The 113,697-nt window shown below is 60.7% G+C and carries 107 protein-coding genes and 1 tRNA gene (1 of these 108 only partly in view); 66 read left to right on the plus strand and 42 right to left on the minus strand.

Going from position 1 to position 113,697, the window contains the following annotated elements; translation table 11 throughout:
* Window positions 1–18 precede the first annotated feature (18 nt).
* A complete protein-coding gene (locus CXQ93_RS01255; protein WP_146073127.1) occupies window positions 19–264 on the minus strand; it encodes a hypothetical protein in 246 nt (81 codons plus the stop codon).
* Between the two features lie 161 nt (window positions 265–425).
* Here CXQ93_RS01255 and CXQ93_RS01260 point away from each other — a divergent pair, with 161 nt between their 5' ends.
* The 3 genes from CXQ93_RS01260 (at window position 426) to CXQ93_RS01270 (ending at window position 2,423) form a co-directional block, all read left to right on the plus strand.
* Window positions 426–1,142: a hypothetical protein gene (locus CXQ93_RS01260; protein WP_104108676.1), complete on the plus strand. Its 717-nt coding sequence runs from the start codon at window positions 426–428 to the stop codon at window positions 1,140–1,142.
* 296 nt (window positions 1,143–1,438) lie between these two features.
* Entirely contained in the window at window positions 1,439–2,038 is a 600-nt protein-coding gene (locus CXQ93_RS01265) for an NYN domain-containing protein (protein ID WP_104108677.1), read from the plus strand.
* Window positions 2,039–2,063: 25 nt separating this feature from the next.
* Complete coding sequence (locus CXQ93_RS01270; RefSeq protein ID WP_104108678.1) at window positions 2,064–2,423, plus strand: hypothetical protein; 360 nt, start codon at window positions 2,064–2,066, stop codon at window positions 2,421–2,423.
* A gap of 177 nt (window positions 2,424–2,600) precedes the next feature.
* Here CXQ93_RS01270 and CXQ93_RS01275 read toward each other — a convergent pair whose 3' ends face one another.
* Both CXQ93_RS01275 and CXQ93_RS01280 read right to left on the minus strand, forming a co-directional pair.
* Window positions 2,601–2,990, minus strand: a complete 390-nt coding sequence (locus CXQ93_RS01275) for a hypothetical protein (protein ID WP_104108679.1) — start codon at window positions 2,988–2,990, stop codon at window positions 2,601–2,603.
* Between the two features lie 101 nt (window positions 2,991–3,091).
* Window positions 3,092–3,457 (minus strand): hypothetical protein, encoded by a 366-nt coding sequence (locus CXQ93_RS01280; RefSeq protein ID WP_104108680.1) that lies wholly within the window; start codon window positions 3,455–3,457, stop codon window positions 3,092–3,094.
* A 273-nt stretch (window positions 3,458–3,730) separates the two neighbouring features.
* Between CXQ93_RS01280 and CXQ93_RS01285 the strand changes: the two genes are divergently transcribed.
* Both CXQ93_RS01285 and CXQ93_RS01290 read left to right on the plus strand, forming a co-directional pair.
* Entirely contained in the window at window positions 3,731–5,242 is a 1,512-nt protein-coding gene (locus tag CXQ93_RS01285; RefSeq protein ID WP_104108681.1) for an acetyl-CoA hydrolase/transferase family protein, read from the plus strand.
* 244 nt (window positions 5,243–5,486) lie between these two features.
* Window positions 5,487–7,076 (plus strand): hypothetical protein, encoded by a 1,590-nt coding sequence (locus tag CXQ93_RS01290; protein ID WP_104108682.1) that lies wholly within the window; start codon window positions 5,487–5,489, stop codon window positions 7,074–7,076.
* An 82-nt stretch (window positions 7,077–7,158) separates the two neighbouring features.
* Here the strand turns inward: CXQ93_RS01290 and CXQ93_RS01295 are convergent, their stop codons facing one another.
* Window positions 7,159–8,085, minus strand: a complete 927-nt coding sequence (locus tag CXQ93_RS01295) for an NAD(P)/FAD-dependent oxidoreductase (RefSeq protein WP_104108683.1) — start codon at window positions 8,083–8,085, stop codon at window positions 7,159–7,161.
* A 96-nt stretch (window positions 8,086–8,181) separates the two neighbouring features.
* Here CXQ93_RS01295 and CXQ93_RS01300 point away from each other — a divergent pair, with 96 nt between their 5' ends.
* From CXQ93_RS01300 to CXQ93_RS01325, 6 genes are all read left to right on the plus strand, one after another.
* Window positions 8,182–8,766: a helix-turn-helix domain-containing protein gene (locus tag CXQ93_RS01300; RefSeq protein ID WP_104109152.1), complete on the plus strand. Its 585-nt coding sequence runs from the start codon at window positions 8,182–8,184 to the stop codon at window positions 8,764–8,766.
* A gap of 45 nt (window positions 8,767–8,811) precedes the next feature.
* Entirely contained in the window at window positions 8,812–9,519 is a 708-nt protein-coding gene (locus CXQ93_RS01305; protein ID WP_104109153.1) for an alpha/beta fold hydrolase, read from the plus strand.
* Window positions 9,516–9,959, plus strand: coding sequence for a DUF1810 domain-containing protein (locus tag CXQ93_RS01310; protein WP_104108684.1), 444 nt, complete (start codon window positions 9,516–9,518; stop codon window positions 9,957–9,959). The genes CXQ93_RS01305 and CXQ93_RS01310 overlap by 4 nt, the downstream gene beginning before the upstream one ends.
* 30 nt (window positions 9,960–9,989) lie before the next feature.
* The gene (locus tag CXQ93_RS01315; RefSeq protein WP_104108685.1) at window positions 9,990–10,460 is read left to right on the plus strand and encodes a hypothetical protein; all 471 of its coding nucleotides are present in this window, start codon (window positions 9,990–9,992) and stop codon (window positions 10,458–10,460) included.
* 237 nt (window positions 10,461–10,697) lie between these two features.
* Entirely contained in the window at window positions 10,698–12,374 is a 1,677-nt protein-coding gene (locus tag CXQ93_RS01320; protein WP_258068513.1) for an acyl-CoA dehydrogenase family protein, read from the plus strand.
* Between the two features lie 53 nt (window positions 12,375–12,427).
* On the plus strand, window positions 12,428–13,330 hold the full coding sequence (locus CXQ93_RS01325; RefSeq protein WP_181036004.1) for an alpha/beta fold hydrolase: 903 nt from the start codon (window positions 12,428–12,430) through the stop codon (window positions 13,328–13,330).
* Window positions 13,331–13,400: 70 nt separating this feature from the next.
* Here the strand turns inward: CXQ93_RS01325 and CXQ93_RS01330 are convergent, their stop codons facing one another.
* The 3 genes from CXQ93_RS01330 to CXQ93_RS20345 all read right to left on the minus strand — a co-directional run bounded on the left by CXQ93_RS01330 (window position 13,401) and on the right by CXQ93_RS20345 (window position 15,534).
* Complete coding sequence (locus CXQ93_RS01330; protein WP_104108687.1) at window positions 13,401–14,231, minus strand: cytochrome c biogenesis CcdA family protein; 831 nt, start codon at window positions 14,229–14,231, stop codon at window positions 13,401–13,403.
* 2 nt (window positions 14,232–14,233) lie between these two features.
* On the minus strand, window positions 14,234–14,956 hold the full coding sequence (locus tag CXQ93_RS01335; RefSeq protein ID WP_104108688.1) for a thioredoxin domain-containing protein: 723 nt from the start codon (window positions 14,954–14,956) through the stop codon (window positions 14,234–14,236).
* Between the two features lie 155 nt (window positions 14,957–15,111).
* Window positions 15,112–15,534, minus strand: coding sequence for a hypothetical protein (locus CXQ93_RS20345; protein WP_146073128.1), 423 nt, complete (start codon window positions 15,532–15,534; stop codon window positions 15,112–15,114).
* A gap of 555 nt (window positions 15,535–16,089) precedes the next feature.
* Here CXQ93_RS20345 and CXQ93_RS01340 point away from each other — a divergent pair.
* From CXQ93_RS01340 to purN, 3 genes are all read left to right on the plus strand, one after another.
* Complete coding sequence (locus CXQ93_RS01340; protein WP_038467205.1) at window positions 16,090–16,293, plus strand: cold-shock protein; 204 nt, start codon at window positions 16,090–16,092, stop codon at window positions 16,291–16,293.
* Between the two features lie 230 nt (window positions 16,294–16,523).
* On the plus strand, window positions 16,524–17,882 hold the full coding sequence (locus tag CXQ93_RS01345; RefSeq protein WP_104108689.1) for a DUF6350 family protein: 1,359 nt from the start codon (window positions 16,524–16,526) through the stop codon (window positions 17,880–17,882).
* A gap of 34 nt (window positions 17,883–17,916) precedes the next feature.
* On the plus strand, window positions 17,917–18,480 hold the full coding sequence (gene purN / locus CXQ93_RS01350; RefSeq protein WP_104108690.1) for a phosphoribosylglycinamide formyltransferase: 564 nt from the start codon (window positions 17,917–17,919) through the stop codon (window positions 18,478–18,480).
* Between the two features lie 27 nt (window positions 18,481–18,507).
* On the opposite strand, the gene CXQ93_RS01355 is transcribed toward purN, so the two are convergent.
* The 8 genes from CXQ93_RS01355 to CXQ93_RS01390 form a co-directional block, all read right to left on the minus strand.
* Window positions 18,508–19,131 carry a DedA family protein gene (locus CXQ93_RS01355; protein ID WP_181036005.1) on the minus strand — a complete coding sequence of 208 codons (624 nt, stop codon included), beginning with the start codon at window positions 19,129–19,131 and terminating at the stop codon, window positions 18,508–18,510.
* 108 nt (window positions 19,132–19,239) lie between these two features.
* Complete coding sequence (locus tag CXQ93_RS01360) at window positions 19,240–19,542, minus strand: hypothetical protein (RefSeq protein ID WP_104108692.1); 303 nt, start codon at window positions 19,540–19,542, stop codon at window positions 19,240–19,242.
* 99 nt (window positions 19,543–19,641) lie between these two features.
* A complete protein-coding gene (locus CXQ93_RS01365; protein ID WP_146073129.1) occupies window positions 19,642–20,340 on the minus strand; it encodes a hypothetical protein in 699 nt (232 codons plus the stop codon).
* Window positions 20,330–21,871, minus strand: a complete 1,542-nt coding sequence (locus CXQ93_RS01370) for a WXG100 family type VII secretion target (protein ID WP_104108694.1) — start codon at window positions 21,869–21,871, stop codon at window positions 20,330–20,332. Before CXQ93_RS01370 ends, CXQ93_RS01365 begins: the two co-directional genes overlap by 11 nt.
* 120 nt (window positions 21,872–21,991) lie before the next feature.
* Window positions 21,992–23,344 carry an MFS transporter gene (locus CXQ93_RS01375; RefSeq protein ID WP_104108695.1) on the minus strand — a complete coding sequence of 451 codons (1,353 nt, stop codon included), beginning with the start codon at window positions 23,342–23,344 and terminating at the stop codon, window positions 21,992–21,994.
* Window positions 23,345–23,372: 28 nt separating this feature from the next.
* A complete protein-coding gene (locus CXQ93_RS01380) occupies window positions 23,373–24,512 on the minus strand; it encodes a serine hydrolase (protein ID WP_104108696.1) in 1,140 nt (379 codons plus the stop codon).
* Between the two features lie 20 nt (window positions 24,513–24,532).
* Entirely contained in the window at window positions 24,533–25,480 is a 948-nt protein-coding gene (gene murQ / locus CXQ93_RS01385) for an N-acetylmuramic acid 6-phosphate etherase (protein ID WP_104108697.1), read from the minus strand.
* A gap of 47 nt (window positions 25,481–25,527) precedes the next feature.
* Window positions 25,528–27,135, minus strand: coding sequence for a glycoside hydrolase family 3 protein (locus tag CXQ93_RS01390; RefSeq protein WP_104108698.1), 1,608 nt, complete (start codon window positions 27,133–27,135; stop codon window positions 25,528–25,530).
* A 76-nt stretch (window positions 27,136–27,211) separates the two neighbouring features.
* Here CXQ93_RS01390 and purH point away from each other — a divergent pair, with 76 nt between their 5' ends.
* From purH to CXQ93_RS01400, 3 genes are all read left to right on the plus strand, one after another.
* Window positions 27,212–28,879, plus strand: coding sequence for a bifunctional phosphoribosylaminoimidazolecarboxamide formyltransferase/IMP cyclohydrolase (purH, locus tag CXQ93_RS01395; protein WP_104108699.1), 1,668 nt, complete (start codon window positions 27,212–27,214; stop codon window positions 28,877–28,879).
* A gap of 302 nt (window positions 28,880–29,181) precedes the next feature.
* Window positions 29,182–29,355, plus strand: coding sequence for a hypothetical protein (locus CXQ93_RS20570; RefSeq protein ID WP_181036006.1), 174 nt, complete (start codon window positions 29,182–29,184; stop codon window positions 29,353–29,355).
* 20 nt (window positions 29,356–29,375) lie between these two features.
* On the plus strand, window positions 29,376–29,675 hold the full coding sequence (locus CXQ93_RS01400; RefSeq protein ID WP_146073130.1) for a hypothetical protein: 300 nt from the start codon (window positions 29,376–29,378) through the stop codon (window positions 29,673–29,675).
* Window positions 29,676–29,839: 164 nt separating this feature from the next.
* Here the strand turns inward: CXQ93_RS01400 and CXQ93_RS01405 are convergent, their stop codons facing one another.
* On the minus strand, window positions 29,840–30,340 hold the full coding sequence (locus CXQ93_RS01405) for a ferritin (protein WP_104108701.1): 501 nt from the start codon (window positions 30,338–30,340) through the stop codon (window positions 29,840–29,842).
* Between the two features lie 183 nt (window positions 30,341–30,523).
* On the opposite strand from CXQ93_RS01405, the gene CXQ93_RS01410 reads away from it, so the two are divergent.
* The 6 genes from CXQ93_RS01410 to CXQ93_RS01435 all read left to right on the plus strand — a co-directional run bounded on the left by CXQ93_RS01410 (window position 30,524) and on the right by CXQ93_RS01435 (window position 38,292).
* Window positions 30,524–32,746 carry an NADP-dependent isocitrate dehydrogenase gene (locus CXQ93_RS01410; RefSeq protein ID WP_104108702.1) on the plus strand — a complete coding sequence of 741 codons (2,223 nt, stop codon included), beginning with the start codon at window positions 30,524–30,526 and terminating at the stop codon, window positions 32,744–32,746.
* Between the two features lie 326 nt (window positions 32,747–33,072).
* Window positions 33,073–34,311 (plus strand): branched-chain amino acid ABC transporter substrate-binding protein, encoded by a 1,239-nt coding sequence (locus CXQ93_RS01415; protein ID WP_104108703.1) that lies wholly within the window; start codon window positions 33,073–33,075, stop codon window positions 34,309–34,311.
* A gap of 136 nt (window positions 34,312–34,447) precedes the next feature.
* Window positions 34,448–35,455 carry a branched-chain amino acid ABC transporter permease gene (locus tag CXQ93_RS01420; protein ID WP_104108704.1) on the plus strand — a complete coding sequence of 336 codons (1,008 nt, stop codon included), beginning with the start codon at window positions 34,448–34,450 and terminating at the stop codon, window positions 35,453–35,455.
* Window positions 35,452–36,657: a branched-chain amino acid ABC transporter permease gene (locus CXQ93_RS01425; protein ID WP_104108705.1), complete on the plus strand. Its 1,206-nt coding sequence runs from the start codon at window positions 35,452–35,454 to the stop codon at window positions 36,655–36,657. Before CXQ93_RS01420 ends, CXQ93_RS01425 begins: the two co-directional genes overlap by 4 nt.
* 77 nt (window positions 36,658–36,734) lie before the next feature.
* On the plus strand, window positions 36,735–37,592 hold the full coding sequence (locus tag CXQ93_RS01430) for an ABC transporter ATP-binding protein (RefSeq protein ID WP_258068569.1): 858 nt from the start codon (window positions 36,735–36,737) through the stop codon (window positions 37,590–37,592).
* On the plus strand, window positions 37,585–38,292 hold the full coding sequence (locus CXQ93_RS01435; RefSeq protein ID WP_373418317.1) for an ABC transporter ATP-binding protein: 708 nt from the start codon (window positions 37,585–37,587) through the stop codon (window positions 38,290–38,292). Before CXQ93_RS01430 ends, CXQ93_RS01435 begins: the two co-directional genes overlap by 8 nt.
* 140 nt (window positions 38,293–38,432) lie before the next feature.
* On the opposite strand, the gene CXQ93_RS01440 is transcribed toward CXQ93_RS01435, so the two are convergent.
* Window positions 38,433–39,530, minus strand: a complete 1,098-nt coding sequence (locus tag CXQ93_RS01440; RefSeq protein ID WP_104108708.1) for a Gfo/Idh/MocA family protein — start codon at window positions 39,528–39,530, stop codon at window positions 38,433–38,435.
* 158 nt (window positions 39,531–39,688) lie between these two features.
* Here CXQ93_RS01440 and CXQ93_RS01445 point away from each other — a divergent pair, with 158 nt between their 5' ends.
* A complete protein-coding gene (locus tag CXQ93_RS01445) occupies window positions 39,689–40,333 on the plus strand; it encodes a DNA alkylation repair protein (protein WP_104109155.1) in 645 nt (214 codons plus the stop codon).
* A gap of 132 nt (window positions 40,334–40,465) precedes the next feature.
* On the opposite strand, the gene CXQ93_RS01450 is transcribed toward CXQ93_RS01445, so the two are convergent.
* The 6 genes from CXQ93_RS01450 to CXQ93_RS01475 all read right to left on the minus strand — a co-directional run bounded on the left by CXQ93_RS01450 (window position 40,466) and on the right by CXQ93_RS01475 (window position 47,529).
* Window positions 40,466–41,563 carry a sugar-binding protein gene (locus tag CXQ93_RS01450; protein WP_104108709.1) on the minus strand — a complete coding sequence of 366 codons (1,098 nt, stop codon included), beginning with the start codon at window positions 41,561–41,563 and terminating at the stop codon, window positions 40,466–40,468.
* Between the two features lie 52 nt (window positions 41,564–41,615).
* Window positions 41,616–42,884: a multiple monosaccharide ABC transporter permease gene (mmsB, locus tag CXQ93_RS01455; RefSeq protein ID WP_104108710.1), complete on the minus strand. Its 1,269-nt coding sequence runs from the start codon at window positions 42,882–42,884 to the stop codon at window positions 41,616–41,618.
* A 26-nt stretch (window positions 42,885–42,910) separates the two neighbouring features.
* On the minus strand, window positions 42,911–44,455 hold the full coding sequence (gene mmsA, locus CXQ93_RS01460) for a multiple monosaccharide ABC transporter ATP-binding protein (protein ID WP_104109156.1): 1,545 nt from the start codon (window positions 44,453–44,455) through the stop codon (window positions 42,911–42,913).
* A 183-nt stretch (window positions 44,456–44,638) separates the two neighbouring features.
* Window positions 44,639–45,847: an ROK family transcriptional regulator gene (locus tag CXQ93_RS01465; RefSeq protein WP_104108711.1), complete on the minus strand. Its 1,209-nt coding sequence runs from the start codon at window positions 45,845–45,847 to the stop codon at window positions 44,639–44,641.
* A 108-nt stretch (window positions 45,848–45,955) separates the two neighbouring features.
* Window positions 45,956–46,474: a gamma carbonic anhydrase family protein gene (locus CXQ93_RS01470; RefSeq protein WP_104108712.1), complete on the minus strand. Its 519-nt coding sequence runs from the start codon at window positions 46,472–46,474 to the stop codon at window positions 45,956–45,958.
* 50 nt (window positions 46,475–46,524) lie between these two features.
* Window positions 46,525–47,529, minus strand: coding sequence for an aldo/keto reductase (locus CXQ93_RS01475; protein WP_104108713.1), 1,005 nt, complete (start codon window positions 47,527–47,529; stop codon window positions 46,525–46,527).
* Between the two features lie 350 nt (window positions 47,530–47,879).
* Here CXQ93_RS01475 and CXQ93_RS01480 point away from each other — a divergent pair, with 350 nt between their 5' ends.
* A complete protein-coding gene (locus CXQ93_RS01480) occupies window positions 47,880–49,385 on the plus strand; it encodes an amino acid permease (protein WP_104109157.1) in 1,506 nt (501 codons plus the stop codon).
* A gap of 121 nt (window positions 49,386–49,506) precedes the next feature.
* On the opposite strand, the gene CXQ93_RS01485 is transcribed toward CXQ93_RS01480, so the two are convergent.
* Complete coding sequence (locus CXQ93_RS01485) at window positions 49,507–51,045, minus strand: hypothetical protein (protein ID WP_104108714.1); 1,539 nt, start codon at window positions 51,043–51,045, stop codon at window positions 49,507–49,509.
* Window positions 51,046–51,491: 446 nt separating this feature from the next.
* Window positions 51,492–52,373, minus strand: a complete 882-nt coding sequence (purU, locus tag CXQ93_RS01490) for a formyltetrahydrofolate deformylase (RefSeq protein ID WP_104109158.1) — start codon at window positions 52,371–52,373, stop codon at window positions 51,492–51,494.
* Between the two features lie 236 nt (window positions 52,374–52,609).
* On the opposite strand from purU, the gene glyA reads away from it, so the two are divergent.
* Window positions 52,610–53,896, plus strand: coding sequence for a serine hydroxymethyltransferase (gene glyA, locus CXQ93_RS01495; protein WP_062291620.1), 1,287 nt, complete (start codon window positions 52,610–52,612; stop codon window positions 53,894–53,896).
* 5 nt (window positions 53,897–53,901) lie between these two features.
* Window positions 53,902–54,774 carry a bifunctional methylenetetrahydrofolate dehydrogenase/methenyltetrahydrofolate cyclohydrolase gene (locus CXQ93_RS01500; RefSeq protein ID WP_104109159.1) on the plus strand — a complete coding sequence of 291 codons (873 nt, stop codon included), beginning with the start codon at window positions 53,902–53,904 and terminating at the stop codon, window positions 54,772–54,774.
* 229 nt (window positions 54,775–55,003) lie between these two features.
* Here CXQ93_RS01500 and CXQ93_RS01505 read toward each other — a convergent pair whose 3' ends face one another.
* The 4 genes from CXQ93_RS01505 to CXQ93_RS01520 form a co-directional block, all read right to left on the minus strand.
* Complete coding sequence (locus tag CXQ93_RS01505; RefSeq protein ID WP_104108715.1) at window positions 55,004–55,315, minus strand: protealysin inhibitor emfourin; 312 nt, start codon at window positions 55,313–55,315, stop codon at window positions 55,004–55,006.
* Complete coding sequence (locus CXQ93_RS01510) at window positions 55,312–56,403, minus strand: M4 family metallopeptidase (protein ID WP_104108716.1); 1,092 nt, start codon at window positions 56,401–56,403, stop codon at window positions 55,312–55,314. The genes CXQ93_RS01505 and CXQ93_RS01510 overlap by 4 nt, the downstream gene beginning before the upstream one ends.
* 270 nt (window positions 56,404–56,673) lie before the next feature.
* Window positions 56,674–57,351, minus strand: a complete 678-nt coding sequence (locus CXQ93_RS01515; protein ID WP_104108717.1) for a response regulator transcription factor — start codon at window positions 57,349–57,351, stop codon at window positions 56,674–56,676.
* Window positions 57,348–58,790 (minus strand): sensor histidine kinase, encoded by a 1,443-nt coding sequence (locus tag CXQ93_RS01520; RefSeq protein ID WP_104108718.1) that lies wholly within the window; start codon window positions 58,788–58,790, stop codon window positions 57,348–57,350. Before CXQ93_RS01520 ends, CXQ93_RS01515 begins: the two co-directional genes overlap by 4 nt.
* A 126-nt stretch (window positions 58,791–58,916) precedes the next feature.
* On the opposite strand from CXQ93_RS01520, the gene CXQ93_RS01525 reads away from it, so the two are divergent.
* The 6 genes from CXQ93_RS01525 (at window position 58,917) to CXQ93_RS01550 (ending at window position 64,166) form a co-directional block, all read left to right on the plus strand.
* On the plus strand, window positions 58,917–59,699 hold the full coding sequence (locus CXQ93_RS01525) for a GAP family protein (RefSeq protein ID WP_181036007.1): 783 nt from the start codon (window positions 58,917–58,919) through the stop codon (window positions 59,697–59,699).
* A gap of 223 nt (window positions 59,700–59,922) precedes the next feature.
* Complete coding sequence (locus CXQ93_RS01530) at window positions 59,923–60,591, plus strand: hypothetical protein (protein WP_146073131.1); 669 nt, start codon at window positions 59,923–59,925, stop codon at window positions 60,589–60,591.
* A 69-nt stretch (window positions 60,592–60,660) separates the two neighbouring features.
* The gene (locus CXQ93_RS01535; RefSeq protein ID WP_181036040.1) at window positions 60,661–61,491 is read left to right on the plus strand and encodes an exodeoxyribonuclease III; all 831 of its coding nucleotides are present in this window, start codon (window positions 60,661–60,663) and stop codon (window positions 61,489–61,491) included.
* Window positions 61,492–61,508: 17 nt separating this feature from the next.
* A complete protein-coding gene (trpS, locus tag CXQ93_RS01540) occupies window positions 61,509–62,534 on the plus strand; it encodes a tryptophan--tRNA ligase (RefSeq protein WP_104108722.1) in 1,026 nt (341 codons plus the stop codon).
* A 5-nt stretch (window positions 62,535–62,539) separates the two neighbouring features.
* The gene (locus CXQ93_RS01545) at window positions 62,540–63,097 is read left to right on the plus strand and encodes a 2'-5' RNA ligase family protein (RefSeq protein WP_181036008.1); all 558 of its coding nucleotides are present in this window, start codon (window positions 62,540–62,542) and stop codon (window positions 63,095–63,097) included.
* A complete protein-coding gene (locus CXQ93_RS01550) occupies window positions 63,075–64,166 on the plus strand; it encodes a YihY/virulence factor BrkB family protein (RefSeq protein WP_104108724.1) in 1,092 nt (363 codons plus the stop codon). Before CXQ93_RS01545 ends, CXQ93_RS01550 begins: the two co-directional genes overlap by 23 nt.
* Before the next feature lie 70 nt (window positions 64,167–64,236).
* On the opposite strand, the gene CXQ93_RS01555 is transcribed toward CXQ93_RS01550, so the two are convergent.
* From CXQ93_RS01555 to sdhC, 5 genes are all read right to left on the minus strand, one after another.
* Window positions 64,237–65,271: a hypothetical protein gene (locus CXQ93_RS01555; RefSeq protein WP_258068515.1), complete on the minus strand. Its 1,035-nt coding sequence runs from the start codon at window positions 65,269–65,271 to the stop codon at window positions 64,237–64,239.
* 240 nt (window positions 65,272–65,511) lie between these two features.
* Window positions 65,512–66,303 (minus strand): succinate dehydrogenase iron-sulfur subunit, encoded by a 792-nt coding sequence (locus CXQ93_RS01560; RefSeq protein ID WP_104108725.1) that lies wholly within the window; start codon window positions 66,301–66,303, stop codon window positions 65,512–65,514.
* Entirely contained in the window at window positions 66,303–68,102 is a 1,800-nt protein-coding gene (sdhA, locus tag CXQ93_RS01565) for a succinate dehydrogenase flavoprotein subunit (RefSeq protein ID WP_104108726.1), read from the minus strand. The genes CXQ93_RS01560 and sdhA overlap by 1 nt, the downstream gene beginning before the upstream one ends.
* A gap of 90 nt (window positions 68,103–68,192) precedes the next feature.
* Window positions 68,193–68,660 carry a succinate dehydrogenase hydrophobic membrane anchor subunit gene (locus CXQ93_RS01570; RefSeq protein ID WP_104108727.1) on the minus strand — a complete coding sequence of 156 codons (468 nt, stop codon included), beginning with the start codon at window positions 68,658–68,660 and terminating at the stop codon, window positions 68,193–68,195.
* Window positions 68,661–69,053: a succinate dehydrogenase, cytochrome b556 subunit gene (gene sdhC, locus CXQ93_RS01575; RefSeq protein ID WP_074711603.1), complete on the minus strand. Its 393-nt coding sequence runs from the start codon at window positions 69,051–69,053 to the stop codon at window positions 68,661–68,663.
* A gap of 367 nt (window positions 69,054–69,420) precedes the next feature.
* On the opposite strand from sdhC, the gene CXQ93_RS01580 reads away from it, so the two are divergent.
* The 12 genes from CXQ93_RS01580 to CXQ93_RS01640 all read left to right on the plus strand — a co-directional run bounded on the left by CXQ93_RS01580 (window position 69,421) and on the right by CXQ93_RS01640 (window position 83,476).
* Window positions 69,421–70,563, plus strand: a complete 1,143-nt coding sequence (locus tag CXQ93_RS01580) for a mannose-1-phosphate guanylyltransferase (protein WP_256939750.1) — start codon at window positions 69,421–69,423, stop codon at window positions 70,561–70,563.
* A 199-nt stretch (window positions 70,564–70,762) separates the two neighbouring features.
* Window positions 70,763–71,971 (plus strand): amidohydrolase, encoded by a 1,209-nt coding sequence (locus CXQ93_RS01585; RefSeq protein WP_104108728.1) that lies wholly within the window; start codon window positions 70,763–70,765, stop codon window positions 71,969–71,971.
* A 326-nt stretch (window positions 71,972–72,297) separates the two neighbouring features.
* Window positions 72,298–73,410: a BMP family protein gene (locus tag CXQ93_RS01590; protein WP_104108729.1), complete on the plus strand. Its 1,113-nt coding sequence runs from the start codon at window positions 72,298–72,300 to the stop codon at window positions 73,408–73,410.
* A 92-nt stretch (window positions 73,411–73,502) separates the two neighbouring features.
* Entirely contained in the window at window positions 73,503–75,068 is a 1,566-nt protein-coding gene (locus CXQ93_RS01595; protein WP_104108730.1) for an ABC transporter ATP-binding protein, read from the plus strand.
* Window positions 75,065–76,411, plus strand: coding sequence for an ABC transporter permease (locus CXQ93_RS01605; protein ID WP_308470596.1), 1,347 nt, complete (start codon window positions 75,065–75,067; stop codon window positions 76,409–76,411). The genes CXQ93_RS01595 and CXQ93_RS01605 overlap by 4 nt, the downstream gene beginning before the upstream one ends.
* Window positions 76,408–77,703 carry an ABC transporter permease gene (locus CXQ93_RS01610; protein ID WP_104108732.1) on the plus strand — a complete coding sequence of 432 codons (1,296 nt, stop codon included), beginning with the start codon at window positions 76,408–76,410 and terminating at the stop codon, window positions 77,701–77,703. The genes CXQ93_RS01605 and CXQ93_RS01610 overlap by 4 nt, the downstream gene beginning before the upstream one ends.
* 3 nt (window positions 77,704–77,706) lie before the next feature.
* Window positions 77,707–78,117, plus strand: a complete 411-nt coding sequence (locus CXQ93_RS01615; RefSeq protein WP_104108733.1) for a cytidine deaminase — start codon at window positions 77,707–77,709, stop codon at window positions 78,115–78,117.
* Entirely contained in the window at window positions 78,114–79,424 is a 1,311-nt protein-coding gene (locus CXQ93_RS01620; protein ID WP_104108734.1) for a thymidine phosphorylase, read from the plus strand. The genes CXQ93_RS01615 and CXQ93_RS01620 overlap by 4 nt, the downstream gene beginning before the upstream one ends.
* A 294-nt stretch (window positions 79,425–79,718) precedes the next feature.
* The gene (locus CXQ93_RS01625) at window positions 79,719–80,663 is read left to right on the plus strand and encodes a DedA family protein (protein WP_258068517.1); all 945 of its coding nucleotides are present in this window, start codon (window positions 79,719–79,721) and stop codon (window positions 80,661–80,663) included.
* 48 nt (window positions 80,664–80,711) lie between these two features.
* Window positions 80,712–81,974, plus strand: coding sequence for an adenosine deaminase (locus tag CXQ93_RS01630; RefSeq protein WP_258068518.1), 1,263 nt, complete (start codon window positions 80,712–80,714; stop codon window positions 81,972–81,974).
* A complete protein-coding gene (locus CXQ93_RS01635; RefSeq protein WP_308470597.1) occupies window positions 81,964–82,698 on the plus strand; it encodes a MazG nucleotide pyrophosphohydrolase domain-containing protein in 735 nt (244 codons plus the stop codon). Before CXQ93_RS01630 ends, CXQ93_RS01635 begins: the two co-directional genes overlap by 11 nt.
* A 286-nt stretch (window positions 82,699–82,984) precedes the next feature.
* Complete coding sequence (locus CXQ93_RS01640; protein ID WP_104108737.1) at window positions 82,985–83,476, plus strand: FBP domain-containing protein; 492 nt, start codon at window positions 82,985–82,987, stop codon at window positions 83,474–83,476.
* 184 nt (window positions 83,477–83,660) lie between these two features.
* Here the strand turns inward: CXQ93_RS01640 and CXQ93_RS20985 are convergent, their stop codons facing one another.
* Complete coding sequence (locus CXQ93_RS20985) at window positions 83,661–84,056, minus strand: PadR family transcriptional regulator (protein ID WP_258068519.1); 396 nt, start codon at window positions 84,054–84,056, stop codon at window positions 83,661–83,663.
* On the opposite strand from CXQ93_RS20985, the gene CXQ93_RS20990 reads away from it, so the two are divergent.
* From CXQ93_RS20990 to CXQ93_RS01695, 11 genes are all read left to right on the plus strand, one after another.
* Window positions 84,045–84,470: a hypothetical protein gene (locus CXQ93_RS20990; protein ID WP_258068520.1), complete on the plus strand. Its 426-nt coding sequence runs from the start codon at window positions 84,045–84,047 to the stop codon at window positions 84,468–84,470. The two genes, CXQ93_RS20985 and CXQ93_RS20990, sit on opposite strands and share 12 nt — an antisense overlap.
* Window positions 84,471–85,016: 546 nt before the next feature.
* The gene (gene eno / locus CXQ93_RS01650) at window positions 85,017–86,297 is read left to right on the plus strand and encodes a phosphopyruvate hydratase (RefSeq protein WP_104108739.1); all 1,281 of its coding nucleotides are present in this window, start codon (window positions 85,017–85,019) and stop codon (window positions 86,295–86,297) included.
* 238 nt (window positions 86,298–86,535) lie between these two features.
* Window positions 86,536–87,261 (plus strand): septum formation initiator family protein, encoded by a 726-nt coding sequence (locus CXQ93_RS01655; protein ID WP_104108740.1) that lies wholly within the window; start codon window positions 86,536–86,538, stop codon window positions 87,259–87,261.
* Between the two features lie 144 nt (window positions 87,262–87,405).
* Window positions 87,406–88,029 carry a DUF501 domain-containing protein gene (locus CXQ93_RS01660; RefSeq protein WP_104108741.1) on the plus strand — a complete coding sequence of 208 codons (624 nt, stop codon included), beginning with the start codon at window positions 87,406–87,408 and terminating at the stop codon, window positions 88,027–88,029.
* A 74-nt stretch (window positions 88,030–88,103) separates the two neighbouring features.
* Window positions 88,104–89,057 (plus strand): Ppx/GppA phosphatase family protein, encoded by a 954-nt coding sequence (locus CXQ93_RS01665; RefSeq protein ID WP_104108742.1) that lies wholly within the window; start codon window positions 88,104–88,106, stop codon window positions 89,055–89,057.
* 27 nt (window positions 89,058–89,084) lie between these two features.
* Window positions 89,085–90,692, plus strand: a complete 1,608-nt coding sequence (locus CXQ93_RS01670) for a S8 family serine peptidase (protein ID WP_258068521.1) — start codon at window positions 89,085–89,087, stop codon at window positions 90,690–90,692.
* A 94-nt stretch (window positions 90,693–90,786) separates the two neighbouring features.
* The gene (locus tag CXQ93_RS01675) at window positions 90,787–92,247 is read left to right on the plus strand and encodes an NAD(P)/FAD-dependent oxidoreductase (RefSeq protein ID WP_104108743.1); all 1,461 of its coding nucleotides are present in this window, start codon (window positions 90,787–90,789) and stop codon (window positions 92,245–92,247) included.
* Between the two features lie 183 nt (window positions 92,248–92,430).
* Window positions 92,431–92,931: a GNAT family N-acetyltransferase gene (locus tag CXQ93_RS01680; RefSeq protein WP_104108744.1), complete on the plus strand. Its 501-nt coding sequence runs from the start codon at window positions 92,431–92,433 to the stop codon at window positions 92,929–92,931.
* Between the two features lie 70 nt (window positions 92,932–93,001).
* Window positions 93,002–93,074: transfer RNA gene (locus CXQ93_RS01685), tRNA-Leu, on the plus strand.
* Window positions 93,075–93,349: 275 nt separating this feature from the next.
* Window positions 93,350–94,195, plus strand: a complete 846-nt coding sequence (locus CXQ93_RS01690; RefSeq protein ID WP_104108745.1) for a Bax inhibitor-1/YccA family protein — start codon at window positions 93,350–93,352, stop codon at window positions 94,193–94,195.
* Window positions 94,196–94,303: 108 nt separating this feature from the next.
* Window positions 94,304–95,491: a TerC family protein gene (locus CXQ93_RS01695; RefSeq protein WP_104108746.1), complete on the plus strand. Its 1,188-nt coding sequence runs from the start codon at window positions 94,304–94,306 to the stop codon at window positions 95,489–95,491.
* A gap of 70 nt (window positions 95,492–95,561) precedes the next feature.
* Here the strand turns inward: CXQ93_RS01695 and galK are convergent, their stop codons facing one another.
* The 3 genes from galK to CXQ93_RS01710 are packed head-to-tail and all read right to left on the minus strand — an operon-like array spanning window position 95,562 to window position 98,667.
* The gene (gene galK / locus CXQ93_RS01700) at window positions 95,562–96,722 is read right to left on the minus strand and encodes a galactokinase (protein WP_104108747.1); all 1,161 of its coding nucleotides are present in this window, start codon (window positions 96,720–96,722) and stop codon (window positions 95,562–95,564) included.
* Complete coding sequence (gene galT, locus CXQ93_RS01705) at window positions 96,719–97,843, minus strand: galactose-1-phosphate uridylyltransferase (protein ID WP_104108748.1); 1,125 nt, start codon at window positions 97,841–97,843, stop codon at window positions 96,719–96,721. Before galT ends, galK begins: the two co-directional genes overlap by 4 nt.
* Window positions 97,840–98,667, minus strand: a complete 828-nt coding sequence (locus CXQ93_RS01710) for a DeoR/GlpR family DNA-binding transcription regulator (RefSeq protein WP_104108749.1) — start codon at window positions 98,665–98,667, stop codon at window positions 97,840–97,842. The genes galT and CXQ93_RS01710 overlap by 4 nt, the downstream gene beginning before the upstream one ends.
* A gap of 149 nt (window positions 98,668–98,816) precedes the next feature.
* Here CXQ93_RS01710 and CXQ93_RS01715 point away from each other — a divergent pair, with 149 nt between their 5' ends.
* The 4 genes from CXQ93_RS01715 to CXQ93_RS01730 all read left to right on the plus strand — a co-directional run bounded on the left by CXQ93_RS01715 (window position 98,817) and on the right by CXQ93_RS01730 (window position 104,127).
* A complete protein-coding gene (locus tag CXQ93_RS01715; RefSeq protein WP_104108750.1) occupies window positions 98,817–99,761 on the plus strand; it encodes an aldose 1-epimerase family protein in 945 nt (314 codons plus the stop codon).
* A 246-nt stretch (window positions 99,762–100,007) separates the two neighbouring features.
* A complete protein-coding gene (locus CXQ93_RS01720) occupies window positions 100,008–101,237 on the plus strand; it encodes an AI-2E family transporter (protein WP_104108751.1) in 1,230 nt (409 codons plus the stop codon).
* Window positions 101,238–101,340: 103 nt separating this feature from the next.
* Window positions 101,341–102,579, plus strand: a complete 1,239-nt coding sequence (gene ilvA, locus CXQ93_RS01725; RefSeq protein WP_104108752.1) for a threonine ammonia-lyase — start codon at window positions 101,341–101,343, stop codon at window positions 102,577–102,579.
* A gap of 219 nt (window positions 102,580–102,798) precedes the next feature.
* Window positions 102,799–104,127 carry an LPXTG cell wall anchor domain-containing protein gene (locus tag CXQ93_RS01730; RefSeq protein ID WP_104108753.1) on the plus strand — a complete coding sequence of 443 codons (1,329 nt, stop codon included), beginning with the start codon at window positions 102,799–102,801 and terminating at the stop codon, window positions 104,125–104,127.
* A gap of 80 nt (window positions 104,128–104,207) precedes the next feature.
* Here the strand turns inward: CXQ93_RS01730 and greA are convergent, their stop codons facing one another.
* Window positions 104,208–104,699, minus strand: coding sequence for a transcription elongation factor GreA (gene greA, locus CXQ93_RS01735; protein WP_104108754.1), 492 nt, complete (start codon window positions 104,697–104,699; stop codon window positions 104,208–104,210).
* 196 nt (window positions 104,700–104,895) lie between these two features.
* Window positions 104,896–105,261 carry a DUF4307 domain-containing protein gene (locus CXQ93_RS01740; RefSeq protein ID WP_258068522.1) on the minus strand — a complete coding sequence of 122 codons (366 nt, stop codon included), beginning with the start codon at window positions 105,259–105,261 and terminating at the stop codon, window positions 104,896–104,898.
* 217 nt (window positions 105,262–105,478) lie between these two features.
* Here CXQ93_RS01740 and mca point away from each other — a divergent pair, with 217 nt between their 5' ends.
* The 3 genes from mca to CXQ93_RS01755 are packed head-to-tail and all read left to right on the plus strand — an operon-like array spanning window position 105,479 to window position 109,195.
* Window positions 105,479–106,387, plus strand: coding sequence for a mycothiol conjugate amidase Mca (gene mca / locus CXQ93_RS01745; RefSeq protein WP_104108755.1), 909 nt, complete (start codon window positions 105,479–105,481; stop codon window positions 106,385–106,387).
* A 57-nt stretch (window positions 106,388–106,444) separates the two neighbouring features.
* Window positions 106,445–106,930, plus strand: coding sequence for a hypothetical protein (locus tag CXQ93_RS21235; RefSeq protein WP_104108756.1), 486 nt, complete (start codon window positions 106,445–106,447; stop codon window positions 106,928–106,930).
* Window positions 106,931–106,939: 9 nt separating this feature from the next.
* Window positions 106,940–109,195, plus strand: a complete 2,256-nt coding sequence (locus CXQ93_RS01755; RefSeq protein ID WP_104108757.1) for a thioredoxin domain-containing protein — start codon at window positions 106,940–106,942, stop codon at window positions 109,193–109,195.
* Window positions 109,196–109,199: 4 nt separating this feature from the next.
* Here the strand turns inward: CXQ93_RS01755 and CXQ93_RS01760 are convergent, their stop codons facing one another.
* Window positions 109,200–109,847, minus strand: coding sequence for a hemolysin III family protein (locus tag CXQ93_RS01760; protein WP_104108758.1), 648 nt, complete (start codon window positions 109,845–109,847; stop codon window positions 109,200–109,202).
* Window positions 109,848–110,025: 178 nt separating this feature from the next.
* On the opposite strand from CXQ93_RS01760, the gene CXQ93_RS01765 reads away from it, so the two are divergent.
* The 3 genes from CXQ93_RS01765 (at window position 110,026) to CXQ93_RS01775 (ending at window position 113,008) form a co-directional block, all read left to right on the plus strand.
* On the plus strand, window positions 110,026–110,787 hold the full coding sequence (locus tag CXQ93_RS01765; RefSeq protein ID WP_104108759.1) for an isoprenyl transferase: 762 nt from the start codon (window positions 110,026–110,028) through the stop codon (window positions 110,785–110,787).
* An 11-nt stretch (window positions 110,788–110,798) separates the two neighbouring features.
* The gene (locus tag CXQ93_RS01770) at window positions 110,799–111,473 is read left to right on the plus strand and encodes a YoaK family protein (RefSeq protein ID WP_104108760.1); all 675 of its coding nucleotides are present in this window, start codon (window positions 110,799–110,801) and stop codon (window positions 111,471–111,473) included.
* Between the two features lie 203 nt (window positions 111,474–111,676).
* Window positions 111,677–113,008: a PhoH family protein gene (locus CXQ93_RS01775; RefSeq protein ID WP_104109164.1), complete on the plus strand. Its 1,332-nt coding sequence runs from the start codon at window positions 111,677–111,679 to the stop codon at window positions 113,006–113,008.
* A gap of 96 nt (window positions 113,009–113,104) precedes the next feature.
* Here the strand turns inward: CXQ93_RS01775 and CXQ93_RS01780 are convergent, their stop codons facing one another.
* Window positions 113,105–113,697 carry the 3' portion of a hypothetical protein gene (locus CXQ93_RS01780; RefSeq protein WP_104108761.1) on the minus strand. 265 nt of this gene lie beyond the right edge of the window, so only the last 593 of its 858 coding nucleotides appear in the window; the start codon falls outside the window, past its right edge; its stop codon occupies window positions 113,105–113,107.

The following is a 113,697-nucleotide window of genomic DNA, read 5'->3' on the forward strand; positions in this document are numbered from 1 at the left end:
AATCGAAAGCGTGAGTTTTTAGAACATTCCAGTACCCAGAGTGAAGGAAGCAATCGCGGCCGGAATGACGACGAGTGCTCCGAGCAGCCACAAGCCGCCCCTCTTCCTGTAGAGGGAAAAACCCAAAATGACGGGGGCGTGCACCGCTGAGGCTGTTCCAAATATGGCTGGTAAGGAGTCAGAGAAATTGGTGGTGCCGCTGGCTTCGGGGCCCACTTGTGCAGCAATGATGGCAAAGGCGCCAATGACTAAAGCCGCAGGCATGAGGAGCACCCAACGGACCACAGTTAGGACAATGGCCCAGCCGCAGGATCTGCACCCCGATGCCAGACTGGCTGGGCCAAATGTGATGCGGCGTTGGAGGAAAGACGCCTTTAAGTGATGCGGCGTTGGGGTTTGGCTGAATAGCCGAGGTTGCTGAGTCAGTGGAATGCAAAGTACAAAACCATGCAGACCGTGGGGATGCCGGTGACGAGAGCGGCCCGCCACATGGCCTTTTCCTTGAAGCGGACGGCCTGACCCTCATCATCTCGTTGCGTAAGCGTTCGAAAGCACGCGGTATGTCGATTGCCGCGACTGTGATCTCGGTTGTTTCCCTGATCGGTGTACTTGCCTCGCAGGCCATGTACTCATCCATTATCGAGGGCATCGGCAAGTCGATTGAGGAAGGCTCTGACGGTGTTGTTGATGTGGCCCCAAAGGACCAGAAGAAGGCCGACGCCGAAGCTCTCTCCTTGGGTGTGTCCGGCAATGTGGGTTCCGAATATGAGGTGACGGTCAAGAGCGTCAACCTCAATGCAGCTGATGCTATCGTTGCAGCCAATGAGTACAACGGGCCAGCCAAGGACCAATACGTCCTGATTGATGTTGCGGTCAAGTACGTCGGTGCCGAAGAGGGCAATCCATGGATCGACCTAGGTGTGAAGCTGGTTGGCATTGACGCCCGTCAGTATTCGTCCACCACCTGCACCGCCATGTTGGAGAAATCAGGGACCTCCGTTCCGACCTTGGAAAATGGTGGAACCGGGGAATACCAAGTGTGCATGGATGTGCCAGCCTCAGCCCTTGAAGGCGCCAAGATCTTTGTTGATCCCACATTCTCATTCAAGGACAACCAGCGGGTGTACTGGAACTCGAAGTAACAGCAAAGCTCCATTGCAGGGGCTTGCGGGCTGGTTCCTAGAGTCGGCCCGCAAGTTTTCCACCTCAGGCATTGACGCCACACCTGAACGCCTGCAACACTTGTACTAGAGCAATCCCCGCACCCGTTGGTGTGGGGAATTTTGCGTATCTGAGCCGATTTTAATTAGCCCAGATCAGAGTCCGTACTAATAAGTTCATAACCAATTGCGCCAGGTAAATAACGTCCTGAAATAGCGCAACTCTAATCGCCGTCACGGAAACGTGGCGGCTTCAACTGTTAACAGGGGCAATTATTATGTTGAAAATAGCAGTCTTCCTTGATTATTCAAACGTTCATTTGCTGGGTCATGACCTCTACTCACCAAACCTGAATAGATGGACCACTCACATTGATCCACGGCTTATAGCTGACCGAATAGTGGAGCTAACGGCAATCGGGTCAGAACTGGAGCGTGTGCATCTGTTTCGCGGCAGTCCGGACTTTCAGCGGGATCCTGAAGCCGCCAAGCTCTTCCGCGAGGAACAGCTGCGCTGGGGCACGGACCCAAAGGTTGCGGCTCGCTACGAGCCAATGCTCTATGGATGTGGCAGGGACGTGCCGAAGGAGTCCGGTGTGGATATGCGGCTTGGTCTGGACCTAGTTGACGCCGCCCGGTCCCACGCTTTCGACAAGATAGTGCTTTTCTCCGGGGACAGTGATCTGGTGCCAGCTGTTGAAGAGGTCATGAAGACCACCACGCCACTTGAGCTTGCTGCCTGGTCCGATGGCAACGAAATGCCAGGAAACGTTCTGACGGAAATCTGCCGCAGGAAAAGATTCCGCTTGTGGACGCACCGGCTAAACGATGAGGACTTCTGGTCCTGCCAGGACCGTCCGCTCCGAACCGCGGCTTAGAAGCAATCGAAAGGGACTGACTAACATGAAGAAGCAACGAACAGCATGCCCAGGGCACGTCAGCACACTGCTAGGGCAAGTGGCCATTGCGACAGGCAAGGTATCCATCCGTGGAGAACACGAACACCGGGACATCGTTCACATCCTGATGGAGCAAGCAGGGGCAAGGGTGACGACCAAGATGTCTGGACAGATTTCACTGCTGATCCACGGCGACCTGAGTGGGCAGGTGGTTGTGGACCTAGCTCGGGAATACAGTCAAAAGATCCTAGACGTTCTCGACGAAGACAAAACAGGCCACCATGTCTGTGTTGTCTCGTCCCTTGGCCTCTCCGAGTTGCTGGAGGGGAGGGCGGCTCCATGCCTGCACGACCACATTGTCTGACCCTGAGTACGCGGGGTCTGGTTCCTTGACATCTGATACCGCGGGGAAGCAGACCGCCCCGACGAGCCAAATGCTCACTGGGGCGTCTCATGGTGGGGCGGTGGGACGGGATCTCATTGTGGGGCGGGGCATGCTTAAGTTTCGAGCACGCGTGGCTGAAGCAAGCCTGTCAGATCGCTAGGCTGGTAGTTTAATGTAGATCATGACGGCCACCACCAGTGCGGGTGCCGCTGTGCAGATGGCTGCTATCCACAAGCCCAGTTTGCGGAAGATGAATGCCAAGGCCATCAGGGCAGGGCTGGCGACCATACACAAGATTCCTGCAACACAGAGGAATACAAAGAAACCAGCGCCTTCGTGACCGCCGCCCAAACCGGGGCCGCTGGCGGAGTTGAACATGGCGAGAAAAACCAGCACGATCATTGGCACCGCAAAAAGACCATACCCAACGACTGCCGTGAGCACGGCCCATAAGGTATTTCGGCGCTTGACCCGAGCCACCGCGGATGCCCGTGCGCCAGAATTGAGCTGGTGCTGGTCATGAGGTTCATACATCGCTTGGGACATAGGAAATCCGCTTTCGTTATTATTATTCCAACAAATGGATTATATCTGTTTCGGGCCCAAGCCTAGGGGATTTCACGCAGTGCGGTGCATACGAAGCATTCTCAGCCCAGGTTACTAAGCCAGCGGAACACAAAGTACAAAACCACGCAGACCGTGGGGATGCCGGTAATGAAGGCTGCCCGCCACATGGCCTTTTCCTTGAATCTCACGGCCTGACCCAGCAGGTGCGGCGCTGCAATCATGCAGAACAGCAGCACTGCGCCGGCAAAAATCAGCGCGATCCGGGCAGGAGCTGCCAAGCTCTGGGACGGCTCCATGACAGCAGCAAAAATGAGCACAGACATCAGAATGATCGGCACCACCACAACGGCCCAGCCCACGAGCGCAACCACGGTTCCGGCAAGCTGGGAGCGTTCCTGTTGCACACGGTCGCCATGGGCTGGAGTAAGGCTGGGGTTCTCAGTCATGTTCTAGTTCTACCAGCATTGTTCAACGGTTCTGCAGTTCGTGGCACAGCTACAGGAGGAGGCTCGATCGGGTTCGCCATTTCTGTGCCGCCGGCGGACGGTGACGTCTGCATGCGGTGACGTGCGCGGGCGAGGGCGGTAGGCGCCGTCGTACTTAAAGCTTTGCAAAATCTATGGACTACATACCTGGCTACGTGTATGCTCCGTCACCGTCTAGAGTGGTCTGGATGACTTTGGACGGATGTTCCGAAGAAATATGTGAAAGAGGACCCTGTGCACGATCGTATCCGCCACGCCGGATTGTTGGAGAAGCGTATGTCGCCCGAGGCGGCAGCAGCGCTGATCAAGCCCGGAATGACAGTCGCCATGAGCGGCTTCACCGGCGCCGGTTACCCGAAAGCGGTGCCGCAAGCACTGGCCGCACAGATGGAAACGGCAACTGCCGCGGGCACTGATTTCAAGATCAAGATCCTCACCGGTGCTTCCACCGCCCCCGAGCTCGACGGCGTGCTCGCCAAGGCTGGCGGCATGGAACTGCGTCTGCCGTACATGTCCGATCCGGCGCTGCGCAAGCGGATCAACGACGGCGAGATTGAATACATGGATATTCACCTAAGCCACGTTGCCCAGCACACCTGGTTCGGTTTCTACGGCGACATTAACATTGCCATTATTGAAGTGGTCGGCATCCGCGAAGATGGCAGCCTGATTCCTTCCTCCTCCGTTGGCAACAACAAGACCTGGCTGGACATGGCCGACGCCGTGATCATCGAGGTCAACTCGCAGCAGTCCGCCGGCCTCGAAGGCATGCACGATATCTACTACGGCACTGCGCTGCCGCCGTTCCGCAAGCCCATCATGTTGACGGCGCCGGAAGACCGGATCGGTCAGCCGTACCTGGACGTTGATATCGACAAGATCATTGCCGTGGTTGAAACTGACGCGCCGGACCGGCTTTCTGCCTTTGCTGAGCCTGACGCCACCTCGAACCAGATTGCTGATCACCTGCTCGATTTCCTCGACGGGGAAATCAAGACTGGCCGCATGACGGATAAGCTGCTGCCGCTCCAATCTGGCGTGGGAAACATTGCCAACGCCGTGTTGGCCGGGCTTGCTCGCGGCGGATACCGCGGACTCAAGGCCTACACCGAGGTGATTCAGGACGGCATGCTGGCCCTGATCAAGGACGGCACCATCGAGTTCGCCTCCGCCACCTCCTTCTCCCTGTCCGAGGCCGGTATCGCCGAATTCAACCGGCACGTGGACTTCTACCGCTCACGCATTGTGCTGCGCACCCAGGAGATTTCCAACCACCCCGAACTCATCCGCCGTCTGGGTTGCGTGGCGTTGAACGGGATGATTGAAGCCGATATTTACGGCAATGTGAACTCCACGAACGTGGTGGGATCGCACGTTATGAACGGCATTGGCGGTTCCGGCGACTTTGCCCGCAACGGTTTCCTCTCCGTCTTCATGTCCCCGTCGGTTGCCAAGGAAGGGCGCATCTCCGGAATCGTGCCGTTCGCCAGCCACGTTGACCACACCGAACACGACACTATGCTGCTGATCACCGAACAGGGCTACGCTGACCTGCGCGGACTGTCCCCGAAGCAGCGCGCCCGGGTCATCACCGAGAAGCTGGCGCACCCCGACTACAAGCCAATGCTGGAAGATTACTTCACCCGTGCGCTGCGCGATTCCTACGGTAAGCACACCCCACACTTGATGGGCGAGGCGCTGTCGTGGCACCAGCGCTACATCGAAACCGGAGATATGCGGCTGTAACTCCATTTTTGGGGCTCGGTTATTCATCGACCCGTGAGAAAAGGCGGCTTAGGGGAGTTCTAAGCAACCTTTTCTCACGGATCGATGTCAGTTCCGCGAGGATGCCCGGGTCCGGCGCCGCACTTGGTCCTTGAGGGTTCTCAGCAACTCCGGGGTAGCTAAAGACGCGCCGCGGTGTGGCGTACCTCGACATGGTCGCCACCCCTGTGGAGAATGAAAGTTCAGCTAACTGGAGGGGGCGGTCATGGCATATCCCATGTCACGGGCAGTGCCGGGAGCGCAGACGGTGCCGTTGCCAACGTCTCCAGTGGTGTGGCTTGGCTTCGTGAAAAAAACGCTGCGCGCCTGTGTTTTGGTAGCACTGCTTAGTGCCTTGGCGGTGGCAATGCTGGGCTTCTTTTCACCAATGGAGATTGGCCGCGTGTTCGTGGACGTTGCCCACTTTGTCCCAGCGCTGCTGTTTGTCATTGGTGTGGTGGGGGCGTTGGGTCTGGGCAACGAGATTGGCAAAAACTTCAAACACGTGCTGGGATACGGGGAAGTAAAACGAGTATCCGAGCACTCTGGCCACACGGTAGTTCCACGGCGCGGCCAGCGACTGACGTACGCCTCGGTGCTGATGGGGCTGCTTCTTGGGTGCGTTGCCGCGGCAGTTATCCGCGCTGTGATGGATGAATGGGTGGGCTTCCTACTACTGGCGGGGCTGGCCGTTGTCCTGACGGTTCCCGTTATCAAGGTAACTCGGCTGGCCAGGATCATGTGGCTGAAGGCCAGGGAAGACCACCGCATTCACTGGGACATTGTCTCCGGAGGCGAGCATTCCGTGGGCACGGTTGTGGCCGTGACCAACGAACAATTTGTTGTAGACAACCGGGCCATGTTTCACGTTGATCTGGAATACCGGACGGGCGGTAGATTGGAGACTACGCGGGTCCGGTTCTTCGACTATCCGGTGTGGGCTCCCAGTATGGGCAATGAATTCGACGTCTGGAGTGACCCGGAACGGCCCTTTGTTCAGGAACGCATTCTCATTGAGCGCCGGTACATGGGGCAGGAATTCGTTGACCTAGCTGACGAGCCAGTTGCGGGGGAGCACATCAGCGGTGACGAGGCGGCGGCACAGGCCGCATCCGATCCATACACTGCCGGTGTTGATACGGACGGGTCAGCGTCCGGTTCAGGTGCGAGTTCCAGTTCTGGGTCCAGGGCAGAGGACTCGGTGCCGGGCATGTTTCAAAGCCCGCAATGGATGGTGGACGAGGCGGATCCCAGTGGGCCGACCACGCCCAAGGTCGCCCGCCGCACGCGCATATTGATCGGGATACCACCCACCCTCATTGCCGTCTTTGCGCTGCTCGGAACGCTGCTGGTTCCGGTCATGGTGGACGATGTTCCATGGTGGACTCTGGCCGCACTCTGGCTCTATACGGCCCTGACGCTCATTAATGCCGCGGTCTATTGGCAGTTCATTCGGCGGAGCCGTTGGTTTATTCGTTCCGGCGTATCGTTCGGGGCAACGGAGGCGGCGGTCTTTGCGGGTTTCTTCGCTGCCGGATTCACCATGCTCACAACACACAACTTGGTGATGGCGCCGCTACAACGCGAAATCCCTTGGACGGCGGCGCATGTGCTGACCTGGGCCGCCGTCATCGGGGCGTTGCTGGTATTTGAATGGGCGTTCACCAGCAACGCCTGGGCTCTGAAACACCTCAACGCCGAGTTCCCCGCTCCTCCTGAAGCCATTCAAGAAGCACTGACAGGCCACGACCCCGAGGGCATCGACAAGCTGGAAGCCACATACGGCTACCGTGCCGGCGTATTCCTCTACACCTAACCCCTCCCGGACGCTGCACCACCTTTTGGGGGTATTTGGCCGACGCGGCACCAGCGATTGGGGTTTTTCGGTGGAGGCTTACTCACTGGGGCAGTGCTGCCATGGCCACCTCCAGTTCACCGGCCATCAGGTCCATGTTGATGGAGACCGCGGCCATCGCCCCGGCCTGCGCCGAGGCCAGCACGGTGGCGCTCAGGTTCGTGACATTGCCGGCAGCCCACACTCCCGCAACCGGGGTCTGGCCCATCTCATCGGACTCAATGGACTCGCCGAAGGGGGTGGACACCGGTACCAGCCCAAGCCCGGCCAGGAACTCCGCCCGGACCAGGACCCTGGATTGGACCGTCAGGGCCTGGACCGAATGCCTGCTGCCGTCTTCGAGTTCAAGGTGAGTGACGGCGTCGTCCTTGCTGTGAACGGCGGTCACGGCACCGGTGACCACGGGAATTCCGCGGGCGGCCAGCTGCTGAAGTTCGAGCTCGGTTGGCTGAGGTGCGCTGTTGATGAACAGGGTGATGTTGGGGGACCATTGGCGGAACAGCAGCGCCTGGTGGACGGCGAAGCTGCCGCTGCCGATCACCCCAATGTTCTGGTCGCGGATCTCCCAGCCGTGGCAGAACGGGCAATGCGCCACATCCTTGCCCCAGTGCTCGGCAAGTCCTGGGATGTCCGGGAGTTCATCGACGACGCCGGTGGTGACCAGGAGCCGTTTGCCGCTGCGGGTGCTGCCATCGCTGAGCGTGATGCGGAATTCACCGTCGAGCTTTTCTGCCCGCAGGACCCGGCCCTCAACAATGTTCACGTCGTAGGGTTCCAGATCGGCCCGGCCCAACCGGGTCAGCTCGAGGGGAGCAACGCCGTCGCGCGTGATGAAGCCATGGGCGCCAGCGGCGGGTGCGTTGCGCGGCTGGCCGGCATCGATCACGGTGACCGAGCGGCGGGTGCGCCCAAGAACGAGAGCCGCATTGAGTCCGGCCGCGCCGCCGCCAATGATGATTACGTCTTGCATGATGTCCACCTTTTGCTGGGAGTATTTGGTCTTTCAAGCGTGCGCCGCGGACTGCCTCACTGGCAATATTTGTTGCTGGAATGGCAAACTGGGTTCATGAGTAACGAGACCGAAGATGTTTTGTCCGGTGTTGGTCCGCGCTTGAAGGCGTTGCGTCTGCGCAGGGCCCTGACTCTGGCGGATTTGGCGCAGACCACGGGCATTTCCGTTAGTACGCTCTCGCGTTTGGAATCCGGACAGCGCCGGCCAAACCTTGAGTTGCTGCTGCCGCTGGCCCGCGCGCATGCTGTTCCGCTAGATGAGCTGGTGGGTGCTCCGGCAACGGGCGATCCCAGAATTCATCTGCGTCCGATCAAGCGGCATGGGCAGACTTACGTTCCACTTGGCAGCGGCAGCGGCGGGCTGCAGGCCTTCAAAGTCGTGTTGCCGGGCGGTCCGGCGCTGCCCCACCCCGATCCGCAGGTGCATGAAGGGTACGAATGGACGTATGTGCTGCGAGGACAGCTGCGCCTGGTGCTGGGAGAGCGGGACTTCATCCTCGCACAAGGTGAAGCTGCGGAGTTCGACACCCGCACGCCGCATTGGTTTGGCCGCGCAACCACGGAGAGTGTTGAATTCCTGACGCTTTTTGGTCCGCAGGGTGAACGTGTGCACGTCAGAGCGGCTCCGGCCAAACACTGATCCCGTGGCCCCTGATACATTGGGGCCCTATTGGAGGGAGCATTCTTGACGACGATTGTTTTGGTACATGGTCTGTGGTCCGACGGTTCCAGCTGGGCCAGGGTCATCACAGAGCTGCGCGCTATGGGACACGAGCCGGTCGCCGCTCAGCTCGCCTTGGAATCCATGGACGACGACGTTGCCTCCGTTCGCCGCACCCTCGCCACGGTTTCGGGGCCGCTGCTGTTAGTGGGCTGGTCCTATGGGGGAGCGGTGATTGGTGAGGCTGCCCGAGGGGTCGCGGCCGTGAATGCGCTCGCCTACGTGGCGGCCTTTGCGCCAGCCGAGGGGGAATCAGTCAGCGGGCTCTCGCGCAAGTACCCGGGGAGCGAGATCCCCAAGCACGTGGTGGTGGCCGGCGACTACACCTACATCAACCGGGCATCGTTTGGTGAGCTACTTGCGGCCGACGCGCCCGCGGAGTCGGTCGCCATTGCCGCCGCCACACAGAAGATGGTGCGGATCGGCCTGGATCGGGTGAAGGTGAATCCGCCGGCTTGGTTGGACCTGCCATCCCACTACCTGCTCACCACCGACGATCGCTGCGTGCCCCCGGAGTTGCAGCGCGAGATGGCTGCGCGAATGGGGGCTGTGGTGACGGAGACCGACTCCAGCCACGCACCGCTCCTGTCCCGCCCGCGCGAAGTGGCCGATTTTCTTGACGGGGCCTGCCGAAACATGATGACAACCAATCCACAGGAGTCCACTGAATGAGCCACCAGCTTGATCGTTTTGTTGAAGCTCAAGATCCGATCTATGACGACGTCACCATGGAGCTGGCCACAGAGCTGAAGATGAGCCACTGGATGTGGTTTGTATTTCCTCAAGTGTGTGGACTTGGATCCAGCCCTTGGGCAATGTTGTATGCCATCGATTCGCTGGATGAGGCCGTCGCCTATGCAGCGCATCCTGTACTTGGTGCCCGACTTCGGGAATGTGCTTCTCTGGTTTTGGGCACTCGCGATCACAGCGCGGAAGAGATTTTTGGTGCGGTGGATGCCAGGAAGCTTCAGTCCTCAATGACCCTCTTTCAGGCAGCCGCACCTGAAGAGCCCCTGTTCACAGAAGTGCTGGACAAATTTTACTCAGGCGTTCCTGACCCGAAAACGGAAAGCACCCTGGCCAACTGGCGCTCGCAGGCCCAGCATTCCTGAACCGGACCGGCCGGCGGTTACTGTGGTGCCATGACGATTTACGGTTCGAACATTCCGTTTGGCATTCCGGCGCGAACTTTTGTCATTGACGGTTCCGTGGCGCATCCGGTGCTGCCGTTTATCCAGGTGTTGGAGAAGGAGAAGTTCCGGGTCAGCTCGGAGCCCGGACAGAACCCGATCAGACTCCGATACGGATCCTTCTGGAAGGACCTTGTTGCTGACACCGAATTCTTTCCGACCTTCCTGTTGCCAGCGAAGCTGCAGCGCTGGGAATTGACCATAGACGTGCTGGTCGCCGTCGAACTGGACGAGCATGGCAACCACGCAGTAACCATCACTGGCAACGGACTCCCGCGGCGTGGAAACGACTTCCTCTTCGACGTTGTGGCCAAGGGTGCTGACGCTTTTGCCCAATCCGGCAATCTACTCCACTGGACCGAGTACTTCCAAGGGGATCCGAAGGCGATGAAAAAGAAAAAGAACGGCACGGCGCCGAAGTAGTGGCGCCGAGCTCCGGAAGGACGATATTGCCCGTGTTCCCCGGAACGAAGAGGAGCCCACCGGTCCGGAGGCTAATCGAAGGCACAAGTGCCATAGCGGAAAAGTCGTCGTACGATCCAGTAGCGATGGTTCCTGTCAGGCTAACGACGTGCCCATTCTTGATACCTTGATCAACGAAAATTCAGTTGATTGGGACCACTGCACACCTGTCCTTGACCCACGGCGTAGCCTGAAGACATGACCGCCACCGATGCCGGCATGACCGGCGGACCTCTCACCTCCGGCCCAGCCGCAAGCCATGACACGCGCCGAGTGCTCAATCAGCCGCCGCCCCGTGTGGACATCAACGAGTTCACTTTGAACATCCCGCTCCAGGAATACCTGAGCTCGGTGGGAGAAGCGGAAGGTGTCGGAACGCTGGAAGCGAGCGGCTCCGTCGTTGGTTCAGGGCAGTTTCAGGACGACGCCCGGCTAGCCCATAAGAACCCGCCCATCCTGCACACGCACAACAAATATGGGCAGCGCATCGACGAGGTGGAATATCACCCCGCGTACCACCGGATCATCGGGGCGGCTGTCGCGGCGGGGGCGCACACCTCCGCATGGGAGGTTCCAGGAAAGGGCGCCAATGCACTCCGCGCGGCGCAGTTCATGCTGTTTGCGCAGGTGGAGCCCGGCCATGCCTGCCCGATTTCCATGAGTCACGCCGCAGTCGACACTCTCCAGCTGGCGCCGGATTTGGCGGGGGAGTGGCTGCCGAGGTTGTACTCCCCGCAGTACTCGCCGGAGCTCGCACTCGGCAAGCCTGGTGCGCTGTTCGGGATGGCGATGACGGAGAAGCAGGGCGGATCGGACGTCCGGGCCAACACCACCCGGGCCGTCGAGGCGGGTGGCCACCACCTGTTGACCGGCCACAAATGGTTCTGCTCCGCACCCATGTCCGACGCCTTTCTGGTTCTGGCTCAGGAGGATGCCGGGCTGGGCTGCTTCCTGGTCCCGCGCGTCCTGCCCGACGGCACGCGCAACACCTTCCTGCTGCAGCGGCTCAAGGACAAGGTGGGGAACCGGTCCAACGCCTCGTCCGAGGTGGAGTTCGCGGACACCGCGGGTTGGCGGATCGGCGATCCCGGCCGCGGTGTGCGCGCCATCATGGGCATGGTGGGGCGGACCCGTCTGGACTGCATTCTCGGCACGGCCGCCGGCATGCGACAGTCCGTGGCGGAGGCCGTGTGGCACGCCCGGCACCGGAGGGCGTTCGGCGCCCGGCTGATCGACCAGCCTGCCATGACGAACGTCCTCGCGGACTTGGCCCTGGAATCCGAGGCCGCCACCATTGTCAGCATGCGCCTGTCCCGCGCTTTTGATGACGACGCCGGACCCTCCGAGCGCTCATTCCGCCGCCTGGCCACTGCTGTCGCCAAGTACTGGGTGTGCAAGCGAGGACCTAACCATGCCTATGAGGCCATGGAATGTCTGGGTGGCAACGGGTATACAGAGGACTTTCCGCTCGCCATGAGATACAGGGAGCAGCCGGTCATGGCGATCTGGGAGGGCACGGGCAACGTGATTGCGCTCGACGTGTTGCGGGCCATGGGCACGGATCCGGAATCTGTGGACGCGTTCTTTGCCGAGCTGCGGATTGCCTCCGGTTCGGCGCTGGTCTTTGACGACTTTGTGGCGGCGCTACGCGAAGAGGTGGCAGTGGTTGCCAAGGCACCCCATGACTTTGCCGGCCAGGCGCGGAATTTAGTGGAGCGCATGGCGCTAGCACTGCAGGCTGCCCTGCTGATCCGCTTCGCACCGGCAGCCGTGTCCGAGGCGTTTGTCGTCTCCCGGCTGGGCCCTGGCCGCTCGTTCAACTATGGCGGGCTCCCGTCGTCGTCCGATGTGGCGGGGATAGTGGCCCGGGCATAGAGGCTGGGTGTAATACACAGACAAGCCCACGTCCCGGATCTAGTATGTTACTCATGAGTAACAATGTGAATCATGTGGTTCTGTCAACGGATCTGTCCATTGCCTCGCGCGGCGGCGGTCTGATTTGCGGCACGCTGCGGGAGCCTTCGAACGGGGATGCGCGTGCCGTGGTTGTCATCCATCCGGCCACAGCGGTCCCGGAACGGCTGTATTCAGGATTCGCGGAATTCCTGGCAGAGCTGGGTTACGCCGTGGTGAGCTACGATTACCGCGGCACAGGCAGGTCCGGATCCCCCAAGGACAATGCTGCTTTGCGCATGCGCGATTGGATGGACCAGGATGTTCCGGACGTTGCCGAATGGGCCGCTGCGCGCTTCCCTCATGTGCAACGCTTTGCTGTTGGCCACAGTGTGGGCGCCCACGCGCTGGCCCTGGGATCCGGGGCGGCGGGGCTCAGCGGTGTTGTGGGGATTGCCTCGCATGCCGGCGTCACTGCGACGGTTCGAGGGCTGGCCGAGAGGGCCAAGGTATGGCTGATTCTCAGTGCTGCCGGGCCACTTGCCAGCAAAGTGCTCGGCTATATGCCCGGCAGCAAGTTAGGCCTCGGCGAGGATTTCCCTGCGGCGGCCATGCTCGAATGGAGCCGCTGGTCCAAGCTGCCCGGCTACTTCTTTGATGATCCCACCATGCACGCTGCCGAGCGGGCGGCAGCGGTCACCGTCCCGCTCCTGTCCCTCGGCTTCAGCGATGATCCCTGGGCCACACCGGCGCAAATTGAGGCGATCACCAATCACCTGACCTCCGCGGAGGTGGAGCGGCGCACGTATTCGCCCGCCGACTTCGGCGTCCCGGCCATTGGTCACATGGGATTCTTCCGCCGCGGCCTGCGTGAGGGGCTATGGCCCGAGGTGGCGCAGTGGCTCGAGGTGCGGACTGCGACGAGTCGGACGGAGTAGCCCGCTCGCCACAGTGTCAGGGCCTATCGGTCAGAGCTTGGAGGAGCGAGGACGGTCGGGACGTGATCGACTACCGCGGGGCGTCCATTCCCTCCGCCCGCCGTGAGCGCCACACATATAGTCCGGCCGCAGCCATCAGCACCGCCAAGGCAGTCACTCCGAACCACACATTGGAGATGCCCGCGGAGAATGCCACCACCCACGATTCCGCCTCATATTGGGCATCGATGCTCAGTATCCCGCCCATCGACGATGTCCCTTGGGTTCCCAATAGCAGCGCACCAATCGCCACCGATAACACTCCGGAAACCAGCATCCACAGGGAGTTCTCCCACGGACCCACCCGGAAACGGCGCGGTTTTAGCCAGCCGCGCTGTCCCAGACGCAGTTTGGTCCAGAACAGGGAGAGCACACCCAATGGCAGCGCCATTCCGAACGCGAAGATGGCCAGCATGATCCCGCCGTACAGCGGATTCCCGCCAGCGGCTGCCACTGCCAGTACCGAGCCCAGGATCGGCCCAGCGCACACGCCGGCCACGCCGTATACGGAACCAAGCACAAAAACGGACACCGCTGAGGTGCCGTCAGCCCCGGCGCGACGGCTGAGACCAGGCAACGGAACGCCGATGATCTGCAAGAGACCAATGAGAATGACAATCCCGGCAGCCACGGTGACCAACACCCCGCGGTTTTGCATCACGAGGGAACCGAGCAACCCGGCCAGCAAACCCAGCGGCACCAACGTTGTTAGTAACCCGGCATAAAACAACGCCGTGCGCCCCAGCAACTTGGTGGGACTGGCAAAGGCATACGCAAAAAATGCCGGCAACAACATGACCGAACAAGGGCTGAGCAGCGTCAGGATCCCGCCCAGAAAAGCACCCGTATATCCAATATCCACGGCTACTTGACCTGTGCCAGAGCTTCGTCGATGACCTGAGAAAAAATCTCTAGGGGTTGGGCGCCCGGAATCGACTGGTTATTAATGACAAATGTGGGCGTGCTGTTCAACCCCAGAGCGGTGCCCTCGTCCAAGTCCGCTTTCACCAATGCCAACAATTGCGGGCTCTTCAAGTCCGCCGCGAACTTGGTCATGTCTGGCACACCAACGTTTTTCGCGAAGGCCATCAGCTCTTTCTCGGACAGATCGGCCTTGCCGCGCTCGGGGGCAGCCGCATAGACGGCGTCGTTGAACTCCCAAAACAAGCCCTGCTCGCCAGCCGCACGGGCCGCCACGGCCGCCGTCGCCGAGGCCTCACCCAGCACAGGAAAATCGCGCCACTCAATGCGCAACTTCCCGCTATCAACGTACTTCTTGATGATCTCCGGCTGCGTCTTACGGGCATAAACGCCACAGAACGGGCACCGGTAATCCGAATACTCAATCATCACCGCGGGCGCATCCACGGCACCCAAAGCCATCGGATCAGCGTCAATTCGGCGTTCCAGCGTGAACTCTTGTGCGGCTTGCCCCTCGCTGGAAGCTGTAGCTGAAGGATTTGGTACTGGGCCGGCCGCATTCAGTCGGTCCTTCTGGGCAGCAGCGCCCACCAGAATTATGGTCAAGACGACGACGGCAGCAATCACCAATGCCAGGATCAAATTCCTGGTGTTCTTCATGGTCATGGGAAACTCTCTTGGAATGTGCGGGCGCAGCCCCATGGCGTGCCGCATCAAAGTACGGACACCTGGGCGCGCTCTATGTATATATAAGGACACGTTCGACGCCGGACGCTCACCTAGGCGCTCAATGGCCAGGTTGGGTGTGGGCGCGCCTTTGTCTACGTCCTTAGGATCCCAAGATCCAGATGCGTCAACGCCGCAGGGATTCTCCCCGCCCGTTGGGATGGATTGCGCTCAGCCCCGACAAGGACTGCCGTTTGCACCCAAGTACCCGCGGGGCAGTGGAGCAGCGCAGCCGACGCTGGGGAAAGCGCGTTGGTCTCGGCGCGAGTCTTGTCCCTGCCCGGTATGCAGGCGAGCAGCCGCTGTGCAGCAGTTACCTCGTTGAGGACAGTTGCTTGTGGGGTGGCTTGACTGACGGCGGCTGGGCTCAATGAACCGGCAGTGGCGGAGGTTTGGGCTACCGTGCAGCCTGCCACGACGAGAACCAAGGCAATAAGCGCTACAACAACTACTTGAGCTAGGCGGGCTGCAGCGAAACCTGGGGAGGGAAAACGGAGCGCGGCACTAGTGCGTTGCATGCTCATCCCTTCCTCTTGCTGTTTCTACCCGTACCTATATATACGTATATATAGGTACACCGGTGTTTCACGTTTGCCATCTTCATGCCAGCCGGCTGTCAATGGTGCCTACATCAGCAGGCAGGCTCGGCACACGAGGCTTCACTATACGTCAGCGACTCCTCAACTGGAGCTCAGAGCCGGATTGACTCTGCTGAGCAGCCGCTGGGCAAGGATTTTGCCGATTCGGGCGACTATTACGCGACATGCCCGGTAAACATTTGGGAAACAATGAGTGACACGTCGCAATTTCTGCGACAAGATCCCCGGAAACTCAACGATCTTGCTCTGGCTTTGACGCCTCAAAAGCCTGGGCGTGACGTACCTCTCCTAATAAAGTGGCACGAGGGCTATTGGCATGTATACTTAGATGCAGTTGTAGTGTTGCGTTTTTTGTAGTTGAGGCGACGCCATCCTTTCGGGGAAGACGTCGCTTTTCTGGAGAAGCGGACTTACACCGTACACGGAGGCCCGAAGGTCGGGCGGAATCTCCAACTTCAGAAGGAAATAGAAATAATGGCAACAGGTACCGTCAAGTGGTTCAACGCTGAAAAGGGCTTCGGCTTCATCTCTCCCGATGACCAGTCACAGGACGTTTTCGCGCATTACTCCGCGATCAACTCCTCGGGCTACCGCTCCCTCGAAGAAAACCAGAAGGTTTCCTTCGATGTTGAGCAGGGTCCCAAGGGTCCTCAGGCAGTCAACATCCAGGCTATCTAATTCTAAAGAAAACGTGCGGGTAACCGCATATTCTTTAGCCTTAGCGGCTTGAACAAATAAGGCTCGGGTTTTCCCGGGCCTTATTTGTGTTTAAACCACAATCAGATTCGCCGCTGTGCTGGTGCGGCCAGCGGGCAAACGGTCTGGGGGAGCGGGGGGAAGCTGTGTGTTTTAGATCAACCAGCGCCGGTCACCAGCTCATGGCCCGCCATGTGGCACCATTGAAGACGATGAATAGCACAGCGGACAAGCCCCAGCGCAACGGAATACCTATGCCGCTTTGGCTTCAGGGGGCTTTTGAAGCTGCCCAGATGTTCGTCATTTCGGCGCTCATTGTCTTTATCCCCTTGGCAGCCTCCGGGTTCACTGGCGGATTCGCCGAAAGGGACGCATCCGTTGTTGCCCGGCTTGCCGGACAGATCTGGCTCTTAGGCCACGGTGTTCCGCTGCAGTTGACCATGACAAGCGGACCCAGCTCAGCATCGGTGGAGACGGGGACGTTTAGCCTGCTGCCGTTGGGCTTGGCATTGATCCCCTTCCTCCTCTCGTGGCGGGCCGGACGCCGGCTTGCCCGGGCTTCTTACACAGACCAACTGTGGCAGCCGCTGTTCGGTGCGGTTTGCATCTATGCCGCGGCCGGATTGGCCACTGCCTTTGTGTGCAGTTCACCCGGCGCCAGCGCGCCGCTGATTGCCAGCATGCTGATACCCCTCATTCCTGCCGGAGCCGGGCTCATCATTGGCTCCCGGCTGGAAGCCGGTTCCTGGGGCCGGCTCATTGGCGTCAACGCTGCCGACTGGATTTCCCGAACCAGCCAAGACCAGCGCTGGGCAGGATCGTACGCAGCATCGGTGATCCGTTCCGGTTTCGTGGCCGCCATGGCGGCCCTCTCACTCTCAGCGCTACTGCTGACCATCAACATCATGGGGCGTTGGACTGACATTGTTGGGGTCTACCAGGCGTTACGCCCCGGTGCTTTGGGGGGCGCCACCCTGACCCTGGGCCAGCTTGCCTTCATGCCCAACCTCGCCATCTGGACGTTGGCCTGGTCTGGTGGAGATGGATTCTCTATAGGCGTCGGTTCGACAGTTTCTCCTCTGGCCACCAGCGTGGCTCCCGTGCCGCCCATCCCGTTGCTGGCAGCACTGCCCACCGGTGATCTATCGTGGGGGTTCGCTGCCCTGATCATTCCCATCATGGCTGGCATTCTTGCTGGCTGGTGGTTTGTTCGTGCTGGTGAAAACCACTTTGACGAATGGTTGTCCCTGAAGGTTCGCCAGCGCTGGCTCTCCCTGCCCGCTTCCACGATCTTCCTTGGCGCCGTCATTGGCGCCGTGACGGCATTCCTGTGCGGGATCCTTTTCTGGATCTCGCAGGGGTCGGTGGGCATTGGCCGTCTCACCCAAGTTGGTCCGGACCCACTGAGCGCGGCACTTTGGGTAGGCATTGAAGTGGGTGCCGGTGTCATGATTGGCGCCCTCGTTGGTCCGTGGCTGGAAGGCGAGGGACCAGCGCTGGCCCTGCCCCGCCGTCGGACTGATGGTCATGAAAAGAGCCGGGCCGAGCACCCTGCGGGGAGCGCCGAATAGGGCATGCACGCCCCTTGCCCCTAAAATTGAGGGCATGCGCATAGTTGTCTTAGTTTCCGGAACCGGATCAAATCTTCAAGCCGTCATCGATGAGGTTGCCAGCGGCAGCCTGCCCTTGGAGATTGCTGCGGTGGGCGCTGACAGGCCCAATACTTTTGGTGTGGAGCGTTCAGCTGACGCCGGTCTGGACACCTTTGTGGTCAATTTCAAGGACTACACGGACCGTAGCGATTGGGACGCGGCACTGTTGGAAAAGGTGGCTTCTTACAAGCCCGACTACGTGGTCTCCAGCGGATTTATGCGCATTGTGGCGCCCAGCTTCATCAACGCCTTCGAAGGCCGCTACGTCAACACCCACCCGGCTTTGCTGCCAGCATTCCCCGGCGCCCACGGTGTCCGCGATGCCATGGCCTACGGCGTGAAGGTCACCGGCTGCACAGTGCACTTTGCCGACGCTGGCGTTGACACCGGCCCCATCATCGCCCAGACGCCGGTGGCCATTCTCCCCGACGACACCGAAGATTCACTCCACGAGCGCATCAAGGTGGCCGAGCGTGAACTGCTCATCAAGGTTCTGGGAGATCTGGCCCGCGCCTAGCCCTGTGCCTCAGCTCGGCTTGCCTTCTTAAGGCGCGACGGCGGAGGCGAGCCGGGCGTTCTTTCGGTCCAGGAACCAGGTGGAGACTTTGCCAACGAGCCACCCGAGCACCAGCGAAAATGCTATGGCAATGACCACTGCAAGCTTGTCGGAGACACCCGGTGCGAATCGGGTCAGGATGCCCACTCCCACCGAGTACAGCGACCAAATAGTGGCAGAGACCAGCGAGAATACAGTGAAGGCCCTCAGCGGATAGCCGGCCACTGTGGCGGCAATATTGGAGGACAGCCGGCCCAACGGAATGAACCGTGAGGTCAGCATGAACATGAAGGGCCGCTGCCGCAGCCTGCGAGTGGCAGCATCAACCGCTCGCTGCCTCCGGGGCCCGCGGTTGGTGCCCCAGCGCGTGTGGCCAAACAACTTTGTTCCCCAGAATGTCAACAGGTCCCCGGCCACGGCGCCCACCATCATGGCAAGCACCAGCGGCAGTGCAGCAGGTCCGCCGTCGAGCCCGGCAATGGCACCCAAGGCCACGAAGACAGTAGTGCTGGGGATGGGGGGAATGATGGCCGATGCCATCACGAAGCCCCCGCCCAGCACATAGATCCAGAAGCTGTGCAGGAAACCGGTGGTATCGGATGCGAGATCCATGAATTCTTTCGGTGGGGAAGTCGGCGCGAACCGCACCGGGTATCCCATTCTACGGCCGGTGGGGACGTGGCCCAAGAGTACCTGCGGCCACGTGCCGAACCGCACACACTAGTTCTTGGACCGACCAAACACCAGTGACGCCACAGCGGTGGCAGCCGTCACGGTGTACACGGCAGGCCAGGCGCCCAGCTTCTTGGCTAAGGGGTGCGAGACGCCAAAGGCCACAACGTAAGTGGCCGTCAGCGCTACGGCGGTGCCGGTCCCGGCGTTCTTCTTCCAACCCATAAACGCTGCGGCTCCCGCGGCTGCCAAAACGGCGCCGCCCAGTTGACGGTTCTTGGTGGCACGGGCGGTCTGGTAACCGCCCAGCAGACCGGAGGTAGCAAGGGCTGTGGGAAGCGAAGCGCTCATGATGATCCTTAAAGTTGGAAACACACTGTCAGCAACAGCGTATCCGTTGAATGTGGGGAATCCCTGAGTGGCGCAGCTCGCCAGACGCCGCGTGCAACGCTATTGCGCAGCGAGTTTGAATCCGATGGGCGCGCGCCCAAATTCGGCAATCTCAGCCTGCACCTCTGGCTGGTAGTAACCCGGGGCTACCAATGCGGAAAACTGCAGGACCTGAACGGGGGAGTCCTTTTTCCAATAAACGCTCAGGTAAATGGCAGTACCGTTCTTGACGCCCATGCCCAAGCTTTGCTGGCCCTTGGAATCGTCAGACATGAAGTTTTTGGCATCCCAGGCAGCTATTTGTGTTGATGCGAAGCCAAAACGTTCATGGGCCGCAGCGACAGCGGCATCAAGGGCTTCCAATCCATCCACCTGCTCAAACCAGGTGACGGTGTCCACGTAACTATTGCTTGCGGCCGTGGCCATCTTGAAGTCGCTCGTTGAGACGGTGAGGGTGTCCTCTGGAAGTTCCAAGGTGATCTCGACGGGCTTGTCGGTATCCGTTGCAAAGTAGGCAACCTTGTTCACATTGGCCGGTAGCCCTACTGACTCTTTCGGCACGGAGGTGGCGGTCAAATCAAAGCGGCCCACGCCGTCGTTCTTGATCTGCTTAATCCCGGCCTGATCCATCATGGAAGTGCTGGTGCCCATGGAACTCTCCTCGGGGGAATCGGGTGTCATCGGTAACGAACATGAGGCCAGTGTCATGGCGGCGATCAGCGCCAGAACCATGAGTGGCCAGCGGCGGCTATTTTCCATCGAGCGGGTTCCCATCTCCTACAACTATCTGGCGCAGGATCTCATCCCAACGGTTGATCAGCCTGTTTGAATCCACAGCATCCTGGTATCCCTGATCGCCCACTTGCTGCTCAATGATGGATCTCAACCGGTCCGGGTCATTAGCCAACTCCATATAGGCCGGATAGGTGTCAGCTGTGATGAAATCCCAACGCTGCTCTCTATTGGCGATATTGCCGTCGGGAAGTGGAGTTTCCACCACAATGTTGTCATGCAGTGGATTCGGCACGTCAAAATGGGGGCCAAAGGGTCCCAGCGGGCCTACCGGAACCGACTCCGGCGTGGGATGCAAGATCAGCGGATTGGCCTGGGAATAGGACTGAGCATCGGGGATGGAGGGAGTGCCCACAATGGACATGGCCAGCGTGAAGGCTGGGCCAGTGAGCCCATGACTATTCATGGCGTCGTAGCTGTCAGCAATGACAACGTTTTGTTCGTAATCTGCCATGTTCAAGGTGCCATTGGCTAGATCCGCTGGAGTTCCGGAATTGAAATTCTCCCAGGCCTGGATCACGCGGGGGTCAGCGATGACGCCGGCACGGACCATCCGGTTGATCTCATCAATGCCACCGTCGGCAAAGGCTTGATGCTGGTAGCCGATGTCATTGAAGATCTGTTGCTGCATCTCTAGCAGGCTTGTCTCAAAGTACGCCACCTCGCTGTCCGACATGTTCGCCAGGGCGTGCAATTGCTCCGGGGTCAGAGGTGTCAGGCCGGGGGCGATTGTGTCCCCAACGGCGCCGGCGTCCAAGAGTGTGCGCGCAACATCGCGCATCATCCGCACATCGGCGAATCCGGCGTCCAAGCCCGGGCCCACCATGTGGGCGAATCCGGCCCATTGCATGCGTGGATCCTGCAAATAAAGTTCGCCGTAGTACTGGTACACGGCCGCGATGGTGTCCCGATTGTAGGCATATCCACGGGAGGGATCCCACTGATCTGGGTCGATCCCGGCTTCCTTCATGGCAGCCAGAAGCCAGTAATCTTTCAGGAAGTCGGCGTAACCGCCATTGGCGAACTGGATCTGACCGGCGTCGGCCAGGGCGTCCAGAACGGATTTGGCCTCAGCGGGGTGCGCGGCGGCCCAGTCCTTGAACTCTTGAGAATTCAGATACGCCTCACGCTCGGCAGGGGTCATGCCCTCCAGCCGTTGCTGGAGCTCCTGCGCTGCAGCGTTCGACGTCGGATGGGCCGGGCCGCCGGTTGTCGCACCAAGGCTGGTGGAAGAGCTGGCTTTGTCCTGTTCGTCTGCCTGTACCTTTAGCTGCGCAGCAACTTCCGTCAGAGTGGCGGCCGTGCGGTGCAGCATGGGGAGATGCTTTGCCCTGACCATTTGCGTGAAGTGAGAAGCGTCAGGTCCGCGCCAGCTGGTCAAGGGTGAGACTAAGGCCCTGAGCATTTTGGCCTGAGACTCGATCTGTTGTGATGACGTGGAAAACGTCTTTGCCAGATCGCGCAGTTGTGCAGTGTCGGCACCGAGAAAATCGGTCATGGCACTCCTTTGGCTAGATTCCCCAGCTTATGGCCGCGTCGTTGAACGGTTCAATGGGGAGAAGTCCCCTCCGCGGGACTCGGAGCGGGGGAAGGACTCCTGAACGGGCGCCCGTGGCAGTTATTCCAGTGCCGCGCCCTTGGTCTCTGGTGCGGAGAACGCCATCCAGATAACGGCCAGCAGCACCAGCCCTCCTGTCAGTGCGAACGTCAGCGGTAGGCCCAGTACCGGCCAGAGCAGCGAGCCGAAGATGAGTGGCACCAGCCCGGCACCCACCCTGGAAATTGTGGAAGCCCAGCCAAAGCCGGTGGCCCGCAAATGGGTGGGGTAGAGCTCCGACACGTAGGTGTAGAGAACCGGGATGGCCACCTGAATGACAAAGCCAAACACCAGCAACCAAATTTGTGCGCTCACGGGGGCATCCAGCACCAGCGCGAAAATGACGAGCGACAGTGCGGCCAGAGGGCCCGTGATGGCCAGAATCCACTTCCTGCCAATCCGCTCCACGAGCAGGGCAGCGGCGATCACCCCGAGCAGACCAATACCTGTCATTGCTGCCGTCGCCATGAAAGCCTTGTTTTCGGCGTAGCCCGTGGACACCAGAATGGACGGCATCCATGTCAAGGCACCGTAATACACCAGCAAAATGGTTAGGAACAGCGACCAGGCAATGCCGGTGATACGCCAGTTGAAGCGCCACAAACCGGCTAGTTGATCGTTGATCTTGCCCATCGAGAGCTTCGGCGCTGTGGCCGGATCGGGCAAGACCCAATCACCCACGGTTGCACCTGTCCGTTTGATCAGGGAATCGATCACGGCCTTTGCCTCAGCGGGGCGCCCGGCCCGCACCAGGTACAGCGGCGATTCCGGAACGCCAATGCGCACCCAAAACACGAGCAAGGCCGGCAGCACCATGACCAGCATCAGATACCGCCAATTGCCGAACGACGCCATCAGCACAGCAGACACCACACCGCAGAGCGAGGCGCCAATGGGCCACCACGCATCCATGGCTGTCAGCACGCGGCCACGGAGCTTGCGCGGGGTGAACTCACCCACCAGCGCATAATCCACGGGAATGCAGCCACCCAAACCAAACCCGGCCAGGAAGCGGAACACGCAAAACAGCACAATCTCATTCGAGAACGCACCCAGCACCGTGAACAGGGAGAAGATCAGCAGCGTGAGCGTAAATGCCCTTTTGCGCCCAATAATGTCAGCAATAGACCCCCACGCAAACGCGCCCACGGCCATGCCAATGAGGTTCGCCGTACCAATCCACGCCGCCTGCCCCGTAGTGAGCCCCCACTCCTTGGACAGCAGCGGAATTAGGAAGCCGTTCAGTGTCACATCCCAAGCGTCGAACATGAAGCCGAGCCCGCCAATGATGAAGATGCTGCCCTGCACACGCCACTTCCAGGGCAGTTCTTGCACAACGCGGTCGCCGGTCAGGGCGGTTGGTGGGGCACTCATGGCGCCTTCCTTGTCAGTTGACACTTCTTTAGGCAAAAGAATAGACGACGTCGGACACGGACTTGCGCAGGGCCGTCGCGTCGTCCCCGTCCCGGCTAGGGTTCACGCGGTTGGTCAGTAACGCAATGACGATGCCTTTGGCTTTATCCACCAGGAGCGAGGTCCCCGTGAAGCCGCCGTGCCCGCGGGCCTGCGTGCCCTCCACACCCATCCACGGCTGCTGATTGATGCGCAGCCCCAGCCCCTGGCCAAAAGCAGGCTCGGCGGAGTTGAAGTGAGCGCCCAACATGTCGGGTAACTGCGCACGCCACATGTCTGCCGCCAAGGCGGGGGAGATGATGCCCGGCAATCCCTGCAGCAAGGCGGAGCCAAAAACGCGCAGCCCATCGGCCGTGGCGAACATTCCCGCGTTTCCGCTCAGACCACCCAACGACCACGCGGCTTCGTCATGCACAATCCCGCGCACCATCCCACGGCCCAGTCCGGGCTGGAATTCGGTGGGTGCAGAGTGCTCAAGGCGCGGAGATCCCGTGATGTCATGCGTGGCCAGCCGTTCCAACACCCAATACTGCACCAGTTCCGCCCACGGTGTGCCCGTGACGTGTTCGGCCAGCGCCATCACAGTGTTGTAGCCCGCGCAAGAATAGGCGAACCGTGTACCCGGCGCGGCTTCCAAGGGCGTTGTCAGCAGCTCCGCGAGCAGTGCTGTCCTGTCAAAGCCGTGGCCCTGTGACAAGGCGGCATGCCAACCCGTCCACTCCGATGGCAGCCCGGAGGTGTGCGTGAGCAGGTGCCGAAGCGTCACTGCGGACTTCTCACCGCGAGCGTAAGGGGTGAGATGCCGCCCTATTGGCGCATCCAGCTTCAGGACCCCGCGGTCTACCAGCGCCAGTGCCGTGACAGTGGTGAACAGCTTGGTGATGGAGGCCAAATCAAAAAAGGTGTCCGGCCCGGCAGCGCCAGCTGTCAAGACGGGCAGTTCACTGCCGCCCACAACGACGGCGCAGCCTTCGGCAGGTGCCACGCCGCTGGCCACGGCCTCATCCAGATGGCGTTGGAGTTCGCTGCGGATGGTCCCGCCCGAGGTGAGTGCACTGACATTGCCTGAGGAGAGAACAGCCGCGCGTGCACCTGAGGAGGGACCGGGGGAGGGGTGAGGAACGCTCATGGGTGATATCCGTCGTCGTACTATTGCGTGCCGGCGTCAATGGCTGCCGGGAGGAACCCTGCATTCTCGGCGAGCAGCGTGGCCGCCTGCGCTGCGGGAAGGCCCGTCATGATGGTGAGGATGGCAGCCTTGACGTGGCCGCCGGCCGCGTTCAGGGCTGAGGTGGCGGTGGCGGCGTCGCACCCGGTGACGCGCATGAGCGTGCGTTCGCTGCGCGCATGGAGTTTGGCGTTGGTGGCGCGCAGGTCCACCATCACGTTTTTGTAGGTCTTGCCGAGGCGGACCATGGCGATGGTGCTGATCATGTTCAGGACCAGTTTTTGGCAGGTGCCGGACTTTAGACGGGTGGAGCCGGAGAGGAATTCGGGGCCCACCTCGATCTCCAGTGCGCTCTCTGCGGCGGCCCCGAGAAGCGAGCCGGTGTTGCAGGAGAAGCCTACGGTGTAGGCGCCCTGTGCGCGGGCGGCCTTGATGGCGGCGATGACGTAGGGGGTGCGGCCGGAGGCGGCCATGCCCACCACCGAATCGTTGGCGGTGAGGGTGAGAGCTGCCATATCGGCAGCTCCGGCTTCCTCGCTGTCCTCGGCGTTCTCCACGGCTTGCTTCACAGCAGCCCGGCCACCAGCAATCACCCCGACAACCAAGGACGGGTCGGTGCCGAAGGTGGGCGGGCATTCGCTGGCATCCAGAATGCCCATGCGGCCGGGAGTGCCTGCACCCACATAGATGAGGCGGCCACCGCGGGACATGCGGGCTGCAATTTCATCGATGATGCCGGCGATGGTTTCCTGGGCGCGTGCAATGGCGGCCGGAACCAGCGCATCCTCGCTGTTCATTCCGGCCACCAGCTCGGCTGTGGTCAGGGCGGCCAGATCCGGGTAGTTCGGGTTGGCAGCTTCGGTGACGAGGGTGCCGATCTCTGCGCGGACGGCGTCAAGGGTGGTCTCAGTGTTTTGGGGGGTGCTCATGAGTATCTTTCTGGAAGATCGTTGGGCTGCTGGTCTTGGGTGCGTAGCTAGGCAGATTCGAGCACACGGACCACAGCCTGGGCGGTGACACGGCTGAACCCGTGGGCATGGACGGTGGCAAACCCTGTGGGGGACGCCGGCGCCAGGCCCGCGTTGATGCACACTGCCTGCGGGGCGGCGGCGAAGGCCAGTTCCAACGTTTCCAGCTGTTGCGCCGAAACCAAGGAATCGATTAGCACCAAAATAGAACTGCTGCCAGCGGGGTCCGCCTGGGACTGCATGAGTGCCACCTCTACTTCGGCGCCGGAGAGCTCGGCAGCGTCCAGCAAGGTGACGCCGTAGCTGCCAAGAGCCGTCGCCAAAAAGTTCTCGGTGGGGCCGGCTGCCATGTTGTGCCCGGTGCGAGCATCCACCAAGGTGACGGACCCACTCCCGGTGAGCCAAGGCTTTGCACTTGGTGCATCGACGCGGCAGGCGCGGGCAGCCACCGCAACCCAATCGACGTCGTCGTCCGCTTCCTCGGTGAGCGCACCGGCAGACCACTGTGCCAAGGCCTGCACACGGGCGGCGGCGCGGCGCAACACTTCAAGGGGCAGGCGGCCGGAGGTGGCTGCGGCGAAAAGGGCGTCGTACACCTCGGTGTAGCAGGACTCGTCATCGCGGCCCGTGGTGTAAGCGTTCAGGGGGTTGCCCACGCAGAGCAGATCGTTGCCGGCCAGCAGCGCCAGGACGCCACCCTCACCGGGGCCAACCGTTGCGCGCACGGCGGCCATGTCCAGAGCGTCGGTGATGAGCACGCCGTCGTATCCCATGTCTCGCAGCAGCGCGCTCGCAGCCGGATTCAGGGTGGTGGGGGCCTCACCCAGTTCAGGGATGATGATGTGCGCGCTCATCATGGCGGCCACCCCGGCGTCCACGGCAGCCTGGAATGGGGGCAAGTGGGATTCCGTCATTTGCGCCAGAGTCAGCTCCACGCGGGCGGTGTCCATGTGCGAATCGGCCACCGTATCGCCGTGCCCGGGGAAATGCTTGGCGCAGGCGGCCACCCGCAGGCTCTGGATACCGGTGACGGCCGCCGCGGTGTGCGCGCTAACCAGTGCGGTGTCCGTTCCAAAGGCGCGCACGCCAATGACAGGGTTCAGTGGATTGGTGTTGACATCGGCCACCGGGGCGATGGTCAAGTTGATGCCGGCATCGCGGCACAGCCGGCCAATGGCGCGGCCTGCGGCTTGGGTGGTGGACGGCTCGTTCAGGGATCCGAGGGCTGCGGCGCCGGGAATGGTGGACCCGTCGCGGGACTGCAGGCGGGTGACGTTGCCGCCTTCTTCGTCGACGCCAATCACGGCGTTGGGGTTGGCGGCGCGGATGGCTGCGGAGAGCGCTGACACCTGCTCTGGAGCGTCCGGATCAATGTTGTGGCTGAAATATACGACGCCGGCCAGCCCGTTGTGGAGGGCCGTTTCCAGCCACTGTGGCACAGTAGTGCCAACAAATCCGGGGAGGATTACCGAGTTGATGAGGCGAGGGAGATCTGCTGGGTTCCCTGCTGTTTGCCCTGTTGGGTTCGCGGCGGTTTCGGTGGGACGTTCGCTCTTAACTGCGGGAGAGCTGCCGTTAACTGGCAATGGCGCGTGGTGAAGATCACGGGATGTCATAAGGGAGATCATACCGGCGCTGACGTGGCATAAACTTTATAGCGTCGCCACTTTCGATCCCCTCTGGAGTATTTCTGTGACCAGCGTTCCCGTTAACCGCGTTCCCCTTCGCCGAGCTTTGATCTCGGTCTATGACAAGACCGGTCTGGAGGAGTTGGCTGCTGGCCTGCACGCCGCCGGAGTTGCCATCGTTTCCACCGGTTCCACCGCGGCCAAGATCGCTGCAGCCGGCATCCCGGTCACCGAAGTATCCGAGGTCACCGGCTTCCAGGAATGCCTCGACGGCCGCGTGAAGACACTGCACCCGTTGATCCATGCAGGCATCCTGGCCGACCGCCGCCTGCCCGCTCACGTGCACCAGCTCGAAGAGATGCACATTGAGCCCTTCGATCTGGTTGTTGTAAACCTGTACCCGTTCGTTGACACTGTCAACTCCGGCGCCGGCCAGGACGCCGTCGTCGAACAGATCGACATTGGCGGCCCGTCCATGGTCCGTGCGGCCGCAAAGAACCACCCCTCCGTGGCCGTTGTGGTTGACCCGGCCAAGTACGGCTCCGTCATTGCCGCGGCAGCAGAAGGCGGCTTCACGCTCGGCGCCCGCCAGCGTCTGGCTGCAGCAGCCTTCGCGCACACAGCCGCCTACGACAACGCCGTGGCAGCCTGGACCTCGGCCCAGTTCCTCGACGAGGACGGCGACGGCCTCATTGACTGGCCCGCCTACGCCGGCTACTCGCTGGAACGCTCCGAGGTGCTTCGTTACGGAGAAAACCCCCACCAGCAGGCAGCGTTGTACGTGGACAAGGGTGCGCCGTCGGGCATTGCTCAGGCGGACCAGCTTCACGGCAAGGCCATGAGCTACAACAACTTTGTTGACGCTGATGCCGCTCTGCGCGCAGCCTTCGACTTCGATGAGCCGGCCGTTGCCGTGATCAAGCACGCCAACCCGTGCGGCGTGGCCGTGGCTTCCCCGGATGCCGTGGATCCCATTGCCGACGCACACGCCAAGGCCCACGCCTGCGATCCGCTCTCCGCTTTTGGTGGCGTCATCGCAGCCAACCGCACCGTCACCGCGGCCATGGCCCGCACGGTTGCCGGCATCTTCACTGAAGTGGTCATCGCTCCGGACTTCGAGCCCGAAGCCGTGGAGATCCTCTCCAAGAAGAAGAATATCCGCCTGCTGGCTCTCCCCGAGGGCTACGGCCGCTACCCGGCAGAAGTCCGCCAGGTCTCCGGCGGCATGCTGGTGCAGATGTCAGACAAGGTTGACGCTGACGGCGACGACACCGCCAACTGGACCCTGGCCGCAGGCGCCCCGGCCGATGAGGCAACCTTGGCGGACCTGAAGTTCGCTTGGACGGCTGTGCGGGCCGCCAAGTCCAATGCCATTCTGCTCGCCAATAACGGTGCTGCAGTGGGCATCGGCATGGGTCAGGTCAACCGCGTGGACTCCTGCAAGCTGGCCGTTGAACGCGCCAACACTCTCGGTGTCACCGTGGAATCGGATGTTGACGCAGCCGGCGGTGCCTCAGGCACCTCAGGTGTTTCGGTGCAGCGCTCCATTGGCGCCGTTGCTTCCTCGGACGCGTTCTTCCCGTTCGCCGACGGCCTGCAGATCCTGCTCGACGCCGGTGTCCGCGCCGTGGTCCAGCCCGGCGGATCCGTGCGCGATGAAGAAGTAATCGCGGCGGCCAACGAAGCAGGCATCACCATGTACTTCACCGGTGCGCGCCACTTCTTCCACTAACCACCGCCCCGACGCGGCATCACTTTACGGCCCCTAAAACCGGACGCCGCATCACTTAACGGCCATTAAACGCAAACGCTCCCTCACATTTGAGTTCCTGTGAGGGAGCGTTTGACTTAAGGGGCCGCAATATGGTGCGGCGTTTGAATCAAACGGCCGTAAAGTGATGCGGCGTCGCTAGTTTTACCGTCGTCCTTTTGGACCGTCTTTGAGGACGCGCGCCTCAGCCTAGAATTCGGCAGTCATGGCAGTGCCATACTCGAAGAACAGGCACGATTATCGATTCTTTTGGGGTGAGAAACATGTCCGATTCTCTATTGATGGCACTTGTGATCGGCGCGTTCGTGCTGATTGTTGTGGTTCTGGTGGTGTTGCTGATCGTGGGCCGTTTCCGTGCCGCGAAGCCTGGTGCGCTGCCGCCGGAACATGTGCCTTACCCGGGGGGCCAAGCAATTCCGCCCACGGGATCGCGCTAGGGGCTCCGATGGGTGAATCGATGGATAATATGCTGTTTTCAGGCACATTTTTCGCCGTGTTCTTTGCAGTTGTGGCGATTCTCGTGGTTGCTGGCATCGTCACCACTATTGTGATGCTGATCCGGGGGAAGGGCCGCCGCTACGTCATGATGAGAGTGGATGACGACGGCACACTGCACCCGGTCGCCACGAAGGGAGAAGGCTGGGCAGGGGAGCCGGGAATGCGCGCCGGCAATGCCGCCATGCAGGCTCATAACGAGGCCCACCAGCAGGCACTGAATCATCAAAACATCACTCAGCAGGGTCTCAACAACCCCTGAGGTGCGGATCATCCCGCAGCCCTCCCGAAACGCTCGATCACCTTTTGGGGTTAAACCCGGAACGCTCGATCACGAGGTGATCGAGCGTTCCGTAAAAATGCCCCATATCTGATGGAGCGTTAGGCAAAAATGCCCCGTATCTGATGAAGCGTTGCGGGGGAGGGTTAGGCCGCGGCGTTGCGGGCGCCCAGCTCGGCATCCAAACGCAGCAGGCCGTTGCCGTCGGCGCCAATCAGCTTCACGCGGCCAATGATTTCGCCCACGGACGCTTCTTCTTCGAGCTGTTCCTCGACGAACCAGTTCAGCATGGGGATCGAATCAATGTCGCCCTCTGCTGTGGCCAGACGGTAGAGGTTGCGAATGGATTCGGAGACCTTCTGCTCGTGAGCCAAAGACGCTTCGAAGGCTTCAAGCACAGAGTTGATGGTGACATCCGGGGCCGTGATGGTGCCAATCTTTGGGGCGGCGTTCCTGTCAGTCATGTGGCTGGTGAACTTCTGTGCGTGCACGAGTTCCTCGGCCGACTGAGCCAAGAACCAGCCGGAAATTCCGGGCAGGTCCTGGACTTCCATTTCAATGGCCAGCTGGCGGTAAACCACCGAAGCCTGGATTTCTAGTGTGATTTGGTCGTTGATGGCGTCTGCGAGTTTTCCTTTGAGTTCCATGGCTTCTACGCTATTGCGAAATCCATTTCCCTGCACCCTAAGTGAGGCTAAGTTCACTTAGGGCAGCGTCACCTAAGGGCGTCGATAGCGGCCAAACCAGCTCTCTCGGGTAGGTTAGGAGGGAAAGAAAGATCACCAGATTCTTAAGTAATCCACTGAATTTTCGCAGGAGAGGCTTCACCCATGGCCAAAATCATTTATACCCTGACAGACGAAGCGCCCATGTTGGCCACGTACTCACTTCTGCCGATCGTTGAGGCCTTCGCCTCCACCGCCGGCGTTGACGTAGAAACCCGCGACATCTCCTTGTCCGGGCGCATCATTTCCGTCTTTGGCGAATACCTCACCGAAGAGCAGCGCGTCAGTGACGCCCTTGCTGAATTGGGCACCCTGGCCAAGAGCCCGGATGCCAACATCGTCAAGCTGCCGAACATCAGCGCCTCCATCCCGCAGCTGAAGGCCGCCATCACCGAACTTCAGGGCCAGGGCTTTGCGCTTCCGGATTACCCGGACGATCCCTCCACCGATGAGGAAAAGGACGTTCGCGCCCGCTACGACAAGATCAAGGGCAGTGCCGTCAACCCGGTCCTGCGCGAGGGCAACTCTGACCGCCGCGCACCGCTCTCGGTCAAGAACTACGCCAAGGCCAACCCGCACAGCATGGGTGCATGGTCTGCAGATTCCAAGACCAATGTCGCCACCATGAGCGAGGGTGACTTCTTCCACAATGAGAAGTCTGTAGTCATCGACGCCGATGACAAGATCAAGATTCAGTTTGTTGCCACCGACGGCACCACCACCGTGCTGAAGGACTCCTTCCCGGTTTTGGCCAACGAGATTGTTGACGGCACCGTCATGCGCGCCGCTGCACTGGATGAGTTCCTGGCTGCACAGGTGGCCCGTGCCAAGGACGAGGGCATCTTGCTCTCGGCACACCTGAAGGCCACCATGATGAAGGTCTCTGACCCCATCATCTTCGGCCACGTAGTCAAGGCCTATTTCCCGGAACTGTTCGCCAACTACGGCGAAGCACTGACAGCTGCCGGCCTGAGCCCGGCGAACGGCCTGGCCTCCATCATCAACGGCTTGGGCGCACTGCCCGACGACGTGCGTGCTGGCGTTGAAGCTGCCATCAAGAGCGGTTACGAGAACGGCCCGGCCCTGGCCATGGTCGACTCCGACAAGGGCATCACCAACCTCCACGTCCCCTCCGACGTGATTGTTGATGCTTCCATGCCAGCCATGATCCGCACCTCGGGCCACATGTGGGGCGCCGACGGCCAGGAGCACGACACCCTGGCAGTGCTGCCCGACAGCAGCTACGCCGGTGTCTACCAGGCCACTATCGATGACTGCCGCGCCCATGGCGCCTTCGATCCCACCACCATGGGCACCGTTCCCAACGTGGGCCTCATGGCTCAGGCAGCCGAAGAATACGGCAGCCACGACAAGACGTTTGAGCTCAGCGAAGCCGGCACAGTGCAGATCGTCAACGCTGGCGGCACCGTGCTGATCCAGCACGACGTCGAAGCTGGCGATGTCTGGCGCGCCTGCCAGGTCAAGGACATCCCGGTCCAGGACTGGGTCAAGCTGGCCGTCACCCGCGCCCGCGCATCAGCCACCCCGGCCGTATTCTGGCTCGATGAGACCCGCGCCCATGACGCCAACCTCATCGTCAAGGTCAACGAGTACCTCAAGGACCACGACACCGATGGTCTGGACATCCAGATCCTGTCGCCTGAGGACGCCACCAAGTTCACCCTGGAGCGCATCCGCCGCGGCGAGGACACCATCTCCGTCACCGGCAACGTGCTCCGTGATTACCTGACCGACCTCTTCCCGATCCTGGAACTGGGTACCAGCGCCAAGATGCTCTCCGTGGTTCCCCTGATTGCAGGCGGTGGCCTCTTCGAGACTGGCGCTGGTGGATCCGCTCCCAAGCACGTGCAGCAGCTCGTGAAGGAAAACCACTTGCGCTGGGATTCACTCGGTGAATTCTTGGCACTGGCCGTCAGCTTCGAGCACCTCGCCGTGACCGAAGGCAACGCCCGCGCGCAGATCCTGGCCGATACCTTGGACCGAGCCACCGGTACGTTCTTGCTTGAGAACAAGTCCCCGAAGCGCAAGGTTGGCGAGATCGACAACCGCGGCAGCCACTTCCACCTGTCCAAGTTCTGGGCCCAGGAGCTGGCAGCCCAGAGCGTTGACGCCGAACTGGCAGCAGCGTTCGCAACTGTTGCGACTGAACTGACGAACAACGAGGACGCGATCATCGCCGAACTCGCCGAGGTTCAGGGTTCCGCTGTTGATCTGGGTGGCTACTACCGCCCCGATGCAGCCAAGGTCGCAGCCATCATGCGCCCGTCTGCTCTGCTGAACAAGGTCATCGCAACACTAAGCGCCTAGTCTCCGCAGTACGCCCTAAGAAACCCGCCTCCCATCGTGGAGGCGGGTTTTTTGCTGCTCGAAACCCCGGCTGCCTTGGCCCGAAAGGACGCCCATATTGGGGAGTGCAGATTAAAGGTGAGGGAGAGAATCTTGCTAGCGACACGCCGTCGTACGCTGAGCGGCGCAAAATTAACACGACTGAGCGCCATCTGTTACCAGATCTTTACGCGCAACATGTGTTCTGGGTCACCTACTCGAGAGTAGGGTCAAGATCATGTGAAGCCAAGGGCGCCCGGATCGAGAACGATCTGCGGGTCTTGGTGATTACTCTGGAAGGCTAATTCATGAACCGCAAGAAAGTTATGACCTCGCTGGCCATGGCCGCAACATTGACGCTCCTGATGACATCCTGTGCCAACCAGGCGGCAACTCCAGGATCAACGAGTGCTGCAGCGGGCGGCTCCGGCCTCAATCTGGACGTCAAAGTACTGACGTCCATCGAAACGCCGAAGGATGCAGTTCTTCCGGCTGGTGACGGCAAGGCCACCTGTGCTGACACCACAACGCTGGCCTATATTGGTGCCGAAACCGGGGCTAACGCGCAGCTTGGTATCAATATTTTCAATGGTGTGCAATTGGCCATCGACCAGCACAACAAAGCAAACCCGGGCTGCCAGGTAGCGTTCAAGAAGTTTGATACCGAAGGCGATCCCACCAAGGCCACCGGGCCGGTCACCCAGGCCACCAAGGAAGAGAACATCATTGGTGTTGTCGGTTTGCCGTTCTCCGGTGAATCGAAGGCAACTGGCAACATCTTCGAGCAGGTCAAAATGGTTCACATCACCCCGGCCGCAACCAACCCGGGACTGACAGAAAACGGCTGGACAACGTTCTTCCGCGGTTTGGGGAACGACGCGGTACAGGGACCCGCAGCTGCCAAGTTCATGACCGGCACGCTCGGCGCCAAAAAGGTCTACCTGGTTCAGGATGATTCCGATTACGGCATTGGTTTGGGCGGCACCACGACCACAGGCCTGGGCGATGCCATGGTTGGCAGCGACAAGGTGACAACAGGCCAGAAGGACTTCTCGGCCACGATTTCCAAGATCATCAACGCCAAGGCTGATGCAGTGTTCTACTCCGGCTACTTCGCTGAAGGCGCACCGTTCAACCAGCAGCTGGTGGCGAAGGGCTTCAAGGGCGCATTCGTTGGCCCTGATGGTGTCAAGGATGATCAGTTCATCAAGCAGGCCGGCGACGCGTCCAACAACGCGTTCTTCACCTGCCCGTGCATTCCCGGTGAATTGATCCCCACCTTTGCGGATGCCTACAAGACACTGACCAACGCAGAGCCTGGCACGTACTCCATTGAGGGTTACGACGCCGCGACAGTTCTGTTGGCCGGCATTGACAAGGGCAACCAGGACCGTGCGAAGCTGCTGGAATGGGTCAATAATTACGACGCATCGGGTCTGAGCAAGCACTACAAGTGGGATGACAAGGGAGAGCTGCAGGCACCTGCTGTCTACGGCTACCGAGTCCAGGATGGCAAGATCGTTCCGATCGGCGCCATCGGCGAGTAAAGAACACCTAGGGGATGCTGTGGGGCGCGCGTTGGTGGCGCTCCACAGCATCCTTTGGTTACAGCCCCACACACCCGCTCAATGAGGCAGCCTCGGCAGGAGATTTAACCGAGGTTGGCTAGAACTGGATCTACTTATGCTCTCAACAGTTCTTACAGCTGTTCCCGCGGACAGCGATTGGATTAATTTCGACGTCGCGGCGCTGGCCCAGAATTTCTGGAGCGCCACCTTTGACGGCCTGACCTTCGGTGCCATTTATGCTCTCGTCGCGTTAGGCTACACGCTTGTTTACGGCGTGTTGAACTTGATTAACTTTGCCCACTCCGAAGTCTTCATCATGGGCTGTTATGCAGTGTTCTTTACCCTTAGTTTTTTGGGCTTTGGCCCCTCAGCGCCGAACCTTAGCTTCGGCGCGATTTTAATCAACATCATCTTGGCCCTGATAGCAGCCATTGTGGCCTCGGCCGTTACAGCCTTCCTTGTGGAACGGCTGGCTTATAGGCCATTGCGCAAGCGCAACGCCCCTCGTTTGGTCTACTTGATCACTGCCATCGGCGCTTCGTTCGTCATCCAGTACCTGATCTTCCTCTGGCGCGGACCGCTGCCGGAACCAGCACTGACAATGTTTATCCCCACCCCCATCTTCGAAGTGTTTGGCACCATCATCGACTCACAGCAGATAGTCATTGTTGTTGCAGCCGTCATCATGATGGTTCTCGTTGATCAGTTCATCCGACGATCCCGCACCGGGCGCGGCATTCGTGCCGTGGCCCAGGATCCGGACACAGCAACGCTGATGGGTGTGAATAAGGAAAAGATCATCGTCACCACCTTCATCATTGGCGGTATTTTGGCCGGTGCCGCAGCATTGTTTTACGTTATGAAGATTCCCTCCGGAGTCCAGTACAACGGTGGCTTCATCCTCGGTATCAAGGCATTCGCTGCCGCAGTGCTTGGCGGCATTGGCAACGTCCGAGGTGCCCTTCTTGGTGGCCTGCTGCTGGGCTTGATTGGCAACTATGGCCAGATCCTCCTCGGCAGCTCGCAGTGGACAGACGTTGTGGCCTTCGTGGTCTTGGTGCTGGTTCTGCTGATTCGCCCGCAAGGCATCTTGGGTACGTCTCTGGGAAGGAGCAAGGCATGAGCACCACCGATGGACCAACACCGCTTCCCGGCGCCAAAGCCAGTCAGGCAGCGGCAGATCGGCAAAGTAAGAAGGGTGGGGCTGGCACCAGCGCCGATGCCACGCACAAGAAGGGCCTATTTGGCGCTTGGAGTGAAAAGTGGCAGGCCATGCCACGCCAAAAGCAGTGGCTCTACCTCATAGTTGTCGTTTTGATTGCCTACGCATTACCAGTCATTAACCCCCCGATCCTGTCCACAGAGCCCGGCAACGACTTCCCCCTGGCGTTGTTCTCCATGGCCGTTTACGCGCTCGTCGCCGTCGGGCTTAATATCGTTATTGGTTACGCAGGTTTGCTCGACTTGGGCTACATAGCCTTCTTCGCGGTAGGTTCCTACACGGCAGCCATGCTGACAAGTCCGGATTCGCCGTTCGTGAAGATTCCGTACTTGTGGACCATCCCTTTGGCCATTGTGGTGGCCATGTGCGTGGGCGTTATTTTGGGCATTCCCACCCTGCGCCTGCGTGGCGACTACCTGGCTATTGTGACGCTCGGGTTTGGTGAGATCATCCGCATTTTGGCCACGCTGATTCCGGCCATGAAGGGTCAAGTGGGTTTCCAAAACGTGGGTCGGCCGCCAGGTGAGGGTGCCGACGGCATTCCCATCTTCGCCAACTCCAACGGCACGCCGTGGTATTGGCTGACTCTGACGATCCTGATAATTGTGCTTTTCCTCGCTGGAAACCTGGAGCGCAGCCGTGTGGGCCGTTCTTGGATTGCCATCCGTGAAGATGAGGACGCCGCCGAGACCATGGGTGTGCCCACCTTCAAATACAAGGTCTGGGCGTTCGCGCTCGGAGCGGGTGTGGGCGGCATGTCTGGGGCGTTGTTCGCCGGTCAGGTTGGTTTTGTGAACAACCAGAAGTTCGACATCGTCACCTCCATCCTGTTCGTCGCCGCCGTGGTTCTTGGTGGGGTAGGCAACAAAGTGGGCGCCGTGTTCGGAGGCGCTCTGGTGGCCTACATTCCGTTGCGGTTCACGGCCATCGCCGAATACAAGTACCTGATCTTCGGCATTGCGTTGATGCTGATCATGATCTATCGACCTAAGGGCCTGATCCCGGCGAGGCAGCGACTACTGGCGTACGGTCAACAGGCTTACCAACGGGTGCGCGAGACTAGTGCCAAGAAGTCGGCCGTTGTCACTGAGAAGGAGGTCTAGCCTTGGGTGCACACAGTGAAAAAGTCCCTGTTCCGGAGGAAGTGCCAGTGCCAGCGCACGGAAGCCACAAACCGGCCATTGAGATAGTGGAAAGCTTGGACGTTGACGAAGCCGTTGCAGAAGCGGCTGCTCCTGAACGCGACATTGACGTTGCCGTAGGAGATGACCTCGTAGAGGTGAAAAACCTGACCATCAAGTTTGGTGGTCTGGTGGCCTTGGACAACGTTAGTTTCACCATTAGGCGTGGGGAGATCTTGGGGCTCATTGGTCCCAACGGTGCCGGCAAGACCACTTGCTTTAACGCTATGACAGGTGTCTATAAGCCAACCAGCGGTCAAGTGCTGCTGGAGGGCCGTCAGCTCAACGGTATGAAACAGCACAAGATCACCCGAGCCGGATTAGCCCGAACCTTCCAGAATATCCGGCTCTTTGGTGAGATGACAGCTTTGGAAAATGTGGTGGTTGGTCTTGATGCCCGGCACAAGACCAGCGTTGTCGGGGCACTCTTGCGGCTGCCGCGTCATCAGCGCGAGGAGAAAAGCTCCATTGAACGCGGGATGGCGCTGCTGGAATTTGTGGGCATTGCCGAGCATGCCGGAGCGCTTGCTCGCAACCTCTCCTATGGAAGCCAGCGCAGATTGGAAATTGCTCGCGCACTGGCCACAGATCCAAAGCTTTTGTGCCTGGATGAACCGGCGGCCGGCTTCAACCCGGCTGAAAAGGAAGATCTCATGGCGCTCATCCGGACCATCCGTGATGACGGCTACACGGTGCTGCTGATTGAACACGACATGAAATTGGTCATGGGAGTGACCGACAGGATTGTGGTGCTGGAATTTGGCAAGAAAATTGCCGACGACGTGCCGCATGTCATTAGGGAAGACCCCAAGGTCGTTTCCGCTTACCTAGGAGAGCCTGAAGATGACTTTGCTTGAGCTGGATGATGTTTCCGTCCACTATGGGCGGATTCAGGCCATTCACAACATGTCCTTCACCGTCGACGAGGGCGAGATTGTCTCGCTCATCGGCGCCAATGGTGCTGGGAAAACGACCACCATGCGCACGATCTCAGGGCTTTTGAATCCTTCCCAAGGCTCCATCAAGTTCATGGGGGAGGACATCACCAAAATGAAAGCGCACATTCGGGTGGTGCAGGGCATTTCTCAGGCACCTGAAGGACGCGGGATTTTCCCGGCCATGACGGTGCTGGAAAATCTGGATATGGGGACCTTCGGACGTAAGGACCGGACAGGTGTATCTGAGGACCTAGACCGCGTTTTCACCTTGTTCCCGAGGCTGAAGGAACGCGAAAAGCAATTTGGCGGCACCATGAGCGGCGGCGAGCAGCAGATGCTGTCCATTGGCCGGGCGCTCATGTCCCGCCCCAAGCTGCTGCTGTTGGATGAACCATCCATGGGCCTAGCCCCCCAGTTTATTCGGCAGATTTTCAAGATCATTACCGAGATCAACAGCCAGGGCACCACAGTGCTGCTCGTGGAGCAGAACGCCAACCAGGCGCTGGCCCGGGCTCATCGGGCGTTTGTGCTGGAAACGGGCGAGATCACGCACAGCGGCACCGGCAAGGAGCTGCTGGCCAACCCGGCCATCAAGGAAGCTTACCTGGGCGTGGGTTAGGCGTTCATAGGCTAGCGTCACTTCACTCACGACGGCGGGAGCCCACCTTTTTCACAAAGGTGGGCTCCCGTTCGTTGCCTCCCACTGCTCGCAAGCTCACAGCGGGACCCTCGGCATCTCTCTTACACCGGGTTGGGTATTTACAGGTCGGTGCGGGTGTCGTTCCAGTAGCTGACGCCGATCTGGCGGCGGGTCTCGTCGAAGAGTTCCATGATGGCCAGCGAGTCCGCCAGCGGCATGGTGGTGCTTTCGGTTAGTCCGGCCTGGATGCAGCGCGTCACTTCACGCAACTGGTAGGTGTATCCGCGGCCCGGATAGTCAAAGGTTTCGGTGCGCTTTTCGCCGTTGGGGGCGGAGATGAAGATTTCGCCGGGGTTGTTCAGCGAGTCAACGGTTTCGAGGTAACCCAAAGTTCCCGAGACGGTCACGCGGCTGGGCCCCTGTGAGGACAGGTAACTGATTAGCTGCGCCTGAGCGCCATTGGCGTAGCTGAGTGTCATGGTGTTCTGCGCGTCTACACCAAAGCTGGTGAGCTCTCCGGTAGCCGCTACCTTATCGGGCTTGCCCAGTGTGCCCCAGGCCCACAGCAGTGGGTAGACGCTCAGATCCATCAGCGCGCCGCCGCCGTTATCCGGTGCCCAGATACGCAATGATTCATCCTTGGGGGCCACAAAGCCCAGATCGGCTCGGACCCACTTCACCTCGCCAATCTCGCCCGAGGCAATGATCTCCAGGGCGCGTTGGTATCCCGGCACGAACCTTGCCCACACGGCCTCCATCATGAACAGACCCTTGGCCTGGGCCAGTTCAATCAAGGTACGGGCTTCGGCAGCCGTGATGGTCAGCGCCTTCTCGCACAGGACGTGCTTGCCGTGTTCCAGGGCAGCCTTGGCCACATCAAAATGCTGTCCGTGAGGGGTGGCAATGTAGACCACATCGACCTCGGGGTCGGCCATCAGCTGGAGGTAGCCGGAGGCGCTCGAGCCGTCGGGTCCGCCGTCGTAGTAGTAGCTTGCGAAGCCGAAATCAGTGGCAAAGCCGGCTGCGCTGCTCTCGCCGCGGGAGCTCACGGCCTGCAAAATTGAGTCCTCAAGCAGGGCCAGATCACCGGTGACAGTGCGGGCGATGCCGCCGGTGGCGATGACGCCCCAGCGCAGGGCGGTGCCTGTCGCGGCAAGGGTCTCTGGATTAAACGTGGTGTACCAGTCGGGTCGGCCGACGAAACGAGGAATAGTCATTGGAATAGTCTGCCAGTATCGAAGCGCTTGCGTGCGAACATGACGCCCGAGCTCGCGGCGCCCCTGCCACTGATGTCAGAGGGGGCCGATAAGCTAGCTGCATCAAGAACAAAGGGGAGGTTGTAGTGACTGAAACGGTAGAGACTGTAGCGGCGCTCATGGCTGAGCTGGCAGCGCTGGAAGACCCAAGGGTTCGGGCCGTGAACGAGAATCACGGAGATGACCACGGGGTGAATCTGGGGAAATTGCGCGCTGTCGCCAAACGGGTGAAAACGCAGCAGGACCTTTCCAAAGAACTGTGGGCCACCGGTGACACGGCCGCACGGCTGCTGGCGTTGTTGATCTGCCGGCCCAAGGCCTTCAGCGCTCAGGAGCTGGACACCATGCTGCGTCAGGCCACCATCCCCAAGGTCAACGACTGGTTCGTGAACTATGTGGTGAAGAAGAGCGCACACGCGGAAGAGTTGCGTCAGGCCTGGTTCGCCGACCCGGACCCGGTCGTGGCCGCTTCCGGCTGGGCCCTGACCAGTGAACGGATCGTAAAGAAGCCTGAAGGACTGGACCTGCCCGGACTCCTTGACCTCATCGAGGCGCAGATGAAGGAAGCGCCGGAGCGCCTGCAATGGGCCATGAACAACGCCCTGGCCCAGATCGGCATTGAAAATCCGGAGCTGCGGGCCCGGGCCTTGGGCATTGGCGAACGGCTCGAGGTCCTGAAGGATTACCCCACACCTCCGAACTGCACCTCCCCGTTCGCGCCGATTTGGATCAATGAAATTGTTCGCCGGAGGGACGCCGGATAACGCAGATGCGCAGCGTACAACGTCCCCCGCTGGGAGGCGGTGGCATGCGAAAGGCCCCATCCGTCGTCGTACTTCATTGAGAAGTTCGACGCCGGACGGGGCCTTTGGTGTAGTACCAACCCTAGGTGGGTGCTACTTGGTGAGCGGGCCTAGGACCTTGTCATTGGCGAACTGCTCTGCAGCATTAGCCTTCGTGACGATCTGGGGAACCAGCAGGAATGCCGGAACAACCTTCACACCGTTGTCGTAGGAGGTGGGGTCGTTGATCTCGGGGGTCTTGCCACCCTGCAGATCCTTGGCCATCTGGATGGCGTGTTCCACGAGTGCAGTGGTGTCCTTGTTGATGGTGGAGTACTGCTCGCCAGCCATGATCGACTTGACGGACTCAACTTCAGCATCCTGGCCGGTCACCGTGGGGGTGGCCTTGCCGGCAGCCTTGACCGAGGTCAGGATGGCGCGTGCCAAGGTGTCGTTGGGGGACAGTACGCCATCAACCGTCGCGCTGCTGTAGCTTCCAACGAGGAGGGAGTCCATGCGCTTCTGAGCGTTTTCTGCCTTCCAGTCCTGAGTAACGGCCTGCTTGAAGGAAGTCTGACCTGAAACAACCTTGAGAGTTCCGTCGTCGATCTTGGGCTGCAAAACCTTCATAGCACCGTCGAAGAAGACCTGCGCGTTGGCGTCATCCGGGGATCCGGCGAAGAGCTCAATGTTGTACGGGCCTGCGGGCTTCTTAGCCTTCATACCGTCCAGCAGAGCCTGTCCCTGTAGCTCACCCACCTTGAAGTTGTCGTACGCAACGTAGTAATCCACGTCTGGGGTGTTGACCAGCAGCCGGTCGTAAGCAATGACTGTGATGCCGGCGTCTTTAGCCTGCTTGAGCTGCGTGCCCAGCTGGCCACCGTCCAATGCGCCGACGATGATGACCTTGGCACCCTTGGCAACCATGGCGCTGATCTGGTTTTGCTGCTCGGAAACGCCACCATTGGCGAACTGAACATCAGCCTTGAAGCCGGCAGCGGTGAGGCCGTCGTTGAACAGCTTCTCGGCGAGGACCCAGTTTTCACTGGTTTTTTTCGGCAGGGCCACACCGATCAGGGAATCGGCGGCGAAGCCAGCGGCGGCACTGCCTGAGGCTGCGGGTGTCTCTGCGCGGCCACAACCGGTGAGGGCCAGCGATGATGCGGCCAGGAGAACGGCCAAGGTCTTGACCGTTTTGTTGAGTTTCAACATGGTGCTTCGCTTTCTGTTGGTTTGTAAATATTTATGAGAAGGAGAGGAAGTTTTAAGCCTCGGTCTTGATGGTGCCTTTGAGAGGCTCCGCAACTTCAAGATCGGGGTTGTTGTTGCCGCCAAGTTTCTTCATCATGAAGCCGATGAAGGACGCCTTGCCTTGGGACTTGTTGTAGACGTCGAAGACGACGGCGGCCAACAGGACCAGGCCCTTGATGATCTGGGTCCAGTCAGATCCCACGCCGAGCAGCTGCAGACCGTTGTTGAGCACGGCCATCACCAGACCACCGATCATGGATCCCATCACGGTGCCCACACCGCCGGTGACGGCGGCGCCACCGATGAACACGGCAGCGATGGCATCGAGTTCCCAGCCAACGCCGTCGGACGGGCCGGAGGCATTGGCCCGGGCAACGAAGATCATGCCGGCCAGACCGGCCAACATCGACATGTTCAGCATGACCATGAAGTCGGTGCGCTTGCTCTTGACACCGGAGAGCGCGGCGGCGTGGCGGTTGCCACCCACTGCGTAGACGTGGCGGCCAATGGTGGTGCGGGAGGAGATGAAACCGTAGATCAGAACCAGAACACCGAGAATGATGCCGGGGATCGGGAAGGAGGTGCCCGGGCGGCCCGTGGCGAACAGGTAAGTGACGTAGAGGATGACGGCGGCGAAGACAACAACCTTGAAAATGGGGACCCATACCGGCTTGACGTCCGAACCCAGTGACACGGCCTTGCGGCGGCCGCGGAATTCTCCCCAAACCAGGGCCACAACTCCTAGGATTCCGATGAGAAGTGTCAAGTTGTTGTACCCGGTGTTCGGGCCGATCTCGGGCAGGTAGCCGGCACCGATGGCTTGGAATTCCTTGGGAACCGGGATGGTGAGGGAGTCACCGAAGAGCTGGTTGGCGCCGCGGAACAGCAGCATGCCGGCCAGGGTGACAATGAAAGCAGGGATGCCTACATAGGCCACGAAGAAGCCCTGCCACGCACCAATGGCGGCGCCCAACGCCAGACCAGCAATGATGCCCAGATACCAGGGAAGGCCCCAATCGCGCATGGCCAGTGCCACCACGATGCCCACAAACGCGGCGACGGAACCCACGGAGAGATCAATGTGTCCGGCGATAATAACCAGCACCATGCCGATGGCAAGGACCAGGATGTAGGAGTAGCCGTTCATCAAGTTGATGACGTTATCGGGGGTGAGAATCAGCCCATCGGTCCTCACCTGGAAGAAGACGACGAGGGCGACGAGGGCAAAAATCATGCCGAATTGGCGTGAGTTGCCGCTAAAGAGTTGTTTGATGATGTTCATGGGGGTGTCCTTTTTCTTCCCTAGAGCTAGGCAGACTTAGTGGCAGCGGTCATGCGTTTCATCAACGTTTCCTGGCTGGCCTGATTCTTGTCGAGCACGCCGGTGATGGCGCCCTCAAAGATGGTGTAAATGCGGTCAGAGATACCGAGAAGCTCGGGCAATTCCGAGGAAATGACGATCACGCCCTTGCCCTGGTTGGCCAGTGCCTGGATGATCCCGTAGATCTCATACTTGGCGCCCACATCAATGCCGCGGGTGGGCTCATCAAGGATGAGCAGATCAGGGTCGGTGAACATCCACTTCGCGAGGACAACCTTCTGCTGATTTCCACCGGAGAGCTTCGCCACGCCCTCCTCCACACTGGGGGCCTTGGTGCGGAGCTGCTTGCGGTAGCGTTCTGCTACCGAAAATTCCTTGTCGCGGTCAACGACGGTGTTCTTGGAGATAGCGCCGAGATTTGCGGACACCGTGGTGGTCTTGATGTCATCGAGCAGATTTAGGCCCAGTGTCTTGCGATCCTCGGTGACGTAACCCAGTCCGTGCTTGATGGCCTGGGGGACGTTGCGCAGGGTGATTTCCTTGCCGTCCTTGATGATCTGCCCGGAAATGTAGTTGCCGTAGGAGCGGCCGAAGATCGAGCGGGCCAGCTCTGTACGGCCGGCACCCATCAAGCCGGCGATACCGACAATTTCCCCGCGCCGGACATTGAAATTGGAGTTCTTGCATACGAGCCGGTCCGCAATCTGCGGGTGGGCCACTGTCCAGTTCTTGACCTCGAAGAACACCTCCCCGATCGTGGGCGTGTGATCGGGGAAGCGGGATTCTAGGGTTCGTCCCACCATGCCGCGGATGATTCGGTCCTCATCGACGCCGTCGGCCTTCACATCGAGTGTCTCGATGGACTTGCCGTCGCGGATGATGGTGATGGAGTCCGAGACCTGCTCAATTTCGTTGAGTTTGTGCGAGATCATGATGCAGCTGATGCCCTTGGACTTGAGCCCCCGGATCAGATCCAAGAGGTGCTGGGAGTCGGACTCGTTCAGGGCGGCCGTTGGCTCATCGAGGATGAGGAGCTTGACGGACTTGTTCAGTGCCTTGGCGATTTCAACGAGCTGCTGCTTGCCGACACCGATTTCCTTGACAGGAGTATCGGGATCCTCGTTCAAGCCAACGCGGGCCATCAGTTCCATGGTCCGCAGCCGGGCCTCGGCCCAGTTGATGACACCAAATTTGGTGGGTTCATTGCCGAGGAAGATGTTCTCGGTGATGGAGAGTTCGGGGATGAGAGCGAGTTCCTGATGGATGATCACAATGCCGGCGTTTTCACTGGCCCGGATGTCTTTGAACTCGCAGACTGAGTTCTGGAAGACAATCTCACCGTCGTAGCTACCGAAGGGGTAGACGCCGGAGAGTACCTTCATGAGGGTTGATTTGCCTGCGCCGTTTTCGCCACAGATGGAGTGGATTTCGCTGGCACGAACGGTGATAGATACTTCCGAAAGTGCCTTCACACCAGGGAATTCCTTGGTGATGGATCGCATCTCGAGTATGACGGGGTTCGCGGACACCATAATGCTTACGCCTTCCACAACTGACTTCTTTGTCGGTGCCCCACCAAGTTCGCACTGGCGGCGGGGCTTCATTGCCCGCGAAATTCATTCATTGCGCGGAGTGCCGATACTAACCGGTACTCGAAAAGTAAACTAGATCACACACTTGTGGTCAAGTCTTTAACGCTACGAGAAGGTAACGGTTTAAGAAATGATGGAACTGGGCTCGTTCTGGAACACCAAAGCGGCCGCTCCAAGAGCCTCGGACCGGGACGTTAGTTGTGACATTCTCAGGCCGATACTTTCCCCAACGATGGGTACGGCATGGCGAAGAAGGCCGCGTCGGATCGGGGCTAAAAATAGCTCACCAAGTTCCGTCAGCGGGCCTCCGATGACAATGACATCGGGGCTGATCAAATTAGCCACATTGGCCAAGGCGCGGCCTATTGCCATGCCGGCATCATCAAGAACGCGCAGGGTCGCAGGATCGCCCGAGGTCGCTTGGCGAAGGATATCCGCCGTGGAGATGGGGTGCTCGTGACCCCTGCTGAGGAGTTCCACCATGGTGGCCGTGGATGCGACAGTTTCGAGGCAACCGCGATTACCGCAGCGACAAATCACGCCTTGCTCATCGATGGTCACATGACCGATTTCGCCCGTGACACCAAAGCTGCCGTGGAAGAGTGCGCCGCCAAGGATGAGGCCTGATCCGATGCCCGTGCCAATTTTGATGAACATGAGATTCTGGACGTTGCCTTGATCGCCCCACGTGAGCTGCGCCAAGGCGCCGAGATTTGCGTCGTTGTCAACGAAAACAGGAATCTTTAGGGCCTGTTCCAGTTCGCTGTGCAAATTGATACCGACCCATTCGGGCAAGATGGAACCCCGGATGACCTTGCCGCTGCGGCTGTCAATAGGACCAGGGATGCCGGCTCCGGCGCCGATGAGTTGCGAGCGAGAGATGCCCGCTTTTTTCAGGAGTTTGTCCAGCAGCCGAGAGGCGGTCTGGATGCCTTCCACCGCTTGGTGTCCGCGCGGTAGGGGAGCCTCTTCTTCGGCTAAGAGGTGATATCCGGTGTTGGCGAGAACGACGCGAACATGGGTGCGACCAAAGTCGATGCCAGCGGCAATGGCACTGTCCCCGTTGTAGCGCACCGACATGGCCCGCCGGCCGGAGCTCGTAACAGGGGTGAGCGTGACCAGATCTGCTGCGGCCATGCTCTTGACGATATTGGAGATCGTCGCTGTGGACAGGCCAGTGCTGCGGGCAAGCTCGGCCTGAGTTGACGCCCCACCCTTAAGGAGTTGCTGCGTGATCCGCTGTTGATTGCGGCTGCGCAGTGCTGATTGCGAGCCGGGATTGCGGGCTTTACGGTAGGCCGGCGTGGTGGTGGGCTGTTCGTCATCGAGCATATAAATGACAATGCCTCATAGATCACATTGGCGTCAAGAAATGAACGCAAGATGAATTGCTCAATTTACTCTATGAACTGCTGATTGCATCTCACCGGCCCGGAACTGCTAGGCCTGAACAGCTTTGTGCTTGCGAGCCAGTGTGACGTAGTGAGCGGCATTCTCTCGAACGTGCTCCAGTTCCTCGGCGCTTAGGGCGCGGCGCACCTTGGCCGGCACACCGGCAACGAGTGATCCGGGCGGAATGATGGCACCTTCCAGCACCACGGCACCACCAGCTACCAGCGATCCGGCACCGATGACGGCGCCGTTCATGATGGTGGCGCTCATGCCAATGAGGCAGTCATCCTCGACTGTGCATCCATGGACTACTGCGCCGTGGCCAACACTGACACCCTTGCCCACGCTGGTGGGGAATCCGGGATCAGCGTGCAGCACCACATTGTCCTGCAGATTGGATCCTTCCCCGACGCTGATGGAGTTGGTATCTCCGCGCATGACAACTCCGTAAAACGCGCTGGAATCGGCGCCGAGGCTGACCTCGCCAATCAGCACAGCAGTGTGGGCCACAAAGGCACTCTCGTGAACGTTGGGGGTATTGCCATCAAGGGTGATCAATTGATTCATGGTGGGTCCATTCTCATGGTTCGTGGAGCGGAAAGCTATGGTGTTGCCGACTACCAGCGAGGGTGAATATCTGCTCGCAGCAAGGAATCATAAATCTCATGCACACCGGCGTTGAAGCCCTCGCCCAAAGCGGGCATTGACCCTGCGGCGGCGTTGGCCCGGGCTTGATCCGCGGACCGGGCGCCCGGGATCACGGCGGAGACGCCGTCGAGCTGGGCAAGCCACGCTAGCGCGAGTTGAGCCGTCGTGGTGTCCGGGGTGACGCCGTCGGCCGTTTTGGCCAGGGCGGTGAATCGTGCGGCGGCCTCGAGGCCAACCGTGAAGTCCACGCCGGAGAACGTCTCGCCGACGTCGAAGTGGCTACCGTCGCGGTTGTAATTGCGGTGATCGTTCTCGGCGAAGGTGGTCGCGGCCGTGTATTTGCCGGACAACAGCCCGCTGGCGAGGGGGACACGGGCGATGATGCCAACGTTTGCGGCGCGGGCGGCGGGAAGGACGGCGTCGAGCGGCTTGAGTCGGAAGGCGTTGAGGATGATCTGAATTGTGGCCACATTGGGGCGGGCAATCGCGGCGAGGGCTTGGTCGCTGGTCTCAACGCTCAGCCCGTAATTGGCGATAGAGCCCTCCGCGACGAGGGTATCCAGGGCGTCATAAACCTCATCCGAGGTCACGACGGCGGTGGGCGGGCAATGCAGCTGGACCAGATCCAGGGTGTCCACTCCAAGGTTCTTGCGGGAACGATCGGTCCACGCACGGAAATTTTCTAGTGAGTAGTTTTCGGGCAGCTGATCCATTCGGCGGCCCATTTTGGTGGCGACGGTGATGCCATGGTCGGCGCCTCGCTCGCGCAAAAATGCCCCAATGACCTGCTCGCTACGGCCATCGCCATAGACATCGGCGGTATCGAAGAAGGTGACACCGGTATCTGCGGCAGCGGCCAAGACCTTGCCTGCGTCGGCCTCGCTGACCTCGCCCCAATCGGCGCCCAGCTGCCATGTACCCAGACCAATACCGGACACCGAACGGTTAGTTTTCCCCAAGCGCTGTGTTTGCATGACCCCAGCCTAGTCAATGCGGAGCCCCCATCGGGGTCCGGGCCCCTTATCCCCGGAATACGTGAGGTGCATCGGCCTTGGTCGTGACACATTCCACTGACCCCGCCCCTGTTACCACCCGCGAGGGCTGGAGTGGCACGGTAAACTTGGATGTCGCTTGCCGCAGGCGATTCAACGCCGGGCGCCGAGCCTCAATTGCCCGACTGGCACCATGACACAGTCGCCCACGGCGCCCTAATGGCTGCGGCACGGACTTAGACATCGCAGGGAAGACAGTCGCATCTGCCCTCCCGGCCACACAGAATGGAATCCTTGGTATGCCACCTATTGATGAGCCGAGCACCGGGAAGATGGGCTCACGCGGCGGCTCCGGTGCTGCCTTAGGGCTGGGCCACCAGTTACTTCGGCGCAAGCCCCTTGCCCTCATGGTGCAAGAGAGTAACAATGGCGCCGGCGGGCGCAGTTTGGTGCGGAGCTTCGGCGTCCTGCAGCTGACCATGATCAGCGTCGGAGCAACCCTGGGTACAGGCATCTTCGTGATCCTTGGCGATTCCGTTCCGATGGCCGGGCCAGCCATCTTCATTTCGTTCCTGATCGCCGGCGTTGCGGCGCTACTCTCCGCCATCTCCTACGCGGAAATGGCCGGCATGGTGCCGGTTTCCGGATCCAGCTATTCCTACACTTACGCCACTTTGGGTGAAGGTATGGCATGGATCTGCGGTTGGTGTCTGGTGCTGGAATATGCGGTGTCCGTCGCCGCAGTGGCTGTGGGAGCCGGGCAGTACGTCAATGAAGCCGTCGCTGGTTTGGGATGGGCGCTGCCGGAATTCATGTCCCAGCCACCCGGTTCCGGCGGCGTCATGAACGTACCCGCAATGGTCATCGTGCTGCTGTCCATGGTGCTGCTGATGCGCGGCGCCAAGGAAAGCGCCTGGGTCAACACCGCCATTGTGTTCATCAAGATTGTGATTCTGCTGTTCTTCTGCGCCGTCGCCTTCACCGCGTTCAATATCGGAAACTTTGACCCGCTGCTGCCCATGGGTACCGCCGGCGTCTCGGCCGCAGCCTCCCGCGTGTTCTTCTCCTACATTGGCTTCGATGCGGCTTCCACGGCGGGCGAAGAAGCAAAGAATCCGCAGCGCGATCTGCCCCGCGCCATCATGCTTTCCATGGTGATTGTCACCTCAATTTACGTACTGGTGGCCGTTGCCGCCGTCGGCGCCCGGGAGTGGACTTGGTTCGATGGCACCCAAGCGGCTTTGGTTCAGATCCTCCAGGAAATCACCCACAAGCCCTGGATTGCTGCGGTGTTCGCCATCGGTGCGGTGCTGGCCATCACCAGTGTTGTGCTGGCCGTGCTCTATGGGCAGACCCGAATTCTCGTCTCCATGTCGCGCGATGGCCTAGTGCCCAAGGTGTTCGGCAGGATTTCGGCCAAGCGAGGCACCCCCGTTGCAGGTACCTTGATCGTTGGCATCGCCGTCGCACTGACGGCCGGGTTGGTGCCGTTGGGTGCCCTGGCTGATGCAACAAGCATCGGAACCCTGTTCGCTTTTGCCTTGGTGAATATTTCCGTCATCTACTTGCGCCGCAAACGCCCGGAACTCAAACGCAGCTACCGGGCAGCTTTCTACCCCGTGACGCCGATCCTGGGTGCGCTCATGTGCATGTACCTGATGATTAACCTCGGCGGCGTGACCTGGGTGGTGTTCCTGCTGTGGATGATCGTAGGTCTGACCGCGTACTTCGCCTACGGACGACGTCACTCGCAGGTGGCCGCCATGTCTCAGTCCGACTACGAGACGCTGTCCGCCGCACCCATCGAGCCGGTGCTGCCGATCCACGAAAACCGCTGACCGACCACTGCACCAAGGCGCCTGGCCCGCAGCCTCAAGAACACAGCGAACACAGTGGATGCAGTGGATGTATCCCAGATGGAGCTGCCGGGCCCGGCCCGACGACGCCGACGCGAACTGATCAACTTCGCTTTGGCTGCTTTGGCTGCTTTGGCTGCTTTGGCTTCTTAGGGTTGAGGCCATCGGAGGTGCGTTTCAGTGCCGTGACGGGGATCCGATTCGATACCGCACCCGCTTTCAGCGACGCGAGGCTGACACGTACTGCTGCTGGGGAATGGGTCCACAGATCGCAGAACGCGTACCCATAGCTGCGCGCGGGGTCCGCTCGCAGGGCCCGCCATTGGGGGTCGAAGGCGCGTGTGGCGCGATCGGCGACCTCCGGAAAGTCACGCAGTACGAGGGCAATGTGCGTGCGGGAGTGCTTGGCGATGTACCTCAGGGACATCGAGAATCTCGGCGACCGGTCGAACTCCTGTTCCTTCTCGTTCCACTGGCCGAGCCGAATGTCACGGATGATCAAGACCTCAGCTATCTCGTCCCAGCGGATCACCAGACCGCCTCGGACCATGATGCCCTCCTGAGTAATAGCCATGTCGATCGCGTTGGTGCCTCGGCGGATCAGGAGCGGGACGCAGAGCGGCAGCAAGGCGATCCCCACCCCCAAGAGGCACAGAGTAAGTGCTGTTGGCACTGCCCGTACGCGCGCCGCGCTCGTGGACTCCCAGCTGAAATACCACTTCCCGAACTCACCGAAGTGTTGCGGTGCGTCCCAGCGCCAGTGGAACATGCGGGGAGAAGCCACCATCTCCATCAGCTGGCCCGCGTATGCCAGCAGGATGTAAGCGATGAAAAAGACGAACGGCAGCCCGAGCAGAAGGAAAATGCCAGCGCGGAGGAACAGGCCCACGTGCCCTCTGGGAGAGGAGCGCAGCACCTGCTCGGGCAGTTGTGGCAGCACGCTGTCCGTGCCGCGTTCCTGCCGGGCTGCTGGATGCGCTCGGTGACGGGCCAGGATTCTCCTGCCGACAGCAGGCACAGATCGCCAGAGCAGCACGATCAGTGCGAGTAGCGAAATGACCACTACGATCAGCACGGGGATTAGCCATCGCTGGGCCATGAAGGACAGCGGCTCCAGTGCGATTCCGGTGTACCCCCAGGACTGCCACATAAACGGGCGGCCCTGAATGAATCGCTCGGCGTAGGCTGAGAAAATATGGACCAGTACGGCCAGCGCAGGTGTACTGAGGACCAGCAAAAGGACGGTCCAGATCCGTGGACGTCGAACGCCGGGGCCAGAACGCGGGTCGAGATCGGGAGCGGTGCGCGGGGTGCGCCTGTTGGGGCGGGAGAGCCGGGAGAACCGGTTTGCCGGATTCAGTCGTTCGGTGATCATGTCATTGCCGAAGGAGAGCCCCATCCATCCGACCAAAACGCCCATGGGAATGAAGATTGCGCCGAGGAAGATTCCCGCACCAACACCTTCTTGGTCCCAGAACACGACGGGGGCCCACATCAGCAATCCCGCGAATGCCAAGCAGAGCAGTTTCAGAACGATGAGGCCGATGGCTTCGACGGTGTAGAACCCCGAGCCCCCGGTCACAAATCGCTCGAGGGTGATCCGGCGTGGATCCACGGCACGGGCGCTTCTGGGTAGCGACATCGCTCAGACCCCACTCTTGGCCGACACGGAATGGCCGAAGGGGGACATGCTCTGGATACGGACCGGGATGAGGATGCATAGCCGCAGGCGTACACCACGGATCTCGGAACTTGCCTCTCGGAATGCTGTCAGGGGTCCATCACTTTCGTCAGGACGCGTGGCCCATCGATGATGGAGCGCACTGCCTCGGTGGAGAGCGCCGTTGCCAAAGTGGCCAGCACTTACGATCTCGTACCCGCGGGCATCCGGCGCCGTGGTCGAGCGGTAGTGCGCGACGGCTGAACCTTACCGGGGACGCCCCCAGTTTATCGGTTTCAGGGACACATCGCTCACTGGGCTGTGCCAGCAGGCGTGGCGTCTGTGTTCGGCGGTATTCCTTGGCGGCCACAGACTGCCCGAATCGGTGCGCCGAGGTGGGAACCCCGTTATGGCCCGGCGAGTGGGGCTCAGGCGAAGACGACTGTGCGGTGTCCGTCCAGCAGAACGCGGTGCTCAGCGTGCCACTGAACTGCCTGGGCCAGGGTGCGAGCCTCAACGGCGCGGCCCATGGAAACGAACTTCTCCACCGAATGGCCATGATCCACTCGGATGACTTCCTGCTCGATGATGGGCCCCTCATCCAGCACAGCCGTGACGTAGTGGGCCGTGGCGCCAATGATCTTAACACCGCGGGCATGTGCCTGGTGGTAGGGACGGGCCCCCTTGAAGGACGGCAGGAACGAGTGGTGGATGTTGATGGCGCGCCCGGCTAAGCGATTGCAGAGGTCATCTGAGAGAACCTGCATGTAGCGGGCCAAGACCACCAGATCAACGTCGAGCTCAGCCACCAGCGCAAGGAGAGCTGCCTCGGCGTCGGCCTTGGTATCTGCGGTGACAGGAATGTAGTGGAAGGGGATCCCGTAAAAATCGGCCAGCGGCTTCAGATCCATGTGGTTGGAGACAATGGCCGGGATCTCCACCGGCAGGGTGCCCGAACGCTGCAGGAACAGCAGATCATTGAGGCAATGGGCGGCCTTGGAGGCCATGATCAAGGTGCGGATGGGTGCACCGGCGCGATGCAGCGTCCAGGTGAGTTCAAACTGCGCGGCAACCACCTCGAGGTGCTCGCGGAGTCTGGAAAACGACGTCGTAGTTTCCACGGCAACACGCATGAAAAAGGTGCCGGTGTCCGGGCTCCCATACTGCTGGGAATCGGTGATATTGCAACCGGCCTCCAACAAGGAACCAGACACGGAATGGACAATGCCCGGCTGATCGGCGCAGGAAAGCGTCAGCACGTATCCGTGCGAGGGGGGTCCCTGCGCGGCGGCAGCGGAGGAGTCGGGCACGGCCGGAATAGTCAAGTCAGTCACCCAAAAAAGTTTACCGTCGAATGGTGGGTCTGTATTACTATTAGAGGGTTGCAACTGGCGATGAGGTGGGACACCACCGGGGAGCAGCACGAACGAAGACCAAAGTGATCGTACGCCTGGGACGCTTTAGTCACGTAACGCCAACCACCAAGGTGTTTGGCGATAATCTTTTCTAGAAGAGTATTTTCGTGCTGTCCACTCAGGAGTCTGTAGTGTCTTTTTCACCCACCCAGTCCGTAACCAACGCACCCCTCTCCGAACTTGATCCGGAAATTGCAGCCGTCCTGAAGGACGAGCTCGCCCGCCAGCGCGACACGCTGGAAATGATCGCCTCGGAAAACTTCGCACCCCGCGCCGTGCTCCAGGCACAGGGCTCAGTGCTCACCAACAAGTACGCCGAGGGCTACCCGGGCCGCCGTTACTACGGTGGCTGCGAAGCTGTTGACGTGGCCGAGAACCTGGCCATCGAGCGCGTCAAGTCCCTGTTCGGCGCCGAGTACGCCAACGTCCAGCCGCACTCCGGCGCACAGGCCAACGCTGCAGCCTTGGCCGCAATGATCAAGCCGGGCGACAAGATCATGGGCCTGTCCCTGGCTCACGGTGGCCACCTGACCCACGGCATGAAGCTGAACTTCTCAGGCAAGCTGTACGAAGTTGCCGCCTACGAAGTTGAGCCCGACACCTTCCGCATCGACATGGACAAGCTGCGGTTGCAGGCCATCGCCGAGAAGCCGCAGGTCATCATTGCCGGTTGGTCCGCGTACCCGCGCCAGCTCGACTTCGCCGCGTTCCGTGCCATTGCTGATGAGGTTGGCGCCCTGCTCTGGACCGATATGGCTCACTTTGCCGGTTTGGTTGCCGCAGGCCTGCACCCGAACCCGGTGCCGTACTCCGACATTGTCACCTCCACTGTTCACAAGACCCTGTCAGGTCCGCGTTCCGGTGTCATCTTGGCCAAGAAGGAATGGGCCAAGAAAATCAACTCCTCCGTGTTCCCGGGGCAGCAGGGCGGCCCGCTCATGCACGTGATCGCCGCCAAGGCTGTTGCATTCAAGATTGCTGCCGGCGAAGAATTCGCAGAGCGTCAGGCACGCGTGCTCGAAGGCGCCAAGATCATTGCTGACCGCTTGAACGCACCCGACGTTGCCGAGGCTGGCGTGTCAGTGCTGACCGGTGGCACCGATGTGCACCTGGTTCTGGTTGACCTGCGCAACTCGGAGATGGACGGCCAGCAGGCCGAAGATCTCCTGCACAGCGTTGGCATCACCGTGAACCGCAATGCCGTTCCGTTTGACCCGCGTCCCCCGATGGTCACCTCCGGTCTGCGCATCGGTACTCCGGCACTGGCTACGCGTGGCTTTGGCGCCAAGGAGTTCACCGAAGTTGGCGAGATCATTGCAGAAGCACTCAAGGGTGGTGCCGACGTTGATGCTCTGAGCGCTCGCGTCAAGGCTCTCGCTGCCGACTTCCCGCTGTACCCCGGTCAGGAAGAATGGTAAAAAGCATGACTGCTCAAATCCTTGACGGCAAGGCTACAGCCGCTGCCATCAAATCCGAGTTGACCGTGCGCGTGGCTGCCCTCGCAGCCCGCGGCGTGGTCCCGGGCCTGGGTACTATTTTGGTTGGCTCGGATCCGGGCTCCCAGTGGTACGTGGGCGGAAAACATAAGGACTGCGCCGAAGTCGGCATCAAGTCCATCCGCATCGATCTGCCGGATACCGCAACTCAGGACGACGTCTTGGCGGCTGTCCGCCAGCTCAACGAGGATCCCAGCTGCACCGGCTACATTGTTCAGCTGCCCCTCCCGAAGCACGTTGACCAGGACGTGGTGCTTGAAGCCATTGATCCGGCCAAGGACGCCGACGGCCTGCACCCCATGAACTTGGGTCGCCTAGTGGCAAACGTGAACCGTCCCATGAGTTCCCCGCTGCCGTGCACGCCCAAGGGCTGCATCGTGTTGTTGGAACGCCACGGGATTTCATTGAACGGCAAGCGTGTTGTGGTTGTTGGCCGCGGCGTCACCATCGGCCGGCCCATGGGCCTGCTGCTGACCCGCCGCGACATCAACGCGACAGTGGTGCTGGCCCATACAGGCACTGTTGATCTGGCCGCTGAATTGCGCCAGGCCGACGTGGTAGTTGCTGCCGCTGGTGTACCGCACATGATCAAGGCTGCCGATTTGAAGCCCGGCGCCATTGTCCTGGACGTTGGCGTCAGCCGCGTGGACGACGGCAACGGCAAGGCAGTTGTCACCGGTGACGTGGAGCCCGCAGCCGCCTCTGTGGCCAGCTGGATCTCCCCGAACCCGGGCGGCGTGGGTCCCATGACTCGCGCGATGCTGTTGGCCAACGTGGTTGAGGCCGCCGAGCGCGCCTAGCGCTTGCGCTGGGAAGGCGTGGGTGGGCCCACGCGCCTGAGGGTCCCGGCGCGTGGGGCCACTGACGCGAGGGACCCTGCGCGAGCTTGCGAGAGTTGGGAGCGTCAGGGGATAGCGAGGGTTGGGAAGGCGTGGGGAGGACGACGGCGGAACTCAGGTTCCGGCGTCGTCCTCCTTGTGCGTAGGGTCAAAATTCTTCTGACTCGACGGCAGGGAGCTTGGCGCCGCGCTAGGGTCCCATCGACTCAACGCGTTCGGGGCGCCCATCCACCCATGCCACGAGCAGGCGAACATCCTCCGGGAGGTTTTCCTCGCTATAGCGGACGTTGAGAGTGGGTCCGGACTCTTCCAAGCAGAGTTCGTAGAGCTGAGCATCTGGCCACGATTTTTCCGGTGGGGGAGGCGGTTCCTCGCGCAAATTGGCGCGAGCGATCGAGCTGGCGAAGGTCTCCGCGTCATCACGTGGCAGGGATTTGGCGTCGAGTTCGGTGCGGGCCACCATGCCCGCGAATCCGCCACCGCGAAAGATGATCAACTTCATGAAAGTACTCCCACCTGTTTCCACGCGTCGTGGACCATGTCCTGCTCGGTGGAACTGAACAAGGTTCCGGCGACATCGACTGTGGCTCGGGCGGCCTCGTCGAATTGGGAGTTGGCGCGCAGCCGGGTGGTGAGGACGGTGTACCAGATCTTGCCTGCCTTTTCCCATGCGTAGCCGCCCATGGCTCGGGCAGCCAGTGCGAAGGCGTGGTTGGGGATGCCGGAGTTAATGTGCACGCCACCGTTGTCATTGCGGGGATCGTTATTGTCCGGCAGATCCTTGTAGTGATCCATGTGCCCGGGTTGCTGATCACCTGAGTAGGCGGTGCCGGGATTGATCATGGAGCGCAACGCGGTGCCCAACTCCGGGACCAGGATTCCTTCGCCAATGAGCCAGTCAGCCTCGGCCGCGGTCTGATTCAGGGTGAACTGCTTGACGAGGGAACCAAAGACGTCAGAGAAGGATTCATTCAAGGCCCCAGGCTGCTTGCTGTAGATCAGGGCAGCTGTGAGCTCGGTGATTCCGTGAGTCAGCTCGTGGGCGATGACGTCCACGGCCCGGGTCAGGCCACCAATCTGGAAAATCCGGCCGCTGCCGTCACCGTAAACCATTTGGGTGCCGTCCCAGAAGGCGTTGTCGAAGGCGACGCCGTAGTGGACCGATGAGATGAGTTCCAGCCCAGCGCCGTCAAGAGAGTTGCGTTGGTAGATGTCGCGGAAGAACTCATAAGTGGCACTGCTGCCGTCGTAGGCCTGATTGACAGCAGCATCCTTGACGGGGGGTTCGCCCCAGTCTCGGGCCCGCACGCCGGGCAAAAAGGTCCTGCCATTCGTCTTGTTGTCGTAGATGGTCAGGCGGCGTTCGGGGATGACGCCGAAGCCCACCATTTTGCCGATGTTCACGTTCAGCTGGCGGTTGAGATAACCCATGACGGCGCGTTGGGAGCGGATGGCTGCGGACGTAGCAAGGGCGCGCACGGCTGCTTCTCGTTGCCGGGGATCACCTTCAACGGCCAAACGGCCCAATAAATCCGGCGGGGCAATACTGCACAGTGTCCGGGGGTGGATTCCTTCGCGGGTTGTTGACATTTTCCTGCCTCATTCCCTGATTGGAGCAGCTTCTGGGTGAAAAGACGGGGGCAGGTTCACAGCGTTGGTTGCTCAAGTGGTTTGCGCAGCCACATTCTGGTGCTCCTTAGCCCGTTCCACCATGATGCGCCTGTTCGTCACGGGGGACAAGGAGCTGCTGCGCGGGGCCCATGCCGCCGAGTCAGACGGAGGCCCGTCGAGTCAGACGGAGCGCTCCGTCTGACTCGACGGCGCTCCGTCTGACTCGACGGGCTGGCGGGGCTGAGTGCTTTAACTACGCCGCAATAACGCCGCCTGAACTCGCGACTGCAACCCCAATTTGGCCAGTACCCGGGAAACATGCGTCTTCACTGTCGCTTCAGAAATTCCCAGTTGGCGCCCGATCGAATAGTTAGTCAGGCCGCCGCCCAGGCACTCAAAAACTTCACGTTCTCGCTCGGTGAGCAAGTCCAGCCCGGCGGGTTCTACTGGAACCGGCTGCGCACTAGTGGGCCCACTGCCAGCCGATAAAGCCGCCGCCACAATCCGCGCCGTCACCTCCGGGGCGATGACCTGATCTCCGCTGTGAACACGGCGAATCGCCTCCGTAATGGCCCCCGGCTCGGCCGTCTTGAGGAGGAAACCAGCGGCCCCTGCTTGGAGCGCGCCAAACAGGTACGAATCGTGGTCAAAAGTAGTCAGCACCAGCACCTTGGCCCCGGGGACTCCCTCGCCGACAATCTGCCGCGTCGCCTCGACGCCGTCCATGACAGGCATGCGTAAGTCCATGAGTACGACGTCGGGCCGTAGCGTCCGCGCCATGCTCACCGCCAGCGCGCCGTCACCAACCTCTCCCACCACCTCCATATCGGGAGCCGTGTCCACCACCATGCGGATGCCTAGCCGGATGGCAGCGTGGTCATCGGCAATTAATACGGTGATGGGGCGTGCCCCTGCTGTGTGGTTCATGCGCAGGCTCCTGGTTCCTGATCGTCCTGATCGTCTTGGACGTCTCGGGTTTCATGGTGTTGCGGATCGGCTGGAGGAAGTGGAAGGCACAGGAGCACTTGCCACTGGCCGTCAACCGGACCGGCCGTGACAGTTCCGCCGGCGTGGGTGGCGCGGAAATGCATGCTGGGAATACCAGTCCCGGTCCCGATCGGAGCCGGTGCGGGGTGGCCCGTGCCAGAGAGTGACAGGGGAGTCGAGACACGCAACACGAGTAGGGGTTCTGGCGTGGTGGCTGCTCCTGCGTGTTGGCTTAGTGCGTGGTGGCTCAGGACCATCGCCACTGGTGCGTCCGGGGCATGCTTGGCCGCGTTGACCAAGGCTTCTGCGGCCACTCGGTACACCGTGGACTGGAGGGGCAGCGGAAGGAGGGCCCCGCCGTCGTGCAGGGTATTGGAGTAGGAGAGTGCCATCCCGGCCCCCTGATACCGCACCGCCAGTCCGGCCAGATTGCTCAGCTGGCCAGTAGTCTCGGCGACAGCGCCGGTGTGCAGCAGACGAATCATGGCATTGAGCTCGGCCAGGCCCGCCACACTCTCAGCGCGGATCTGTGTCAACACGTCTCTGTGGATATCAGCGTCGGGCACTGCAGGGGTTTGCACAGGAAGCGTGCGGGCTGACGGGGCCGGTGACGGAACATGCAGGGCGGCACCCGATTGTAGGGCGATGGCGGAGAGCCTGGCCGAGAGAACATCGTGGAGTTCGCGGGCCATGTGCTGGCGCTCGCGGTCAAGGGTGAGATCGTGAGCGCTGCGTTCGGCCAATAGCCGCTGGCGGCCGGCCTCTTCGACGGCATTGGCCCGCGCATGTTCGCTGTTCACCAGCTGATTGGCTTTTCGCAAATTGCCGGCCCACTCCACCGGGGTCAGCAGCGAGACAACTGCAACGATGCCGACCGCGACGGTCAACGCGCCACTGCGGGAGGCCGCAAAAGCTGCAATGACAGCCACTACCGTTAGCACCCATGCGGCCTGGGCAGCATATTGAGAAGCCCGGAGGGAACCGAAGAGGACCAGCGAAAAGAAGAACTCGAACGCCAAAATAAAGGCCCCGCCATGCCCGGCCAGCAGCAAACCCACCACGGCTACGCCGCACATCCACGCCATGGCCAGCGGAGCGCTGCGGCGGAACAGCACACCCATGCAGCCCAGAACCGCGATGGCCGGCCACGCCGATTCAAAGGGGGCCAGACTGAGACTGCCGAAGCCATTGAGGTTGACCGAATCCAGGAGCCAGAAGAGGAGGAAGTATCCGCCAGCTAAGGCCATGTCCTCGACTTTGATTGTCGCAAGGTCATGCACGTCGAGGGCCATGAAGCGTTGGCCCAGCCGCCGAAACAGCGGAGCTGGCCGAACCGAGGGTGCCGGAATCGGTTGCTTGGGGGCTGGGGAGAGTTCCATCTGCCCATCATTGCCTTGCGGAACCGGCGCAGGCAAGGCAAACCGCCGCACGTGCGACGAAGGTATGACACCCAGCTGCCACTCATGGCCGATGCCGTTGGATGCCGCAGTTGGCAGGCTGTCATCATGACCATCGCACTGTATGCACAATTGGCACTTCTGGCCCTGATCGATAGCACCAGCATTGGGACACTCCTGATTCCACTCTGGCTGCTGATGCGCCCGGATACGCGCCGTGTGTTCCCACGCATCATGCTGTACCTAGGCGTGTTGGCCGGCTTTTACCTGATGGTGGGCATCGCCATTCTCAGCGGTGCAGGCTGGGCCATGGGCAGTATGGACGCCGGTTCGCTGACGCAGATTCCGGCCATTCAATGGGTCATGGTGATCGGTGGCGGCGCCCTACTGGCCTACGCCTTGCGACCCGATCCAGCGAAAAAGCGGGCGAAAGTGGCTCTCGCAGCCGGGACGGTCGACGGCGGTTCGGGCACCCCGGGCGTGCCGGTCCCCGCCGCGGAGCTCAAGTGGCAGAAACGACTCTCGAAAGCCCTGCGCAGCCCTGGTGGCATGGTGGGTTTGGCCGTGGTTGCAGGTCTGTTGGAGTTGCCCACAATGGTGCCGTATCTGGTGGCCATCGGATTCTTGTCCAACTCAACGCTGCCACTGCCGGGGTCGATTGGCCTGCTCGTTGCGTACTGCCTACTCATGCTGGTGCCCGCGCTGATCCTGCTCGGACTGCGGGCCGCCGCCGGCACCAAACTCGATCCGATCCTGAGTCGGGTCAGCGCAAAAATGGGGAAATTCAGTGGCGAAACAGTGGTGTGGGTTCTCGGGATCGTGGGGTTTCTGCTGCTACGCGGGGGACTAGCCGCCCTCGCCCCGGCGGCCGCTTGGAACCCTTTCAAGTGATGCTGCTCCGAACGTTTTTTGGGACAGCAACAACCTCACCACGCATGTCCCTGCTTTCCGCATACGTCCCTACAGGCGCGAAAAGCGGAGACGGAGGCGGCGGCCATGAAAGGTGAGGGCCGGCGTCGTGCTTAAGAAGGGTGGAGGACCCGCGCGGGGTGCCCACGTTCGCCGCTGGTGGAAGGCGGTGCCGGAGCGGGCCGGGATTTGAGAGAATGGAACCATGACTTCTCCTGTACCCGGCAAAATGTCCAAGCCCAGCAAATTCACCGGCGTTGGCACGATTGTGCTGGCGATCGTCTTCCTCGTGGCCGTCGTCATGGCCGCAAACAACTTGACAGTGCTGGGCTGGGTCATTGCCGCCATCGCGTTCGGCTGGCTGGTGCTCTCTACTGCCGTCTACATGGGCGTGCACAAGGCCGCGGCCTTTGGTGCCCGGCAGGTGGCGCTCGCGCAGGCCCAGATGGCGCAGCAGAACAGTGCAAATGCCCCGTCCGACGGCGGCACTCACCTGGTGTCTCAGGACTCCGGCTCCCGCTCGGCGCAAAAGGCGCGCGATCTGAAGTTGGACCATTCCTTCAAGATCGTCAACGTCCAGGTGGGTGTCATCAAGGAGTACCTGGGCAAGGATTCGGGCATGGTGGCCCGTGCGCTGGACACCATTGACATCACTGCTGCCAATGGCCGGGGCATGATCAATCCGGATTGGGAAGAGCAGGAAGCCAAGATGGATGCCGCCATGGCCAAGAAGAACGCTGCCCGCCAGGCTGAGGCGTCAGGTGCCGGTACGGCGGCTGGTACTGCTGCCGCTGGCACGGGCACTTCCGGCACTGCCGCGGGCACCACTGCCGGGGACGATGACGAGCCCGTGAGCGGCGTCATCATCGACTAGGTCTTTCGGGGGTGGCACAACGGCAATCACAGGATCCCGGCAGGTAAGGTAGAACAAGTGAGCAACGGTATCGAAAACGGTCATTTGAGGATCGCAAGCGTCAACGTCAACGGCATCAGGGCCGCCTACAAGAACGGCATGGGCCCTTGGCTCGCTGACCGTGATGTGCACATTTTGTGCCTTCAGGAGGTTCGCGCACCGGACGCTATTGTGCAGGGTTTCCTGGGTGAGGACTGGCACGTGCTGCATGCCGAAGCCGAAGCCAAGGGCCGCGCCGGTGTGTTGATTGCTACCCGCAAGGACGTGCTGGAACCCGTGGCCACCCGCATCGGCATTGGCGATGACTACTTCGCCACCACCGGCCGTTGGGTTGAAGCAGACTACATGATTGCCGGTTCCGACGGCACTCCGCAAACCCTGACAGTGGTCAGCGCCTACGTCCATTCCGGCGAGGTTGGTACGCCCAAGCAGGATGACAAGTTCCGATTCCTGGACACCATGATTGGGCGTTTGCCGCAGCTTGCTGCCGCCAGCGATCACGTTCTGGTGGTGGGTGACCTGAACGTGGGGCACAAGACTTTGGACATCAAGAACTGGAAGGGCAACGTCAAGCGTGCCGGATTCTTGCCGGAAGAGCGTGCCTACTTTGACCGCTTCTTTGGTGAGGAGATCGGCTTCAAGGATGTTGCCCGTGAACTCGCTGGCGAAGTGGACGGACCGTACACCTGGTGGTCCAACCGTGGGCAGGCATTTACTAACGACACCGGCTGGCGCATCGACTATCACGCAGCCACACCCGGGCTAGCCGCAAAAGCCCAGAGCTGCGTAGTGGACAGGGCAGCGTCCTACGAGGAACGCTTCTCAGATCACGCCCCACTTGTTGTCGACTACAAGTTCTAAAGGACTTTTCAACCATCATGAGTGAAACCACAGCACGTCCCCGCGTTCTCTCCGGCATGCAGCCCTCAGGAGACAGCCTGCACCTGGGCAACTACCTGGGCGCACTGGTCAACTGGGTAAAAACCCAGGACGACTACCAGACGCTGTTCTTCATCCCGGATATGCACGCCATTACGGTGGAGCAGAACCCGGCAGAATTGCGCGAACGCACCCGTAAGACCGCGGCACAGTACATTGCCGGCGGCATCGACATTGAAAAGTCCACGCTTTTTGTCCAGTCCCATGTGCCCGAGCACGCTCAGCTCGCCTGGGTGCTGAACTGCATCACCGGATTCGGTGAAGCGTCTCGTATGACCCAGTTCAAGGACAAATCGGCTAAGGGTGGTGCCGATGCTGCCAGCGTTGGCTTGTTCACCTACCCGGTCCTGATGGCGGCCGATATTCTGCTCTACCGCCCCCAGGGAGTTCCGGTGGGTGATGATCAGCGCCAGCACGTGGAGCTGGCCCGTGACCTGGCCAAGCGCTTCAACTTCAGGTTTGGTGACACCTTCGTTGTGCCTGAGGCTTTCATTCAGAAGGAGGGCGCACGGATTTATGACCTGCAAAATCCGACGTCGAAGATGTCCAAGTCTGCATCGGGCCCCAATGGTTTGATCAACATTCTCGATGACCCGAAGGTCACCGCCAAGCGCATCAAGTCAGCAGTCACCGACGCCGACACCGTGATTGCTCATGACCGTGCAGGCAAGCCCGGTGTCACCAACTTGTTGGAAATTCTCTCCACCCTGACGAATAAGTCCGTTGATACCTTGGTGACCGAGTATGAAGGCAAGATGTATGGACACCTGAAGGTGGATGTTGCCGAGGCTGTGGTGGCTCGGTTGGAGCCCATCCGAGCCCGCACCCTGGAACTGCTCGATGACCCCGCCGAACTGGATTCACTGCTGGCTCACGGCGCGGCCAAAGCTCGAGAAATTGCTTCGGTCACCCTCGCGGATGTTTACGCCAAGGTAGGCTTCCTGCCACCGCTCGGGGCGGTCTGAGAACCGTGCCGGGTATTGGCCAGGGCGGGGCACCAACGCTCCCGCACGCCGGCAGTCTAGGCGTCATCATCTCACTGCCGGCGTCCCTTGCAGCCGAGCTCGGGCAGAAGCGGGCGGAATACGCGGGGCCAGGTGCCGCCGTCGTGCCTGCCCACATCACCCTTGTGTCGGGACGGGCAAAGGATTCCTGGGAAGCGGCCGCAGAACATGTGCGAGACGTTGCCGCAGAATGCGCGCCGTTTAAGCTTTCGCTGCGGGGGACGGGGACTTTTCAGCCGGTCTCACCTGTGGTTTTTCTCAATGTGGATGACGGCGCGCAGGAGTGTGCTGCGCTGCATGACAGGTTGGTGCAGGGACCGCTGGAACACCAGCTCGCTTTTGACTTCCACCCACACCTGACCATTGCTCACTACCTCGACGATGACATCATGGATCAAGCTAAGGCAGAAATGGCCCACTTTGAGGCCAGCTTTGAGGTGGCCAGCATTGGTCTCTTCGATTACATTGAGGGAAACTGGGCGCTGCGTGAGGAGCTGAATCTTGGGGGAGAAACCAGAACATAAGGCCGTTCACGACGCCGGCCATTTTCCGGGATTCGTAGCCCCCGGCATATCAGCCAAACGCCCCATGGCAGCTTTCGACAAGCCACCACCCAGCCCTCTTGATCGCACCGCCCTCGCCTCATGGACCGAGTCCAAGCACTCCGATTTCACTGCTGCGAGTGCTAGCGGTGGCCCGTGGCGCAAGCTCACCACGCTGTTTCCTTGGCTCACCGCGCGGGTCGCGCAGACGTTCCCCCTTCGCGTCTGGAACCTCTACACCCGCCGCCGCGGCCCGCTTTTGGCCGCAGGCACTGCCTACCTCATGTTCTTTTCCGTCGGTGCCATGCTGGTTGCTGGTTTCGCTATTTTAGGTATGGTTGCAGCCGACAACGAGGTCTTGCGAGATGCCGTGATTGAACTTGTTGCCGAAAGTACGCCCGGCCTGATTAACACCGGCGACGGCGGCTTGGCCACTCCTGAGCAACTCTTAGGCACTGGCAGCTTCGGAATGACGCTGCTGATCTCCCTGGTCGCGTTGCTCGTGACAGCCATGGGCTGGATTAATGGCCTGCGGGAAGGTATCCGCTCCATACTCGGGCTGGCCCGGGACCGGACCAATCCGGTACTCTCCAAGGTCCGTGATGGTGGGACACTGATCGTGCTGGCTGTGGCCTTGGTGTTCACCAGTGTGCTCGGTCTACTCAGCACAGCTGCCATGGACACCTTGAGTGAATTCCTTGGCTGGGGTACGTTCCTGACAGGAGCGGCCGCGCAGTTTGCTTCCATCGTCTTGATGCTCATCCTTGATGTTGCCGTGGCCATGATTATGTTCAGTATTGCGGCAAGGGTGCACATGCGGCGCCGGGTCTTGCTGCTGGCTGCCCTATTTTCTGGCCTCGGGGCCACTGTGCTGCGTTACTTCAGTGCGTTGCTGCTCGGCGGGATTACAAACAACGCCTTGCTGGCCCCCTTTGCCGTGATTCTGGGTCTGTTTGTCTGGTTCTTCCTACTGAGCCAGGTGTACTTGATCTCCGCGGCCATCGCAGCGGTGCTGGCCGCGGATCTGCGCCCCCGCAGGAAGCAGCGCTAAGCTCCCTGCTCGCCGTCCCCATGTCCGGCGCTACCCGGACAGCCTTCGCCGCCCTCCGTCGGTCTCGAGCTCAGCGGTTGAGGGCCGCGAGCACTTTTGCCTTGAAGTAGGCCTCGTTGAAGAGGTCCTTCCACTGGATGCGGATCACTACCCACCCTGCCTCGAGTAGTGCTGACTCACGTTTGCGTTCAAGGAAGACGGCCTCGTCTGTAGGTCTGTAGTCGAAGTACTTGCCTTTGCCATCGAATTCGAGCACCACACGCTTTTCTACCCATGCGAAGTCGGCACGGTAGTTTCCTGCTCTGGTATGGATCCAGTGCTGGAGCGTTGGGGTTTCGATGTTGAGTTCACGCAGAAGATCGCGGGTCAGCGTCTCGCCGGGGGATTCCGAGAGCGCATCTGCGTGGGCCAGTACTCGCCGGAGGTTCCTTACACCCCGATGTCTGCTCAGTTGATCGGCAGCTTCCTGCAATATGTCCAGGGAAGCCCCCATCCGGAGTGCATGATCGGTGAGGATCAGGGCTCGCTTGTATGGCATGGTGAGGCAGCAGTCCACCACGGTACGTTCCAGGGTGGTCACATGGGTTTGCCCAACCATGGTGATATCGCTGCTAGGCAAGGTGACCGTGTGAATGCATGTTTGGTCATCGGAGCCCACGCTTGATGGCTTATTGGACTGTGTCACGTGAATCAAGGTGTCAGCCTGCCATAGGTGCAATCCGTGAATCCTCGCCGCAGAGCTGTGACTATAGACGAATCCGGCAGCCGACGTTGAGTTCGTCCCATAGGAGTGCATGAAGATGACTGTCCTCTCACGGCCCGCCGTTGACAGGCCAGCCCAATACGAGGCCCGTAGGTAGGCTCCCTGACGCATTCTCAGCAGCACCCCCGTGGCGACCAGAAGTTTCACGTGGCGGTCGCCAAAGCCTGCTTCACGCAATTGGCTGGTACGCCATGCAATTTTCCGTGTTGGAAATGCTGCGAGGAAACGTTCCATGAGGGGGCTCGGCGTCGGTGTGGCGCCCGAGCCGGGAGTAATGTCCGTGCGCGAACCACGAAAGGAGGGTCCGGCGTCGTTCTTGAAGAAGCTGGATGGCTGGCTCATATATCTAGCATGATACGAAAACATGCCATGGAACGGGTGACTTTGGAAGCTGTGGATAACTCCGCTCGCGTCGAGTCAGACGGACCCCCGTCGAGTCAGACGTCGGGCTTCGTCTGTTTCGACGGGGGTCCGTCTGACTCGGCGAAACAGGGAGCAGGAAAGGGGGAGCGGCAGCGTCGGCAGCACGCAAAAGCGCCGCCCCCTTCAAGGGAGCGGCGCTTGTGGCAAAGAAGGAAACGCTTAGATCTGGCGAGCCAAGATGGCTTGCTTGACCTCGGCGATTGCCTGGGTCACCTGGATGCCACGCGGGCATGCTTCGGTGCAGTTGAAGGTGGTGCGGCAACGCCACACGCCTTCCTTGTCGTTGAGGATCTCCAGACGCATATCGCCAGCGTCGTCACGGGAGTCAAAGATGAAGCGGTGTGCGTTCACAATGGCTGCCGGGCCGAAGTACTGGCCGTCGGTCCAGAAGACGGGGCATGATGAGGTGCACGCGGCGCACAGGATGCACTTGGTGGTGTCATCGAAGCGCGCACGGTCCTCGGCAGACTGCAGGCGCTCCTTGGTGGGCTCGTGGTCGCGGTTGACCAGGAACGGCATGACCTCGCGGAAGGACTGGAAGAACGGCTCCATGTCCACGATCAAGTCCTTCTCTACCGGCAGGCCCTTGATGGGCTCAACGGTGATGGGCTTGGAAGTGTCCAGGTCCTTCAGCAGGGTCTTGCAGGCAAGGCGGTTACGGCCGTTGATGCGCATGGCATCGGAACCGCAGACGCCGTGTGCGCAGGAGCGGCGGAAGGTCAGTGAGCCATCCTGCTCCCACTTGACCTTGTGCAGAGCATCCAACACGCGGTCGGTGCCATACATGGTCATGGTGAAGTCTTCCCAGGTGGACTCTTCCGAGACCTCGGGGTCGTAACGACGCACACGCAAGGTGACATCGAACGTGGGGATCTCTCCGCCGCCACCGAGGTGTGCGGGCAGTTCAATCTTTGATGCCGGCTCCGGCAATTCAGTTTCTACGGCGCTCATTAGTACTTCCTCACCATCGGCTGGTAACGCGTAACAACAACAGGCTTGGTTTCCAGACGAATGCCGGCAATGGACTCTTCCGAGCTCTCAACCGTGACGTTCGCATCCAGGTAAGCCATGGAGTGCTTCATGAAATTCTCATCATCGCGGTCCGGGAAGTCTTCGCGGTAGTGTCCGCCGCGAGATTCCTGACGGTGCAGGGCAGCAACAGTCATGACCTTGGCCAGTTCGAGCAGGAAGCCAAGCTCCACTGCCTCAAGAAGGTCAAGGTTGAAACGCTTGCCCTTGTCCTGAACGGTGATGCGTGAGTAGCGCTCCTCGAAAGTAGCGATATCGGCAAGAACCTTGTCGATGGACTCGGCCGTGCGGAACACCTGCATGTTGGCATCCATGGTGTCCTGGAGATCCTTGCGGATCAGGGCAACCTTTTCGCCACCGTCAGACGTACGGACATGCTCCAACAACGCAACAGTGTCGGCTTCCGGGTTCTCCGGCAGTTCAACAAAGTCGGCTGTCTTGGCGTACTCAGCAGCGGCCACACCGGCGCGCTTACCGAAGACGTTGATGTCCAACAGAGAGTTGGTGCCCAAACGGTTTGACCCGTGGACGGAGACACAAGCAACCTCACCGGCGGCGTAGAGGCCCGGGATGATGGTGTCGTTGTCCTGGAGGACCTCTGTGGTGATGTTCGTGGGAACACCGCCCATGGCATAGTGCGCCGTGGGGAATACCGGAACGGGCTCCGTGTACGGCTCCACACCCAGGTAGGTGCGGGCGAACTCGGTGATATCCGGGAGCTTGGCGTCAATATGCGCCGGCTCCAGGTGGGTCAGGTCAAGGAGAACGTAGTCCTTGTTCGGGCCGCAACCGCGGCCTTCACGAACCTCGTTAGCCATGGAACGGGCCACGATGTCACGAGGTGCCAAGTCCTTGATGGTGGGAGCGTAACGCTCCATGAAGCGCTCACCGTCCGAGTTACGCAGGATGGCGCCTTCGCCACGTGCAGCCTCGGAGAGCAGAATGCCCAAACCGGCAAGACCGGTCGGATGGAACTGGAAGAACTCCATGTCTTCCAGGGGGATGCCCTTGCGGAAGGCAATGCCCATGCCGTCGCCGGTCAGGGTGTGAGCGTTGGAGGTGGTCTTGAAGACCTTACCTGCTCCGCCGGTAGCCAAAATAACGCTCTTGGCCTGGAAGACGTGCAGTTCACCGGTAGCCAGATCGTAAGAAACGACGCCGGCAATCTTCTTCTGCAGGTAGATGGTGCCGTCCGCGCGGGTGGCTTCTTCTTCAACCGTGAGCAGGTCCAAAACGTAGTACTCGTTGTAGAACTCAACGTTGTGCTTGACGCAGTTTTGGTACAGGGTCTGCAGAATCATGTGGCCGGTGCGGTCGGCGGCGTAGCACGCACGGCGAACCGGGGCCTTACCGTGATCGCGGGTGTGGCCACCAAAGCGACGCTGGTCAATGCGGCCCTCGGGTGTGCGGTTGAACGGCAGACCCATCTTTTCCAGATCGATCACGGCGTCAATGGCTTCCTTCGCCATAACTTCCGCAGCGTCCTGGTCAACCAGGTAATCGCCACCCTTGACGGTGTCAAAGGTATGCCATTCCCAGTTGTCTTCTTCCACGTTGGCAAGTGCTGCACACATGCCGCCCTGTGCTGCACCGGTGTGCGAGCGGGTGGGGTAGAGCTTGGTCAGAACAGCGGTACGGGCACGCTGTCCGGATTCAATGGCGGCACGCATTCCTGCGCCACCGGCCCCGACGATTACGACGTCGTATTTGTGGACCTGCATACTGGATGCTCTTTCTCTCATTTACTGCATTAAAAGCTGGTGTTCACTTCGTACCGTTCCCAAGCCGTCACGGCCCGGGGCGCTCCCTAATTAGGGAACGGGGCAGAAGGACGGAAGATCAATGACTGCACCGGGAGGGCAGGGGTCAAAGGTGAAGATCACCAAGGTGCCCAGAACGATGATGACCGTGGTGGCAATGTAGAGAATCGTCTTCAAGGCCATGCGGGTGCCGTCACGCTCGGCGTAGTCGTTGATGATGGTGCGGACACCGTTGGTGCCGTGCAGCAAGGCCAGCCACAGCATGGCCAGGTCCCAGATCTGCCAGAACGGATCTGCCCACTTGCCGGCAACAAAGCCGAAGTCAATGGCGTGGATGCCGTCGCCAACCATGAGGTTCACGAACAGGTGGCCGAAGATCAGGACAATCAGGATCACGCCGGACAGGCGCATGAACAACCAGGCGACCATCTCAAAGCTTGAGTTGGAGCCCTTGTTGCGCTTGTACTTCGGCGACTGAGCGCTGTTGCTGCGCGGTGCTGCGATGGAGTCGGTGCTCATTTAGTGCCCCCCGAAGAAATTAGAGAAGACAATGGTGAGGTGACGAATGAGGAATGGAATCATGGTCACAGCCCACAGTGCAAGAACGCCCCAGAGCAGCTGACGCTGGTACTTGGGACCCTTCTTCCAGAAGTCGATGGCAATGATGCGCAGGCCGTTGAAGGCGTGGAACACAATTGCGGCGACTAGTCCTGCTTCGCCAAGGCCCATGATGGGGTTCTTATACGCCCCAATGACTGCTGTGTACGCCTCTGGAGACACTCGAACCAACGAGGTGTCCAAAACGTGCACCAGCAAGAAAATAAAAATCACTACACCGGTAATACGGTGTCCCACCCATGACCACATGCCTTCTCGGCCGCGATACAGAGTGCCAGCTGGTTTTGTCGGCACTGAATAAACCTTCCTGCGTCACCGTTGCGCTGGCGTGGTTCCACGCGGAGAAACGCACACGGCGTGAGCACTCATAACTTGTGCCTAATTTAGGCTTAGCTAACAGCATATTCAACTTAGGCACTCCTTGCTCTATGCATCACATCACAGGTGGGCCACGAAAAGGCGGAATTTGTGGCGTTTAGTGCAGTGTCGACGCCGTGTTGCTCGCCATTTCCTGTGCCCTTTGGCCCAGCCGTTCACGTACGACGGCGGGGTGCCCGGCTACCAGCCCGGCGTACACCTCTGGGTGGATCTTTCTGCATCACAGTGTGTCCATGCAGGCTGCAAGCCCTTCCGTGCATGGTCATCGCCTATGGTGGTCTTGATGAATACGCAAAATTTGGTTGAGTCCCAGCCCGTTCCAGACCCCATGGACAGGTTTTACGCAGTAATTCCCGCCGGTGGTGTTGGCACGCGGCTGTGGCCGCTGTCCCGTGCGGCTGCCCCTAAGTTCCTTCATGATCTGACCGGCAGTGGCAGTACCTTGATCCGTGCCACCTACGATCGCTTGGAACCGCTCAGTGGCGAAAGAGTTCTCTTGGTAACAGGGGATGCGCACCGCGAAGCCGTTTGCCGCCAGCTGCCCGAAATTGCGGATAGGAATCTGGTCCTGGAAACGGAGCCCAAGGATTCCGGTGCCGCCATTGGCCTGGCTGCTGCCATCCTGTTCATGCGCGACCCCGCGACCATCATGGGATCCTTCGCCGCCGATCAGGTCATCAGCCCGGTGGAAAAATTCCAAGACGCCGTGCGAGAGGCCGTCTATACGGCTGCCACGGGAAAAATTGTGACCATCGGCATTAAGCCGACTCACCCTTCCACCGGTTTCGGCTACATCCGCACAGGAGAACCGCTGGATGTTGCTGGCGCGCCCAGTGCCCACACAGTGGTTAAATTTGTCGAGAAACCCAGCGAAGAAATCGCCGAACAGTACCTTGCCAGCGGTGAATACAACTGGAACGCCGGAATGTTTGTGGCCCCAGTTGAATTGATGCTGCGCCACCTCAAGGCCAACGAGCCGGTCTTATATGAAGGCCTCATGGAAATTGCCGCTGCCTGGGACACCCCGGACCGGATCGCCGTGAAAAACCGTATCTGGCCCACCCTGCCCAAGATCGCTATTGATTACGCCGTGGCCGAACCTGCAGCCGACGCAGGTGATGTGGCCGTCATTCCCGCCACCTTCAGCTGGGACGACGTGGGAGACTTTGCCGCGATCGCCCGCCTGAGCAGCGCCAAGGAAGACAACAACGTCAAGGTCATCGGCGAGGGCGGCCGTGTCTTCACCGAGGACAGCACCGGGATCGTGGTCACCGATACAAAACGCGTTATCGCATTGATCGGCATCCAGGACGTAGTGGTGGTTGATACCCCTGACGCGCTCCTGATCACCACCCGTGCGCACTCGCAAATGGTCAAGAAGGCTGTTGACGGTCTCAAGGCGCGCGGCGACACCGACGTTCTCTGACGGTGTCCGTACCCGCCCAGCGCTTCGCCTAGTGGGCTCGTGAGTCACCCGCCCAGCGGCACTGCGCTGAGTTGGCTAGCAGCGCTTCCCCTAGTCGCTGGGCGGCGCAGAGGCAAATGGCTGTCTCGAATGTGGTGTCTTGTGTAACGCGACGCCGCTAATGTCAGCGCTGGTCGCTGACGCGACTAGAGTTTGAGCCGTGCGCAATTACTCGCTGGAAACAGACGCAACTGAGTTGGTAGGCCCCTGGCTGGAGCCTTTGCTGGCTGACGTGGTGGAATTCCGGCGGGACCTCCACGCCCATCCCGAGCTGTCGTTCCAGGAGTTCCGTACCTCCGAAAAGATCTACGAACGCCTCGTGGCAGCCGGCCTCTCTCCCCGCCGGCTACAGAGCACCGGGGTGATTGTGGACGTCGGCGAAGGACCCATTGCCACGGCATTGCGCGGGGACATTGACGCGCTCCCCATTATTGAAGAGACCGGGCTGCCTTTTGCGTCCCGCAATCATGGTGTGACGCATGGCTGCGGCCACGATTTCCACACCGCAACCATGCTCGGTATTGCCTTGGTCTTGGCGAAGATGCATGAGAGCAAGCCCTTGGGCGGCCGCGTGCGCATTATTTTCCAGCCTGCGGAGGAGACGCTGCCAGGAGGAGCGCTGGCATGCATCGATCAAGGGGCGCTAGACGGTGTGCCGCGCATTATGGCCCTGCACTGTGACCCGCGCATTGAGGTTGGCAAGATCGGTACCCGCATCGGACCCATCACCAGCGCCTCCGACACCATCAAAATTGAGCTCACAGGACGGGGCGGGCACACCTCGCGCCCCCACCTGACCGAGGACTTGGTTTTTGCCTTGGCGCAAATCGCCATTAACGTTCCTGCCGTCCTTTCCCGACGCGTCGATGTCCGCAGCGGTGTTTCAGTGGTCTGGGGCCAGATCAGCGCCGGATCAGCACCCAATGCCATCCCCGGGCACGGCGTCATGAGCGGCACCATGCGCTGCCTGGATCGTGAAGCGTGGCATGCGGCCGGAGAACTGCTCGACGCCGTGGTCCAGCAAGTTGCCGCTCCGTTTGGTGTTGACGTCTTCCTCGAGCACACCCGCGGAGTCCCTCCCGTGGTCAACTCCGAACACGAGACCGCGGTGATCGAAGCAGCAGCCCGTGCCGAACTGGGGGATGATTCGGTGGTGTTGGCTCCGCAGTCCATGGGCGGGGAGGACTTTGCCTGGTTCCTGCAGGGCATCCCCGGGTCCCTCATGCGGTTGGGTACACATGTCCCCGGAGGAGAGGAATACGATCTCCACCGCGGTGACTACATCGTTGACGAACGAGCCCTTTCCGTAGGCATTCGCGTGCTGTGTGCTGCAGCCCTACGCACGCTGCGCGACCCCGCCGGAGAGTAGCGCCAGCTCGCTTGCGGACGGCTAGGAGAATGGCTCCTCCGCGCGGGCCCATAGCAGCCCCGACGAGCGAACGCCATACTGTTGTGTCACGGTTTGTAACGGTTGGCCAACGATGAACCTTGCTAGGCCATCCTGGGGTGGCCGCTGGTGAGCTATGACACTAAGGTATTGTTAGCGCCGCAACACTGGGGTGTGGCAAGGTAATCGCATTCGCTTCATCGGCTGGACCAGCGTCGTTCCGGAAAACAGGTGGGGTTGGATGGCGCCTGCGTTGCCTAGTCAAGGCTCCAGTGAGGCCACCAACCGATGGAGGAACCTTGAAAAATATGCTTCTTAGCACCGCTAAGACCTTTAAGCGCGGAGCCCTGGTGGGCACCATTGCCCTGAGCGCTACCGCGCTCCTGCTCACAGGCTGCGGTGAGGCGCCGCCCGCCGCAGGCGAATCTAGCTCGCAAAACCCGGCGGCAGCGAACTTCCTTGGCTGCATCGTCTCTGACTCCGGCGGATTCGACGATCAGTCATTCAACCAGTCCTCCTACGAAGGCTTGAAGAGCGCCGAAAAGGATCTCGGCATCAAGCTCAAGGAAGCACAGTCTTCCACCACGGCAGACTTTGCTCCGAACCTGGCCACCATGGCAAGCGCCGGTTGCAACCTTACGGTGACCGTCGGATTCTTGCTGGCTGAGGCCACCGGAACAGCCGCCAAGGCCAACCCCGATCTGCACTACGCCATCATTGATGACAACAGCATCAAGGCCGACAACGTCAAGCCCATCGTCTATGACACGGCTCAGGCTGCCTTCATGGCCGGCTACGTTGCAGCATCGGTGTCCAAGACCGGCAAGGTGGGCACGTTCGGCGGCATCAACATTCCCACCGTCACCATCTTCATGGATGGCTTCGCCCAGGGCGTTGACTACTACAACACCAAGCAGGGCAAGGACGTGAAGCTTCTCGGCTGGGATGCCAAGAGCCAGCAGGGTTCCTTCGCCAACACCTTTGAGATCATTCAGGAAGGCACCAAGACCACCAACAACCTGATCGCAGAAGGCGCAGACGTCATCATGCCGGTTGCCGGCCCGCTGGGCAAGGGTGCAGGAGATGCCATCCTGGCCGCCAATAAGACCGGCAAGGATGTCAAGCTCGTGTGGGTTGACTCCGACGGCTTCCTGACAGCACCCACCTACAAGGAGATTCTGCTCACCTCGGTGATCAAGACCATGGGTGAGGCTGTGGAAGCAGTCGTCAAGGAAGACCTGGACGGAAAGTTTGACGCCACTCCGTACATTGGAACCCTGGAAAATGGTGGCGTAGCCCTGGCTCCGTTCCATGACTTGGACGCCTCCGTTACGGCAGACACCAAGACTCAGCTTGAAGAGATCAAGAAGAGTATCGTCGACGGGTCCATCAAGGTCGAATCAGCGGCCAGCCCGAAGTAGTAACTGCACGTGGGTATTGGGGGTCGCCAGTGGCGGCCCCCAATGTCCGTTGTACGAGCCGTGATCAATACCCTCGCAGATGGGCAAAAACGTTGAAATTAGAACTACGGGGCATTACCAAGAGCTTTGGTACCCTGGTGGCGAACGACCACATCGACCTGGTGGTGGAATCAGGACAGATTCACAGCTTGCTGGGCGAAAATGGGGCGGGAAAATCCACCCTCATGAACGTGCTGTACGGGCTCTATTCACCCAGCTCGGGACAGATCCTTGTTGATGACGTCCCCGTGAACTTCTCCGGCCCGGCAGATGCCATGGCCGCAGGAATTGGCATGGTGCACCAGCACTTCATGCTGGTCCCGGTCTTTACCGTGGCTGAAAACGTCGCTTTGGGGGCCGAGTCAACTTCGTTTGGTGGCGTCCTGAATTTGGCTGAGACGCGGCGAAAGATCCGTGAGATTTCCACGCAGTTCGGTTTTGACGTGGACCCGGATGCGCTCGTTGAGGACCTGCCTGTGGGTATCCAGCAGCGGGTGGAAATCATCAAGGCGTTGGTGCGTAACTCCAAGATTCTGATTCTTGACGAGCCAACGGCCGTTCTCACGCCGCAGGAAACTGATGAGCTCATGGACATCATGGGACAGCTCAAGGCGGGCGGAACCTCCATCGTGTTCATCTCCCATAAACTGCGCGAGGTGAAGGCGATTTCCGACACCATCACCGTCATTCGTCGCGGCAAAGTGGTGGGTTCGGCAAGCCCGGACGCCTCCACCACGGAGCTGGCCGAGCTGATGGTGGGCCGCGCCGTCAACCTGACCTTGAACAAGGCCGACGCCACACCCGGTGCGGAAACGTTCAAGATCAACAATCTGACTGTCATGAACGACGCCGGGCAGAGACTTCTCGATGACGTCACCTTGAGCGTGTCCCAAGGTGAGATTCTGGGCATTGCCGGTGTTCAGGGTAATGGTCAGACCGAACTCACCGAAGCGGTGCTGGGTCTGCACAAGCATGTGCTGGGTTCCATTACCTTGGACGGGAAGGAACTGGTGGGCAAGAGCGTGCGCCAGGTCTTGGACTCCGGGGTTGGTTTTGTTCCCGAGGACAGGCAGGACGACGGCCTGGTGGGCGAGCTTTCCATCGCCGAAAATCTCATCCTTGATTTGTACAAAAGTGCTCCCTACTCGCGAGCCGGCACATTGAACCGTGCCGCCATCGCCAAAAATGCGATTAACAAGGTCGCGGAGTTTGACGTCCGGGCCCAGTCATCACAGGATGCCGCGGATACCCTCTCCGGTGGCAACCAGCAAAAAGTAGTTCTGGCCAGGGAACTGTCCCGGCCGTTGAAGCTGTTCATTGCCTCCCAACCCACCCGTGGTGTGGATGTAGGCTCCATCGAATTCCTCCATAAACGCATCGTGGCAGAACGCGATGCCGGCACTCCGGTAGTCATCGTCTCCACCGAACTGGACGAAGTCCTTGAGCTGGCTGACAGGATTGCGGTGTTGTTTGCCGGCCGGCTCATGGGGATCGTGCCAGGAAAATCCAGCCGCGCACTGCTTGGCCTCATGATGGCCGGGCTGCCCGTGGCAGAAGCACAGGAACAAATGAAATCCCAAAGTGAATCCGGCACTACCGAGGAAGGAGCGCAGCCATGAGCGGAACCGATAAAAATGTCCCGGCGGAACAAACTCCGGGAACACCCGGCGCTCCGGGCAATCCCGGTGCCCCCAGCATCCCAGGCGCCACAGGCACACCGGGAGCAACAGGTGCAGCCGGAAAGCCAACGGCACCATCTGCTCAGGGCAACGCAGACAAGCCAGGCAAGCCGGAGAAGGAAAGCAGCGCCAGCCAGGTAGTACGCGAGATCATGAGCGGCAGCGCCATGATCTCGGTTCTGGCAGTCGTTGTGGCCCTTGTCATTGGTGGCATTCTGATCGCCATCACTGACACCCGCGTCACCACGGCCTTCGGTTACTTCTTTGGTGACCCCATGGCTACGCTCAAGGCCATTTGGGCCTCGATTTCCGAGGCCTACGGAGCACTGTGGCGTGGAGCCACCTATGACCCGGGTGCACGCACCTGGCAGGGGCGTTTGGGTATTTTTGAAACCCTGACCTTCGCCACCCCGCTGATCCTCTCCGGTTTGTCCGTGACGCTCGCCTTCCGGGTTGGCCTGTTCAACATTGGTGCCAAGGGTCAGATCATCCTTGGTGCCACCTTTGCCGGCGTCGTGGGTTTCATGATTGAACTCCCTCCGGGCATCCATCTGCTGGCTGTCATGGTGGCCGGCGCTATTGGCGGTGCGCTGTGGGGCGGCATTGCCGGATTCCTGAAGGCTAAGACCGGTGCTCACGAGGTGATCGTGACCATCATGCTCAACTACATCGCCGTGTCCTTGGTGCTGTACCTGCTCAAGAACCAGCTGCGTGACCCGAGCAGCAGCAACCCCATTAGCCCACGCATGCATGAAACGGCCATGTTCCCGCTGCTTCTTGGCCCAAACTACCGCCTCCATGCGGGCCTGATCGTGGCCATACTGGCCGTGATAGTGGTGTCCTGGCTGCTGAACCGTTCCACTCTGGGCTTTGAATACCGTGCCATTGGTGCCAACCCCCGGGCTGCACGAACCGCCGGCATGTTGGTATCCCGCGGCTACATCACCGTCATGCTGATTTCCGGTGCTCTAGCGGGCTTGGCCGGTGTTACGCAGCTGGCCGGTACCGAGAAGATTCTCGATGCCGACATTGCCGGCAGCATCGGCTTTGACGCCATCACCGTGGCCCTGCTGGGACGCTCGAAACCGTGGGGGACATTCTTTGCGGCGATTCTGTTTGGTGCGTTCAAGGCAGGCGGCACGTCCATGGCGATCAACGCCAACGTCTCCATTGATATCGTGGCCGTAGTGCAGTCCTTGATTGTTCTCTTCATTGCCGCCCCGCCACTGATCCGGTCCATCTTCCGGATCAAGGAAGCTCGCAGCGAAGGAGTCAGCGCATGAGCATCATCACCAAGAGTGAGACGCCCAAGGTTGCCGATGCGGTAGCCGTCCGAAGCTGGAAACTGCCGATTCTGCTCGGCGTACTGGCCGTGTTCGCCGTCGTCGTCTTCGTTGTCCTAGGCCCCAGTGGCACGGCAACGTTCCGTATTTCCCAAGACACAGATGCTTGGCAGGTGCCCAACCTGGTAGTTCCGGCCAAGGCAGTCGGCGTGCTGGTTTCAATCATTTGCGTGGCGCTGGCCTACCTGGCGTGGCGCCAGACACGTGACGCCGGGAAGATCGCCAAATGGGTTGTTATGACCTTCGCCGTGGTCTTTGTGGTGGGCATGATGGTGTGGATCATTGGTGGGACCACCACGCAGAACATCACGCTGGTGGGCTTGTTCTCCGGTGCCATGCTGATCACCACACCCATCCTTTTCGGATCCATGTCCGGCGTGCTTTCCGAGCGTGCCGGTGTGGTCAACATTGCCATCGAGGGTCAACTGCTGGCGGGTGCCTTCACGGCAGCACTCGTAGCCTCCATCACGGGCAACGCTTATGTGGGGCTCTTTGCCGCGGCTGTTGCCGGTGTGCTGGTGTCAGTATTGCTGGCCTTGTTCAGCATCAAGTATGTGGTGAACCAGATCATCGTCGGTGTGGTCCTGAACGTGCTGGTCTCGGGTCTGACAGGGTTCCTGTTCGAGAAGATCATGAAGACCAAGGTTGATGGCTTGACCATTTACAACCAGCCGGCTCACCTGCCCAACATCTCCATCCCGTTGCTCTCGGAAATCCCCATCATTGGACCCACTCTGTTCCGGCAGTCAATCATTGGCTACTTCATGCTGATTCTGGTGGTTGCCCTCTGGTTTGGTTTGTTCCGTACCCGCTGGGGATTGCGTGTGCGCGCCGTGGGTGAGCACCCCAAGGCCGCCGACACCGTAGGGATCAACGTCAACCGCACCCGCGTCCTGAACGTTTTGGCTGGCGGAGCCGTGGCCGGCATTGGTGGCGCGTACTTCACGCTGGTTGCCGTGAGCAGTTTCAGTAAGGACATGACAGGCGGGCTGGGCTTCATTGCCCTGGCCGCGCTGATCTTTGGCCGCTGGAATCCGATCGGCGCAGCCCTGGCGGCGCTCCTGTTCGGTGTTGCCGGAAACCTGCAAAGCATTCTCTCGCTCGCAGGAACTCCCATCGACGGCCAGTTCTTGGCCATGCTGCCGTACGCATTGACCATCCTGGCCGTGTCCGGATTCGTGGGACGGGCACTCGCCCCTGCCGCGGACGGCGAGCCCTACATCAAGGAGTAGCGCATGAGCACTGACATGCTCGACGGCGGCTGGGAGCCTTTGCGCCTAGCCGCCACCGCGGCACTGGCTCACGCCTACGCCCCGTATTCGAACTATCCCGTGGGAGCTGCGGCCCGGCTGGCAGATGGCAGCATTGTCTCCGGGTGCAACGTGGAAAATGCCAGCTTTGGGCTGACCTTGTGCGCAGAATGCACCATGGTTGGTGCTGCCCGCATGAATGGCGGTGGACTCATCACTGAGTTCTACTGTGTTGACGGCAAGGGCGAAATCCTCATGCCCTGCGGGCGCTGCCGGCAGTTGCTTTTTGAATTCAGCACGGCGACTACGCGCATCATGACGTCCTCGGGAGCTAAAACCATGGATGCCATCCTGCCCGACGCCTTTGGCCCAGATCACTTGAAGGAGCCGTCATGACTTCGCTTGGAACGTTCGCCGCCGTTGACATCATTGCCACCAAGCGTGACGGCGGCAAACTTACCCCGGAACAAATCGTCTGGACCATTGCGGCGTACACCCGCGGTGACATAGCCGAAGAACAAATGGCCGCCCTGAACATGGCCATTTTCCTCAATGGCATGGACCGCGAGGAGATCTCGCAGTGGACAGCTGCCATGATCGCCTCGGGGGAGCGGTTGGACTTTTCGGCGCTCCGCTCGGCCGCCGGTGCCGTGATGCCAACCACTGACAAGCATTCAACGGGCGGTGTAGGGGACAAGATCACCTTGCCGCTCTCCCCACTCGTGGCAGTTTTTGGCGCAGCTGTGCCACAACTGTCTGGTCGGGGCTTGGGGCACACCGGCGGCACCTTGGACAAGCTCGAATCGATCCCGGGCTGGCGCGCCGATGTTACCGCCGAGGCCATGATGCGCCAGCTCTCCGATGTGGGTGCGGTGATCTGCGCTGCTGGCGGAAATCTGGCTCCGGCAGATAAGAAACTCTACGCACTGCGTGATGTGACAGGAACGGTTGAGTGCATCCCGCTGATTGCCTCCTCCATCATGAGTAAGAAGATTGCTGAGGGCACAGCGGCACTTGTCCTGGATGTGAAGGTGGGCAGCGGTGCGTTCATGAAGACTGTGGAACGGGCCCGTGAACTGGCCCAAACCATGGTAGCGCTGGGCATCGATGCCGGCGTCAAAACAGTGGCCCTACTGACTGACATGTCCACACCGTTGGGTCTGACCGCCGGTAACGCCATTGAAGTTGAAGAGTCGCTGGAGGTGCTCGCCGGCGGCGGTCCCGAAGATGTGGTGGAACTGACTGTGAAGCTGGCCGAAGAAATGCTGGAGGCTGCCGGTATTCGCGGTGCCGATCCGGCGGCTGCGCTCAAGGACGGGCGAGCCATGGATGTATGGCGCCGCATGATTCGCGCCCAAGGCGGGGACCCCGACGCCGCGCTGCCCAAGGCGCGGGAATCCGAGGTCATTTTGGCACCTGCCGACGGCGTGTTGGTGGGCCTGGACGCCATGGCTGTGGGAGTTGCAGCCTGGCGGCTCGGTGCTGGGCGGGCGCGCAAGGAAGATGCCGTGCAAGCCGGGGCCGGAGTGCGCATGCACGCGAAGCCCGGTGCCATGGTGCGCGCTGGAGAGCCGCTCATGACGCTGCTCACCGACACCCCAGAGAAGTTCGCCGGAGCAAGGGAAGCGCTGGAGGGTGCCGTTACTATTGCCCCCGAGGGATCGCGCCCGGCAAACCAGCTCATCATCGACCGCATCGCCTAGGCAACGCGGCATCACTTTCCGGCGGTTTTTGCCTGACGCCGCACCACTTTCCGGCGGTTTTTCACAACGCTCCATCAGCGATTGGGGTGTTTCCCGGACGCACCTGCGCTGAGTCACTACGGCGCTGACATACTCAGCGGGAGGCTTCCTTACCCATTGCGCATTGCCAATTGCGCAAGGAGGCCTCCCGCCGTCGTGCTTGGGAATTGTTATCCGCAGGCAGACATGGGTCCAAAGGAGTACAAAACGCCCTGAGAATATCCTCCGATGGGTGGATACCATGGCGACTTAAGCGTGGGAAACTTTAGGAAGACAACCACCACAGAAGAGGAAAAATCCACGGTGGACTTCCTGCACCTCATTGATCAGATCAACGTCATGATTGAACACTCCGCTGCCCAGTGGTGGGTCATTCCCATGGTGGCTCTGTTCTGTCTGATTGACGGTTTCTTCCTTTTCCTGCCCAGCGAAACAGCCATTGTGGCACTGGCGTCGATTGCCTCCCGGAACGGCTATCCCAACATCTGGCTGCTGATCCTTGGCGCGTCCATAGGCGCCATCATTGGTGACAACATTGCCTACTGGATGGGTCGCAAACTCGGGGTTCAGCGCTTCGCCTGGATGCGCCGCCCCCGCATTGCCAAAGCTTTTGCTTGGGCTGGGATGGAATTGGACAAGCGCGGAGCGGTCTTGATCTTCACTGCTCGGTACGTCCCCGTGGGCCGGATTGCTGTCAATTTCACAGCTGGCGCCACCTCGTTTCCGTGGCGGAGTTTTGTGGTCTTGGACGGCATTGCTGTGGTGACGTGGGCCAGTTATTCGGTGGCTGTGGGCACATTTGCCGGGCGCTGGGTGCACGATAATCCGCTGCTGGGGGTCGGTATTGCCATTGCGTTTGCCATTGTGATCGGCATCCTCGTGGACCATGCCCTGAAACTCGTGCACCGGTATTTCGATCGTCGAGGGCACAAGAGGGGTTCCGCTGGCACAACGCCAAGCGAGCCAACGGCGCCAGCTGAAGCAAGTCCTCCGGTTGCCCAGGAGCCGGGTGCTGTGGAGTCGGGCGCTGTGGAGCCAAATAGCCCTGAAGCTCCCGACGTCGGAGAAGGTGACGGACACGCTGTGGTGGGTGCCGCCGTCGTCCATCACTGTGGTGGAAAGGGCAGTGGGAAGGGCGGCGTCAAAATTGCTGCCGCGTCCCCAAACGACGCTGTGGGTGCCGGATTTCACCAGCCCTGAGCCGCGCCCAACTAGCGCCGGGCCAAGCTCATCCATAGAGTGGGGATTGTGACTAACTCAACTTCAGAACACGCAGGCATTTCCATTCCGGTTGTGGACCTTAAATCATTGCCCAAAGTGTCCCTGCATGATCACCTTGACGGTGGTCTGCGCCCCGAAACCATCATTGAGTTGGCAGCGCAGGCTGGGCACACGCTGCCGGCCACCGACCCCACGGAACTGGCTAGTTGGTTCCTGGAATCGGCCAACTCCGGCTCACTTGAGCGCTACCTTGAAACCTTCGACCACACCATCGCCGTCATGCAGACGCACGATGCGCTGGTCCGGGTCGCCAAGGAATTCGTCGAAGATCTCGCCGAAGACGGTGTGGTTTACGGCGAGGTGCGGTGGGCTCCCGAGCAGCACCTGAACGCCGGACTCTCACTGGATGAGGCTGTTGAAGCCGTCCAGGAAGGCCTGGAAGAGGGCATGGATTCGGTGGATGAAGCGGGCGGCTACATTGAGGTGGGCCAGATCGTCACGGCCATGCGTCACGCCGATCGCGGCTCCGAAATTGCCCAGCTGGCCGTGCGTCACCGCGACAACGGCGTGGTGGGCTTTGACATTGCCGGCGCCGAGGACGGCTTCCTGCCCTCCCGCTTCACCGAAGCTTTCACCTACCTGGCAGAGAACAATTTCCCGGCCACCGTCCATGCCGGTGAAGGCGCCGGCCTGGAGAGCATCCAGGACGCGTTGGTGCATGGCCGCGCGCTGCGCTTGGGCCACGGCGTGCGCATCGCCGAGGACATCCACCTTGATGTGGAGGAGGTCGACGGGAACGACGTCGGCACCCTCACCTTGGGCGATCTGGCGCAGTGGGTGCGTGACCGCCAGATTCCGCTCGAGCTGTGCCCGTCCTCGAACTTGCAGACCGGAGCCATTGCGGCGTTTGGCACCACCATTGCCGAACACCCCATCGATCTGCTGCACCAGCTGGGCTTCAACGTCACAGTCAATACGGACAACCGTTTGATGAGCGGTGTGACGTTGACGGGCGAATTCGGGCTCTTGGTGGAGACGTTCGGCTACGGTTTGGACACAGTGCTGGAGCTGACGCTGAACGCCGTTCATGCATCGTTCCTGCCCATCGAGTCCCGCGAACAGCTGGCCGACTTCATCGTTGAGAGCTTCGAGGACGCCATGGAAGAAATCGACGCATTCGAGGACTCCGAGGATTTTGAAACCTTCGATGCCGCGGATCTGGACGAATCCGATCTGGAAGAATCGGACCTGGACGAATCCGCTGCGGACGAAGACGGACTTGACCGCTAATTCTGTGCCGGAAATCAATGGGCGGGCCAGCTCCACAACCGTGGAGTTGGCCCGCCTTGTTGATGTAGTGGGAGCCCTCCGGGAGCATTGCCCGTGGACGGCGGCACTCACCCATGAATCCCTCATCAGCTATCTGGTGGAGGAATCGCATGAGTTTATTGAAGCGTTGGAAACCGGAAGCTCGGCGCAGATTTCCGGCGAGCTGGGCGACATTCTCCTGCAAGTGGTGCTGCACGCCCGCCTGGCTCAGGAAGCCGGCGAGTTCGATTTGGCCGATGTGGCTCGCGGCTTGAGTGAAAAAATGATCCGACGAAGCCCCCACGTTTTCCACCCCGATGGCACCTTGCAGGAGAGTTTCCCGGCCACGCTGGCCGAAATTGAGGAGACCTGGGAACGCGTCAAGGCACAGGAACGGGCTGGCGGAGACTCGGCTGAGGCTGGATCTGGATCTGCTTATGTTTCTGGAGGAGCAGCGGGACCGTTTGCGGGGATTCCCCGGACACTGCCGGCCCTGGCCATGGCGCAGAAATCGGTGGAACGGGCTCGCAGGGCTGGCTTCGATGTGCAGGAACCCGAAGGAATCTTGCCCAGCCCCATCGAATCGGAAGAGGAGCTCGGGAAGGTGTTGTTCGACGTCGTACGCGGTGCCCACGAACGTGGCTTAGACGCCGAGCGTGCATTGCGGCTAGCGGTACAGAACTTTCAGGCACTCCACGGCCGATGACAGTCTGCTTGGCGGCAGCTCACTGTCGCCGACGCTGAACTGCTAGGCTTTCCATAGGGTTATATCGAGAAAATGAGGGGCGGCACTGATGACTACAGCACATTGGGCCCACGCTCCTGCGGAAAGTGGGGTGGCCTTGATGGCCTGCTTCGCGACCGCCACTGCTCCCTGACGCGCCCGGCCCCAAACCGCCCGCATCCGGTGAGCCACCTCAAAACACCATCCCTGTGCCGTCACGAACTGCACGCCTGAAAAGGCAACACCCCTTACCTGAGGACTCTTTGCTGTGGAAAAAATCTCCGAAAAACAAATTCGTTCATGCTTCGTCAATGCCAGCCGTTCCGAGGCCGCCAAGCTAACATTGCCAGCCAATTTTGCTGATCTGGACTGGCAGCAGTTGGACTCCCTTGGCTGGAGCGATCCCAAAATGCCCATGCGTGGCTACCTCATTACGCAGACCGCCGATGGCTTGGTGGGCATCATGCTCCGAGCCCCGGAAGGTGGCAGCGGCCAAAAGCGCAGAGTGCTGTGCGAGTTGTGCCGTGACGTCTACTCCGAGGAAGACGTGTACCTGTGGGTGAGCAAGCGGGCCGGTCAGTCGGGCCGGGACGGGAACTCGGTGGGGACGCTGATTTGTGCGCAGTTCCTGTGCTCAGCCAACGTCAGGAAGGAACCAGCAGCCAACGAGATCGAGCCGGACCCGTCCGCCGTCGTCCAACGTCAGATTCAGGGCCTGCAGGAAAGAACCGAAAAGTTCATGGTTCGAGTTAGGGGATAGTGGTTGGGGTCGGCGTCGCTTCAGTGAAACCTCGCCTCGCGTGATGGTCCTCAAGCGATGCCCTGACGCGAGGCCCCTGACCCCATTCGTTATACGCCCTTGGCGGGGTGGTTTCATTTTCATGAAACCACCCCGCCAAGGGTGGCCTACTCGGTCTCTACCTTCGGATTTCGCCTCCGGGCCGCTAGTCGGCGAGCAAGGTGTAAATGGCCCGTCGCGCGGTATCCAAGGCTTCGGTGGCCGCCTTGACTTGTTCCTCGTTGCCGGCCATGGAGATTTGTTCCACCGCTCCGACGAGCTTGCTCAGGCCAAGCCGTAAGTCAGTTCCGGCTCCGGCTTCCTCGTTCACATCGGCCCAGACCTGTGCCATTTCGGCGGCGTTCTCGGCGACGTAGCTCTTGCCGGCCTCAGTCAAGACGAACTCGGTGCGCTTGCCGTCTCCGGTGGACTCGATGAGGCCCTCGGACTGTAGAGCGGCCAATGCGGGGTAGATAGAGCCAGGGCTCGGACGCCAGGCACCGTCGGTATGTGCAGCGATGGCCCCGATCATGCCGTAACCGTTGTAGCTGTGCTGACTCAAAAGGGACAGAATGGCGCTGCGGACGTTGCCTTTACGGACTCGCCCGCCACCGCGAGGGCCGAAGCCGCCACGGCCGGCGCCGCGGGGACCGAAGCCGCCGCCGCTGCCGCCGCCGCGGGGACCGAAGCCGCCACGGGGGCCACCGCCCCGCGGACCGAAGCCGCCGCGAGAGCTACCTCCGTCGTGAGCACCATGCGGGCCGTTCTCGCCGCGTCCTGCACTGCGGGATTCTTCGTCGGGACCGAATCCCGGCCCGCCGCTCTGCGGACCGGAACCGGCGTGACCGCCACCGCCACGGGGACCGAAGCCGCCGCGTCCGCCTCGGCCGCGACCTTGGTCTCCGGGGAAACCTTCACGCGGTTCCGTGAACTCTCCGTCGCCGCTTGGGGGAGTCGGCTCGGTGTGGCGTCGTGACCGGTGGCCGCGCCGCGGATCGTTCGGATGATCATTGTCTTCTTGGGGGAAATTGAAGGTTTTCATTGTTACTTGCCTGTTCTAAAAAAGTTGTAAGAGTGTGGGCTGCTGGCGGCGGCAATCGTAGATGATCGGCCCTCGAGCCCGATGGCGGAAGTACCTAGAGACTGTCCACTGAACGCATATGCTCTTCGCTGTACGAGAGTCTTTCTTCCCATTGCGATACTTAACGATATATCGCTATATTCTCGGTTGCAAGGGTTTTCTGAAAAAATGTCCAAGGTGCCCCAGCAAGGTGTCCGCAGCCGTGATCTTCGCCGAATAGGCGGCAATTCCAGGCGTGTCACTGCCCGCAGCTCTGGGCTCCGCTGGACAGGTATCCGGGCAGCTATCTGGGTCCGTCGAAACCGCGCGTCTGCTTCGTGCAAGAAGGCGCGCGAGACAGCTAAGGGCGTAGCAATGAGTGCCCCATCACCTGTTCGGTTACCATTGAGACGACAGCGTGGTCGACAAGTACTCTACAAAGCTGACTATTAGGAGCAATACGTGGCACTTATTGAAGCCATTCATGCACGCGAAATTTTGGATTCCCGCGGAAACCCGACCGTTGAGGTCGAAGTTCTGCTGACCGATGGTGCCATGGGCCGCGCAGGCGTTCCCTCTGGTGCATCCACCGGTGCCTTCGAGGCAGTGGAACTCCGCGACGGAGATAAGAACCGTTACCAGGGCAAGGGTGTCCTGCAGGCAGTCGAGGCTGTTCTGGAAGTTATTGCCCCCGAGATTGAGGGCCTGGACGCAACCGACCAGCGTCTGATCGACTCCGTCATGCTGGAACTGGACGGCACCCCGAACAAGGCCAAGCTTGGCGCCAACGCCATCTTGGGTGTTTCCTTGGCTGTGGCTAGCGCTGCTGCTGAATCCGCTGGCCTGCCGTTGTACCGCTACCTCGGTGGCCCCAACGCACACGTTCTGCCGGTGCCGCTGATGAACATCCTCAACGGTGGTTCACACGCTGACTCCGACGTTGACATTCAGGAATTCATGGTTGTGCCGCTCGGTGCTTCCACGTTCTCTGAAGGCCTGCGCTGGGGCGTTGAGGTTTACCACAACCTCAAGGCTGTTCTGCAGGAAAAGGGCCTCTCCACTGGCCTGGGCGACGAGGGTGGCTTCGCGCCGAACCTGCCGTCCAACCGTGCAGCTCTTGACCTGATCCTGGAAGCCATCACGCGCGCCGGCTACAAGCCCGGCACCGACATTGGCCTGGCCCTGGATGTTGCTTCCTCCGAGTTCTACAAGGAAGGTGCTTACCAGTTCGAAGGCAAGGCCCTTTCTGCAGCCGAGATGAGCGCTTACTACGCTGAGCTCGTTGCAGACTACCCGCTCGTTTCCATCGAGGATCCCCTGGATGAAGATGACTGGGAAGGCTGGAAGACCTTGACCGACACCATCGGTGACAAGGTTCAGATTGTTGGCGATGACCTCTTCGTCACCAACCCTGAGCGTCTGTCCCGCGGCATCGAAGCGGCTACTGCCAACTCGCTGCTCGTGAAGGTCAACCAGATCGGTTCCTTGACCGAGACCCTGGATGCCGTGTCCATGGCACAGCGTGCCGGTTACACCACCATCACCTCACACCGTTCAGGCGAGACCGAAGACACCACCATTGCTGACATCTGCGTTGCTACCAACGCCGGTCAGATCAAGACTGGCGCTCCGGCCCGTTCCGAGCGCGTTGCCAAGTACAACCAGCTGCTGCGCATCGAAGAAGAGCTCGACGACGCTGCACGCTACGCAGGCCGCAGCGCGTTCCCGCGTTTCAAGGGCTAAATAGCAGCGATGGCCGCGGAGGCTGGCTAAGGTGGAGTTCACACCCAGCCAGCTTCCGCGGCTTTGCCGTTTAAGCTCGAAGTTACGCTTGGCGTTGAGCTCGAAAATCACTGGAGTGAGGGAGCGTTCGCCAAAACAGCCCCATATGTGAGGGAGCGTTGGGTGAAAAGCTGCCATAAGTGATGGAGCGTTTGTTGACGGAGCCGGGGACCTGCCGGCCGAAGTACTTAGGAGAAGCATGGCCACACGACGGCCCTCAGTGCCTAAAGCACAGTTCACTTCCGGCCTCAGCGGTGCCCAAGAAGCAGCGCCCGTTGAAGCCATCCCAACAAACCCAAAAAACTTGCCGGCATCCGGTTCAGGAGATCGGTCAGCCACTCAGAAGGGTGCCGAAAAGGGGGAGCGTAAGCTGGCCAGCGACGCCCAAAGCCGCAGTCGCCAAGACGGCGTGGTTCACGCCAGTGGCAACAGTCCTGTCCCGGCCCGTTCCTTCTCAGGCCGACTCTTGGTGATGGCGCTGACCATGGGTGTTGCCACCGTCCTGTTGGCACCGAACGTGCACACCTTCCTGACCCAGCGGACCGAGATCTCCCAACTACAAGACGATATTTCCGCCCGGCAAGCCCAGCAGGAAGCCTATGCGGCAGAAATAAAACGCTGGGACGATCCTGCCTACATCAAGCAGCAGGCCCGCGACCGCGTGAGCATGCTCATGCCAGGCGAGACCGGCTATTGGGTGTATGGCGCCAACGGCACCGAGACCATTAAAGATTCCGTGGACGCCGCCAAGGCCGCCGCAGCACAAGCCACAACAGCCAAGAAAGCTACGGAAATTACCACCGAACCGTGGGTTGATGGACTCTGGGATGCTGTGAAAAAGTCAGCACAAGTTCAGGTGCCCGCGGCGGCGGTGCCCGACAAGCCCGCCACCACACCAGCACCAAGCCCGTCAACTGCTCCTTGATCCGCAATCCGGGTCTGGACTGAGGAACTGATATTTGGCCGCCGCAGGGCACGCTAAAATAGCAGCTTGGACCTTGGCCGCAGCAGACCAAGGCATGAAAAAGCTCCAAAAAAGCTTGACAACAGTTCTACGAAAGGCCCGCCCGTGCCCGAAACCACCAGTTCCGCCTTGAACGGGCGCATTCCTTCGCAGCACGATCTTGATACCCTCAGCCGTCAGCTCCACCGGCCCGTGCGCGACGTGGTAGAGATACCTGCCCGTTGCGTCTGCGGAAACCCCTTGGTGGCCGCCACGGCACCTCGCCTGAGCAATGGGATTCCGTTCCCCACCACTTTTTACCTCACTCACCCCATCCTGACCGCGGCAGCGTCGCGGCTGGAAGCAGCCGGTCTCATGAACGAAATGAGCGAGCGCCTGGAGACTGACACTGAGCTGGCTGCCGCTTACCAGAAGGCGCATGAAAGCTACATTGCAGCCCGTGAGGCCATCGGCGAACGGGCCGGAACAGGCCCCGTCCCGGAAATCGCCGGTATCTCCGCCGGCGGCATGCCCACCCGTGTGAAGTGCCTGCATGTGCTCATTGGTCATGCCTTGGCGGAAGGCCCTGGCGTGAATCCATTGGGCGATGAAGCCCTTGCTGGAGTGGCCCAGTGGTGGACGGCCGAGACCTGCTTCTGTGCTGGGGCCTGGGACGATCAAGCGCCTGTTCCCAACAAGGACCTGAGTCGCCATGTAAAGAATCTGAACCAGAACCTCAACCCTAGCTAGGGTGCGAACTAGCGCCAGAACTAGTATCGGCGCTTAGCCGCACCACCTCTTAACCTCCCTCGAAAGGCAACAGAATGCGCGTTGCGGCCATTGACTGCGGTACCAACTCCATCCGCCTGCTCATTGCAGATGTGACCGAGCAGCCAAACGGTGGACAGTCCCTGACTGATGTGCATCGTGAAATGCGGGTGGTCCGGCTGGGCCAGGACGTGGATGTCACAGGCATGCTGGCTCCCGAGGCGCTGGAGCGTACTTTTGCCGCCGTCGATGCCTATGCAGCCATTATTGCCGCCAACGATGTTCAGCGGGTGCGGTTCGTAGCGACCAGTGCCACCCGCGATGCCAGCAACAGGGATGACTTTGTTGCCGGAATCAAGGACCGCCTAGGGTTGGAACCAGAAGTGGTCAGTGGCGCCCAAGAAGCGGAGCTATCCTTTTCAGGCGCCGTGAGCGTCCTGCCGGACCTAGGCCAGAAGCGGGTATTGGTTGTTGACTTAGGTGGCGGCAGTACCGAGTTCGTGATTGGGGATGGCAGCGGAGTCTTGCATGCTCTAAGCACCAACATGGGTTGTGTGCGTTTCACTGAAAGGTACCTGCAGTCCGATCCGCCCACAGCCGACCAGATTGCCTCGGCCGAGGCTGCCGTTGCGGAAAAATTGGATGAGGTCCTCGCGACAGTGCCTCTTGGCGACGTCGCAGAAGTGGTGGGCGTGGCCGGCTCCATCACCACCATCACGGCCCACGCCCTCGGGTTGGTGAGCTACCAGAGCGAGGCGATTCATGCCGCCGTCGTACCTCTTGAAAAAGTTGCTGCTGCGGCTTCCTCATTACTGTCCATGACGCGGGCCCAACGCGGCGAACTTGGCTTCATGCATCCGGGCCGTGTGGACGTCATTGGCGCCGGTGCACTGATCTGGCGGACTGTGCTGCGCAAGGTAGCGCAGCTCAGTGATGGACGCGTGGAATCGGTAACCACCAGTGAACACGATATTCTTGACGGAATTGCCCTGGGCGCAGCCCGAAACTAGCAGTACCTCCTACGGAAACGAGCATTCATGCAGTTAGCCCCACGGTTACGTCGCACCGCAGCCGCGCTGATGACGATTGTCGTGGCCGGTTCTCTGGCTGTGGTAGGCGCCACTCCGGCGTCGGCCGATGATATTCGCAACCGAGAGTACTGGCTGGAGCAGTCCGGCATTGTGAAGGCTTGGGATGTTTCGCAGGGTGAGGGCGTGAAAATTGCCATCATTGACAGCGGCATTGATGCCGATCACAAGGATCTCAAGGGTGCTGTGGTGGGCGGGATCGACATGTCTGGCTCCGGTGATGATGACGGCACCAAAGGCATTGGCGCCGAACCTGAGCACGGAACTCTGGTCGCCACGATGCTGGCGGGCCGTGGCCACGCCGCCAGCACTCCGACCCCCACAGCCACAAGCAAGGCGACGCCTAAAAGCACTGCCAAGCCCAAACCCGTTGTGGGCGCGGGGCCGGACGGCGTCATTGGCGTTGCCCCCAAGGCTGAACTTCTCAGTATTTCCGTCTGGTTGGGTAGCGAAAACCCCTCCGGCAAGAACATTGACGATCAGATTCCATCCGCAGTGACATGGGCCGTGGATCAGGGCGCCAAGGTCATCAACATGTCTCTGGGCAGTACGTCCACGGCCTGGCCGCAGAGCTGGGACGACGCTTTTGCCTATGCCGAAGCCAATGATGTGGTCATTGTCGCCGCGGCGGGCAACCGGAAAACCGGAAGCGAACAAGTGGGGGCCCCGGCCACCATTCCCGGCATCCTGGCGGTTGGTGGCTTAGGCAAGGATGGCACGGCGAGCGTTGACTCCTCTTCTCAGGGCATCAGCATTGGTGTCAGCGCACCGGCCGAAGACTTGGCCGGCGGACTGCCCAATGGTGGCTATGCCAGCTGGAGCGGAAGCAGTGGTGCGGCGCCGATCGTCTCCGGCGTTGCAGCTCTGATTCGCGCCAAGTACCCGGATATGAGTGCCGCTCAGGTCATCAACCGGATTATTTCCACTGCCAAGCCCAAGGGTGGAGGTGTTCCCAATGCCATTTACGGGTATGGAGTTCTTGATGCTGAGGCCGCCCTGACCAAGGATGTTCCTGAGGTCACCGAAAACCCGCTGGGCAGTATCTCTGAGTGGATCAGGGTGCACCGCCGTGGTGCAGTTGTCCCGCCCACCAAAAATGGCGCCCCCGCGACCATCGTTCCCCAACCGAAACCGACGCTGACCGATGTGAGCCCGCCGGTTGCGCTGAAGGCCGCGCAGCTCGATAGCGCGCTGCCACGGGGCCTGGTGTTAGGCGCTGGCGGACTCTTGGTCCTCATCCTTGCGCTGGGCAGCGGTCACTTGTTGGTGACACGTCGCCGCGTGCGTGCGGCGGATGCTCTCGGCGCCGTAGGGCCGGAAATCGGCGCTGGGACTGGCACCGGAACCGGAACCGGAACCGGCGCCGGAACCGGCGCTGCGGGGCCTGATGCGGGGAAGAACACCGAGTCTGGAGTACCGCAGAGCGGGCCAGTGGCAGCAGCAGAGAGCGGATCGGCGGGGGAGCCGGGATCCAAGACGGAACCCAACACCGAACCCAAGCCGGGACCCGCGGATCCCTCGCCGAACATGAGGCAAGGCCACAAGCACAAGCACTAGTGCCGCCGTCGTTCTTCTAGCACAAATTTAATGCGTTACGGCTCACAGTAACAAGCTAGTGAATGTTTTCACAAAGAAATGTAGTATAGGGGTTATGGCAATCACACCCACCTTTTCAGCACGTCCGCGCGTCCTTGTAGTTGGCGGCGGTTACGTCGGCCTGTACACGGCCTTCAACCTGCAGAAGAAGATCGCAAAATCAGGTGGCATCGTCACCTTGATCGATCCCCTGCCCTACATGACGTACCAGCCGTTCCTGCCCGAGGTAGCCGGCGGAAACATCGAAGCACGTCACGCGGTTGTTTCCTACCGCAAGCACCTGAAGCAGACCGAGGTCATTCAGGGCTCCGTCACGAGCATCGACCACGAGAACCGTACGGCCGTTGTGGCCCCGGCCGACGGTGGCGAGAACTTTGAGCTGCCCTACCATGACGTTGTCGTGGCTGCCGGCGCCATCACCCGCACCTTCCCCATCAAGGGCTTGGCAGAATCAGGCATCGGCCTGAAGACCATTGAAGAAGCCATTGCCCTGCGCAACCAGGTTCTCTCACTCATCGAGAAGGCCTCCACGGAGACCGATCCCGCCAAGCGCGCCCGCGCCCTGACGTTCGTTGTTGTCGGTGGCGGGTTCGCCGGTATCGAGACCATCGCCGAGCTGGAAGACATGGCTCGCGCCGCCGTCAAGCTCAACGCTCGCGTTGACCAGTCCGAGCTGCGCTTCGTTCTGGTTGAGGCCATGGGTCGCATCATGCCCGAGGTCACCGAAGCTCAGGCCCTCTGGGTTGTGGAGCACCTCCGTAGCCGCGGCGTTGAAGTTCTGCTGAACACCTCGCTGGATAACGCCGAGGAAAGCAACCTCAAGCTCATCAACCTGCCGGACAAGTCCTTGGCTCAGCAGTTCGATGCTGACACCTTGATCTGGACCGCAGGCGTCATGGCCAACCCCATGGTTCGCTCCACCGATTTCCCGATCGAGCCCCGCGGCCGCGTTTCTGTCAACGTGAACCTGCAGGTCACCGGCGAATTCGGTGTCATCGAAAACGCCTGGGCTGCCGGCGACGTTGCGGCTGTCCCGGATGTCACCGGAGGTCTCCCGGACGGTACCTGCGTCCCCAACGCCCAGCACGCTCTGCGTCAGGCCAAGCGCCTGGCCAAGAACCTGTGGGCCAGCCGTTTCAACAAGCCGTTGAAGGGCTACAAGCACAAGAACCTCGGCGCTGTTGCAGGCTTCGGCCAGTGGAAGGGTGTCGCCAAGATCATGGGCATCCAGCTCAAGGGTGCTCCCGCATGGCTTGCACACCGCGGCTACCACGGCCTGGCCATGCCCACCGTTGAGCGCAAGATCCGCGTTCTCAGCGACTGGTTCGTCACCATGATCGCCGGCCGCGACCTGGCCCAGCTGGAGAACCTGCAGGCGCCCCGCGCCACGTTCGTCTCCGCTGCTACCCCGAAGCCCAAGCCGGCTGCTGCCGCGCCCGTGGCGGCTCCGGTTGCTGAAGCTGCTCCCGTGGCGGCTCCGGCTGCTGAGATCAAGGAAGACGCCGCTGCAAAGTAGCACCTCCCTTTAGGCAATGCCCGACGCCGGTCCTCCCCACCTTCTGGGGATGGCCGGCGTCGCGCTTTAAGGTTTTCGCGGGACTTTGACGTTTCCGCCATAGTTTGAACGGCAGCGAAAACGTCAAACTGCAGCATTTTCCTCAGGCGCGGCTATGTCAGCACGGGACGCTAAGCTGGGGCCATGATTATTCGACGCGAGAGAGCTGATGACCGCCCCGAGCTCCTTGCCGTCGTTCAGGCTGCCTTTGCGGATCCAGGCGAGGCAAAGCTGGTGCGCGGTCTCTTTGCGTCTAGAGAGTACCTGCCGGGATTATCCCTGGTTGCTGAATCAGTGCGGGGCGAGATCCTGGGCTATGTCATCACCACCCGTGCGTGGATCGGCGAGCAGGAGTCCTTGGGATTGGGTCCCATTGCCGTGCAGCCGGAGTATCAGCGCCAAGGCGTTGGGTTAGCGCTGATGAAGGCCACTATCGCGGAGGCGAACGCGATGGGGGAGTCCACGCTGGTTCTCCTAGGTAGCACCGATTACTACCCACGGTTCGGATTTGTGCCAGCCGATTCGCTGGGGATTGTTCCACCGGATCCGTCATGGGGCTCCCATTTCATGGCACTGGCCTTGAACAACCATGAACCGGGCAGCCATGGGGTCTTCAAGTACGCAGCCCCCTTCACCTCGCGTTGACCCGCAGTTTCTTTGGCAGGGCCAGTATCCAGTATTGTTGACAGGAGCCAGTAACGGTCCTGATGGATCAGCCCCAGTAGCCCAATGGCAGAGGCACCAGACTTAAAATCTGTTCAGTGTCGGTTCGAGTCCGACCTGGGGTACGTGTAAAGCCCTTCCTATGAAAATCGACCCGTGACTTAAGGTCGCTTTGGTTCACCAAAGCGACCTTAAGTCACGGGTCGATTTTCATTTGGGGTGGGAGCCTGTCCTGACACCGGGCTGGACCGCGGAATCTGGGCTCAATGTGAACATCTGGTGAACGTTTGCTGGCAGCGTACTGACAATATGCGCCATAAGGAACATAATCGCCGATTGAAACGCTTGACTTGATAGAGTAAAAGGAATAATTACCCCCTAATTTGGAGGCAACGTCACGATGGCACTTGGTGGAAACCCGGTATTTGCCAATAACAAGAACTTCAAGGAGACGCCGGGCGGATATCGCGGCCCCGTCAACGGAGGCGCGGACACCATGTCTGCGCAGGCACAGTTCTCTGCCCAGCAGTTGCAGGATCTCTATAACAAGCCTGCCGCTGGACCGGCACAGACCGGCCGCATGACGTACGACGACGTCATCATGAAGACTGTCTTCACGCTCGGCATGGTGTTGGTTGGCGCTGCACTGGGCTGGATGATTCCCGTGCTCATGTGGCCGGGCATGATCGTCGGCTTGGTTCTTGGTCTGGTGAATTCCTTCAAGAAGGAGCCCTCGTCGGCACTCATTCTGGCCTACGCGCTTTTTGAAGGCATGTTCCTAGGCGGTCTGACGGGCATCTTGGAGCAGCAGTTCCCTGGCATCGCGATCCAGGCCATCCTCGGTACCCTGAGCGTGTTTGCCGTGACCTTAGTGCTCTTCCGTAATGGCAAGGTCCGGGCCACCCCCAAGATGACGCGATTCTTCATTATCGCCTTGGCAGGTTACGCACTGTTCTCGCTGCTCAACTTCGGCTTGATGATGTTCGGCGTCCTCGACAACCCGTGGGGCATGCGTGGCATGGACATCCCGGGTACCAACATCCCGTTCGGCGTGGTTTTGGGTCTGCTGGCCATCGGCTTGGCCGCGTTCTCCCTGATCGTGGACTTCACGTCCATTGAACAGGGTGTCCAGCGCGGACTGCCCACCAAGTACTCCTGGACGGCTGCTTTTGGCCTGACAGTGACGCTGGTGTGGCTCTACGTAGAAATCCTGCGCCTGCTGGCCATCCTCCGGGGCAACGACTAACCCCGCCACCAACTTCATCTGATTGCAGCAACGCCCGGCCCGTAGCGACCGGGCGTTGCTGCAATCAAAGCTCCTCAGATCCACTGAAAAAACTAGCGAAAGCATCTCATGAACGTATCCCCGCTGATTTGGGGCATTACCATCCTTGTCATCCTGGCCCTCTTGGCCTTTGACTACTTCTTCCACATCCGCAAAGCGCATATCCCCAGCTTGCGAGAAGCAGCCATCTGGTCCTCCATTTACGTGGGCCTAGCTGTAGTTTTCGGCATCGTTGTCTGGATCTTTGGCGGCGCCACGATGGGTGGAGAGTACTTCGCCGGTTACATCACTGAGAAGGCGCTGAGTGTTGATAACCTCTTTGTCTTCCTGGTCATCATGGCCAGCTTCAAGGTGCCCCGCGAGGACCAGCAGAAGGTTCTGCTCTTCGGTATTGTCTTTGCACTGATCGCCCGCACCGGATTCATCTTTGCCGGCGCAGCACTCATCAACACCTGGTCCTGGATGTTCTACATCTTCGGCATCATCTTGCTCATCACGGCAGGAAACTTGCTCAAGGAAGAAGACAGCGACGGCGACGATGCTGACAACTTCATCATCAAGCTGGCCAAGCGCTTCTTCAACACCTCCGAGCACTACGACGGCGACAAGCTCGTCACCAAGATCGACGGCAAGAAAGTCCTCACGCCGATGCTGTTGGTCATGGTCGCCATTGGCGGCACCGACCTGCTCTTCGCTCTGGACTCGATCCCGGCCATCTTCGGCCTGACCCAGAATGTATACATCGTCTTCACAGCTACTGCCTTCTCCCTCATGGGTCTGCGCCAGCTGTACTTCCTCTTGGATGGTCTGCTGGATCGCCTGATCTACCTGGCATACGGCTTGGCCGCGATCTTGGCGTTCATTGGTGTCAAGCTGGTCCTGCACGCACTGCACGAGAACAACCTGCCGTTCATCAACGGTGGCGAGCACGTTCCCGTGTTCGAGATCAGCACCAGCTTGTCCCTGACAGTCATCATTGGGGTCCTAGCGATCACCATCGTGGCTTCCCTCGTGAGCAAGTCCGGAAAGGCTCAGACGGTGTTGAACAACGCTCGTCGCCACTCCGCAAGCTACCTGGAGTTGGACTACACCGCTGATGAGGGTGAGCGTGAGCGTGTCTACCAGCAGCTCATGGTCGAGGAGAACGCCATCCAGAACCTGGAGGTCAAGTTCCGTGACAAGCACAAGGACTCCGAGGAGATCCTCGAGCAGGTCGCCAAGGCACACGCTCTGCATGAAAAGATGACGGGCCGCTAAGCTCCCCTCACGCAAAAGGGGCCCGGCAAATTCGATCAGTTATCGAATTCGCCGGGACCCTTTGCGTTTCCTAGGAGATCTTGCGGGCTCCCGGAGCAGGGGAGACGGCGAAGATGTCCGGAGCGGTAAAACCAGCCGCGGCAAACGCATGTACGACGGCGGCACGCACCGTGGCTTCTTCGGCCACCGGGATGAGGGCGATGGCGGAACCGCCAAAGCCGCCGCCGGTCATCCGCGCACCCAAGGCGCCGTGGGCCAGTGAGGTGTCCACGGCGAGGTCAAGCTCGGGGCAGGAGATCTCAAAGTCGTCGCGCATTGAAACGTGGCTTTCGGTAAGCAGCTCGCCAATGGCGGCTGGTCCGGCGTCGGCCAGTACGGAGATGGTGTCCAAAACGCGCTGGTTCTCCGTGACAATGTGGCGCACGCGGCGGAACGTCTCATCATCGAGCAGGCCGGCAGCCTCGGGAAGGTCGGAGGCAGCAACGTCCCGCAGCGCGGCAACTCCGAGCACCTCGGCGCCCAGCTCGCAGGAGGCGCGGCGGGCTGAGTAGCCGCCGGTGGCGTGCGCGTGGCTGACCTTCGTGTCGACCACCAGGATCAGCAGCCCGGCGGCGGCCAAGTCCAACGGCACCAGCTCGGATTCCTGCGTGCGGCAATCAAGGAACACTGCGTGGCCGTCGGTGGAGAGCAGCGAGGCGGACTGGTCCAGGATTCCTGTCGGGGCGCCCACCACTTCATTCTCGGCACGCTGGCCCACCAGAACCAGCTCATTGAGGCTGAGCCCGGCCTGTTCGAGCTCATTGAAGGCTGTGGCCACGGCGCACTCGATGGCGGCTGAGGAGGACAGGCCCGCACCGGAGGGCACGGTGGAGTGTAGGAAGAGGTCAAAACCGCCAATGGTGATGCCCATCTGGCGCATGACCCAGACAACGCCCAGAGGGTAAGCCGTCCAGCCCGCCATGGTCTCATGGGAGAGGGTGTCCAAGTTGACGGTGACGGTGGGCGCCTCGCCGAAGCTCGAGCTCAGCCGGGCGACATTGTCATCGCGGAGTTTGATGGCTACGGCGGCGGCGCGATCAATGGCGAACGGCAGGACAAAACCCTCGTTGTAGTCAGTGTGCTCGCCAATAAGGTTGACGCGTCCCGGTGCAGCCCAAACGCCGTCGGGAGTTGTGCCAAAGGCGTCGGTGAAGGCCGCAGCCACGTCGGCTGCATTTATGGACTGGCTCATACTAAATCTGCTTTCGGGGTGAGGGTTCCGGAGGTGCTTCGCAGCAGGGCAGCCACCTGTTCCGGAGTGGTGTCGTTGATAAAGGCGCCCATGGCGGCTTCTGAGCCGGCCAGGAATTTGAGCTTGTCGGCGGCGCGTCGTGGTGAGGTGAGCTCCAAATGGAAACGGCCGGCCGGACGCAGCACGGAATCCAGCGGTGCCTGGTGCCAGGCCGCAATGTACGGGGTGGGGGTGTCGTACAGGTTGTCCAGGCGGCGCAGGACGTCCAGGTACATGACGGCAAGTTCGTCGCGTTCGGCGTCGTTGAGGGCAGCAAAGTCCGGGACGTGGCGGTGCGGGGTCATGTGGATTTCCAACGGCATGTGCGCCGCGAAGGGCACGTAGGCGCTGAAGTGCTTGCCTTGGGCGATCATGCGCTCACCGGATTCGGATTCCTTGGCAACAATATCGCCGAGCAGGGTGGCCGTACCGTTGTGGGCGTCGTAGAACATGCGGGCCGCAGAGGCCATGACCTCACTGCGTGGCGGGACGTAGGAGTAGGCGTAGATCTGCCCGTGCGGGTGGTGGAGGGTGACACCAATGTCCTGGCCGCGGTTTTCAAACGGGAAGACCTGCTTCACGCCGGGCAGTGCGCTCAGCGCCTGCGTTCGGTGTGCCCAGGCGTCAATGACGGTGCGGGCACGTTCTTCAGAGAGCCCAGCAAAGGAACCCGTGTGTTCCGGTGTAAAGGCTACTACCTCGCACCTGCCGAAGGCTCGGCCCATGGTGCCCCAAGCTGGGTTTGCCGGGATGGGGCCCACGGCCGGGCCCAGCGACGGGAAACGGTTTTCAAAAACGGCCACGTCGTAGGCGGAATCGGGAATCTCGGACAGGTTCGCCCCGGTGGTGGGACACAGCGGGCACTGGTCGGCAGGGGGCAAGTAGGTGCGGGTCTGGCGGTGCGCGGCAACAGCGACCCAGTCTCCTGTGAGGGCGTCGTAACGCAGCTCGCCGGTGTTCTCTTCGCTGCGGGCATCCAGTGGACGCGTGTCGTGCGCAGAGTGCGACTTGGCGTGAGCGCCGTCGTCAAAGTAAATGAGTTCCCGGCCGTCGGCGAGGCGCGTACTGGTAGCGATGGTCATGAAGACTTCCTGGTTGAGGGGTGGAAGGCGGTCGCATGCGGCGCGGCCTGGCGAAAGTTTGGTACCCGGAGGGCGAATAATTCTGCGGTGGCGGCACTGATGCCGTCATCGGTGATGATGGTTTCAACGGCACCGATGGGGCCAATTGCGGCTAGGGAACGGACCTGGAACTTGGAGCTATCAGCCAGCAGAACCAGCTGCGAGGTGGCCTCGATGAAGGCGGCGTTGGTCTCGGCTTCGAGCCAGTTGGGGCTGGTCAGCCCGCGGTCCACATCCAAACCGTGGACACCCATGAAGCAAATGTCGGTGTTCAAGTTGCGCAAGGCGAGGCGGGCCACGGGACCTACAAGAGCTTCCGACGGCGTGCGTTCGCCACCTGTCACAATGACCTTCAGATCCGAGCTGCCCTGCTGATGGTAGAGCAGTTCGGCAGCCTTGAGGGAGTTGGTGACCACCGTCAGGTTCGGGAGCCTGTCCAGCTCCGCGGCCAGCGCGACGGCCAGTTGGTAGGTGGTGGTGCCGCCGGTCAGGGCCAAGGTCATGCCAGGTTCCACCAGAGTCAACGCCTCGGCGGCGATGGCCAGCTTGGCTTCCAGGGCTTTGTCCACGTTGAGTAGAAAGCCAGGTTCCAGCGAGCTCAACCGCGCCAAACGCATGGCCCCGCCATGTATTTTACGGGCCAGGCCGTTCTGATCCAGAGCCTCAATGTCCCGGCGAATAGTCATTTCGCTGACATTCAACAGCGCTGCGATATCGGCCACGCGCACGGCCTCATGCAGTTGCAACTCCTTGAGGATGCGCGCCTGGCGCTCTGGTGCAAGCATGAAAGGACCCCTAGTTCCGTCGCCGATGTCAGTAAGCCAAGATAAGTAAACAGTTTCAAACAAAATATTACATTAAGGCAAGTGTTTACGCAGCTACATGTCGTGAAACAAGGAAAATTCGCCGCCGTGGAGGCAGTAATCTAAACATTATGAGTACTTCACATACCGCTGCCGACCAAGATTTCGCGGGATCCCGCCCGGCCACAGGCGCACAATTCCGCTTGCAGCGCGGGGACGTCACCGCCATTATTACGTCATTGGCCGCCGGTCTGCGCCACTATGACAAGTCCGGAGTTGCGCTCGTGGAGAGCTATCCGGAGGGTGAGATCGCCCCCGGCGCCGCTGGCATCACGCTGGCGCCCTTCGCCAACCGCATTGACGGTGGGCGCTGGGAGCTCGACGGCCACGCGCAGCAGCTGGATATAACGGAGGTTCCGCGCAACAACGCCATCCACGGATTGTTGCGCAATACCGGCTATCACGCTCTAGAATCCAGCGATTCGCAGGTGCTGCTCGAGGCCATCATCCATCCGCAGCATGGCTATCCGTTCCTGGTCCGCCATCACGTGCGGTATTCCCTGGCCGCCGATGGCAGCCTGCGCGTGGCCCAGACCCTCATTAACGATTCCACCGCGCCCGCACCCTTTGTCCTGGGCGCGCACCCGTATTTCACGCTGGGCGATGTCCCGGCCGAACAGTTGACCTTGACTGTGCAGGCGGCCACCTACCTGAGCGCCAATGAGCGCATGATCCCCACGGGCCGTGAAGCTGTGAGCGGGCGCTTTGATCTGCGCCACGGCAAGCCCGTGCCGGAGTCCCTCATGGACACCGCCTTCACTGATCTTCTGACGGACGACGGCGTTGGGCGCCACACGCTGTCCGCCCCGGACGGGCGCAGCGTGAGTCTGTGGCACGACGGAAGCGTGAAGTACGTGCACGTGTACGTCACCGAGGTTTTCCCCGGCCGCTCCTTGGCCGTGGCCATGGAACCGATGACGGGACCGGCCAATGCTTTTAACTCCGGAGACGGACTGCAGTGGCTGGCTCCGGCCGAGGAATTCACCATGCATTGGGGGATTGACTCGGCCCTCTGAGACCAGAAGGAGCTGGTGGGTGTCGGTGTGGGGCCCCGCCGGCGAGGGTCCCGCCGTGAGCTTGTGAGTGGTTTGAGTCGGTGTGGGGCCCCGCCGGCGAGGGTCCCACCGTGAGCTTGTGAGTGGTTTGTGTCGGTGTGGGCCCCCTCCGGCGAGGGTCCCACCGTGAGCTTGGGCCCTATGGGAGCCGGTGGGGAAAATGGACGCCGTTTAACGATTTTTTACGCAATGGGGAAGTATTGCTCTATGACGCCTGATAAGCAGCACGAAGAGCGCACTGTTCAGAACGAATCCACAATGGTTCCCATGGGCATGCGGGTAGCCGCAGCCTGGTCCTGGCGCATGGCCATAATCCTGGTCATTGCGGCCATGTTGATCTGGTTGTTGAGTAAGGTCACCATCTTGCTCATCCCGATCATGATCGCCACTATTTTGGCCACACTCTTGCGTCCCGTAGTCAAGACCCTCAAGGGGATTGGTGTCCCGCAAGGCCTCAGCGTGGCCATTGCCGAAGTGGGCCTGGTGGTCCTCGTAGTGGGTGCGCTGTTCCTGGTGGGCCGGCAGATGGTGGTGGGTTTCACTGATCTGAGCCAACAGGCCATCAAGGGCCTGATCAAGATTCAGGAATGGCTCAACGCTGGTCCGCTGGCCATCAGCAACGATCAGATCACCCAGTACCTCGATGAGGCGTTGGCCGGGTTGCAGAACAACTCCAACGCCATCCTGTCTGGCGCGTTGGGGGTGGGTTCCAGCCTCACGCACTTCACCGTGGGACTGCTGCTGACCCTGTTCATCTTGCTGTTCTTCCTTCTGGAGGGACAAGACATCTGGGCGTTCGTGGTCAAGTTCTTCCCCAAGCGCGCCCGCCCCGGCGTTGATGGTGCAGCCCGCCGAGGCTGGACCTCTCTGGGCAATTATGCTCGCGTGCAGATCTTGGTGGCCGCCGTTGACGCCATCGGTATTGGTGCCGGTGCCGCAATCATCCAGGTTCCGCTCGCCCTGCCACTGGGTGTTCTGGTCTTCGTAGGCTCCTTCATCCCCGTGGTGGGTGCCCTCGTCACTGGCGCTGTGGCCGTGCTGCTGGCTCTGGTGGCCAACGGCTGGGTCAACGCCTTGATCATGCTCGGGATCGTCTTGCTCGTGCAGCAGCTGGAAAGCCACCTGCTCCAGCCGTTCATCATGGGCCGCGCCGTGTCGCTGCACCCCGTAGCCGTGATCCTGGCCGTTGCCGCCGGGTCAGGCATTGCCGGGATCATGGGCGCACTGTTTGCCGTACCGATGCTGGCCGTGGCGAATTCGTTCATCCGCTACATTGCGGGGCGCGGCTGGGAAAGTGATCCCGAGATGGCGGAGAAATATGGTCTTCCATTACCGGCGTCCGACGACGGAGCTGACGCCACCGAAAGTGCCGTTGCCTCCTCGGGTGCCACACACGATGACGATGGCGCAGGGCCGCGTCCCGCCGTCGAACTTTAGCTAGCCCCCAATCACGGCGCGGCCATGGCTGCGCCCACAATTTTGGCCGATCCCGGCCACGCACATGCAATAGAACAGCACTGAAAAGAAAGAGGCACGAACCGTGAACGCAACCAGCGATCTCCCCGTCACCCTTGCAGATATAGAAGAGGCACGGGACTTGTTGGCGGAGATTATTGCCCTCACGCCGATTGAGAGTTCGCGGGCGTTGGGGCGGATGACGGGCTCGGAGGTCTTCTTCAAGTGCGAGAATTTGCAGCGCGCCGGTTCGTTCAAGGTTCGCGGTGCTTATGTGCGGATGGCGAAACTTTCGCCCGAAGAGCGCGCCCGGGGCGTGGTGGCGGCATCCGCCGGAAACCATGCGCAGGGTGTTGCCGTGGCAGCCAAGGCACTGGGCATCAAGGCGAAGATTTTCATGCCGGTGGGGGTTGCCCTGCCCAAGCTGGCAGCCACGCGTGGCCATGGTGCCGAGGTGGTGCTGCACGGTTACAACGTTGACGAATCCTTGGCCGAGGCCGAACGCTATGCCAGCGAAAGCGGAGCCGTGTTCGTGCATCCGTACAACAACCTTGATGTGGTGGCAGGTCAGGGCACCATTGGCCTGGAAATCATGGATCAGGTTCCCAACGTGGACACCATCATCATGGGCGTTGGCGGCGGCGGGCTGCTCGCTGGTGTGTCGGTTGCCGTGAAGGCGCGTGCCAAGGAGCTCGGCCGGGAAATCCGCGTTATTGGTGTGCAGGCGGAGAACGCTGCCGCCTACCCGCCCTCGCTGGCGGCTGATGCATTGGTTCCATTGAAGAAGGTCTCCACCATGGCCGATGGCATTGCCGTGGGCCGCCCCGGGCAGCTGCCGTTCTCCATCATTCGCGAGCTGGTGGACGATGTTGTGACAGTCAGCGAAGACGCGTTGGCCCGGGCGCTGATCTTCTTGCTGGAACGCTCCAAGATGGTGGTGGAGCCCGCTGGCGCCGTAGGTGTGGCGGCCCTGATGGAAGGCAAAATTGAGAACCCCGGCACCACCGTGGTGGTGCTTTCGGGCGGCAACATTGACCCGATGCTGATGCTCAAGGTGATCCAGCGCGGTCTGGCCGCGGCAGGACGATTCCTGACGGTGCGCATCATGCTCAACGACCGCCCCGGTTCGCTGGCCACCATCTCGCGCATCATTGCCGAGAACGATGCCAACGTCACCGGAGTGGACCACACGCGCGTGGGTGGTTCCATCTCCATGGGTGATGTCTCCATCACCGTGAACCTTGAAACCAAGGGACACGAACACTGTGAACTGGTGCTGACGGCGCTGCGTGCCGAGGGCTTCCAGCCGATCGTGGTGCACTAAGCAGTTTCGCCCCCAGGCTCACAAATTCTTGTAAGCACCGCCGGTGGGTCATCGCTTTTGACGACCTGCAGGCGGTGCGCAGAAGAGCCGCCGGTTTCCCTCCGGAGGGCCCCTTGAAAGAGCCGATTCTGAAATAGAGTTCCCTTTTTCAGACCTTTCGTGGATACTTTTCTAGATTCCACTGGGAATCTTGGAAATTGGATACGGACATTGGGGGACATGGCCATGGGCAGTCTTGTGTGTAATGAACGGCGCTTCAAGCGCATAGTGATGGGCGCCGCTGCAACGCTCGCCATGGTCGCCATGGTTGGACTGTCCGGCGTGTCAGCCTTCGCAGCCCCCTCCACCGATCTCTCCGCAGAGACCGCTAGCGCAACGGAGGGTGCAACGACCCCCTCCACCGATCTCTCCGCAGAGACCGCTAGCGCAACAGAGGGCGCAACGACCCCCTCCACCGATCTCTCCGCAGAGACCGCTAGCGCAACGGAGGGTGCAACGACCCTCCCTGCCGGCGATGTGCTCCCAGCCTTCATGGGGCCCACCGACGGGGATGTCATTACGGTTGACCAAAGTTTTTTTGGCGGTGGTTTCCCAGGCCAGGTTGTGAGCATCTTCTATTCCGACGGTCGCCCGCTGTGCTCCGTCACGGTTGATGACACCTGGACGTTTGAGTGCGTACCTGACGCGCCCTTGAGCCTGGGTCCGCTGAGCCTCACAGCGGAGGTCATCAACAGGGATGAAACCGTAGTGGTCACTGGTCCCTATAGTTTCATTGTCACCGGTCGGCCTACGCTGAGTAGTCCGGCCGATGGTTCCACGGTGGGGGACCTGCCAGAATTTATTGGGACCGGTGAACCGGGGGTGGATATCGATATTCTTGGCGGCCGGAGCGGATTGTCTGTCTGTTCCTCAGTGGTCAGAGACGACGGGACCTTTAGTTGCGTCCCGAAGCTTCGGTTCCTCGTGGGCACGGCGGACTTTTTCCCTGCCATTTCTAAGAATCGCGAACAACAGATCGCGGGGGACATGCTCACCATCACTGTGGCAGTCACCCCTGTCATTGTTAGTCCCATAAACGACGATGTCGTCGCTGGGGCCGTGGAGATCAGTGGAACCGCGGGGGTTTTCGCTACCGTGGCCATCTTAGACGGCAACGGCAAAACAGTGTGCTCTGCCGAATCTGACCGGGATGGGACATTCAGCTGTGTCGCAAACCCCGCTCTCAGCGTCGGGAAGCATACCCTGACGCCGGTACAGACCAGCAAGTCGGACGGCTCGATTATCACCGGTGCTGGGATCGAAGTGAGCGTCAACGCTGATGGTGTGGTCCCGAGCGCGCCGGGTCCGACCAGGTCGGCGGTAATTGAGACCGTGACGTCTGCACCAACAGCTACCAGCCCGGCCACGGCCAAGTCGACAGCGACTACCCAACAGCTCGCTGCCACTGGTGCCACTGGCACCATCTGGCTGGCGGTCGTTGGAGGAGCCTTGCTCCTGCTCGGCGGCGCCTCGCTCCTGACCAGGTTCCGCCGTCGTACGCACGGCTAAAGATCCAACAAAGACTGGACAAAAGAAGGGCCGGGGTTCCACTGGGAAACCCGGCCCTTCTTACGCTCTAATGAGAACGCTTAGCCAACGTAAGGCTTGGCGGAGATGATCTCCACGGCAATGTCGCGGCCGTTGGGAGCTACATAGCTGAGCTTGTCGCCCACTTTGGAGCCCATGATGGCTTCACCGAGGGCGGAACGCTCGCTGTAAACTTCCAGGTCTCCGGCGCCAACTTCACGGCTACCCAACAGGAACGTGGTCTCATCGCCGGCAATGGTGGCAACTACCACCATGCCCTGTTCCACAATGCCGTCGTCGGCAGGTGCTTCGCCCACGCGGGCATTGCGGAGCATTTCGCTGAGCTGGCGAATGCGGGCTTCGATCTTGCCCTGCTCATCCTTGGCAGCGTGGTAGCCGCCGTTTTCCTTCAAATCGCCCTCTTGACGGGCCTGCTCAATTTTGCTCACAATTTCTGCACGGCCCGGGCCGGACATCTGAGTAAGTTCACCCTGCAGGCGGTCGTAGGCTTCCTGCGTCAGCCATGCTGAAGGCGCACTATTAGTGGTAGACACGTGGTTCTCCTTGAATGTACAAAGCAAAGGCCCCGCTGTGTTGATCCCAACAAACACGTTCATGCTTGCGCAACAGCAAAGTTGCACAAACCATGCGCCGTAAGAAGAGGGTCAAGCAAGCGGGGCAGATGGTAATAGATTCCAGTTTAGTCAATAAGGCAGATAAACCCAAGAATTGGGGTGCCCAGTGTTACTTTTACTTCACGATCCAGCAGTTTTCGACGATTCCGGTCACTGCCAGAGTGTCGGTCCGCAGGTCTGCACGATTAGTTGTGGTGCGGCCATTCTCAGCGCCGACGTCTTTACCATTGGGGCCGATCGTGACCACCTTCCAGCCCACCACCGCGAAGCTTTCGTCCATGGCCTTGACGGCACAACGGGCCGTAGCATCCGGTGACTTGGTCACAGCGAAATCCACTGTAGTCATGGTCGAATCAACCACTTTGTAGCTGATGTCTTTTTGGGTAACTCCGTCATTGGAACCAAAAGTGACCCAAAGTGCCCACACCACGGCCAAGGCGATCGCCACAATAATGAAGATCTTCCGTGTTTTTTTGGTCACCTTACGCTTGGGAGACCCGTAACGATTGGTTAGGCTGGTAGCTGCTGAAGAATCAGAATTTGTCACTGCATCCACTTGTGTCTGTTCCGCGAGTGCCGCGGCCGGGCGCACCTTGAAAAAGGGGCGTTGGACTAGAACCAGTTTAGCGTTCATTTCAGCCCGAGTTTTGTCCCACCGTTTTGTCCCCGAAGTCAGCGAAGAATCGAAGGTAGTGTCCGTGAGCAGCAATGTGAGTCAAGAAGTGGAACCGCTGCGTCTTTTGGCGGTCCACGCCCATCCGGACGATGAAGCCAGCAAGGGTTCAGCCATGATGGCCTCCTATGTGGCTTCCGGCGTTGAGGTCATGGTGGCTACCTGCACGGGTGGTGAACGCGGAGATATCCAGAACCCCGCCTTGGTGGGCGATCCTCACTCGGCCCGCGACATGGGCGGTGCCCGACGCGTGGAAATGGCCAACGCCGCCAAGATCTTGGGCATCCAACACCAATGGCTAGGCTTCACCGACTCCGGCCTGCCTGAAGGGGATCCCTTGCCGGAACTGCCGGCTAACTGCTTTGCCCTGAAGCCACTGGAAATTGCCGCAGCACCCCTGGTGCGGCTAGTGCGCCGATTCCGCCCGCATGTCATTGTTGCCTACGATGAAAATGGTGGTTACCCGCACCCTGACCACATCATGGCTCACAAGGTTGCCGTGGAAGCCTTCAATGCTGCCGGGGATCCGCAAAAGTACCCGGGCACGGGCCCGGCGTGGGAGCCCGCCAAGCTGTATTACGATCTGGCATTCAACCCCCAGCGCTTCCGTGCCCTGCACTTCGCCCTGGAAGAAGCCGGCTTGGCCTCCCCGTACGCCGAGCGTCTTGCAGCCTGGCTCGAAGCCGACACCGAGGGGCACACCCCACCTGTCAGCAAGCACCCCACCACCACACAAATTGACTGCGGCGACTACTTTGAAACCCGCGACAATGCCTTGCGCGCCCACGCCACCCAAGTGGATCCGGATGGTTTCTTCTTCGCCGTCAGCGCACCCATGCAGCGCAAAGTGTGGCCGTGGGAGGACTATTCGCTCATTGACTCACGCGTTCCCACCACACTCCCAGAGAACGACCTGTTTGCTGGCCTACGATAGATAGTGGACGAATCCCCTTGACACTTTGCCGCTTGGGGATGAAACGAAAGATGGATTGTGCTCACACTGATTTTGCTTGCTGCCACTGACCCTGCCACTCCCGGGGATCCTGGCCTGCGCCCGGGGCTGACCGAAGACCAAGTGACCCCGGGCCTGCTGGGTTTTGTCATGACCTTCGGCATTGTGCTGATCATGTTTTTCTTGATCCGCGACATGGTCAAGCGCGTCCGTCGCGTCCGCTACCGTGCACAGGTTGAGGATGATCGCTCCGGGACCGCCACCGAGTACATGGGCATCCCGATCATGTCCGAGGCTGATATGAAGAGCGCCAGCTACGAGAACGGCTTCCGGGACACTCCCGCTCAGGTTAGCGCTGATCCTGCCGTTGCGCCTGAGACGTTGAAGCACGACGCCGGCACGCGGCTTCCGGCGCACACCCCCGCCTCGGGTGCCGCAACAGAAGGGCTGGACGAGGCTGGTGCTGCGGCTGACTCGGCTTCCGGCCCCGCTTCTGGATCTGCGTCCACGCAGGGCGAGAAGTAGCGCCGACGCATGAACAGGCTGGCAGGGGAACCAAGCGCTTACCTTCGCCAGCACGCACACAATCCGGTGAATTGGCAGCCTTTTGACGATGCTGCGTTCGCCGACGCCGTGGCACGCGATGTCCCCATTTTTCTTTCCGTGGGGTACGCCGCGTGCCATTGGTGTCATGTCATGGCGGGGGAGTCCTTCGAAGACCCTGCCATTGGCGCCTATCTGAACCAGCACTTTGTCTCGATCAAGGTGGACCGCGAGGAACGTCCCGATGTGGATGATGCCTACATGGCGGCTACTCAGGCCCTGAGTGGTCAGGGCGGCTGGCCCATGAGCGTCTTTTTAACTCCGGCAGGCAAGGCCTTCTATGCCGGCACGTATTTTGCTCCGGAGCCGCGCTCCGGCCAGCCATCCTTCCGCCAGGTATTGGCCGCCGTACAGGAAGCCTGGACAGAACGCCGGGACCTTGTAGAAGAAACTGCCAGCGATCTCGCCGCTAGCCTTTCCCAGCCGCTGTGGCAGGTTCGGGCAACAGTGATGAGTCCCGCCGTCGATCTTGGCACTGAACACGAATCCGAGCGCGGCGCTGCGCCGGGCTCGGAGTGGGCTGCGGCTGCCGAACTTGCCGTGAGCGCCATGGCGCAGGCCGAGGACACAGTGCATGGTGGCTTCGGACAGGCCCCGAAATTCCCGCCAACTCCCGCGCTGGAGTTCTTGATGCGCCATGCGGCGTCCGCTTCCCCGAGCGCGCATCTGGCCTATCGAATGACGGGGCGGACGCTGGGCGCCATGGTGAGATCGGCCGTTTTTGACCGCCTAGGCGGTGGATTTGCGCGCTACAGCGTCAGCGCCGATTGGTCCGAGCCGCACTACGAGAAAATGCTGTACGACAACGCAGGGCTCCTGCAAGCCTTGGTGCACTGGATCCGGCTTGCCGGTAGTGGAGCCCCGGATGCAGGCCGCGACGCTGGCCATGTCGAGGGAAGCGTCCCACCCAACGGGCCATCCGATGTGCCGTCCGATGTGCCGTCCAGTGTTGCACCCTTGGGCGTGGCGGAAGCTCAGGACGCCGTGCGAGCTACGGTTTCCTGGTTGATGGAGGAAATGCGCCTTCCTGGCGGGGCCTTTGCCTCCTCCTTGGATGCTGACACCGTCATTGCTGGGCTCCATCACGAGGGTGCCAGCTACCGGTGGACTCGCGCCGAACTGGATACGGCGGCGGCAACGGAGGCTCTGGACTCGGAGCTGGCGGCGGAGGTAGCAGCCATGTTGGGTGTTGCTTCGGTGGGTTCCCATCCTCTGCATGCCGGGCGGGCGCTCACTGATGCCGAACAGGCCGCCTTCGACCAGCTCAAGCCTGCCCTGCTGGCTGCCCGGGCGGACCGCATAATGCCTGCCCGTGATGACAAAGTGGTGGCGTCGTGGAACGCCATGCTCATGGCTGCGCTGGCCGAGGCAGCCATGGTTTTGGAGGAGCCCGCGTGGCTAAGGGCCGCCGTCGAACTTGGTGAGTATCTGGCGCAGGTCCACTGGGACGGGCAGCTGTCCAGGGTGTCCCATGACGGCCACGCACGCGGCATCAAGGGATTGTTGGAGGATTATGCCGCCTGCGCCAACGGGTATCTGACACTGTATGCGGCCACGGGGGACACCCGCTGGTTTGATTTTGCCGGTGAATTGGTGGGCGCTGCTGAACGGGACTTCATCGCGGACGGCGTGGTGCTCAACCGCGCCGAATCCGGCGGGCCACGGGCCGAAGAGTCAGAGGCTGGCGAGTCGGCGGGTGGTGTGCCAGCATCCGGAGGGTCGGTGGCCGGGTTGCAGGGCTCGCGGTTTGCGGACCCGTTCGACAACGCGACAGCGGCAGGTGTGGCCCTGCTTGCACAAGCCTTCACGTCTTGGGCTGCCTACACGGGCTCGGCTCACCATCGGAAACTGGCCGAATCCATGGTAGCTGGCGTGCCCGAATTGGCCCGGCGGGCGCCTCGATCGGCCGGCGGATTGCTGTCTGTGGTTGAGGCCTTAGCGGCAGGTCCTGTGGAACTGGCGGTTGTGGGGCCCGCTGGTACAGACCGGGCCGCGTTGGTGCGCACGGCGTGGGAGTCGGCCGTGCCCGGCATGGTCATTGCGGTCTGGGATGGAGGCGGTGAAGCGCCGGTGCCACTACTGCTTGGGCGAGGTGGTGCGCATACGCCGCTGGCCTTTGTGTGCCGCAACTTCAGCTGTGCACTGCCCGTGTCAACGCCTAGTGAATTGCTCGCGCTGCTGACGTGAGGTCTCAGGCGAAGACCACCAGCACCACAGCCACAAAGTGGGTGGCGAACGCGGCCACTGTCAGGGCATGGAACAGCTCGTGGAAGCCGAAATGGCGGTGGCTGAAGTTGGGTTTTTTGATCCCGTAAATGACGGCACCGGCAATGTACATGACCCCGCCTACGCCGATCAGGATGGTGGGCACTGTCCCGGCGGCCCAGAATTCCGGGAGGAAGAACAATGCCGTGATGCCCAGTAGGACGTAAATGGGGACGTAGAGCCAGCGTGGGGCCCGGACCCACAAAACTCTGAATAGGACTCCGGCCACGGCGCCGATCCAAATCATCCACAGCAACAGTGTGGCGGTGGGCCGTGGCAGCATCAAGAAGGAAAGCGGGGTGTAGGAACCGGCAATAACCAGCATAATATTGCTGTGGTCCAAGCGTTTGAGGGTGGCCTTGGCCGTTGGGGACCAGTTGCCTCGGTGATAAACGGCACTAGTGCCAAACATCAGGACGCCGGTAAAGATGTAAATGGCGCAGGTAAATTTTGCGGCTGCACTAGGGGCCAGTGCCACCAGAATGGCTCCTGCCAGTAACACCAGAGGTGCCATTCCAGCGTGCAGCCAGCCGCGCCACGACGGTTTGTGTTCCATTGCCGAAAGGGAGCTCATGAGCACATCCTATCCCCGAGAACCCATTAAGTTACCGGCCAGTAGTAATGGTTTTGCTTCAGCTTGGCGGCTTTCCCGCGAACGTGCGGGTAACCTAGAGCTAGCAAGATTCGTTCGGCCGCAGGGCCATAATTCGCAAAGGTCCGGTGCACTTTAAATGCGGTTGCCCACCGCGTCCATGCGGATGCCCAAGGTTCTCTACAACTTTTATGAACGGCGCCTCGCCCGGTCCCTGGACCTGAGCAGCGTTCCCGGACATATTGGCGTCATGGTGGACGGCAACCGCCGCTGGGCCAAACAGTTCAACGCCCCCACCAGCCAGGGCCACCAGGCTGGTGCTGATAAGATTCTGGAATTTCTGGGCTGGTGTCAGGACCTCGGCATAAAAGTGGTCACGCTGTACATGCTCTCCACGGACAATATGAGCCGCTCACCGGAAGAGCTCGACGAGCTCATGGGCATCATCGCCAACACCCTTGACCTGCTCGACGCCGATGCGGACATCAGCGTCCACGCCATGGGAGCTCCCGAACTTCTGCCCGATTACCTGGCTGCCCGGCTCTCCTCGCTGACCACGCGAGTCCCGGCGAAGGAACGCATCCACGTCAACATGGCCATTGGCTATGGCGGCCGGCGCGAAATTGTGGACGCCGTCCGTGAACTGATGCACGACGCCGACTCGGCCGGGCGCACCACAGCCGAAATTGCCGACAGCCTCACGGTCGATGACATCTCCAAATTCCTGTACACCCGCGGACAGCCCGATCCAGACCTGGTCATCCGTACTTCGGGGGAGCAGCGGCTCTCCGGCTTCCTCATGTGGCAGAGCGCGTACAGCGAGTTCTACTTCTGCGAAGCACTGTGGCCAGCATTTAGGAAGATCGATTTCCTGCGAGCCCTACGCGACTACGCAGGTCGCAGCCGCCGCTTCGGCAGTTAGGCTGCCCTGACGTGCGAAGCCACCGTCGTTCCGAGATCCTCCTTGCCGCCATCCTCTCCAGTGCTGCCGGATTTGTTGATGCCGTGGGGTTCATTCATCTGGGCGGATACTTTGTCTCCTTCATGAGCGGAAACTCCACCCGTGGTGGCACAGCGTTGGCGGAAGGGAACTGGACGGGGTTCATCCTTGCCTTTGGGCTAGTGGCCGTCTTTTTGGTGGGCGTGGTGAGCGCCTCGATCCTGCGCTGGCTAGTCCCGTCCCGCAAGCGCATGGCGGTGATGCTATACGTCACAGCGGCACTGGTATCCGCCGTCGTACTCTTTGACGTAGGGCTGGGAGGATGGCTTGCGCCGGCCTTCATGGCGTTGGCGATGGGTGCGGAAAACGTTATTTTCGAGCGCGACGGCGAGGTCAGCATCGGCCTGACGTATATGACCGGGACCCTGGTGAAGATGGGGCAGAACATTGCCAGCGCGCTCACGGGCGGGGAAAGGCGGCTGTGGCTGCGGTATCTGGTGCTGTGGCTTTCGCTGACCACAGGGTCCATTGTTGGCGGATTTTCCTACTTCGCGCTCAGTATGAATGCGCTGTGGATTGCGGTTGCCGTGCTGGTGCTGGCCGTGATTTTCAATGGCTGGCTACACACCAATCCGCCGCGTCCGCCAGCCACTCGGGTGGTTCTTTAGCGCCGTTCCGCAAGTGCCGTTGGCCTGCGTTGACCGTTCGCCCAAGCGTTGCGCAACGTTCACCCGCCGTTGTGGCGTGGCTCCTGCACAAGTGGGGCAAGCAGCGTAGTTTTGTGCATAACGGAGGGCAACTCCGCCCGACGTACCGAGAATATTCCGGACGTGTGCGAGTCCGGAGGCTGGAGCGTAACGTGGTCGAAACCATGAACCTTGAGCAGCATGCAGAGCGTGAGAACACCGCGACAGATTTGCGCACCTACGTCATTGACACCTCAGTTTTGTTGTCGGACCCGCGCGCCATCACCCGCTTCGCCGAACACGAAGTGGTGGTGCCGATCGTGGTGGTCTCCGAGCTGGAGGGCAAGCGCCACGACCCTGAGCTGGGCTACTTTGCCCGCATGGCGTTGCGGCTCCTGGATGATTTGCGCACCGATCATGGTGGCCTGGCTTCGCCCGTTCCCATAGGGCACGACGGCGGGACTCTCCGCGTGGAGCTCAATCACGTTTCTCTTGAGGTACTTCCCTCCGGCATGCGTGGGATGGACAACGATTCGCGAATCTTGGCCGTAGCCAAGAACCTGGCCAACGAGGGTCACAGCGTCACAGTGGTGTCCAAGGATGTGCCCATGCGGGTCAAGGCCTCTGCGCTGGGGCTTTCTGCGGAGGAATACCGCAATGAGCTGGTGCAGGATTCGGGCTGGACAGGTGTTGAGGAGGTGGATGCCACCGAGTCGGAGATGGCGGCCCTGTACAACCACGAGCCGGTGCCCATTCCAGAAGCGGCCGTGCTGCCCATCAACACGTCACTGGTCATCACCAGCAACCGCGGATCAGCGCTGGGGCGCGTCGGCTCCGATCAGCAGGTCCGCTTGGTGCGTGGAGATCGGGACGTCTTTGGCCTGCACGGGCGCTCCGCCGAACAACGTCTGGCCCTTGACCTGCTCCTGGACCCGGAAGTGGGTATTGTCTCCCTCGGTGGCCGGGCAGGAACGGGCAAAAGCGCCTTGGCCTTGTGCGCCGGGCTTGAGGCCGTGCTGGAGCGCAACGAGCACCGCAAGGTAGTGGTGTTCCGCCCGCTCTATGCCGTGGGTGGCCAGGAACTCGGTTACCTGCCGGGCTCTGAGAGCGAGAAGATGAACCCGTGGGCGCAGGCGGTTTTTGACACGCTCGGCTCCGTGGTGTCAGACACGCTCATGGCGGAGATCATGGAACGGGGGCTCCTGGAGGTGTTGCCACTGACCCATATTCGCGGACGCTCGCTCCACGATTCCTTCGTCATTGTCGATGAGGCGCAGTCCCTGGAAAAGAACGTGCTGCTGACAGTCATGAGCCGCATTGGGCAGCGGTCCAAGATTGTCCTCACCCACGACGTGGCCCAGCGCGACAACCTCCGGGTAGGCAGGCATGACGGCGTGGTGGCTGTGGTTGAAACACTCAAGGGCAACCCGCTCTTCGGTCACGTGACGTTGACTCGCTCCGAACGCTCACCCATCGCGGCCCTCGTAACGGAGCTGCTGGAACGCGCCGAGATCTAAGCGGCTAGCAGCATCTGAGCAATTCGAGGTGGCACTTAACGTTGATGTTGAAGTAAAACATCGACGTTAAGTGTCACCTCGATTTAGAGCCTCGAATTAGGACGTGGGTCCCAAATCCCACGGAATGTGAGCCCGGACGTCAGTCAGGCCCATGCTGACCTCCTCGAAGAGGTCATCGAGCATGTATTCGTCAATGCCCAGCAGGACCATCCAATGCCCGGCCCCGGCTGTTTCCCCATCCAAGGACTGGGAGGCCACGCAAATCCCGGTTTCAAGGTCAATACGGACGGCAGTGCGGCCCGGAAATAGCAGCGGGGCATCGGCAAATACCGGCCGGTAGCTGGAGTTGGGCGTCAGAACCGCTTCCACTGCGGCCCGTCCGTGATGGGTGAGCATGGCAATGTCAGCAATTTCAGCAACATTGGCAAAGGGTGCCTCCAACGGCACCGGCCGCTCACCCGCGAGCTCCACGGGGTCCAATGCGGCGGCGGTGCGGCCGGAGCCATAGGCAGGTTCGCCGTACAGGGCTTCGGGACGGCGGACCACGAATCCGTCAGAGTCCTTCACAGGATTAACCAACGACGGCGGCAATAGCCACGGCTTCCGGTTGCCGCTGATGAAAAGGGCGTCCCTAGACTCGTTGATTTTAGTGGTGCTGGCCAAGAGCTTCCCCTCCAGGGTTTCCACCC

The organism is Arthrobacter sp. N199823 (assembly GCF_002929705.1).
Classification (GTDB): domain Bacteria; phylum Actinomycetota; class Actinomycetes; order Actinomycetales; family Micrococcaceae; genus Specibacter.

What these genes read in the sequence shown, in the direction of transcription:
- CXQ93_RS01255 (WP_146073127.1), bottom strand. Translation starts at nt 264, where the DNA reads ATGCCTGCGGCTTTAGTCATTGGCGCCTTTGCCATCATTGCTGCACAA.
- CXQ93_RS01265 (WP_104108677.1), top strand. Translation starts at nt 1,439, where the DNA reads ATGTTGAAAATAGCAGTCTTCCTTGATTATTCAAACGTTCATTTGCTG.
- CXQ93_RS01270 (WP_104108678.1), top strand. Translation starts at nt 2,064, where the DNA reads ATGAAGAAGCAACGAACAGCATGCCCAGGGCACGTCAGCACACTGCTA.
- CXQ93_RS01275 (WP_104108679.1), bottom strand. Translation starts at nt 2,990, where the DNA reads ATGTCCCAAGCGATGTATGAACCTCATGACCAGCACCAGCTCAATTCT.
- CXQ93_RS01280 (WP_104108680.1), bottom strand. Translation starts at nt 3,457, where the DNA reads ATGACTGAGAACCCCAGCCTTACTCCAGCCCATGGCGACCGTGTGCAA.
- CXQ93_RS01290 (WP_104108682.1), top strand. Translation starts at nt 5,487, where the DNA reads ATGGCATATCCCATGTCACGGGCAGTGCCGGGAGCGCAGACGGTGCCG.
- CXQ93_RS01295 (WP_104108683.1), bottom strand. Translation starts at nt 8,085, where the DNA reads ATGCAAGACGTAATCATCATTGGCGGCGGCGCGGCCGGACTCAATGCG.
- CXQ93_RS01300 (WP_104109152.1), top strand. Translation starts at nt 8,182, where the DNA reads ATGAGTAACGAGACCGAAGATGTTTTGTCCGGTGTTGGTCCGCGCTTG.
- CXQ93_RS01310 (WP_104108684.1), top strand. Translation starts at nt 9,516, where the DNA reads ATGAGCCACCAGCTTGATCGTTTTGTTGAAGCTCAAGATCCGATCTAT.
- CXQ93_RS01315 (WP_104108685.1), top strand. Translation starts at nt 9,990, where the DNA reads ATGACGATTTACGGTTCGAACATTCCGTTTGGCATTCCGGCGCGAACT.
- CXQ93_RS01320 (WP_258068513.1), top strand. Translation starts at nt 10,698, where the DNA reads ATGACCGCCACCGATGCCGGCATGACCGGCGGACCTCTCACCTCCGGC.
- CXQ93_RS01325 (WP_181036004.1), top strand. Translation starts at nt 12,428, where the DNA reads ATGAGTAACAATGTGAATCATGTGGTTCTGTCAACGGATCTGTCCATT.
- CXQ93_RS01335 (WP_104108688.1), bottom strand. Translation starts at nt 14,956, where the DNA reads ATGACCATGAAGAACACCAGGAATTTGATCCTGGCATTGGTGATTGCT.
- CXQ93_RS20345 (WP_146073128.1), bottom strand. Translation starts at nt 15,534, where the DNA reads ATGCAACGCACTAGTGCCGCGCTCCGTTTTCCCTCCCCAGGTTTCGCT.
- CXQ93_RS01340 (WP_038467205.1), top strand. Translation starts at nt 16,090, where the DNA reads ATGGCAACAGGTACCGTCAAGTGGTTCAACGCTGAAAAGGGCTTCGGC.
- CXQ93_RS01345 (WP_104108689.1), top strand. Translation starts at nt 16,524, where the DNA reads ATGAATAGCACAGCGGACAAGCCCCAGCGCAACGGAATACCTATGCCG.
- purN (WP_104108690.1), top strand. Translation starts at nt 17,917, where the DNA reads ATGCGCATAGTTGTCTTAGTTTCCGGAACCGGATCAAATCTTCAAGCC.
- CXQ93_RS01355 (WP_181036005.1), bottom strand. Translation starts at nt 19,131, where the DNA reads ATGGATCTCGCATCCGATACCACCGGTTTCCTGCACAGCTTCTGGATC.
- CXQ93_RS01360 (WP_104108692.1), bottom strand. Translation starts at nt 19,542, where the DNA reads ATGAGCGCTTCGCTTCCCACAGCCCTTGCTACCTCCGGTCTGCTGGGC.
- CXQ93_RS01365 (WP_146073129.1), bottom strand. Translation starts at nt 20,340, where the DNA reads ATGGAAAATAGCCGCCGCTGGCCACTCATGGTTCTGGCGCTGATCGCC.
- CXQ93_RS01370 (WP_104108694.1), bottom strand. Translation starts at nt 21,871, where the DNA reads ATGACCGATTTTCTCGGTGCCGACACTGCACAACTGCGCGATCTGGCA.
- CXQ93_RS01375 (WP_104108695.1), bottom strand. Translation starts at nt 23,344, where the DNA reads ATGAGTGCCCCACCAACCGCCCTGACCGGCGACCGCGTTGTGCAAGAA.
- CXQ93_RS01380 (WP_104108696.1), bottom strand. Translation starts at nt 24,512, where the DNA reads ATGAGCGTTCCTCACCCCTCCCCCGGTCCCTCCTCAGGTGCACGCGCG.
- murQ (WP_104108697.1), bottom strand. Translation starts at nt 25,480, where the DNA reads ATGAGCACCCCCCAAAACACTGAGACCACCCTTGACGCCGTCCGCGCA.
- CXQ93_RS01390 (WP_104108698.1), bottom strand. Translation starts at nt 27,135, where the DNA reads ATGACATCCCGTGATCTTCACCACGCGCCATTGCCAGTTAACGGCAGC.
- CXQ93_RS20570 (WP_181036006.1), top strand. Translation starts at nt 29,182, where the DNA reads ATGTCCGATTCTCTATTGATGGCACTTGTGATCGGCGCGTTCGTGCTG.
- CXQ93_RS01400 (WP_146073130.1), top strand. Translation starts at nt 29,376, where the DNA reads ATGGATAATATGCTGTTTTCAGGCACATTTTTCGCCGTGTTCTTTGCA.
- CXQ93_RS01405 (WP_104108701.1), bottom strand. Translation starts at nt 30,340, where the DNA reads ATGGAACTCAAAGGAAAACTCGCAGACGCCATCAACGACCAAATCACA.
- CXQ93_RS01410 (WP_104108702.1), top strand. Translation starts at nt 30,524, where the DNA reads ATGGCCAAAATCATTTATACCCTGACAGACGAAGCGCCCATGTTGGCC.
- CXQ93_RS01415 (WP_104108703.1), top strand. Translation starts at nt 33,073, where the DNA reads ATGAACCGCAAGAAAGTTATGACCTCGCTGGCCATGGCCGCAACATTG.
- CXQ93_RS01420 (WP_104108704.1), top strand. Translation starts at nt 34,448, where the DNA reads ATGCTCTCAACAGTTCTTACAGCTGTTCCCGCGGACAGCGATTGGATT.
- CXQ93_RS01425 (WP_104108705.1), top strand. Translation starts at nt 35,452, where the DNA reads ATGAGCACCACCGATGGACCAACACCGCTTCCCGGCGCCAAAGCCAGT.
- CXQ93_RS01440 (WP_104108708.1), bottom strand. Translation starts at nt 39,530, where the DNA reads ATGACTATTCCTCGTTTCGTCGGCCGACCCGACTGGTACACCACGTTT.
- CXQ93_RS01445 (WP_104109155.1), top strand. Translation starts at nt 39,689, where the DNA reads ATGGCTGAGCTGGCAGCGCTGGAAGACCCAAGGGTTCGGGCCGTGAAC.
- CXQ93_RS01450 (WP_104108709.1), bottom strand. Translation starts at nt 41,563, where the DNA reads ATGTTGAAACTCAACAAAACGGTCAAGACCTTGGCCGTTCTCCTGGCC.
- mmsB (WP_104108710.1), bottom strand. Translation starts at nt 42,884, where the DNA reads ATGAACATCATCAAACAACTCTTTAGCGGCAACTCACGCCAATTCGGC.
- mmsA (WP_104109156.1), bottom strand. Translation starts at nt 44,455, where the DNA reads ATGGTGTCCGCGAACCCCGTCATACTCGAGATGCGATCCATCACCAAG.
- CXQ93_RS01465 (WP_104108711.1), bottom strand. Translation starts at nt 45,847, where the DNA reads ATGCTCGATGACGAACAGCCCACCACCACGCCGGCCTACCGTAAAGCC.
- CXQ93_RS01470 (WP_104108712.1), bottom strand. Translation starts at nt 46,474, where the DNA reads ATGAATCAATTGATCACCCTTGATGGCAATACCCCCAACGTTCACGAG.
- CXQ93_RS01475 (WP_104108713.1), bottom strand. Translation starts at nt 47,529, where the DNA reads ATGCAAACACAGCGCTTGGGGAAAACTAACCGTTCGGTGTCCGGTATT.
- CXQ93_RS01480 (WP_104109157.1), top strand. Translation starts at nt 47,880, where the DNA reads ATGGGCTCACGCGGCGGCTCCGGTGCTGCCTTAGGGCTGGGCCACCAG.
- CXQ93_RS01485 (WP_104108714.1), bottom strand. Translation starts at nt 51,045, where the DNA reads ATGTCGCTACCCAGAAGCGCCCGTGCCGTGGATCCACGCCGGATCACC.
- CXQ93_RS01500 (WP_104109159.1), top strand. Translation starts at nt 53,902, where the DNA reads ATGACTGCTCAAATCCTTGACGGCAAGGCTACAGCCGCTGCCATCAAA.
- CXQ93_RS01505 (WP_104108715.1), bottom strand. Translation starts at nt 55,315, where the DNA reads ATGAAGTTGATCATCTTTCGCGGTGGCGGATTCGCGGGCATGGTGGCC.
- CXQ93_RS01510 (WP_104108716.1), bottom strand. Translation starts at nt 56,403, where the DNA reads ATGTCAACAACCCGCGAAGGAATCCACCCCCGGACACTGTGCAGTATT.
- CXQ93_RS01515 (WP_104108717.1), bottom strand. Translation starts at nt 57,351, where the DNA reads ATGAACCACACAGCAGGGGCACGCCCCATCACCGTATTAATTGCCGAT.
- CXQ93_RS01520 (WP_104108718.1), bottom strand. Translation starts at nt 58,790, where the DNA reads ATGGAACTCTCCCCAGCCCCCAAGCAACCGATTCCGGCACCCTCGGTT.
- CXQ93_RS01525 (WP_181036007.1), top strand. Translation starts at nt 58,917, where the DNA reads ATGACCATCGCACTGTATGCACAATTGGCACTTCTGGCCCTGATCGAT.
- CXQ93_RS01530 (WP_146073131.1), top strand. Translation starts at nt 59,923, where the DNA reads ATGACTTCTCCTGTACCCGGCAAAATGTCCAAGCCCAGCAAATTCACC.
- trpS (WP_104108722.1), top strand. Translation starts at nt 61,509, where the DNA reads ATGAGTGAAACCACAGCACGTCCCCGCGTTCTCTCCGGCATGCAGCCC.
- CXQ93_RS01555 (WP_258068515.1), bottom strand. Translation starts at nt 65,271, where the DNA reads ATGAGCCAGCCATCCAGCTTCTTCAAGAACGACGCCGGACCCTCCTTT.
- CXQ93_RS01560 (WP_104108725.1), bottom strand. Translation starts at nt 66,303, where the DNA reads ATGAGCGCCGTAGAAACTGAATTGCCGGAGCCGGCATCAAAGATTGAA.
- sdhA (WP_104108726.1), bottom strand. Translation starts at nt 68,102, where the DNA reads ATGCAGGTCCACAAATACGACGTCGTAATCGTCGGGGCCGGTGGCGCA.
- CXQ93_RS01570 (WP_104108727.1), bottom strand. Translation starts at nt 68,660, where the DNA reads ATGAGCACCGACTCCATCGCAGCACCGCGCAGCAACAGCGCTCAGTCG.
- CXQ93_RS01580 (WP_256939750.1), top strand. Translation starts at nt 69,421, where the DNA reads ATGAATACGCAAAATTTGGTTGAGTCCCAGCCCGTTCCAGACCCCATG.
- CXQ93_RS01590 (WP_104108729.1), top strand. Translation starts at nt 72,298, where the DNA reads ATGCTTCTTAGCACCGCTAAGACCTTTAAGCGCGGAGCCCTGGTGGGC.
- CXQ93_RS01605 (WP_308470596.1), top strand. Translation starts at nt 75,065, where the DNA reads ATGAGCGGAACCGATAAAAATGTCCCGGCGGAACAAACTCCGGGAACA.
- CXQ93_RS01610 (WP_104108732.1), top strand. Translation starts at nt 76,408, where the DNA reads ATGAGCATCATCACCAAGAGTGAGACGCCCAAGGTTGCCGATGCGGTA.
- CXQ93_RS01615 (WP_104108733.1), top strand. Translation starts at nt 77,707, where the DNA reads ATGAGCACTGACATGCTCGACGGCGGCTGGGAGCCTTTGCGCCTAGCC.
- CXQ93_RS01620 (WP_104108734.1), top strand. Translation starts at nt 78,114, where the DNA reads ATGACTTCGCTTGGAACGTTCGCCGCCGTTGACATCATTGCCACCAAG.
- CXQ93_RS01655 (WP_104108740.1), top strand. Translation starts at nt 86,536, where the DNA reads ATGGCCACACGACGGCCCTCAGTGCCTAAAGCACAGTTCACTTCCGGC.
- CXQ93_RS01665 (WP_104108742.1), top strand. Translation starts at nt 88,104, where the DNA reads ATGCGCGTTGCGGCCATTGACTGCGGTACCAACTCCATCCGCCTGCTC.
- CXQ93_RS01670 (WP_258068521.1), top strand. Translation starts at nt 89,085, where the DNA reads ATGCAGTTAGCCCCACGGTTACGTCGCACCGCAGCCGCGCTGATGACG.
- CXQ93_RS01675 (WP_104108743.1), top strand. Translation starts at nt 90,787, where the DNA reads ATGGCAATCACACCCACCTTTTCAGCACGTCCGCGCGTCCTTGTAGTT.
- CXQ93_RS01680 (WP_104108744.1), top strand. Translation starts at nt 92,431, where the DNA reads ATGATTATTCGACGCGAGAGAGCTGATGACCGCCCCGAGCTCCTTGCC.
- CXQ93_RS01690 (WP_104108745.1), top strand. Translation starts at nt 93,350, where the DNA reads ATGGCACTTGGTGGAAACCCGGTATTTGCCAATAACAAGAACTTCAAG.
- CXQ93_RS01695 (WP_104108746.1), top strand. Translation starts at nt 94,304, where the DNA reads ATGAACGTATCCCCGCTGATTTGGGGCATTACCATCCTTGTCATCCTG.
- galK (WP_104108747.1), bottom strand. Translation starts at nt 96,722, where the DNA reads ATGAGCCAGTCCATAAATGCAGCCGACGTGGCTGCGGCCTTCACCGAC.
- galT (WP_104108748.1), bottom strand. Translation starts at nt 97,843, where the DNA reads ATGACCATCGCTACCAGTACGCGCCTCGCCGACGGCCGGGAACTCATT.
- CXQ93_RS01710 (WP_104108749.1), bottom strand. Translation starts at nt 98,667, where the DNA reads ATGCTTGCACCAGAGCGCCAGGCGCGCATCCTCAAGGAGTTGCAACTG.
- CXQ93_RS01715 (WP_104108750.1), top strand. Translation starts at nt 98,817, where the DNA reads ATGAGTACTTCACATACCGCTGCCGACCAAGATTTCGCGGGATCCCGC.
- CXQ93_RS01720 (WP_104108751.1), top strand. Translation starts at nt 100,008, where the DNA reads ATGACGCCTGATAAGCAGCACGAAGAGCGCACTGTTCAGAACGAATCC.
- CXQ93_RS01730 (WP_104108753.1), top strand. Translation starts at nt 102,799, where the DNA reads ATGGCCATGGGCAGTCTTGTGTGTAATGAACGGCGCTTCAAGCGCATA.
- CXQ93_RS01755 (WP_104108757.1), top strand. Translation starts at nt 106,940, where the DNA reads ATGAACAGGCTGGCAGGGGAACCAAGCGCTTACCTTCGCCAGCACGCA.
- CXQ93_RS01760 (WP_104108758.1), bottom strand. Translation starts at nt 109,847, where the DNA reads ATGAGCTCCCTTTCGGCAATGGAACACAAACCGTCGTGGCGCGGCTGG.
- CXQ93_RS01765 (WP_104108759.1), top strand. Translation starts at nt 110,026, where the DNA reads ATGCGGATGCCCAAGGTTCTCTACAACTTTTATGAACGGCGCCTCGCC.
- CXQ93_RS01775 (WP_104109164.1), top strand. Translation starts at nt 111,677, where the DNA reads ATGAACCTTGAGCAGCATGCAGAGCGTGAGAACACCGCGACAGATTTG.